Source organism: Agriterribacter sp., assembly GCF_035445465.1.
GTDB lineage: Bacteria > Bacteroidota > Bacteroidia > Chitinophagales > Chitinophagaceae > Agriterribacter.
The window spans coordinates 32,679-116,545 of sequence record NZ_DAOMQT010000013.1 but is presented as its reverse complement, the minus strand read 5'-3'; the positions used below and the strand labels follow the sequence as shown (position 1 = coordinate 116,545).

Below are 83,867 nucleotides of genomic sequence, written 5' to 3'. Positions count from 1 at the left end.
GGGCGGGCAACCGGCTCCTGAACACTTGAAGGGCTGCAAGCAATTTCCAATAACGGGTAAGGGCTTTGCGTTCGGGCGGGAAATCGAAGCGCAAAAGTCCAATTTATTACTAATGTTCAATTGAAAGCCTGCTGTTGAATTTTGCACTTCGGCCCGCCTGACGCAAAACCCGTGTTATGCGGTCGTTTTTCTTTCATATTACATGTCAAAGTCGAAATAGTAAGCCTTTTGTTCTGTCTTGTCGTACCAAAAGTATTTAAAGTATTGACGGTCGCCTTGCCAGCTATACAAGTCCAACTTCTCAATTTTTTTCTTGTCCCACCAGTCAAAGTCGTGTTGAAGTCCAAATGCATAGTCAGTCGTTTCTTTGTCAAGTTTTAGTTGGTGCTTTTCAATTATTTTTCTTGCCGTTGTCGTGTCGCAGTTAAATGAAAACATATAATCTGCGTCAATACCGATTGCATCGTCAAAGCAATAAATATTTTTGATGTCAGGCGTGAGGTCAACTTTTAAAAAGTCCTTGAAGCGTTCTTTATTAAATTTTGTGTCAGGTTTGTAAGCGTCAAAATGTGGAACAACTTTGTCAACAAAGTCTTTTGATTTGTCTTTAACTTTTTTCTCTGTCTTTTCGGCTAGTTCTTGTCCCTTATTTTTAATTCGGTCGCATGAAACTATTGTCAAAGCAAAGATGATTGTCGATATGTAAATTGTCTGTTTCATGGTCGTCTTAAAATGCCGCATAACGCGTAAATTTATGCTATAAGACGCTATTGCCCTAAAAAAAATGGTGTTGTAAATGAATTCTTTAACGTTATACATGCTGTATTGTTATTAGTACAATCCGTTTTACCATTCTACCTCGTTTTTCTTCCATAAATCATCAAACGGACTAATAATATTTACTAATTGCTTTTTGCTTACATGTAAATAGCGCTCAGTAGTTCTTATATTAAAATGACCCAATAAATCTTTACCCGTATGGCGGTGGTATCTGAAGTGGCCACGCCGCTTACCGATTGCTGAAACGCTTTATAATCAGCTTCCTGCAAAGGAATATACCAGCACCTGTGGGTTTTGCTCCATGCAGCGCAGGGTAATGCTTTTAAAATTTTATTAATGGTAAGGTCTAATGCAAAATGCAGTGTTATACATGCTTTGCCACGATGCGTGAGTGATGTTAGCCTGATGTTTTCCATAACCTGCTATTAATGCGTTCGCCTCCTCAGCCACAGGGTTTGGCGAGACACGGGTTAAAACACCTTTACAATTTAAATAGTAACGCTCATGAGAACAAATAATTTTTTTATAGATGATCCCGCGTAGATAAGTGCTTAAAAAGTGCTGCCAGCAGAATTTAGTGGTTTATCGCTTTAAACGGCATGTGATGGAGGCATAAAAAGCAAAAAGCAGGGGAATAGGGTTGAATACTGCTTATTTTTTCTTTGCCGCTTTGCTGATTTTTTTCAGGACCGCTTTTTTCTTAACGGTTACTTTTTTTGCCAGCTTCTTTGCAGCCTTTCCGGCGGCAGGCGGCGTTTTACTTACCGCAGCCGAAACCTTTTTGGCTACCTTCTTAACGGACTTTTTCGCAGCTTTCTTAACGGGCGCCGCTTTTTTCGCCGCCGCTTTTTTAGCGTTGCTGATTTTTTCTTTAACTGTTTGAATCAGTGCAGTGGTGCCTGCTGCTACCGTGTCCTTCAACTCACCTGCTGTTTCGCCAATTTTTTCCAGCAGCGTTTGTTCATGCCCGCGGGCGGCTTTTTTTTTGTTTGCCATAAAAGTATTTGTTTGCCATAAAAGTAGCTTTAAAATCCATGCAAAAAATAAACGCCCGGGCAATGAACCTGGCCGGCTAAAGCTTTACAGCTATAAATTATGTAGAAAGAATTAAGGTTCTTTAAATTTTTAAACCGGAACACCTTTATAACGCCACATTATAATAGCAACTGCACCCTGCTATTTATTTCATCATCATCCAGGGTTTGCTGGTAAGAATAAGGCTGATATAGAACTGCGAGATCCTGTCTTTGGGCGCATTACGCAATGATTGATTTTCCCTGCTTCGCCATGCCCTTTTCTGAAAGCTCCCGGTATAGCCGGCCTGCAGGCCTATGGAGCTGGATGGATATTTGGGTGAGGTAAAAGACACACCTGCTCCCAGGCGGTATACCCAGAAATGATTATTGAATTTTACCGGATTAATGCTGTTTTGAACGGCAGGCGATGATAAAACATCATCAAAATCTATCCCGGAATTATCTTTATAAAAAATGGCCTGGTATGCCTGGAATCCAATACCCGCCAAAGGATATAAGGTTATCTTTTCATTTTTCAATACATCATAGCCGGCGTTGGCATTGAAGCCAATATAGCGTATGGTGCTGCTTTTTTCATCCCTGTGGCCGCTCATGCTGCTGCCTAATACAATGCCCATGTCTGAAATGAGCCGGTTCTTTTCTTTCATCCAGCCTAACCCAAGGGTAGCCGTATAATCTTTTAAATGTTCATATTGGGGTAAATTTGCCACACGGGCATTCAATCCCTTAAACTGCTGGAAGCTGCCGCCTAAGCTGCGGGTAAACGAAGGAAGATAACGTGCCATCTTTTCCCTGTTATGCATGGGATGATCATTTTCCTGCTGGGCAACAGATGGCAGGGCGATAGCCAGGAGGAAAGAGAAGATAAAAAATTTCATAAATATTATTTTAATAGATCAGTTACAAACCTGATGCCTGAAATAGGAAAGAGTTGGGGGATCGGTGAGCCGGAACAGTTATTTTAATAGCATCCTGTTGCTCATATATGCGTTGTTTCTTTGGTAACCGGAACGGTTATTTCAACAACAGTACCCTTGTCTTTAGCAGACGTAATTTTCAGCGCGCCTCCGATCATCATGGCTCTTTCATTCATCCCAAGCAAACCAAGCGTTTTTCTTTTTTCAGAGGTCCTGGCATTAAACCCCTTGCCATTATCCTTTATAATAAGAGCGCAATGGTCATTAATAATATTGAAGCTAACTTCCACATGTGTGGCATTGGCATGACGGGCTACGTTAGTAAGTGATTCCTGGTAAATACGAAACAATCCTGTATTGATCAGCGGCGGGGCCTGCAGGTTGGTAACAGAGCTTTTAAAGGTAACAGGAATATGGTATCGTTTGGTAAACTCCCCGCAATACCACTCTAATGCTGCAACTAATCCCAGGTCTTCTAAGGGGCCCAGGCGCAATTCGGATGACAGTCTTCGCACAAATTGTATTGCTTCACCTGCCGCATTTTCTAAGGAACGGATCTTTTCCGCTATACCCGCATCGGCCTCACCTGCCAGCTTTCTTTTTAAGAGATATACCTCCATTTTAAATCCTGTTAGCAACTGGCCCAGTTCGTCATGCATTTCCCGTGCAATGTGCAGGCGTTCTTCTTCGCGAACATTTTCCATATGGGCGGAAAGGTTACGCAACTGTTCATTCATCTGTTTGGCTTCAAGGATTTGCTGTTCCATTACATGTTGCGCGGCTTTCAGCTTTGCAGACATCACATTAAAGGAACGTTCTAATTTGCCCACTTCATCATCGCCGCGAACCACCACATTCGACATATAATTACCTTCGGCAATGGCTTCAGCAGCAGCCGTTAAGGTATTCAGCGGCCGGGTAAGGTGGCGGCTCATTATCCATGCTGCTGCAATGCCGCCCCCGATAAGGATAAGCCCTGCAATAATAAGCCAGTTAAAAAATTGCTTTGAAGATTGCGAAAAAGCCTGGTGCGGAAATTCCAGCACAACCACCCAGGGCGTACCCGGTATATATTGCGCGGTACCGATAAATTTGTTATTGCCGCTTTGTGTATATTCAAAAGTTTTTTCTTTACTGAACTCGCTTACAGGAAGCTGATAGGGTACCGGGCGCACCAGGTCGGTCCAAAGGCTTCCGTCTTTATTGCCTACATAAAGCGCCGCCCCTCTGCCGGCAAGCTTCGAAAACTGTTCTATTAATTTAGAAGTAATTTTCACCAAGTGATACCGGGCAATATAACCGATCACCTTTTTGTCATCCGTAACAGGAATGATAACGGGATAATAAATAGAATCATTGATCTGGTAAATATTGCCGGACCTGCTGTCGGATTTATTTAAAGAAGCATCTGCTAACAGGCTGAGGCTATGTGGCCGGTAACCCGGAGCCTTTCCGGCTCCCAGCAGGATATGAAAGCTGCTGTCCCGTAATTCCGCGTAAACCGATGAGCCGTCATCACCTATGCGTTGCAGCAGCATCAGTATAGCGTTTTTTGAATCTGCTGTATCATTCTTTAAATACTGCTGCAATGCTTTTTCGGGGAGGGTTCCCTGGGTATCAGCGATAACTTCCTTCAGTGATTCGGCTATCATAGTGCCGGCCTGTGAAGCAAGGCTCATAAGCCGTATTTTGCCTGCTTTCATCTCAAGGTTTCTGAAGCTGATATAGGATATGAGGCTGAAGATGGCTATCACACTGCATAACAAAATGCAGATCAGTAAAGGGATACGCTGCCGCAGAGACAATTCCTGTAAAAAATAACTTCTTTTGCTGCTGTTCGGCAAATCCGGGTTCATCATTGTTAATGGATATCTACGAAAGTATATTTTTTTTCTGAGCTTTTGGCAGGTTGGGGTGCATCCCAATTTTTCGCTTTTGCACAGTTACCGGTTTATCCTGTTCATACTGGTAAGGATTTCACGCCCGACTGTTCAAACAGCGGGCAGGCAGCGAACGCAAAGAGGAAGACGATCATAAAAAAGCAATAGCCACAAAGCGCTTTCGCTGGTTACCTTGTGCCTTTGTGGCAAAATCACCCGATAGTTCTTTTCACTTAATGGGTTACCCTTAGTAAAAAAAAATGTCCCGGGATATTATTTCCGGAACATTTTACCTTTTACAAAATTATTATCTTACTGAGCTTCTTTACTGATATTGTAGGTATATAACCCTTCAAAACCAGGGTAAAAGCCGTCTAATTTTATATTGTCTCCTGCTTTCTGAATGGCGTCCGACAATTCGTCAATAGTAGCTACAGGTTTATCGTTTACCCGTAGAATAATAAAGCCGTCGCGCATTCTTGTTTGCGCGTCTATCAGGCCGCCGGGATTTATCTTCTTTACTATTACGCCCCCGGTTTGCCCGTATTCAGCAGCTTTCTTCTTATCCAGCGTTGCAAAGTCAACTCCAAAATCATCCAATACCGAAGTTCTTACAATATCGTAAGTACCGGTTTTGTTTTTAAGGGTAAGGGTAGTAACGGTTTCTTTTCCGTTTCTCAAATAAGCAACAGAAACTTTATCGCCGGGCTTCAGTCTTGCAATCTTTTCTACCATATCATTCCCTGATGTTAGAGGAACACCGTTAAGTTTGCTGATATAGTCGCCCGACTTAATGCCGGCAGCCGCAGCGGCGCCATCTTTAGCCACCTCTCTTACATATACACCTTGTCCGGATTTATAACCTACTTTTTCTTTTTCGGAATCAGGCGCTTCATCCGGCAAATAGCTTATACCCAGATACGCCCTCTGCACGGTGCCAAACTGGATCAGGTCGTTTACTATCTTTTTAACAATATTCACCGGTATGGCATAAGAGTAGCCGGCGTATGATCCGGTAGGAGAGGCTATGGCAGAATTAATGCCCACCAGCTCTCCATTGGTATTAACAAGCGCCCCGCCGCTGTTTCCCTGGTTAACGGCCGCGTCTGTTTGTAAAAATGATTCTATCGGTGTCTGGCTCCTGCGGGCGTTTAAGCCTAACGTTCTTCCTTTGGCGCTTATGATCCCTGCTGTTACTGTAGTTTCGAGGTTTAACGGATAGCCAATAGCCAGTACCCATTGTCCTACCTGAACATTATCGGAATTACCGTATAATAAAAAAGGCAGGTTCTTTGCATCAATCTTTAGCACGGCAAGATCGCTGCTTGCGTCTGCACCAATCACTTTTGCTGTATAGCTGGTTTTATTGTTCAGCCCTACTTTAATTTCACTGGCGCCGTCAATTACGTGGTTATTGGTAATGATGTAGCCGTCCTGGCTTACAATAACGCCCGAACCCGAAGCCCGCTGCGGAATGCTGCGCATATTAGGACCGTTACCAAAAAAGTCATCAAAAAAGTCATCGGGTACCAGCCCCCTGAAGGGATTGCTTTTACGTGGCAGGTTATTGCTGGCTTCGGCTTTGCCTATTACTGTGGTAATATGAACTACCGCGGGTACTGCAATTTTAGAAGGTTGTTCAAAGTCTACAGGGCCGGGTATATTATTACCATTAAATAAACCTGCATAATTAGCAGGGATCTTTACCCCATCCTGGATAGCCACCGGCTTCGGAACAAAAGTGTTGTAAGCATACATTACCCCCACGGCGGTAGCGGCGCTTATCAGCACGGTAAATACAATTTGTTTAAGTTTCATCTGTATTTGAATTTTATTCGTAATGAATTCCAAAAATACACATTCCCTTATCCATCAAATGCTATGCCTTTAGTAAATAAACTGCGGATAAAATGACATTTCGTCGCGACAGGCTTAACAAATGGGTTAAAAAATGCTTTGTATTTCAAAGAATGGCTGTGAAATTACGAAGGAATACGTAATAAAAATGTTAAGGAATGTTAGATGATTGCAAAAGCAACAGGAATGAATTCATCCATATTTCCCGGTAAGCTGTTGTAAAAACAGCATCGTATCAATTCCGTCCGGGTAGTCGGTTAAGCCGGGACATTGGGCTGTGCCCAAAGCCGTTTTTCCTGAACCGGAAATGCATTGAATTTCCTCGGGGTTCAGGCCTTTATATATATCTTCCGGGTTGGTATAAAATTCATAATGCAACTGGCTTATTGGCGAAAAAACAGAAGGGTTTTCCGATAAGATAACAGATCCGTTGGTCATATAGAACTGCTGGTTCAATAGTTGCACCGTTAGGTTAAAATCATAATTGTGTTTGTATTTATGATTTTCGATCAGCCTGCTGTATTTATTAAATGCTTCCAGCATCGGTAAAAAATCATAGCCGGCCGGCACAAATATTTTAGTCACATTTCTGCATCCCAACCCAAAATACAGGTAAACATCATCCGCCAGCTTTTCAAGGTCTTTTCTATCCTCCTTGCCATTCAATATGGCCACGGAAGTCCGGTTCTTCCTGATAATATGAGGATATTTCCTGAAATAATATTCAAAATACCTGGCGGTATTATTGGAGCCGGTAGCTATATATGCATCGCAGCCCTTAAGCATATCCGCGAAATTAATATATTCAGCTACCAGGTCATCCCAGGAGATCATCTTTTCAGCCAGGTGTTTTAAAAGCACATTGTCTTTGGAAGACAGCCTTATGGTTTGTTTATGCCCCCATACAAAGCAGCATAAAAAATCATGGAAGCCTGCCAGGGGAATATTACCTGCCATTGTAATACCTACCTGCGCGGGATGGGAAGTTTGTTCGGGAATGTTATAGCCGCTGATCCATGTATGCAGTGCCGGTGGTTCAAGGAACCGGCAGGCAATACATTCAATGGCTTTGTCAATGAATTCCGGTATAAACCACGGGTTACTTTCAGCCGCCAGTGTTTTGGTTTGCAGCCAAAAAGGATCTTCACTGGTCATGTATTTTTGAAGGAGGTTGAGTATATGGATGCGTTGTTTTAAATTCAACATGGATATTCAGTTCAGTGTGATTATCTTTGATGTGCAAATCTATTGCTAAAAATTATCCGAAAAATTGTAAATTAGTATGGCGATTAAAATAACAGACGAATGTATTAATTGCGGCGCCTGTGAACCTGAATGTCCGAACAATGCTATTTATGAAGGCGGGGTAGAGTGGGCAATTGCTGACGGTACTACTATAAAGGGATCATTTACGATGATGGACGGTAGTATTATAGATGTTAATCAGCGTAACCCTCCGATAAGTGTAGACATTTATTATATTGTACCGGACAAATGTACCGAATGCCAGGGATTTCATGAAGAGCCGCAATGCGCTTCGGTATGCCCGGTTGATTGCTGCGTGCCCGATGAAATGTACCAGGAGGCCGTAGATGAGCTGATGGCAAAAAAAGACAAGCTGCATGTTTAACCGGCCGGCGCAACGTTCTTAATCAATGATGCCTCGCATCATAATACAGGCGGGTGATATTTCCCGTTTCGGGGTGAAGACATGAAAGATGGTTCTTCACCCTTTTTTAATAGTACAGTATGGAAAAAATGCTGGTTTCTTCGGTGATTGTATTTTTTTTCGCAATGAATATTTCCTGCAATCTTCATTTCCGGGAAAATACGGAACGGATAAACGCGTTAAATGAAATGCAGCAAACCGACGCAGACTTTTCCAACCGTTCAAAAGAAGCGGGGTTCAAAAAAGCCATGCTGGAATATATTGAAGCAGATGGTATATTATTAAGGCCAAACAGCATGCCGGTAGCAGGAGCGGATGCTGTAGAATGGATCACTTCCTTACCTGATTCTTCGTTTATACTTACCTGGCAGCCCCGGGGCGCCGATATGGCTGCCGCTGCCGATATGGGCTATACATACGGTGTGTATAGCATGGCAGCAGGAGATTCAATACGCCACGGCACGTATGTTACCATCTGGAAAAAACAGGCAGACGGCAGGTGAAAATTTGTACTGGATTCCGGTAATGAAGGAATAGGAAAGGAAGGGGATGATGATCTGCAGATACAGCAGAATTAAAAGGATAATGAAATTTAGCTTTTCAATTATCATAATTGATATTAAAAATCGTTTTCTTTGCACGCAAACCGGCTATAATACATGAAACCCAATATTGCTTTCGTTACCGGCGGCTATTCAGGCGAATCGGTTATATCTTATAAAAGCGCCATTACCATTGAGCATAATATTGATAAGGATAAATACAATGTATATACTATAGATATTACTCCTTCCGGCTGGTTTTACAGAACAGGTGATCACAGTATACCGGTAGATAAAAATGACTTTTCCGTGAATCATAACGGAACGGTTACAAAATTCGATGCTGTTTTGATTGGTATACACGGCACACCGGGAGAAGACGGTAAGCTGCAGGGGTATTTTGACCTGCTGAACCTGCCCTACACCTCATGCGATGCGGCTACTTCAGCGCTTACCTTTAATAAACGGTATACGGTGGCTGTAGCTGCTTTTGCAGGAATTAAGGTAGCCCGGTCGGTACACCTTTTCAAAAACAGCGCCCTTTTGCCGGATAATATCTTGGAACAATTAAAGCTGCCTGTATTTGTAAAGCCCAATAACGGGGGATCAAGTATTGGCATGAGTAAGGTTAATGTGCCGGAAGAGCTTCCTGCGGCCCTGGAAAAAGCTTTTAAAGAAGATGACCAGGTGTTGGTGGAAGAGTTTATAAAAGGAAGAGAGTTTACAATAGGTGTGTTTAAAACCGGAGGGGAGATCATTACACTGCCTATTACGGAAGTAAGCACCAGCAAAGACTTTTTTGATTATGAAGCGAAATATACGGCAGGGATGTCAACGGAAGTTACGCCTGCTGAAGTTTCGGAAACAGTTGCAGAAAAGATAAGGCAAAATGCCAGGAAGGTATACGGGCTGTTCAATTGCCGTGGCATTGTAAGAATGGATTTTATTTATAACGAAGAAAATGAATTTCCTTATCTGCTCGAAATTAATACGGTTCCGGGTCAGAGCGAAGCCAGCATTGTTCCGCAACAGGTAAGGGCATTTAATTGGACCCTGAAAGCATTTTATTCGGCGTTAATTGATGAAGCGCTGTTGTCAGGAAAATAAAGAATGGCATTATCCAAAATGCCGGAACGAAGGATGCCGGTTTTAAGATTTTATCAAAGAATATGTTTACAATAATAACTCGACGTCCGTTATGGGTCAATATACTGGTTGCAGTGGTTATCCTTTTCCTGCTTGTTTTTATTTTTTTTCAGTCGCTGCAATACTTTACCCATCATGGCACCTACCTTAAGGTTCCGGATGTGGGCAATAAAAATATTAAAGAAGCTACCGCTTTATTGAATAAGCAGGGCTTTGATGTATGGGTGCAGGATTCTGTTTATTATGATACGCTTGCGCCGCTTGCTGTGGTAAAACAATTTCCGGAGCCGGATGCTTCCGTAAAAGTGAACCGGATCGTGTATTTAACGGTAAACCGGGCGGTTCCTCCCGTAATAGAAATGCCTAACCTGGTGGGAATGAGCTTTAGGAATGCGGAGCTTGAGTTAAAAGCGAGGGGCCTGAAACTGGGAGATACATCCTATAAGCCGGATATAGCTAAAAACGCGGTTTTAGAACAATCTTTGGATAATAAAGCAATTAAGCCCGGAACCAAAATTACAATGGGGGCTACAATAGCATTGGTTTTAGGAGCCGGAATAGGCAGTGCTGAAATGCCGGTACCCGACCTTTTTGGAATGAATTATGAAGAAGCTATTACTTTATTGGAAGCCAATGGCATTATACCAGGGAGCGTTATACCGGACGGATCAATACAGGATACCGGTGCTTCTTTTGTGTTCAGGCAGCAGCCCGAACGGTATAATGAAAATGGCAGCCTTAACCGGATACGCCGGGGGCAAATGATAGATGTTTGGATATCGGCAAACAGGCCGGTCAAAAAAACAGACAGCACGCAGGCGCTTTTACCCAACGCTGAGCCATCTTTAAACGAATATTAATAAATATAGTATAAACTACGGGAATGCAAACCATAACAGCGGAAGAATTAAAAGCAAGGATAGACGCGGGTGAGCAGCTTCACCTGATAGATGTTCGCGAGCCCCATGAAAACGCGGAATTCAATATTGGCGGTATTCTTTTACCTGTTGGGCATATCCGGAATATGAACATTGATGAAATTGAAGCGCTGAAAGAAAAAGAAGTAATATGCTATTGCCGGAGCGGTAACCGGAGCGGGCAGGCCTGCCTGATTTTGGATACACTGGGTTTTACCAATACCCGGAATCTTGCAGGAGGTATGCTGGAGTGGCAGAAGAAGTATAAAGATTAATTTTTTACAGGTCTTGCCGGTAGGGGTAACAATGTTGGAGTATTACTGATATCACACCGTTACCGCTTCATTAATTAAATGTTAGGAGATCATTATATAATATAAATATATTATTTGTATAAATATCATAATAAATTTTTTGTGTTATCTGGTTGAAGAAAATAGTTTTATGTATAATTGATTAAAGATAAAAAGGGTAGAAAGTTAGTTAATGTTCGTTTTTTTTTTCATCTTTGCAACGGATTGTTTCTTTTTACTCTCTACTAAGCGAATAACCCCCAATCTCCTATCCTCGGAAAGTTTGTTCTGAGTTAGATGAAATCAATTTTCCAGTATCGTTAATGTTTTACCAAAAATAATTTGCCTGTTATATTATTTCAGGCAGGTCAGTTTTGTTCACAAATCCTTAATTCCAGTATTGTATTCAAAAACCTGGTAATTATTTTGTTATCCGAAGTCTAATACTGTACTGAAGTATGAAAATTTTTTACGACAAACCCTTCACTGTTCCGCGTTGGATCATTTTAATGGCAGATACAGTGATTGTAACTGCATCTTTCGCACTGTCTTATTTCATTTTAAAACAATTCCATTTCCCGGTTTTGGTTCGCGGTCATTTTTTTATACATGCAGGGCTCTTCAGCTTATTATCCCTTGCTGTATTTTACTTTATGCGAATTTATACGGGGCTTATCCGCTATTCCAATACAAAGGATATGTTCAGGATATTTTCCGCTATCCTGGTGGTTAGCTTAGTTTATCCTTTTGTTTCGGGAGTAATTGCCGGGCGGCTGTATCATATTCCTTCGCTCGATATGCCTACTTTACTGGTACTGAACTTCTTTATCAGCTCTTCCCTGCTCATCCTGTTCCGTACGTCCATTAAAGAAATATATATCCTCGCAAAAGGTTATGCAATGACGGATGTAAAGAAGGTATTGATCTACGGATCAGATAATCACGCCATCCTTATTAAGCAGGCAATTGAAGCGGCAGGTAATCATAAATTTGTGGTGAGCGGCTTTATCCAGTCTGGTGGTCAGAAGATCAACAGCACGATAGAGCAAAAAAGAGTATACCATACACGGGAACTGCCGGAATTGCACAAAAAGCTTGCTATTGATAAGCTCATTCTTCCCAATGGACAGTCGGGTAAGCCGGAGTTCAGGGCCATTATAGATTGTTGCTTAAATTTAGGCATTAAGGTTCAAACCGTACCTCCCTCCGAGCAATGGGTAAGCGGTAAGCTTAGCCTGGGCCAGATGCAGGATCTTAAAATTGAGGATCTGCTTCCGCGTAAACCTATTCAAATCAATAACCAGCTGGTGTCTGAAGAAATATTCGGCAAAAGAGTGCTCATTACAGGCGCCGCCGGTTCTATCGGATCTGAAATTGTAAGGCAGGTTATGTCTTACCATCCTGAAATGGTTATATTGTGTGATCAGGCAGAATCCCCGCTTCATGAAACACAATTGGAATTAGAAGAAAAGTACCCGTCTGCCAAAATAAAAACGTTTATTGCCAGCATAAGGAATTTGAGAAGGATGCTGATCCCTTTCAAAGAATATCGTCCGCATATCGTATTTCACGCGGCAGCGTATAAGCACGTTCCCATGATGGAGAAACATCCGGAAGAAGCCATTCTTACCAATGTAATGGGCACAAGAAATATGGCTGATCTGTCTGTTTGTTTTGGTGTGGAAAAATTTGTAATGATTTCCACTGATAAAGCGGTTAATCCAACAAACATCATGGGCGCCTCCAAGCGTATTGCTGAAACCTATGTGCAATCGCTTAATCACGCGTCTAATAATCCGCCCGCCGCGGAATTTCTTTCCCGGCTTATACAGGATGATGACGATGATTCTATAACGGTTACGGCCAATGTAAAAACCAAATTTATTACTACACGGTTTGGCAATGTGCTCGGATCCAACGGTTCTGTTATTCCCCGTTTCCGTGCCCAGATACAGCATGGCGGACCTATAACGGTTACGCATCCAGATATCACCCGGTACTTTATGACCATACCCGAAGCGGTACAATTGGTTTTAGAGGCGGCTACAATGGGACATGGGGGAGAGATATTTATTTTTGATATGGGTGAGCCGGTTAAAATTGCTGACCTGGCGGTAAATATGATCAAACTGTCGGGACTGGTTCCGGATAAAGATATTAATATCGTTTATACAGGCTTGCGCCCGGGAGAAAAATTATATGAAGAGTTGCTAAACGAAAAGGAAAAGACCCTGCCTACCCATCACGAAAAGATAAAAATCGCAAAAGTGGTGTCCCGGTCATATAAAGAAGTGCTTAATGATATTGAGAGTTTAACCGACTTATGCAAGCAGGGAGATCATTTTAAGCTGGTAGGAAAAATGAAACTGATCATTCCTGAGTTTATCAGCAATAATTCTGAATTTTCAAAGCTTGATGAGGTTAGTAAAGCCAGGAAGAAGGTTTTATTTATTCCTGCGTTTACCGATGCTGTGAAAATGCAATAATTTAAAAATAGTGAGATGTTAAAAGGGATGAAGCTTTATGTTTTATCCCTTTTTTGCGTACTACCTATATCTATGGCCGCTCAGCTCATATTGCAGCCAACCACACGCTGATAGCCACTGTTGTGTTCATTCGGTACACGAAAAAATGAAATGTCAATAGTTAAAAGAATGAATTGATCCTCATCCGGTAACCGGGGGTCATGGGCATTAAGCAAATAAATATAGCACAGCTTAACGATTTACCTGGTATAATTTGGCGCTTCCCGGGTAATTTCTATATCATGCGCGTGGCTTTCGTTCATGCCGGCATTGGTTATTTTAATGAACTGTGCTTTTTGCAGTTCAGTAATGCTAGCGGCGCCGCAATACCCCATTCCGGAGCGTAATCCGCCCGTATATTGGTATACAATTTCACTCAGGTTGCCTTTAAAGGCTACACGCCCTTCAATGCCTTCAGGTACATATTTTTTAACATCATCTTCAACATCCTGGAAGTAGCGGTCGCCGCTTCCCTGGCCCATGGCGCCTAAAGAGCCCATGCCCCTGTATTGTTTAAATTTGCGGCCTTCATATATGATCGTATCGCCAGGACTTTCCTCCGTTCCTGCAAAAACGCTTCCCATCATTACCACATTGGCTCCTGCAGCCAGGGCCTTCACCATGTCGCCGGTATAACGTATGCCGCCGTCGGCTATAAGCGGCACATTCAATTTATGAAGCACCGAAGCAGCTTCCATAATGGCTGTAATTTGCGGAACGCCTGCGCCGGCCACAATACGGGTAGTGCAAATAGATCCGGGACCAATGCCTACTTTAACAGCGTCTGCACCTGCTTCTGCCAGCGCTTTGGCGCCTGCAGCGGTTCCTACGTTTCCGGCAATAACCTGTAGTTTTTTAAAATTCTTTTTCAGCTTTTTCAGCGATTCTATTACCTTGGCGCTATGCCCGTGTGCGCTATCTAAACAAACAATGTCTACGCCTATTTGTTGCAGGGCCGACGCCCTGTCCAGCAGGTCGGTGGTTATGCCTAGCGCCGCGCCGGTAAGCAAACGGCCGAAGCTGTCTTTTACGGCATTAGGATGACTTTGCAATTGTAAAATGTCACGGTAGGTAACCAGTCCGGTTAATTGTCCGTTTTTATTAATAACCGGCAGCTTTTCAATTTTATACTGGCTGAGTATTTTTTTTGCTTTGGCAAGGTCTGTTCCTTCAGGAGCCGTAATCAGGTTTTCCGTTGTCATTACTTCACTCACCTTTTTCTTCAGGGAGGTTTCAAAACGCAGGTCGCGGTTAGTAAGGATGCCTACTAGCTTCTTATTAATATCTACAATGGGAATGCCGCCTATTTTGTTTTCGCGCATTAGCTTCAATGCATCACCGATAGTGGCGTCTACGCGCAGGGTTATGGGATCAAGTATTAGCCCGCTTTCACTGCGCTTTACTTTCCGCACCTGTTCGGCCTGTCTTTCAATAGTCATGTTTTTATGCAAAATGCCCAAACCGCCTTCCCTGGCCAAAGCAATTGCCAGATCGGCTTCCGTTACGGTATCCATAGCGGCGGAAAGCAGGGGAATATTTAATGTAATGCTTTTGGTAAGCTTTGAGCTGATGTCTGCATCGCGGGGAAGTACCTGTGAGTAAGCCGGCATAAGCAGCACATCATCAAAGGTTAAACCTTCACCAAAAAATTTCTGGGAGAATTTGTCTTTAGCGGAGTTGATTATTGTTGCCATGTGCAAAGATAGGGTAGCAGATAAATAGCTTCCAAATTTTGTTATAAAGGAATTGTATTCGCTTATAAAAGCTTGTATATTTTTCCGGGCAAACAGGTTATTATTCCCTGTAATTCAAGGTTTAGCATAGCTGCGGCTATCGTGCTGCTGCTGAAATTGCACCGGGGCGTGATCTCATCAATAGAAGCGGTTTCTTTTTCCCCGATGATTTTCATGATCATTTTTTCCTCTGCTGTCAGTTCCAGGAACAATTCTTTTTGTATTGCCTTTTTCTTTACGGGCGCTTCGCTCCAGTTCATAAAATCAAGCAGTTCCTTACCGGATGTTATTAAAGCAGCCTTATTGCTCCTGATCAGGTAATTACAGCCGGCACTTTTTACATCGGTTGTTTTGCCGGGCAGCGCAAACACATCTTTATTATAATTGTTGGCCAGCTCTGCTGTAATCATGCTGCCACCGTTAACTTGGGTTTCTATTACCAGTGTAGCATCTGCCATACCTGCTACAATGCGGTTTCGCTTTGGAAAGTTTTGTTTATCGGGTTTAGCGCCCGACATAAAATCTGTGAGCAGCCCGCCATGGGTTGTCATTTCTTTTGCCAGTGTTTTATTAGCGGAGGGGTAAATACGGTCGAGCCCGTGCGCCAATACCCCAATAGTTAATAATTTGTTTTTCAATGCCGCTTTGTGTGCCAGCGCATCAATGCCGTAAGCAAGCCCGCTTACCACAAGCACATGATGCGATGCCATATCTTCAATTATTTTTCCGGTCATTTCTTTTCCGTAATCGGTATGGCTGCGGGTACCAATAACTGCCATAATTTTATGGTGGTTGAGGTCGGCGTTTCCTTTATAGTATAACAGCGAGGGCGCATCATAGCAATGCAGCAGGCGTTTAGGGTAACCTGCATCGGTTTGCCTGAGCACGGTAATGTTGTATCGCTCAATAAAACGGAGTTCTTCTTCAGCCCGCTGAAAATTGCTGAACGTTTTGATGCTTTCAGACCGGATAGTACCAATGCCGGGAAATTTATCAAGACTGGATTTGCGTGCGGCAAAAATTTTCTCCGCATCACCAAAGTGTTGTAATAATTCTTTTGCATGTACATCCCCTATCTGGGGAACCATGGTTAGCGCAATATGGTAAAGAAGATCGCTGTGCATGGTGCAGGCGATAATGGTGCTTGTTCTAAAATAAATATAATCCTAAAAAAAGGATACAGGAAGAATGCGAAACGATATAAAAAACCCCCTCCCGATAAATCGGGGGAGGGGTACTAATCTTTTAACCGTTAACCATTAAACCTTATCCTATGAAAAGCCGAATATAAAGCGTTTTTTTAATTTAAGCATTCCTATGCCATAATTTTTTTTGCTTTTAAGGCAGGAGATAACTGAAAGCCGTTTTTTTGCTGAAATCCTGTTGAAATAAACAGAAAGGAAGGGTTAAGAGAAAGTATATTAAAATACGTGTAATATGAAAAATAAAGGGCTGGATAGACATCCTGCCCCGTTTCTAAATCCAATATCCTATGAAAAACCAATAAATAGACCAGTATTAGGCAGTAAACGTTGCATGGCATTTGGGATTTTTTTTAAGTGCATCCTCTTAGACCAGTTATATTGCAAATTGCGGCAGAAATTAAGATGAAAGGGAAGCTGCATGAAGTATATATACGAAAAAAGGGCTGGATAGAAATCCTGCCCCGTTTTAAATCCAATATCCTATGAAAAACCAGACATATAACGATATACCTGATTCTTATATTGTTGCGACAAAAAATTATTTCCAGGTTTGTATAAAATCCTTCCTGTATGTTTCAAAGGGGGTTTTGCCGTAATGATCTTCACCAAAGTATTTTAAAACAAGCTCCATGTCGGGCGGCTTTAAATATCCCGGGATCACCTGCGGGGCCGAACCATCGGCAGGTAAAATAACAGTTGAAGGATAGGAAAGCTGCCCGCCGGTTAACAGAATGGCATAATCGTGTACCCTGTACTGATCGTTGTATTTGAATTGCCGTCCGCGCCAGGTAAGCACTTCCTTTGTTTCCGCATTTAATTTTACAGGATAGAACTTATCGTTAAGGTATTGAATTACATCAGGGTTGGTATAGGTATTCCTGTCCATTACTTTGCACCATCCGCACCAGTCGGTATACAGGTCAATAAGGATGTCTTTCTTTTGGGTTGCCATGCCGGCTTCTGCCTGGGCAAGGGTTAACCATTCCAGCTTTTCATTCTTGCGGGTAATTATGGTGGTGTCTTTGTAATAGTAAGACATGCCTGCCGATGCTTCGGCGCCGGGAATACAGGCAATTAGGCCAATAGAAAGGAAAATGCCGGATATTTGCATTGAATTCGTTTAATGTTACAAATATAACTCACAATTGAAGCGAAAAATTGTTATTGCTGTTACCGGCGCCAGCGGGTCTTTATATGCCCGGCAACTGGTTGATAAATTATTGGCCATACCCGGGCAGTGGAATGAGCTTGCACTGGTAATTACAGACAATGCAAAAACAGTATGGAAAACAGAATTGGGCAACGATTCCTTTAATCAATATACTGTTAATATTTACGACAAAAATGATTTTAACGCGCCTTTTGCCTCGGGTTCAGGCCAGTTTGATACGATGATCATTATCCCCTGTTCTATGGGCACCCTGGGAAGAATAGCCACCGGTGTTTCAAACGACCTGATTACAAGAGCTGCCGACGTAATACTTAAAGAAAGAAGAAAGCTGGTTTGTGTGGTAAGAGATACGCCCTATAATCTTATGCATATCCGTAATATGGAAACTGTTACTGTAGCTGGCGGAATTATTTGCCCCGCTACACCATCATTTTACAGCCGCCCGCAAACCATTGAAGCCGTTGCCGCAACGGTAGTAGACAGGGTGCTTGATCTTTGCGGATTTACTATTGCTTCATTCCGTTGGGGTGCAAATGATGCGGGTCCATCATCACCAGGTCATCCATAAAAACAATGTGGCGATTATTTTTTATTTCCTGCCATTCTTAAAAAAACAGGTTTAAGTCGAAAACATACATGTAACTTGTAACCCACAGCTCAGAATCTGATAGCTGACTGCTGACCGCTCCTACTGCAAATCTATCACTTCAACCCCCGGGTATTTAGCCGTATTAAAAACAAAAAAGCTGTTGTCTATTTTTGGGTTGGGAACAAAGCTGGTAACATTATATAAATAGCGGTTGCCGTTTTTTTCAAACAGCCTTGTAGATACAATATTCTTTGTGGCTTTATCTACTAACACCAGCACTTTGAAAAATGCTTTGTTTTTATCGGTAGGTGTTAATTCTATTTCCTGTAATGTTTTGCCTCCCTCTTTTTTTTCGCCATTCAGCTTATATAAAAAGTCCTTTTCATAAAAATTTGTAAATATTTTTTGAGGTGTAAAACTCTCTCCGGCGGGGTCAAATTTACTCACCTGCACCTCGTTGGCGCTTTTGTCGTAGGTCCATATTTTCTGCGCATTACAATAGATTTGCTGGTCGGTTAATTCTACTTTATACTGATTTCCCTTCATATAAGCTGTTCCTTTTTTAGTTCCCTGCACTTTGCCCGCCGCATTTTCAATTTGCAGCACAAAATCAGCTTTTACCGATTGGTAGGTTTTAAATTTAGCCGTTACCCCATCTAATATTTTTTTAGCATCGGGGTCATTGGTTCCCAGGGTATTAACGGAATTTTGCGCGAATCCTGTAATGGAAAATAAAGCCAGTAGCACTGTAATAGTTGATATTCCTTTCATTATTTTTTTATTGGTGGGCAAAGATAGTTATTTCAAAGACTGCGGCAACAGCCGTATAGTTTAAAATGAGATAGTGGTTACCGCATATTTATTTTATAAAGCCTGCAAAAATGTATCCAGTTCCATTTCTGTTTTGAATAACACATCTCTTGCTTTGCTTCCCTGGTTAGGTCCTACAATGCCTGCCGACTCTAATTGATCCATTAAGCGGCCTGCACGGTTGTATCCTAATTTCATACGGCGCTGTAATAATGATGTGGAGCCGATCTGGCTTTGCACAATAAGCTTTGCTGCTTCTTCAAACAAAGGATCCCGGTTGCCGGAATCAAAATCCCTTCCCTCCAGCTCTTTTTCGTCAATATATTCCGGCAAATAAAAAGGCTGGGGGTATCCTCTTTGTTCGCCAATAAAATCAACTACTTTTTCTACTTCAGGAGTATCCACAAAAGCGCATTGTACCCTTGTTATTTCCCCGTTATACGATACCAGCATGTCGCCCCTGCCGATCAGTTGCTCTGCACCGCCTGTATCTAAAATAGTGCGGGAATCAATTTTAGAAGAAACCTTAAATGCTACCCTGGCCGGGAAGTTGGCTTTAATGGTTCCTGTAATGATGTTAACCGAGGGACGCTGGGTGGCAATGATAAGGTGGATACCAACCGCCCTGGCCAATTGTGCCAGGCGTGCAATAGGCATTTCAATTTCTTTGCCCGCCGTCATAATCAGGTCTGCGAATTCATCTATTACCAAAACAATAAAAGGCAAAAACTGGTGGCCTTTTTCAGGGTTAAGCCGCCTGGCTACAAATTTTTCATTGTACTCTCTTATATTGCGGCAGCCCGCTTCTTTCAGCAGGTCATAGCGGTTATCCATTTCAATGCACAACGCGTTGAGGGTGTGTACCACTTTTTTGGTATCTGTAATGATGGATTCTTCTTCTCCGGGCAGCTTGGCCAGGAAATGCTTTTCAATGAGCCGGTACAGGCTCAGCTCCACTTTTTTAGGATCAACCATCACTAATTTTAGCTGTGACGGATGTTTCTTATACAACAGCGATACCAGTATAGCGTTAATGCCAACAGATTTTCCCTGTCCGGTTGCGCCTGCCATCAACAGGTGGGGCATCGTGGCAAGGTCAACAATAAAATGCTCGTTATCTATTTTTTTGCCGAGGGCTATGGGCAACGAAAATTTATTTTGCTGGAACCGGTCTGTAGATAAAAGTCCCTTCATGCTCACAATCGTCTTCTTTACATTGGGCACCTCAATACCAATGGTGCCTTTTCCGGGAATGGGGGCGATGATGCGTATGCCCAGGGCAGCAAGGCTTAGGGCTATATCATCTTCCAGGTTTTTGATGCGTGAAATACGAACGCCTGCCGCGGGAACGATCTCATACAGGGTAACGGTGGGGCCTACTGTAGCTGATATCTGGCGGATGTCAATATCATAGTTCTTCAGCGTATTGATGATCTGGTGCTTGTTGGCTTCCAGTTCCGAAGCATCCAGCACAATTTTTTCACTGCCATGTGTTTCTAACAGATCAAGCGATGGATATTTATAATCTTTAAGATCAAGAACAGGGTCATAAGGCGGCAGGTTTTGCACTTTCTTTACCGCTGTGTCTTCTTCCGGGTGCAACATTTCCTCAGCAATTTCTTCCGCTTCATTCATAGCATTGATCTGCAATTCTAACTCCTCAGCGGTTTTCTTTCTTGATTTGGGTATAACCGTGGTTTGCGGTATTACCGGCTCAGGTTCGGTTTCAGACAGTGTAAATTGATCATCCGGCTCACCCATGCCTGGCGGGTTGATCACTACAACCCCTCCATGATGTTTCAGGGTATTGCCTTTGGCATCTTTGCCTATATTTTCTTCCGTAAACAACTTTGCTTCTTCCGTAAAAGAATTATCTACCGGCACCAGTTTCCCGTTCCCGTTTTGGGTTTTATATTTTAATCTTTTGGCGGGTAGTGAAAAAGAAGGGTTGAAGCGCCATATAAAATAAGCAAAGCCGCAGGCCAGCAATAGCGCCGCCGTGCCTATTTCGCCCAATAAGCCTCTAAACCAGTTGCTGGTTATATTGCCTGTTTCGCCTCCCCATGGAAAACCATTGCCGTGTGTAATAAAGGCTAAAGCGGTACTGAAAAACAGTAATCCCACCACCACATACCTGAAGTTGCGCCAGGGTGAGAATATTTTTTCACCGAACAATAAATTTACTCCTGTTATAAAAAAGAAACTGCAAAAGAGGTACGACGATAAACCAAAACCTTTGTAAAAAAATATATGGGATATATAAGCGCCTATGCGCCCGAGCAGGTTGGCCGCTTTTATATCTTCCCCGAATAAGAATGCCGAAAAACCCTGGAATACTTTATCCTGGTCCTGCCGCCAGGTAAAAAGATAAGAGGTAAATGCTATAAAAAGAAAAAATGCCGTAAGCAGCAACACGCTTCCCAATATTTTATGGGTACGTTCATCCTTTACCAGTGCCTTTACTTTAACCTTTTCGGTTTTGTCGCTGGTAAGTTTTTCAGGATCAGGAGACTTGGACTTATTGTTTTTTAATTTATTAGCCATGCAATACGAAACGTATTTTTATATTCAGACGGGACTTTTTCCCGATAGGCAAAGATAAGGTGTTTGCGGGGGAGTTTGTGTTGCGGAAGACAGGTACAAGTTGCAGGGTGCAAGTAAGGGGTACAGGATACAAGTTCTAAGGTGTGCAAACCATAAACTACAAACCATAAACTACAAATCCGCTTCCCTGAAACCTGTAACTAAATCCGGCTGCTGTTAAGCTTCTCTCACATTGCTTTTTTCTTTTTTTTCACGGTGAACGCTGGGCTTTAAACTTTGAACTAAAAGACAAACCCATCCGGCAATAAAACAAACCCCGCCCAAAGGAGTAATAGCGCCAATGCCTTTAAGTCCTACTGTTTCAGTGGCGTTTAAGTAAGTTAACAGGTATAAGGAACCGCTGAATAAAACAATGCCTGAAATAAAAAGAATACCCGCCCATTCCATTACTTTTCCGGGCATTCTCCTGTATAGGATTCCAACGGCTAACAAAGCGAAAGTGTGGTAAAACTGGTATCTTACGCCGGTTTCAAAAGTAGCTACGGTATCTGCTTCCACTAATTTTTTCAGCGCATGCGCTCCAAATGCCCCCAGTGCAACACTAAGCGCTCCAAGGATGGCAGCGTATTGGATAAATCGTTTAGACATGTTTCCGTTTGATTTCTTCAAAGGTAATATCTGAAATGGATTCTGTGGATAATATTATATGGGCCTTGTTGTAATATTCCTTCCTTTTTTGGATGCTGTTTTTAATAAAATCTTCAATGGCCTGCTCATCTAATTGTTTGATCAGCGGGCGGTGCATCTTTTCCTTTATTAATCTTTCCTTCAGCACGGGCAGGGGAGTATCGAGGTAAATGGTGAGCCCGTTTTCATTCATCCATTGCATATTGTTATAAAAACAGGGCGTGCCGCCTCCTGTGGAAAGGATGAAATTGTTTTCTTTCCCGAAGCTGAGAAGTCTTTCGTGCTCCTGTTCCCTAAAAAAAGTTTCTCCATACCGTTCAAATAGCTGCGGAATGGTTAAGCCGGTATGATGCTCAATTTCAGTGTCTAAGTCAAAAAAGCGTAAATGGTGTTGCTTTGCCCAAAGCTGTCCCCAGTAAGTTTTGCCCGTTCCCATAAAGCCCAGGAGAAAAATTTTCATCGTCTTTGGTTTCACTTAAAAGCATTAAAACCTGTTATATCCATACCGGTTATCAGCAAATGTATATCATGCGTTCCTTCATAGGTGATTACGCTTTCAAGGTTCATCATATGGCGCATTACCGAATATTCACCCGTAATACCCATGCCTCCGAGCATTTGCCTGGCATCGCGGCATATATTGGTGGCCACTTCGCAGCCGTTGCGTTTGGCCATGCTCACCTGCTGGGGTGTTGCTTTTCCTTCATTCATTAATACCGCAACCCTCCAGTTCAGCAACTGGGCTTTGCTGATCTCCGTGATCATTTCGGCTAATTTTTTTTGCTGCAATTGAAAGCCGCCTATCGGGCGATCGAATTGTATTCTTTCTTTGGCGTATCTTAAAGCAGTATCATAGCAATCCATTGCCGCACCTGTGCTTCCCCATGCTATGCCAAACCGGGCCTTGGTTAAACAGCCTAAGGGAGCTTTCAATCCTTTGGCGTTGGGCAGTATATTTTCTTTAGGCACTTTAACGTTGTCAAAAACCAGTTCACCCGTGGCGGATGCCCGCAGGCTCCATTTACCATGGGTAGTGGGTGTACTGAATCCTTCCATGCCCCTTTCCACGATCAGTCCGCGGATATCGCCATTGTCGTCTTTGGCCCATACCACGGCCACATGCGCATAAGGCGCGTTGCTGATCCACATTTTAGCACCGTTTAATACTACATGGTCTCCGGCATCGGTAAAACGGGTAAGCATACCTGCCGGGTCGGAACCATGACCGGGCTCCGTTAAGCCAAAGCAGCCCAGCCACTCGCCGCTGGCTAATTTTGGCAAATACTTTTTTCGCTGCGCCTCGCTGCCATACTCATAAATAGGGAACATTACTAAGCTGCCCTGCACAGATGCGGTAGAACGTACCCCGCTGTCGCCTCTTTCCAGTTCCTGCATCATAAGTCCATAGCTGATATAATCTAATCCGCCTCCGCCATAAGCAGCAGGGATGGTAGGGCCGAAGCAGCCCATGCCGCCTAATTGTTTAACGATATGTTCAGGAAAAGTGGCTTTTTGGGCATAGTCTTCAATAACAGGGGAAATTTCTTTTTTTACGTAAGCCCTTACACTTTCACGGATCAGCTTTTGTTCTTCCGTAAGCAAATCGTCTAATTGCAAATAATCCGGACTGGTAAACAGGTCTGTACGTGCAGCCATAGTAACTACATTTAAAGGAGCTGCTAAGATAAGTAAATAAAGCCCTAAGCCGGAATTTCGAAATTCGAATGAAAGTTCCAGGAACCAGAGAACAAGAAGCAAACCTGCCTGCGGCAGGCAAGCTTGTCCGCCGGGGCGGATAAAATTCAAATACCAAATGCCAAATCCGAAGCTGCTGTTTACTTAACCATCCGCAAATGGAGTAGGGGAGTGTTAAATCCAGATGCATTAAAAATGATCCCCGAGGATTTTGTATAATGTGTTGTAACACGCTCTTTAGCCACGAATGTCACAAATGGGCACGAATTATTCGTGATAATTAGTGTGATGCGTGGCAGGAGACAGGTCAATGGTTATTCTAAAACATAATTTAAACAGCTTCTTAGTTATTTATTGTACCTTTGCTGCTCTTAATGTTATTGCTTTCCTCTTTGTGTAGTAGTTCATTCTCCTCCATTATAGTGACCGCTTAACCTAAGGCAGATAACGTATCAATTCTTTTTTGATAGCCTTATCACTCTTTTATTACTAAAAAAATTACAAGTGTCATTTAACAATTTGCAGCTTATAGAACCTGTATTACAGGCCCTGAGCAAAGAAGGGTATACCAAACCCACCCCCATCCAGGAAAAATCAATTCCTCCTGTTTTACAAAAAAGAGACCTGCTGGGTTGCGCCCAAACAGGTACCGGAAAAACCGCCGCCTTTACTATTCCTGTTTTGCAGCTGATCCATGAGCAGAAAAAAGCAACTCAATTTTTGCAGCACCCACAGGCTTTAATACTTACGCCCACCCGGGAACTGGCTATACAGATTGGTGAAAGTATTGAGGCTTACGGCAGGTTTTTAAATGTAAAGCATACGGTAATCTTTGGCGGAGTTCCGCAACACAGCCAGGTACAGGCTATCCGCAGAGGAGTAGATATGATAGTGGCTACACCAGGCCGCTTGCTGGATCTGATGCAACAGAAAATGGTATCACTTAGCCATATTCAATATTTTGTACTGGATGAAGCAGACCGCATGCTGGATATGGGATTTATACATGATGTAAAACGCATCATTGCTCAATTGCCCACCCGGCGCCAAACACTTTTTTTCTCAGCAACCATGCCCCCGGCCATTAGTAAGCTGGCATCTGTATTATTGAAAGATCCGGTAAAGGTTGAAGTTACCCCTGTTTCTTCTGTAGTAGAAATCATACAGCAATCCGTTTATTTTGCAGAGAAGAAAAATAAGCAGTCTTTATTGATTCACCTGTTGCAGGACAGATCTATTGAAACCGTATTGGTTTTTACCCAAATGAAGCATGCCGCCGATAAGCTGGCGTATAAGCTTAATGCTGCCGGCATCCGTACCGAGGCTATTCACGGCGACAAGTCGCAGCATTCGCGTCAAAGAGCGCTTGAAAATTTCAAAAGCAGGAAGACCCGTGTATTAGTGGCAACAGATATTGCAGCACGTGGTATTGACATTGAGGAGCTCACCCATGTTATTAACTTCGACCTGCCGAATGTTCCTGAAACCTATGTACACCGTATAGGCCGCACGGGAAGGGCAGGCGCGGAAGGTATTGCCATTTCTTTTTGCGACCAGGGTGAAAAGCCCTTATTGAGCGCTATTCAAAAACTTAACCGGAGAGCCATTCCTGTGGTTAACGGCCATCCTTTTGATATGGATTCCGTTCATAATAGTATCAATAAGGTGCCTTCAGCAAGCCATGTCGGTAACTTCAAGAATATAGGAACTGCCGGTAGAGACAGAAAGCTTTTAAAGCAAAGGACCTATTGAAGAAAATCAGGCAATTAGCGATCAGTACCGGCTTTTATGAGGTGAGTAACAGCTAAGCCAGGCTGGATACTCCTTCTTTCTATATCCCTGCCCGTAGCTGATTGCTGATCGCCTTCTCCCGGATTGTAGGTTTGATATTTATTACACAGGCTCTGTGTTCCTCTGTGCTATTGTGCATCCGTGGTTCATTGTTTTATCTCCGGCAAACAGGTTTTATTTGGCTCTTGCTATTTGTTTTTTGTATTTCTTCGTATCTTACCACTACACACCATCACTATCATAACCTATGACAGAGCGCCTGCTTCAATTTATCTGGCAGATGCAGTATTTTAATAAGGCTGATCTGCACACCGCCGGTAATGAACCATTACAAATCATTCATGCCGGCCAACTCAATACCAACCAGGGTCCCGATTTCCGGGAAGCCAGTCTTAAGATCAATACAACTACCTGGGTGGGTAATATCGAACTGCATGTTAAGGCATCCGACTGGAAGCTGCACCATCACGGTGAGGACAAAAATTACAGGAACATTATATTGCACGTAGTGTGGGAAGATGACCTTTCCGTGCGGGACGAATGCGGCAATGCTATACCCACACTGGTGCTGGAGGATAGGGTATCTAAGTTTTTATTGCAACGATATGAAGAGCTGATGCTTGCCCAAACCGCCATTCCATGCAGCGGCAGCATAACGGTGGTGCCGGAATTAATATGGAGTAGTTGGAAAGCAAGGCTGGTGGCTGAGCGCTTGCAGCGCAAAGCGCAAATCGTTGTGCAGTATCTGAAAGAAACCAACGGGCATTGGGAAGAAGTATTCTGGTGGATGCTGGCCAGGAATTTTGGAATAGCGGTTAACAGCGATGCATTTGAAGCAATCGCCCGGTCGTTACCTGTTAATACGCTGGCCAGGCATAAACACCAGATACACCAGCTGGAAGCTTTTTTAATGGGACAGGCTGGTTTATTAGATGCCGATTTTGAAGAAGATTATCCCCGGATGCTGCAAAAGGAATACCGGTTTTACCGGAAGAAATACCATTTTCTTCCGGTGCATGAGCCCGTTCATTTTTTACGGATGCGGCCGGGTAATTTTCCTACCATCAGGCTGGCTCAGCTGGCAAAGCTTATCCAGCAGTCATCCCGTCTTTTTGGTAAAATAAAAGCTGCTTCCGCGCTACACCAGTTAAAAAAGATGCTAACGGTAACAGCTAACGATTACTGGCATTATCGCTACCGCTTTGATGAGGCTTCATCTTTCAAAGAAAAGGTGCTGGGCAGGCAAATGACGGATAATGTTGTTATTAATACTATTATTCCTGTTGTGTTTGCGTATGGCCATTTGAAGCAGGAGCAGGCATACAAAACCAAAGCACTGCAATGGCTTGAAGAAACTGCTGCAGAGCAAAATAGCATCACCCGTCAATGGACCGCGCTGGGCTTAGTCAATCGTTCGGCATACGATTCCCAGGCCTATATAGAATTAACCAAAACCTATTGCCGCAATAAAAATTGCCTGAGCTGTGCCGTGGGAGCCGCTATTTTAAAACGGTCGGTATAATGTTTCTTAAACCGCCTGTTGCGCCAGAGTATCTTTTTTGAAGTTAAATGCCACATTTATTTTAATATCGGGATGGATGCTGTAGAATACCGGGCAGGTAAGTGCTGCTTTTTCCAGTATCACCTGCTCTTTATCCGTGGCTTTAAAATGATCAGGGAAATGAAATGTTAAATTTAAGCCTCCTATCCTTCGCGGATTACTGTCCATTAGCTTCTCTACCTCCACTTTTACGCCTTTTAGATCAACGTTCATGTCTCTTGCTTTAATGCCCATAATGGTAAGCATGCAACTGGCCAGTGCGGTGGCCACAAGATCGGAGGGGGAAAAACGTTCACCCTTACCCTGGTTGTCCGGGGGAGCGTCTGTTTCAATGCGGGTACCTGATTTTAAATGGGTACAAACGGTGCGAAGGTTTTCTTCGTAAACTACTGTTGAAGTCATTGTGCTATTTTTGTTTAAATTTACGTTTAAAGAACAATAAAATATTTCAGGTGAAAAAAATCATTGCAGCAATTATATGTATTAGCACAACCCTTGGAGCTTTTAGTCAGCAAAGAACGGCTGAACAAAGAAAAGAGGATAAGCGAAATGCAAAAAAAGAAAAGATGAATACGCTAATGCGCCTGGAAGAAGAAGGCATACCATCTTTTCATAAACAGAATGCCTTTGGCATAAAAGTAAATACAGACGGGTGGGGCATATCTTATGAGCTGGGACGCGCCAACTCTGTAACCCGCGCCACCATATTCCAGATAGAGTTCAATGAAAAGAAGCACCGCAAAGAACAAAAAGCCAATCGCCAAACCGATGCCGGCGGCTTTATATTTTTTGGCAACCCTTTCGTTTACGGTAAAAGAAATATTTTTTACCAGTTAAAGCTTGCTGCCGGCCAACAAATTCTGGTTGGAGGCAAAAGCAATAAAAACGGTGTTTCGGTATATGGTATTGGGGCAGGTGGGCTCTCCTTAGGCCTTTTACGCCCGTATTATGTAGAAGTGCAGGACCAGCTAAATGAGAACAGGTATGTTAAATATGATTCGCCCGACAGCTCACTGTTTCTTAACACCGGCAGCATCATCGGAGGCTCGGGCTTAACCAAAGGGTGGAATGAAATGAAGCTTGCCCCCGGTTTGCACGCCAAAACTGCACTGCGCTTTGATTACAACCGGTTCAATACGATCGTATCCGCTATAGAAGGCGGAATAAACGTGGAATATTATTTTAAAGAGATTGAGCAAATGGCATATAACCCTTCGCGGAAATTCTTCGTTAATGCCTACGTATCCTTCTTATTTGGCAAACGGAAGTAAGTCGTTTACTTTTGTATTTCTGAAAACTATTTTACAATTCAAGTTATGAGCGGAGTTTGTGGTACTTCCCCGGAACCGGCGCAGCGCATTAAAAAACCCGATTGGTTAAGAGTAAAGCTGCCTATTGGTGAAAGCTATAAAAATGTAAGGAATTTAGTTGATACCCATAAGTTACATACTATATGTGAAAGCGGCAATTGTCCCAATATGGGCGAATGCTGGGGTGCGGGAACGGCTACTTTTATGATCCTCGGCAATATTTGTACAAGGAGCTGCGGCTTTTGCGCCGTGGCTACCGGCCGGCCGGAAGCGGTGGACTGGGATGAACCCCAGCGCGTAGCCGAAGCTATCTACCTCATGAAAGTAAAGCACGCTGTAATTACTTCGGTAGACAGGGACGAGCTGAAGGATGGGGGTAGCATTATATGGTACAATACCATTAAAGCGGTAAAAGCCTTAAACCCCGGCACCACGCTGGAAACGCTGATCCCTGATTTTAAAGGCGAGAAGGATAATATACAACGCATTATTGATGCTGCGCCGGAAGTAGTGTCACACAACGTTGAAACGGTTGAGCGAATGACAAAACAGGTGCGTATACAGGCCAAATACTGGAGAAGCATGGAAGTGCTCAAATACCTTAAAGAAAAGGGTATGCGAACCAAATCGGGTATCATGCTCGGACTTGGCGAAACGAAGGAAGAGGTTTTGCAAACCATGAGGGATCTCCGGGCCAATAACGTGGATGTAATTACACTCGGGCAATACCTTCAGCCCAGCGGAAGGCATTTGCCTGTTTTACGTTTCGTGCACCCCGATGAGTTTGCAGAATATACAGCAGCCGGTTATGATATGGGCTTCGATTATGTTGAAAGCGGCCCACTGGTACGTTCTTCCTATCACAGCGAAAGGCATGTATTTGAAGGAACGGGCAAAAAGGAATGGCTGAAGAAAAAAGAAATGATGGCAGGGTAGTTGAATATTGTTCATTACTTACCACTCACTCCCTAACAGCAACCGCAACCGGTTTTAACCTGATCAGTTTTAATTTGTTCAGCCCGCGCATAATAAAATAGGTGAGGTCAAACTCAAACCATTTTTTAGCAAAATTGGCGCTGTCTTTTGCATAGTGGTGATTGTTCTGGAACAATTCACCCATCAGCAGTATTCCCCACGGTGAAGAATTCTTTGAATGGTCGCCATTGTCGAAGTTACTGTAGCCGTATTTGTGTCCGCACCAGTTCACAATAGCGCCCTGAATGGGCCCCATAAGAAAATGAATGGGTAACAACAGGAACCACCACCAACTGGGCGCAAAGAAAAAATATACTGCAAAATAGGCAACGCCAAAAGCGGTTCTGGTAATCATGCTGGTGCCAAAGCGGTCGAGCTTGTTCCACACAGGAAGGTATTCCTCTGTAAATTGTTTGTCGGGAACATTTTTGCCCGTAATAAAAGCGCTGTAAATAGCCGCGGTATGCATCATCATCTGCCAGATATCTTTAAAAAAGTGAGGCGAATGCGGATCTTTTTCGGTGTCGCTGAACGTGTGATGCATCCTGTGCATTACACCATACGCCCTTGGAACCAGGTAAGAAGAGCCCTGGGCAAACCAGGTTAGAAAATAAATAAGCTTTTCTCCGAATTTAGATGTGGTATACATCTGGTGAGAGGCGTAGCGATGCAAAAAGAAAGAATGAAAAAACAATGATAAAAACCAATGGGCAAAAAAGAATATTAAAATAACGGTCATTATTATCAATTAAAACCAAAACAGCAAATATAAAGATATCTGCAGACTTAGGAATGATATTGCCTGAAATTTGGCTTAAGTTTTTGTAATCCGGATCAATGCATCCTGCCGGTACTAAAAGGCTGATCATAAAAATAATGGATACACCTGTTCTGCCTGTTTAATATAATATCAATTGCACTTACCTTTGCCCGATAGCAGGAAATTATACCACTTTAAGCTATTCACCTCAATGACAAAAAAACTGAGTCAGCATATTTTTAACAAGCAGCAGGCTTTGGAAGATGTGCCTCCTAATGAAACGATTGCGCAATGGGCTTCCAAACTTATTTGTTTATTATTTCCGGAGCTGTCTGCCCGTGATTATGATTCTGCAGAGGAGGTTGACAACACCTTTAAAAGCTTGGAAACAGAACTTACCTCCATGCTGAATGCAACAAAAGCCTGTTGCGACTGCAATAATGAATTTATATCCAACCGGTTCTTTAATAGCGCACCTGAATTATACCGCATCTTAAATACAGATGTGGAAGCCATTTTAAATGGCGATCCCGCAGCAAAAAGTGAGTTTGAGGTAATCAGGGCTTATCCCGGATTTTATGCTTTATGCTTTTACCGCATTGCGCACCAGTTGCTATTGCTTGAGGTTCCGCTGCTGCCCAGGATCCTTACGGAATATGCCCATTCAAAAACGGGTATTGATATACATCCGGGTGCAAAAATAGGAGAGCACTTTTATGTTGATCATGGTACCGGGATAGTGATTGGCGAAACGGCTGTAATCGGAAACTATGTGAAACTTTACCAGGGTGTTACCTTAGGGGCTTTGAGCGTAGACAAAAGTATGGTTTTCATGAAGCGCCATCCCACTGTAGAAGATAATGTTATTATATATTCTAACGCAACGGTACTCGGCGGTGATACCATAATCGGTCATAACAGCATTATCGGTGGTAACGTATGGCTTACGCATAGTGTTCCGGCCGGGTCATTTGTATATCATAATACTAATATTATAATAGAAGAAAGAAAGATAAAAAACAACGTATAATGGCATCCGTAGCAGATTTAATAGGTAATACCCCGCTTGTTGAGCTTCAGAAATTAAGCACAAACAGTAATGTAAAGATATTAGCCAAGCTGGAAGGCGATAACCCGGGCGGAAGCATAAAGGACCGCCCTGTGTTTAATATGATTAAAAGTGGGCTGGAGAGGGGCGATATCAATAAAACTACCAAACTAATAGAGGCAACAAGCGGAAATACAGGTATAGCCATGGCATTGGCCGCTAACCTGTTTGAACTGGAAGTGGAGCTGGTATTGCCTTCTAACTCAACGCGGGAACGGGTTTTAACAATGGAGGCATACGGGGCAAAAGTTACCCTGCTCGAAAGCATAGAAGCCTGCAGAGACTATGCCGAAGAAAAGGCTGCCCGGGGAGATTATTACCTGCTTAACCAGTTTGCCAATCCTGATAATGTATCGGCACATTATAAAACAACAGGCCCGGAAATATGGAATGATACCAAAGGCGCCGTTACGCATTTTGTAAGCGCTATGGGCACCACGGGAACAATAATGGGTTGCTCACAATATCTAAAAGAAAAAAATCCGGGTATACAAATCATCGGCTGCCAGCCTACTGAAGACTCGTCTATTCCCGGCATCAGGAGATGGTCTAAGGAATATCTTCCTAAAATTTTCGAGCCACAGCGGGTAGACAGGATCATGGATGTTTCCCAGGCTGAAGCGGTAGCCGTAACCCGCCAGCTCGCGAAAGTTGAAGGCATATTTGCGGGCATGAGTAGCGGAGGAGCTGCGGCAGCAGCAATAAGGTTAAGCAAAGAAATTGCTTCCGGTGTAATCGTTTTTATTGTTTGCGACCGCGGCGACAGGTATTTGAGCAGCGACCTGTTCGGATAAATTGTGTGGCTATAAAGCAATTATTTCATGCGAAACCTGCAGTTGCTCCAGCGCTTCTTTTAAACGATTGCAATGGGTGTCTGTAATAAAAACCTGCCCTTTGTTTTCAACGCATACTTTAAAAAGCAGGTTCTTCATCCTTTTTTCGTCTAATTTTTCAAATATGTCATCCAGTAATAAAAGGGGAGGGAACCCTTTGTGTTGCAGCAATACTTCAAATTCCGCCAGTTTCAGGGCAAACAAAAGGCACTTTCTTTGTCCCTGTGAAGCGGTTGTTTTAAAAGGATAATCTTCCAGTTCCAGTTCAAGATCGTCGCGGTGTATACCCTGCGTGGTGCGTTGCAGCGCTATATCCTTTGCTTTATTTTTGAGCAATATGCTTTTAAAATCGTTTGATTCTAAATGACTTTTATAGGTTATCGTTAATTTTTCTTCATCTGTGGCAATGGAATGATACAACCTGAGTACCACGGGTATAAACCCTTCCAGGAATTGCGAACGCCGGGTATAGATAAAATTGCCTGCCACTATAAGCTGGGCGGAAATAACTTCCATAAGGTTTTCATCCATATGGCCCGTATCGGCCAACTGCTTCAGCAAACTGTTGCGCTGCTGAAGTATTTTATTGTAGTCTATTAAAGTTTGCAGATAGGTGGCGTCTAACTGTGAGATCGTATAGTCTATGAATTTTCTCCGTTCCTCGCTTGCCTGGGTTATGATAGCCACATCATCGGGGGCAATCATTACACAGGGAAATTTGCCGATATGGGCTGCAAACCTGGTGTAATTTTCATTGTCTACACCAAATTCTTTCTTTCCATTCTCTCTTAATACGCAGGTTATATGATGACTGTTATCCTTTAAAGTGATCTGCCCTTCTAACCTGAATCCCTGTTTTCCCTGCTGGGCATTTTGTATATCTGTTTTACCGAAATAGCTTTTTGTAAAACACATATAGTAGATGGCATCCAGCAAATTTGTCTTTCCGCTGCCGTTTTTACCGCAAAAGCCGGTTACATTCCGGGAAAAGGAAAAGTGGGCGTGGCTGTAATTCCGGAACTGTACTAATGATATGTCATCTAATTTAAACAAAGCGCAAATCTATACTGAATCCTGAAAATAAAGCTGAAATTCAGAATTTTGACAGGAGAAGTCTTAGAATTTGAAATTCAGAATTTAAGATTTAACGCATATATTTGCTGCTCAATTTTGCAACGTGAGCGCTACAATAAAAGAAACCGTAAAGTTTACAAAGGAAACTTACCTGTATTGGTACGAATTGATGCTTTTGTTACGCCGTTTTGAAGAAAAGGCCGGGCAGTTGTATGGTATGCAGAAGATCCGCGGCTTTTGCCATTTGTATATTGGGCAGGAGGCTTTAGCGGCAGGCTGTATGACAGCTACGAAACCGGAAGATACATTTATTACAGCCTACCGCGATCACGGGCTGGCTATTGCCAAAGGGGTAAGCGCTAAATCCTGCATGGCCGAACTTTTTGGGAAAGCCACAGGATGCTCAAAGGGAAAGGGAGGAAGCATGCACTTCTTTGGGGTGAAAGAGCGGTTCTTTGGCGGGCATGGTATTGTTGGCGCACAAATCGCTACAGGAGCCGGGCTGGCATTTGCCGAGCAATATAAGGGCACGGACAACATATCGCTTACTTTTTTTGGAGACGGCGCAGCACGCCAGGGGATATTACATGAAACCTTTAACCTGGCAATGATATGGAAGCTGCCTGTAGTTTTCATTTGCGAGAACAACAACTACGCCATGGGAACTTCCGTTCAGCGAACATCTAATGTAATGGATATTTATAAGCTTGCCGATGCATACGATATGCCGGGTGATGCGGTAGACGGTATGAGTCCGGAAGCGGTGCACGAAGCTGTTGGACGTGCGGTAAAGAGAGCCAGGGAAGGTGGCGGACCTACATTGCTGGAAATAAAAACGTACAGGTATAAAGGGCATTCGATGAGCGATCCCGCAAAATACCGGACCAAGGAAGAAGTGGAGGAATATAAAGAACGCGACCCCATTGAATATACCAAAAGCAGATTAATTAAAACCTTTAATGTTACAGAAGAGGAGATTGAAGTGATTAACGAAAGAGTAAAAGCAGAAGTAGACGAATCTGTAAAATTTGCTGAAGAAAGCCCCTGGCCGGATGATGATGAATTATTAAAGGATATCTATAAACAAGAGGACTATCCTTTTATAATGGACTAAATAAACCCGAATTAAAATAATAAAAAAGAATACCGAGTTATACAATGAGTGCAATAAAAAAACACGAAACGGTTAAGCATACAGACAGGCTATTGGACGCGCAGGACTTCTGGGAAAGAAATAATAAAAGCATTATTATTGCCCTGTCTGCTGTAATTGTGCTGATAGGCGGTTATTTTGCATATAAGTACCTGTACCGGCTTCCTGAAGAAAAAAAGGGTGTTGAAGCTATTGCCAAAGCGCAGCAGTATTTTGCCAATGACTCCCTGCAACTGGCATTGAACGGAGATGGCAGGAACGCGGGTTTTTTAAAAGTGATCAGTAAATACGGAGGAACGCCCTCTGGTAATCTTGCCAAACTGTATGCAGGCGAAACCTACCTTCAGTTAGGAGATTATAATAATGCTTTAAAATACCTTAAGGATTTTGACGCTAACGGCTCTGTTCAAACCCAGGCGCTGGTATACGGACTGATGGGAGATGCTTTATCGGAACTGAAGAAAAATGAAGAGGCGCTGGAAAACTATAAAAAAGCAGGTACTACTTTTGAACAAAACGAGGCATTGTCTTCTGAATATTTGTTCAGGGCTGCCAGCCTGTACGAAGTAATGGGTAAAAACAAAGAAGCGATTGAGCTTTTCCAGCAGTTAAAAGATAAATTTCCCAGAACGGAAAGAGGATTTACGGCTGAAAAATACTTAGGCAAATTAGGGGCAACCGATTAATTTGAAATTTCAAATTTCAGATTTTAAATTTATTTGTATCGTCAATGGCTGAAATAACGAACAGTAATTTATATCATTTAGATGCAGGCATTCTACCCAGGGATGCCTGTGTTGTTATAGTGCGTACCGAATGGAATGCGGCAATAGTAGATAGGTTAGAAGAAGGATGCAGGCAAGTTTTAACGGAGCACAGGGTAGCGTTCCGGGTGATTACGGTTCCGGGTGCTTTTGAAGTACCCTTTGGGATATCGGCTTACTGGAATGCTCATTTACAGGGCCAAAACCGGCCCGATGCGTTTATTGCTTTGGCATGCGTGGTAAGAGGCGGCACACCACATTTCGACTATGTTTGCAAAGGAATTACCGATGGCATTGTGCAGCTTAACCTTACCTTACCCGTGCCTTCTGTTTTTGGCGTGCTTACGGTAGATACGGATGAGCAGGCCGAAGAAAGAACCGGCGGAAGGCATGGACACAAAGGAAAAGAAGCGGCTATTACCGCGTTAAAAATGATAGCTTTGAAGGCGTCACTTAATAAAGCTATTTAAATGATTATGCCGGAGGTGTAATTGCCATGGATGTTCAATTATTTGTTCCCTGCTTTATAGACCAGTTGTATCCGCAAACGGCTTTTAATATGATAAAAGTGCTGGAGAAACTGGGGTGTAATGTGCATTACAATACCAACCAAACCTGCTGCGGGCAGCCTGCTTTTAATGCAGGATTCCGGGATGATGCCAGGGATGTATGTCATAAATTTCTTACCGATTTTTCAGGTTCAGGCTATATTGTTTCACCCGGCGCCTCGTGCACGGGGTTTGTAAAAAATTATTACCCGCTCCTGTTTGATAATTCTTCATTGCACAATGAAGTAAAAGACACGGGTAAAAGGATGTTCGAATTCAGCGCATTCCTTACCGACATACTAAAAGTGGAAGATGTAGGCGCCGAATTTTATGGAAAAGCTACTTACCACGATTCCTGCGCCGCCCTGCGTGAGCTGCACATTAAATCGGCCCCGCGCCGGCTGCTTAACCATGTAAAAGGACTTGAACTGGTGGAAATGAATGATGTGGAAACCTGCTGCGGGTTTGGCGGCACCTTTGCGATTAAATTTGAAACAATTGCTGTAGCTATGGGCGATCAGAAAGTGGTTAATGCCGGCAATACCGGCGCCGGTTATATCATATCAACAGATATGAGCTGCCTGATGCATCTTGACGGGGTAATTAAACATAAAGGATTGGCTATTCAAACCATGCATATTGCGGATGTGCTGGCGAGCGGATGGTAATGGATTTGAGATTTGAGATTTTAAATTTGAGATTGCATCGCGCTTCGGGTTATTTAATTTATGGTTTGTGGTTTATGGTTTATTGTTGGCGTTTTGAATTTCGGACTTTCCGCTTCGGATTTGGCATTTGAAATTTATCCGCCCCGGCGGACAGGTTTGGTTCTTGTTATTTGTTTTTTGGTGCTTCCTTTCGGATTTCAAATTCCCGGCTTTGGATTTAGTATTTATTTGTTTCTTCGTATTTTGCCCGAAATCATAAACCTCTCACCATTATGGCATACTGGCTTGTAAAATCGGAACCTTTCAAATACAGCTGGGATCAGCTTGTAAAAGACAAGCAAACTTTCTGGGACGGCGTACGCAATTATGCGGCGCGGAATAACCTTAAAGCGATGAAAAAAGGAGATGAAGTTTTATTTTATCATAGCAATGAGGGGTTGGAAATTGTAGGTATAGCTAAAGTGGCAAAAGAGCACTACCCCGATCCAACGGCTGATGACGATGCATGGGTAGTGGTGGATATAAAGCCTTATAAAAAGCTACGGAAGCCGGTTAGCCTCGCTCAGATCAAGTCAGACAGGCGTTTGGCCGATATGGCACTCGTTAGGCTGGGGCGGCTTTCGGTGCAGCCGGTTACGGAAAACGAATGGCAGATCATTATGGAAATGTCCGCACAATAAAATTTCAGAAATCCGGGTTCACCCCGGTATAATTCAGTGGTGTAATAGCTTTTAATTCTTTTTTAAGGGATGAAGATATCTTAAGGGAATCAATAAAGCCATGCATGGTTTTTTGATTCATGTCCGCCGCGCCCCTCGTAAGTTCCTTTAAAGCTTCATATGGATTGGGATAATGCTCACGTCTTAGAATGGTTTGTATCGCTTCGGCTACTACCGCCCAGTTCTGATCCAGGTCATGCTTTATTTTGGTTTCATTTAATAGTAATTTTCCCAGCCCTTTATCAAAAGATTTTAATGCCAGCATGGTGTGTGCAAATGGAACGCCTATATTTCTCAGCACGGTGGAATCGGTAAGATCGCGCTGCAGCCGCGACACGGGTAGCTTTGCCGAAAGGTGTTCCAGCAGCGCAATGGCCATGCCAAGATTGCCTTCCGCATTTTCAAAATCTATAGGATTTACTTTATGCGGCATTGCCGAAGAGCCTATTTCTCCTTTTTTTACTTTCTGCTTAAAATACTCAAGTGAAATATATGTCCATATATCACGGCAAAAATCAATCAAAATAGTATTGATGCGTTTTATACCGTCAAAGTGAGCGGCGATATGATCATAATGCTCAATCTGGGTAGTAAATTGCTGGCGCTGTAACCCCAGCGAATTGCTGCAAAAATCATTGGCAAACTTTATCCAGTCTGTTTTGGGATACGCCACGTGATGCGCGTTAAAATTACCCGTAGCGCCTCCAAACTTGCAGGAATAAGGGATGGATTGCAGCAGTTGTAATTGCTGGCTTAGCCGTTCCGCAAATACCATGAACTCTTTACCCAAACGGGTAGGCGAAGCCGGCTGCCCGTGTGTGCGCGCCAGCATGGGTATGTTTTTCCAGGTTGCGGCCAGTTTCTTTATTCGTAAAATAAGGGTGGCTATGGCAGGATAGTATTCGTTTTCTAAGGATTCTTTCCATAGTAGCGGTACTGCAGTATTATTTACATCCTGCGAAGTAAGCCCAAAGTGTATCCATTCTTTTAGATGACCGAGCTTTAAGGCATCCAGTTCCTGTTTAATATAGTATTCCACCGCTTTTACATCGTGATTGGTAATTTTTTCTATATTTTTTATTTCAGTTGCCTTACTGGTGGTGAAATGCTGGTATATTGCTTTTAATGCTTTTACCTGCGCGGGTTTTAACGCAAAGTATTTCTTCTGACTTAACGCGATGAAATATTCTATTTCAACAAGGATACGATAGCGGATTAATGCAAATTCAGAAAAATACTGGTCTAAATGATGAACCTGGTTCCTGTATCTGCCATCCACCGGAGAGATGGCAGTAAGCGCTGATAAATCCATTATTGTATAATATTTGAAGTATAATAAAAGGGGATTAGCCTACATTTGCGGGCAAACCTACATGAAAAAGTTGAAAAATTTTTATCGGTACGCAATGGTACAGGTGCATGGATGATTTAATTGAAACCAAACATGAGAAATAAAATAAGCGTTGGCATAATTGATTATCTGAATGTAAAGCCGCTTTTGTATGGTATTAAGCATTCCCGGGTTATTGATGACATAAATATTGTAGAAACTTTTCCTTCCCGGCTCGCTGCAATGCTGCTGTCGGGAGAAGTGGATATGGGGATTGTGCCTGTGGCAGTTATTCCCGAAATGCAGGAATCTTATATTGTTTCGGATTATTGTATCGGATGCAACGGACCCGTAGCAACGGTTTGTTTATTCAGCGAGGTTCCGGTTAACCGCATTGAAACGGTATTGCTAGATTATCAGTCAAAAACATCCGTAACCCTGGCAAGAATATTACTGGAGCAATACTGGAAAATTTCACCTGTGTTTGAGTATGCTACAGACGAAGCGTTCCGGCAGCGCATAACAGGCACCACGGCGGCTGTAGTAATAGGCGACAGGGCATTTGAACAAAGGAGCAAGTCAACATATATCTATGATTTGGGGGAAGCCTGGAAAGACTTTACAGGATTGCCCTTTGTATTTGCCGCCTGGATAGCCAATAAACCCCTGCCCGATGGATTTATTCATGCTTTTAACGAGGCGAATGCATTTGGACTCATGCATATCGAAGAAGTAGTACAGGAAAGCCAGTATAAATTATTTGATCTGAACCAATACTATAAGTACAATGTTAATTATGTGTTAGATGAGAAAAAGAAAGAAGGGCTGGCGGCATTCCTGTTCCTGTTAAAGCAGGTACAATCGCCGGTATAAAGCGGAACGCTTACTGCATACACCGCCTGTACTGTTATTTTTGGTGAACGCTTCATTTTTTTTGGCAGTATCCTCTTGCGCGTTATTTTTGAATAATATTACTCCGATATGGAATGGTTAACAACTCCCGAAGCATGGATCTCGCTGCTAACACTTACGGTGCTGGAAATTGTTCTGGGCATTGATAATATTGTTTTTATTTCTATCATCTCCGGAAAATTACCTCCGCATCAGCAAAAAAAAGCCAGGAGAATAGGCCTGTCGCTTGCAATGATCACGAGAGTACTGTTGTTGCTTTCTATTAGCTGGATAATGACCTTAACGGCTACGCTTTTTAGTATAGGGGAATGGTTTGGCGTAGAAGCGGGCGACTTATTTGAAAAATTAAAAATATCGGGCAGGGATATTATACTTATTGCAGGTGGCCTGTTCCTGATATATAAAAGCACCACCGAAATTCATGAAAGAGTAGAGGGTCACGGAGCGGAAACAGCAAAAAAATCACCAAGGGTCATTTCTTTCAGCAGGGTCATTATTGAAATAATCCTGCTGGATGTGGTATTTTCTCTTGATTCTGTAATTACTGCCGTGGGCATGGCAGATCATATAGAAATAATGATAGCGGCTGTGGTAATAGCGGTATTGATCATGTTCGTTTCAGCAGAAAGGATCAGCAGCTTTGTAAATGATCACCCCACAGTAAAAATGCTGGCATTATCTTTCCTGCTGCTGATCGGCATTTCGCTCATAGCGGAAGGATTAGACCAGCATATCCCCAAAGGGTATATTTATTTCGCTATGGCATTCTCCGTTTTTGTGGAAGCACTTAACCTGAGAGCGGCTAAAAAGCGTAAACCAATATAATTTTTGCATTTACCCCATTCCCATTTACCTTTGCGCTTCTTTTAAACAGTACGGCAAAATCCGTACAACCTTAAAACATTGATAATCATGAAACAAGGTATCCATCCGCAAAATTACAGGTTTGTAATTTTCAAAGACATGAGTAACGGGTCTACATTCCTTACCCGTTCAACAGCAGCCTCCAGGGAAACCATCAAATGGGAAGACGGAAATGAATATCCGCTGATCAAACTCGAAATTTCCAATACTTCGCATCCTTTCTATACCGGGCAAAAGGTATTGGTTGATACAGCAGGACGTATTGATAAATTCAAAAAGAAATACGCAAAAAAATAATTTCTTAGTCCAAACGAATACAGATCCCTCCGGTTTACCGGGGGGATTTTGCTTTATAGTGTTTAACACAATAGCATCACAACAAAAGACGATTTCAGCACCGTGTTTTTACGGAATCAAAATCTTTTTTTTGAAGAAAGACATTGATAATCAATTCCAGTATGAAAATGAAAAGAAACCGGCTATTTACCGAATCATAAATTTATTTTTGAATTACTATAATGTTTGAGTGTCTTGAAGCCAGCGTCACGAGATCGGCAGGCGCCAAGGCAACAAGCGTATTATCCCAAGTTTTTAATGCTGCCGGGGATGAATACTGAAGAATATTGCTGGCCACCCTTTCACAAATGGCAGACATGCCATCATTCGGGTTCCATACTTCGTCAATCGTCTCGTTGCTTTTGGTTATATTGAGTAATCCTCTTGCTTGTAACTCACTTACCAGACCGGATGCCTGAAAACCGCCAAAATTTTTTGATGTATTCACCCAAAAAGATAGTCCGTTAAAATTAGTATTGGGGAAATAAGAAAGTATGGTGTTCTTTGTACTGGTGGTTAGTCGGTCCACAATGGATGATGGCGGTCCTCCTTGCCAGTACAGGAAAGGAAGATATTGTATTTTGGTTTCATAAAGTGGATGGGAAAGCAAATAAGGATTCATGGCTACCCCCAGCACCGGGTTGCTACCGAATACCAAATTGTTTTTTTGCATAAAGGAAAGGGTTAGGTAGGTAGCCAAGTTGTATAATTCCAGTGTACCCCCACTTACGGTGGCGGTTAATACCTGCACGCTGGTTACTCCGGTTTGAGATTTCGCTACGGCCGAGAAGTTATTAATTTGTTCATCTGCCACACCGCTTTCCCAATCAGATATTTGACGGTAATTGCTCTCCAGTAAATTATCATAATCGTGCAGGTCTTTAATACGGCTATACAGATTGTCAAAATCACCGGTAGTGCCGCCTTGGGTATATAAAAGGAAGATATCGCTTTGATTATAACCTGTTGAAGGAGTGTTGTTATATAAAATCTTTTTGGCAGTACCTTCTCCGGCGCCTAAGGTTGTAGTGCCTGTAATGACGATATTTTTTACATTATGCTGTTGTAAAAAGGTGATATACTGGGGAGGCAATCTTAACAATTTGATCCACGAAACCGCCTTGGCTACTGAGCCATCATAGCCCAATACACTGTAAGCATCATATCCATGGTCTTTGGAATACTGCAAAATTGCAGCGATCTCTTTAACTGTGTCTGCACTTACTAAAAAATGCAAAGGCAAAACAGGCGCTTTCATTGTTCTTGACAGATACGGTATAGAAGCTACACCGGTTGAAATAACGACTGTGTCAAATGTTGTCGTACTTCCAAACTGCTGGTTATAATAATTTACAGTGTTGTTGACGGAGGCTTCAAGAAACCGCGTTGTGCTATAAACAGATCTTGGCCCGCTTCCAGGTGCGCTTGGGTACCACGAATGCGCCACACCTGCCGATAGGTTTTCAGCAGCTTTCCCTATGGCATATTCAGCACTCATGCCTCCATCCAGTAAATGCACACTCAAACCCTGGTAGGAGGCAGCTGTAATCTTAAAAGTGGTCAGAATGTTTTGATTCACGACTCTGAAAAAAGTCATAAAGGTGTTGGGGATAGTCGAATTGTTTTGGAAAGTTCCGCCTATAAATTCTCCAAAAGCATTTAACAATGCGTAACTGGGAACCGTCCAGATGGGTTTGTTTACGATTGAATAAGTCTGTCCTGCCGCAATAGTTATATTTGTAGCAAGCGTTACTGTTTGGTTAAAAGTAGCATACGGGTCGGAAATATCCTTGAAAAAAACATGGAGTTCGTTCAATTGAATTGTTTGCCCGGTAATATTTTGAACATCGAGCGATAAAGTAACGCTTTCTCCAGCCAGGTAAGCCCCTTTGTTGGTTGCGCATTTGGAAAAAGTAAGCCCTCCGTTACTAAACGAAGTCTTTTGTGATAAACTTTTTTGTTTGTTTGCTTCGGGCGTATTTAACACTTTTCGGCAGGCGGTTAGTGGAAGCAGTAATGAAGTGGAAGCGAGACCTCCCCACCTCAGGAACTTTCTACGCTTAAGCATACTCGTTTGATTTTTTAGTTTAAAATATGAGTATTGTTATGTTAACGAGCCTGGTCAGTTGCGATATCATCGACAACTCCCGTACAGTAAAAGCACTGATCAGTAAAACACTGACCAGCATTTTTACGTATTCCTGGCTTTTCAAAAAAGGTGACAGACCATAACTTTAATGTAAATCTTATTAAAGGTTTAGTTATAGCCCGGATTCTGTACTAAAGACTTATTGGATAAATCTATTTGTTGTTGCGGTATGGGCCTTAAATTATCCCTGTCAGAAAATGTTCGTGTTTTTGAAACCATGCCATTAGCACCCAGCACGGGGCCATTCATTACAGCGTTTGCAATACCCCATCTTGTAATATCATACCAACGCAGGCCTTCCATAGCGAGTTCTACCCTGCGCTCATTACGCACAATCTTAAGCAGATCAGCTTGTACCAACGTAGTGATCTCAGGGTAAGCAGCCACATTTGTAACGTCTACGCCATAGGCACGGGCCCTGACCTGGTTGATGGCATCCAATACAGAATTATCTATTTTATTGTCTTCTATCTTCGCTTCGGCATATGTTAACAGCACTTCGGCATATCGTATAATCACATTTTCAGATCCGGCATCGGCGCCCAGAAATTTTTTTATTCCATAATCTGTAGAGGATCCAACACCGGTGACCACTGTAAAATCAAAACGAGGATCTCTATTTGCATATGGGGCCGCAGGATTTGCAGATATTAGTTGATCTGTATTCTTATCATAAGTGTCGTATGCGTCAACAAGCGCTTGTGTTGGAGATACAAGGTTTCCTTCTCCCCATACCTGCCAAAAGGCAATCAAAGCAGGCTTTTCGTTTGGGCGCTGTGTGGCATCATATTTCCATGATGCCAAAACTTCTTTATTTTCTTCTGTTAAAAATTGTTTTATATAACCATCCCCGGATGTTGTTTGAAAGAGGCCATGAACACCCAGGTCCATTACCTCCTTTGCTGCCGCGGCAGCTTCTGTCCATCTTTTGCCGTACAATAATGTCCTGGCTTTCAAGGATAGTCCGGCTCCTTTTTTGATCCTGCCTTTTTCGGGTGTTAGTGCGAGGTCGGGTATGGCTTCATCCAGGTCTTTTAAAATAAAATTCCGTACTTCATCCGGTGTGTTTTTCGGAATAGAGAGCTCAGTTGTTTCCAACGGCTTATCTACAATAGGCACACCTCCCCAGTTATTGAGCAACAACAGGTATTCATAAGCCCTTATAAATTTTACTTCTGCTGTAAGGCGTTTGCGTACTGCTTCGTCCATAATTGGTTTATCAATGTTTGTCAGAAAAATATTTGCTTTGCGTATCACTCCATACAAAGCAATCCAATAGCTATTAATGGTAGGATCCTGTGTTGATATATTGCCCGACCAGGTATTGTACCAGAACCCGTTCCAAAAATTAGAAGTAGTTGCATCATCACTCCAGGCATCTCCAAGGAATAATGCCCTCCCGGGTACGTTATTTATTCCATCGTCAAAAGGAAAACTCCAGTAACTGTACACGCCTGCGGCGGCGGCATTGGCATCTGCTTCATTTCTCCAGAAAGTAGCATCCGATACTTTGTCGCGCGGGACAACATCGAGAAAACTTTTTTTACAGGACAGGAGAAATGATATAAATATAATAGAAGCTAATATTTTTTTCATACAATGCATTATTAAAAGGTGAGCGTTAAACCTGCCAATACTCTTTTGGTAGTGGGATAGTTGGCAGTATTTCCAAAAAACGATACGGGGTCATCCGACGACACATCTTCAGGGTCAAAGCCATAGTCGAACGATGTAATAGTAATGAGGTTTTCAGCACTTACAAATATGCGTGCTTTGATAACCTTTAGTTTGCCCAGTATTTTTGGATTAAGTGAATAGCCTAATTGTATATTTCGCATTTTTAAATAAGCGCCATTCCGCAGCCAATAAGAACTGGGTGTATAGTTGCTCGCATTATTAAAACTGGCTCTTGGAAATTTCGCATCCGTATTAGTGGTAGTCCAACTGTCCATCTGATATTGTAGTGGAGAAGCCCCAAACCAGAATGGTTGAATAAACCTTCCTGCACCCATTATTTTCCTGTCTGCCACACCCTGCCATACCATTGAAAAGTCGAATCCTTTATAGTCAGCGCCTAATGAAAAGCCGTAAGTAATGCCAGGAAAGCCGGCGCCAAGATTCTCTCGGTCTTCTGCATCAACTTTATTGTCTTTATTAAGATCGGCATATTTGATATCGCCAGGTTTTGGCGTGGCACCCAGAGAAACTTGGCTGGCATGGTTGTCGATATCCTGTTGTGATTGAAAAAGGCCCAATGCCCGATACCCAAAAATATTCTGTAATGGATCTCCCACGCTAAAACCGGGCCTGTCCGTTCCGGCAAGGTTCGTGATCTCGTTTTTTACTTTGCTAAAATTGGCACGAACATAATAGTTTACTTTGCCTACCCGGTCTTTAAATCCCGCATCAATTTCAAACCCGGTATTCTTCACAGCGCCTGCATTGATCACCGGACCTGCCGCACCCAGTATGCCAGGCTGATCTATCCGCATCAGTATGTCGTCCGTATTTTTTTCAAAATAATCTGCGCTGAGGGTAAACCGGTTATTTAACAATCCCAGGTCAATGCCAATATTCTTGGCTAAAGTTTTTTCCCAGGTCAATATTTGATTAGCCAGTGCACTTTCAATAATAGCCGGCTGTTGTTGTCCGCCGAACAAATAAAAGCCGCTAACGCCATAGGTAGGGAGGTATACATAATCTCCTACTTCCTGATTCCCCAGCTTACCCCACGATGCCCTGAGTTTGAGTTCCGAAACAGATGCTATACGAAAAAAGTTTTCTTTGGACACTCTCCATCCCAGTGATACGGAAGGAAAATAATCGTACCTGAACTCAGGGGCGAACCTTGAGGAGCCATCATATCTTATGTTAGCTTCCATCAGGTAACGGCTATCGTAACTGTAATTGATTCTTCCAAACACGGATCGCAGCCTGAACTCGGTAGTATTGCCGGCTGCACCGTCATTATTGATGTCGGTTGCCGCATTGATCTGGTCCAACTGATCGGATAATAATTTCCTCCGGTACAGGTTGGAGAACTCTGCCCGCTTCTGCCTTTGTTCAAGCCCGGCAAGGCCGGTAATGCTGTGCCTACCAAATGTTTTATCGTAATTGAGAAGCAACTGGTAATTCAGTTCAGTATTATTAAAATAACCTCTTGATACATTGTCAACTGCCGGTGATCCTTTTTGAAGATTGACAGTAGTTGAACTGGGGTTATCGGCTATAACACCTGTAGCAGGATCAATACGGTATAGGTCTACGCCTCTGAGAATACCATCAGTTTTATTGAAATCCTGCAATACAGAAGCGATTCCTTTTACAGATAATGATGGGATGACCTGATATTCAGCAAAACCTGTACCGATCAGGCGTACATCATTTGTTTTAGAGTAACCCATCGCATCCGAACTATATGCAAGCGCATTGTGTTCTCTTCCCGACCAGGCAGGATTGGCCCAGCGTCCATCAGGAAACTGCAGTGCATCGTTGGCCCATTCCCTGAAAGCTATATGTGTGATCCAGTTGATACCTGCACCTGGATCCTTAATCTGGTTAAGTGTTCCTGCGATATTCACACCTATATTCAGTTTTGAGGTAGCTTTATAATCGAGATTGGTACGCAAAGTGTATTTTTTCAAACCTGTTTGGTTGATGATACCACCTTCGTATATGTGCCCCAGTGATACGTTATATGTCCCGCGTTCCGAACCGCCGGATACAGACAGATTATCGGAATTCCAGAGTCCTTTTTTGAAGAGCAAACCAATAAGGTCAATATTCGCATGTGTAAGCGGGCTGCTGCCATCACCAAACTTCCGGAGATCGTCATCTGTAAATAACCGGGGCGTGCCGTCATTATCACTGGCCTGGTTATGTAGTTCGGCCAGTTCAACTGCATTCGCTTTTTGGGGTAGCCGGATGAACTGCGTATAGCCGGTTTGATGAGAGAAACTGGTTTTAGGTTTGCTATTCCTGCTTCCCCGCTTAGTGGTGATGAGTATAACGCCATTGGCTGCCCGAACGCCATAAATCGAAGCCGAAGCAGCATCTTTCAAAACAGAAATACTGGCTACATCCTGTGGGTTGATATCGGTGATGGATCCTGTAGGGATGCCGTCTACAATGATCAGCGGGTCAGTACTATTGAAACTGCCAATACCACGAACATTTAAAAGACCTGTGTTCCTGCCGGGATTACCGCCATTCTGCACAACTGTTAAACCAGGCGCCTGGCCTGTGAGTATTGCCGAAATATCGGAAGCTGCCCTGTTTTCTATTTGTTTAGCATCAACAGACGATACCGCTCCGGTAAGATTTACTTTTTTTTGGGCGCCGTATCCAACCATTACTATTTCCTGTTGCTGTGCAGTTTCCTGATTTAATATTAGCTCCACTGATGATAAATTCGCAACGTTAATTTCTTTTGTTTCCATACCCACAAAAGAAAAGATCAATATCTTTAATGAATTTTCCGGCACTTCAATTTCGAATGCTCCATTTGAGTTGGTAGATGTGCCGACTGAACTCCCTTTCAGCATAACAGATACACCTTCTAATGGTCTGCCCCCACTGTCAGTGATCCTGCCTGAGACCTTCTTGTTTACTGGTGGCAAAGCAACTTTTGTTTCTCCGGTAACCTTTAGACTGGGCATGAATTTAGTAATGAAAATGACTTTGCCCTGGATGTTATAGCCGAGTCCCTGATCTTTCAGCAATTCTTCCAGGGCAGTTTCCAAGGGAATGCTTTTGAAAGATACGGAAACAGCGTGTGTACCGGTAAGATCATCGCCCCGGTAAAAAAACACATAGCCGGTTTGCTTTTTAATGACTGTAAATACCTGTTTCAAAGGTACCGACCGGGCTTCGTAAGTAACCGTCTGTGCATGGGATTTGGCAGACACCTGCAGTACGGAAACCAGTAATAAAAAGGTAGTTAGTTTCATGACTAACAGCGTTTTGGTAAGGGATACCCCCGCTTTTCTCTTACAAAAAACGATAGGGTTGTAAAGAGCTTTAATTTGCATACTTTTGCATTGTTTGGGTTAAATAATAAACAGTTTTGCCTGTTAACAATTAGCCTGAATAAAGCCGGGGAAGGGTTCCAAACTTGTCCCGGTTTTTTATTGTCTGCTTCGTATTTTTCTTACATTATTTCAATTTAATTTTTATTCAGAAGGATAATTACTTTATTACTTCCTTCCATTTTAAAATGGATACGGGTACTACTACCAAGTCCGTTCAACAATTGCGATAAGCTGAGGTCCTTTAATATCTCTCCCTGAAATCTTATATCAGGGACTTCTCCGGAATACTCAATTTCTATGTCATACCATCTTGATAACTGCCGCATTACAGCCGGAAGGTCGGCATTGTCAAAACTGAACAAACCATTTTTCCAGGCCATTACTGTTTCCAGATCAGCATTGCTTATCACCCTGAGTGAAGCCGAAGGGTTACTGCCGGTTGCAACCCGGGCTTGTTGTCCTGGCTTCAATAATCCTTCATTAATTCCGTTGCTTACTTTCACAGCACCTTCTAATAAGGTTATTTTGATATCGCTTTCATCTTCGTAAGCATTCACGTTGAAATGAGTGCCGAACACCTGTACATGCATATCACCTTTACTAACAAAAAATGGTTTTGTTGCATCATGCGCTACTTCAAAGTAGGCTTCGCCTGTTATTTCAACCTTTCTTTCATTCCCAATAAATGCGATAGGATAAGTAACAGATGAACCGGCATTCAGCCATACATGCGAACCATCAGCCAACTGCATATCTATTACTTTACTGCCTCTTGGGTTAGTAAGTGTGTTGTAAACAATTTCGTCTGCATTGCCTCCATAGACAATTTTTCCATTGGCAGTTTTGGTAACAGTTACATCCGATTGCTGCGCCAGCATACCACTGGTTACGCTGTCAATGGCAACCGTTCTACCGTCTGCAAGGGTGATAATGGCCCTAGTGTATTTAGGGGCTTCTACATCCTTAGGGGATGTGGTTACTATCTCAGATGGTTTTTCAATCTTGTTGAATAAAAGAAAATAGCTGCTCACGCCAACAGCCAGCACGATGGAGGCGGCAGCGGCATATTTCCAAAAACCCATTCTCCGAACGCTGGGTTGTGTTTCGGCCGCTATAATGTTTTGGAAAATAAGATCGGCCTGCTCATGATCCTGATTGTGCAGTAAAAATTTGCCGTTAAAGGTGACTTCGATCTGTTTTTTTAGTTCCTGGTCGTTTTGCGCTTCGCTGATGTATTGAAACAGCTCCTCCCTTTCCTGCCGGGTGCAGGTTTTATCCAGGTATTGCTGAAAAAGGTAGGTTAATCTGTCGCTTTGTTGCATAGCTCAATCATTTTTCCGTTGGCTGCCCGTAGTAAATTGATCAAAATTTAACCCGAAGGTTGGACAACATATAGTAGGAGTTCAAAAAAGGAAGGTGGTATTACAAGACGGGAAAATATTTTTTCAGGGCTGTTTTCCTGAAAGGAGGATGACCAGAAGGGAAAGGGCAGTATCGGTATGAGTGCCCAGGTAATCCCTGATGCTGTTCAAAGCGCGGTTCAGATGAACCTTTACAGTGTTTTTTGAAATTTGTAGCTGGCTGGCAATTTCGTCCTGCTTCATTCCCTGGCTGCGGAGTTGGAAAACCAGCTTTTGCTGATCAGGAAGCCGGGCAAGAGCCTGTTGCAGGAGGGCATCATTTTCCCGGTCAAGGACGAAATACTCGGTTTCATGGATGGCCTCCCTTCGAGTGATGTATAGCTGCCGAAGGGCAACGGATTCCTGCGCTTTTCTTTTAATGGCATTGAAAAAAACGTTCCGGGCAATAGCATGAAGCCAAGCGTTAAACTGCTGAACTTCCGGCAATTTTTGCCTGTTTTGCCACAATTTCAGAAATACCTCCTGCACCACTTCGGCCGCTTTGTCCTCCGATTCAGTCAGGTTCAGGGCATAGGAATAAATGCGCCTGGTGTAATGGTCATACACCTGCCGGAAGGCCAATTCATCGCCTTCGGCAACCCGGTGCAGCAGAGCTGTTTCATGATATGTGTTTGTGTTTGACAATGACTACTAATCTCTGATTTCGTTCTTCCAAATTTAATAGAAAAACCATAATTCCTTTACATAGTTTCTGAACATAAGACTATTTCGGGGTAGGCAAAGCCGTATTGCAGGGTGAATACCATCATGTTTGAAAGAAAAATGATCCCTCAATCATCACCAATGCTGCGCCAAAGATTGGATTATCATCCTGAAATTACAATCAAATTTGGGATTTCAGATATTACACAGGAAATTTGAATCCATTCTTTAAGCATGTCGCTCATATTATTTGACACTCCGCACAGGAACCTGTTGCATCCTTTTACAGGCATCCGCGCTATAGCCGATATCCGCGCGGGTATATTTACCATCAGGGAAAGATGGGAAAAGCTGACGGGCCAAAAAGTATATGTTCTTACAGCGCCCTATTTGCAGGCAGCATATCCCCATCCTCCGGCCGGAGAAAAGATATTGATCAACGCCGCTGTAATTGCAGATAATAGCCTGGTAGCCCAAATCATGAATTTACAGGTGAACGAAGCTATTGTTAAGGATGGAGCGGTTATTGCCGCGGTTTCGCCTGCCAATGAAGACTGGAGCATACATACAATTGTTCCGGGAAAATTTAAAAAATGCATCCCCTGCGATCTTATCCTGAAAAAAATAATATATCCCTGGCATATCTTTCAATGGAATGACGATTTGATCCGGGGCGATTTCGCTTTAATAACCGCTGAGAGGCTACATCAGTCCGCTGCAAATATTTATGGATGGACGGCGCCGGAGCATATTTTTATTGAAGACGGAGTAGCCATATCGCATTGCTTCATTAATGCATCGGAAGGACCTGTTTACCTGGGAAAGCATGCCGTTATTATGGAGGGGTGTATGATACGGGGGCCTTTTGCCATGGGAGCGGGAAGCGTATTAAAAATGGGTACTAAAGTATACGGCGCAACCACCCTCGGACCTTATTGTACTGCCGGTGGTGAAATTAAAAACAGTGTAATGATGGGTTACAGCAATAAGGCCCATGATGGTTATTTGGGCGACTCGGTAATAGGGGAGTGGTGCAACCTTGGCGCAGGCACATCCAATTCTAATGTAAGGAACGATGCTGCTGTTGTATATAGCAATAAGGGGCAAAGCGATAGTGTGCCTGTTGGCTTAAAATGTGGATTATTAATGGGTGATTATAGCCGCAGCGCTATTAATACTTCGTTTAATACCGGTACTTTTGCAGGAATAGCCACTAATATATTTGGACAGGGATTTGCTCCAAAGCACCTGCCCGATTTTACCTGGGGTTATACGCAGCGCTATATCTTTGATAAAGCCATTGAACATATTGCTAACTGGAAAAAATTAAAGCAGCACGATTTAACACAGGGTGATATACAAATACTTGACCATCTTTATAAACAAACCATACCATGAGACAACAGATAGCAGCAGCCAACTGGAAAATGAATTTAACGCTTGATCAGGCAACGCATTTACTTGACGAAATATTAAAAGCGCCACACGATTTGCAGGCGCATCAAAAAGTTGTTTTTGCAGTTCCCTTTCCTTACCTGCTGCTGGCACAGGATAAAATATCGGGAAAACTGAATTTTTTTACTGCGGCACAAAACTGCTATACCAAAAGCAGCGGTGCGTATACCGGCGAAACATCGGCGGAAATGCTGCAATCCATCGGTGTGGAATACGTGGTACTGGGACACTCGGAAAGGCGCGAATATTTTGGTGAATCCAATGCCATGCTCGAAGAAAAAGCGGGTATGGCATTAACGTATGGCTTAACACCTATCTTTTGTTGCGGCGAAGCATTGCAGGTGAGGGAGTCGGGCGCCCAGAACGATTACGTGGAAAAGCAATTAAAGGAAAGTTTGTTTAATCTTTCTGAAGAGCAGATACAGAAAATGGTAATTGCCTACGAACCAATATGGGCTATAGGTACTGGTAAAACAGCTACGGCCGCACAGGCCCAGGAAATGCATGCGCACCTGCGTAATGTACTTGCCAGGCAGTATGGCGATACCGTTGCCGGTGAAGTTCCCATTTTATATGGCGGCAGTGTAAAGGGCAGCAATGCGAAAGAGCTTTTTGCACAGCCCGATGTGGATGGCGGTTTGGTAGGCGGAGCATCGTTAATTGCTGCGGATTTTGGGCAGATCATTGATGCGTTGAAATAGACGGAATATAGGTATCGTTTTTAGCAGTATTTTCTATGATTGGTGAATCCGGATTAAATACATGATATTCCAGCGCCTTATATACCAAAGTATATTGTGGAGAGGAATATATTTTGTTTCGGTCCTAGGATTAAATATAATGATTGCCCGCTATTATGAAGCTGCAGATAGCGGGCTCATTTATTTTATTACTAATAGCCTGGCCTTAGTTGTTACGATTAGCAGCCTGAGCCTGGAATCGGGCATTGCTTATTATATTGCTTCTGGAAAAACGGAATCATTCGTGCTTTCCAATTTTGCCATAGCCTGGTCGGTGATCTCCACAACTTTGATCTGTCTGATACTGAAAATATTAATATTTTCAGAAGCCATCCCTCCATCTCACAGCCCCTATTATTTTGAAACGATCTGTTATATCGGAGGTTGTGTTCTGATTAATTTTTTTACTGCGATTTTTTATGCAGAAAGGGATTTTTTTACGCCTAACATCATTATGACGTTAGTCAATTTTCTATTGATATTACTTATGCCATTTAGTGAAGGATACTGGATTGATCAGAATCAATATACAACCATCTACTTTTTGGGATTTTTAATGCAGGGTATTTTGGTAGGGGGCTATTTTGTGTTGCGGAAGCGGAAAAGATGGAAAATAGTATTTCCTTCGAAGAAAACCCTACTACCTGTATTCCGGTATGCACTTAAGGCCTTTGGAGCCAACCTCCTTTTTTTTCTTCTATACAGGATTGATTACTGGTTTGTTGAAAGGTACTGTTCTGCCGATGATCTGGGCAACTATATACAAGTGTCTAAATTAGTACATATGTTCCTTGTGATACCGGCAATAATGGCCAGTGCAATATTTCCAATTTCTGCAGGAAACAACAAGGAATCAGCGAAGAAATCTGTACTATTTCTTTCCAGGGTGATTACCAGTTCCTATATTTTCATTTCGCTCATTTTAATATCTATTGGATATTGGATTTTCCCTTTGCTGTATGGAAATACTTTTGACAATATGTACATTCCCTATCTTTTACTTATTCCTGGTATCTTTTTTCTTAGTATATTAAATCTGCTTGGCGCTTATTTTGCCGGGCAAAACAGAGTAGTACTGAATATTATTTGTTCCGCACTTGGCCTTGCAGTAATAGTTGCCGGCGACATTATTTTTATTCCTGAAAAAGGTATAAAAGCAGCCGCATTGGTAAGCAGCATAGGATATTTTGTAAGTCTTGTATTTCTTATTCGTATGTTCACCCTCCAATATACTTTAAGTTGGAAGGAATTGCTGGTGTTGCAGAAAAGAGATATCCAAACAATCAAAACCTGGCTTATTCATAAGTTTCATTAACTACAGTTCAATATGAAATCGTTAAACAAACTCAGATGGGCTAACCTGTTTGCCGGCTTACTCTGGCTAAGAAGATCATTGAAGCACAGGATAACACCGGCGGCGGATAGCATTTTACCATCTCCCATTGCACTTGTAAATCGGATTGATTACATTTTGCAATATTGTTCAGGTAAAACGGTTTTGCATTTCGGATTTACAGACTGTCCTTACACTCAGGAAAAAATTAATACCGGGGAACTTTTACATCTACAGCTCAAAAAAGTTACTAAAACCCTTTTTGGCATTGACAACCAGGAAGCATCTTTAAATACGTATATTCAAATTACAGGCGATAGCCGGGTTGGTAAAGGGGATATTTTAGACAAAGAATCACTAAAAATAATTGATCAATCATTTGATATTGTATTATTAGGTGAAATCCTTGAGCATCTTAAGGATCCGCATCAGGCTATAGAAAATCTATACAATATATTTCCTCCTGCTACTATTTTTCTGGTTACCGTACCAAACTATACGTCATTAAACGCCATTGCCGGAAGCCTTCACGGTAAGGAAATGATTCACCCGGATCATTACTGGTATTTTTCGCCGGTTACCCTTTTGCGTTTATTTCCGGATGACAAATTTGAAATAGATAATATTATGTCTGGTATGTACTTTCAAAAAGATAAGCGGATTAATTTTATTTTGCAAAGGTTCCCTTTACTTGGAGACTGCCTTATCGGCACTTTTAAACGAAAATAGTATGAAAGTACTTTGGCTCGTAAATTGGTATCCCAATAAATTTAATCCATTTGATGGTGATTTCATACAACGTCATGCAAAAGCTGTATCAAAATATTCAGCTATCACTGTTATACATATCGTACAATACGGTCCCCAAATTGAAGTTCTCCGGAAAAAGGTTGAAATAAAAGAAGCTGAAAATGTAAAAGAATACATCATATATTTTGCATTTAAAAGAACAGGTATTCCGCTGCTTGATAAAATAATATATAATGGAAAATATTATTTAACATACAGGAGGTTCATCCGGAATCATTTTAAAGAAGCTGGTCTCCCTGATCTTGTACACGTCCACGTTCCAATGAAATCCGGGGTGATTGCAAAATGGATAAAAAAGAAATGGAGTATACCGTACATCATTTCGGAACATTCCTCCGCTTACTATAAACTCATTCCAGACAATTATTTTAACCGTAGCGCTTATTACCGGCATACGGTGTCCGGAATATTTAAACATGCCGCTAAAGTTACAACAGTATCAAAGGTACTCGGTAAGCGGCTACAGGAAATTTTCAGACTTCCATCTCTCCTTGTTATTCATAATGTAGTTGATACAAATGTTTTCTTCCCAGGGGAAAACCAGTCCCCGGTATTCCGGTTCTTTCACGCGTCAACTATGAATCATCCCAAAAATGTTGAAGGAATTTTAAATGTATTGGCCAAGCTAAAATCTCAACGTGTCAATTGGGAATGTATCCTGGCCGGGTGGGAAACCCCTCAATTAAGGCAACTGGCAGCTTCGCTGGGACTTGATAAAATGGTCAGGTGGACGGGCATCCTGTCTCATGAGCAGGTGGCAATGGAGATGCAATATGCTCACGCCTTAGTTATGTTTAGCAGGTATGAGAATTTTCCCTGTGTAATCATTGAAGCATTGTGTTGCGGATTACCGGTAATTGCTACAAATGTTGGGGGTATCCCGGAAGCTGTTAATGATTCAAACGGATGGCTTGTTCAATCTGAGAATGAAGGAGAACTGCTTGAAGCAATGATCCGGATGATAGATAATTATGATTCATTTAATCGCTATGAGATTGCAAAAGACGCGGAAAAGAAATACAATTATAGCGTAATTGGCAAACAATTTTATAGCCTGTACCAGCAAGTGCTCACTCAAACAATTCCATCCGCGTTTTAGGCCGGCGGGCTTCTTCCCATTTAAAGTTTCTAAACCTGCGTCTCTCTTCCGGCACCTGCGTTACCGGGTAAAATCCCCCTTTCACCTGGTAAAGCCATGTAATTTTATCGAGCTCCTTTTGTATAAAATACAGGTTAATCAAATCTGCCTGTGCATAATTGGCGCCTGTATAGGCGCTGTCGTTATCCTGCAAATAATACAGGCTTTCGGCGCTGCCTTTAGCCACAATGTGGTCTATGTCGCCGTCTTTAAAAAAACCGTTGATCACATTTCCCTTCAACTGGTTATAAAAGCTATCATTACTCCTGCTGATGCTGAAAGCATTTTCAAGCACTTCAATATGATCCGGCTTCTTGTTCCTGGTATACAGGTAAATGGTATCTCCCGTAATCTGGCTTTCTTTTGCCCACACAATCGGATCTATGTATAGCCTGAAAATAGAATCTCTTCCCGAAAAGAACATACTGTCGCAAACCGCCTGCATGGAATCGGAAAATATCCGTACATGACGAAATGCCTGGAAAAAACGCACACTGTCTATCCTGTCAATATCCTGCACCTGTACTCCTTTAACCGTATCTGCTTCTGCTCCGGGTAGTGTTTTTGCACGAATTGCCAGGCTATCGCTGCCATCCCCGGGGAGCGAATCTTTAACCAGCGGCGGCAGTAGTATGGAATCTGTTGAGGTAACGACCGGAATATTTACAGGATCATTTGCTACTATTTGCTGCTTGGCTATGAGAGTATCGGCGTGTGGCTGGCTTGCAGTGTCTTTTGCCTGTAAGGGCTTATTCCTGTTCAACAAAGGAGGTTTATTTGATACGTCAGCGCGGAGTGGTCTTTCTAACAGCTTCATCGAGGTATTCCGGCCGGGTTCAGGAAGCACCGTACTGTCCTGTTGCGGAAAAAGAGCAGACTGGTCAGGCTGGGAGTTTAAAGAACCGTCAGATACGCTGCTGTCTTTCACATATAAAGTATCCATTTTAATACCCGAATACAGCGAATCGCCGGTAATAAATATGGAGTCATTATCCTGTTTAATGATCATTACCGGTTTCCCCGTGGCGAGTACCGTTTTCGTATCCCGGTTAAAATCACTTTTTTCCGATAAAAGCGTTACGCCCTGCGTTGTATCAATGTATACAAAATTACCTTGCGCGTGTCCCTCGCCAGTAGTTTTGTCGAATTGAATATGATCAGCGGTAATGTATTGCGTGCTGTCTTCAATAACCGGGCGTTTGCCAAAGTTCGCGAATCCTTTGTTCATATCGTAATAACCATCGGATGTTCGTATAATGGATTTGCCATCATTAATGGTAGTAGGCGATACAAAAGTGGCAATTTGTGTTTCCGCATTATACAGAAGGGTATCCGTTGCCATGGTATATTCAGGATCTATGAGATGAACATTTTTTCTGAAATACGCATCTTTTGTATCTGCATAATAATAGCCTTCTTTACTGGTAAGGGTAGAGGTGGATGTTACAATTTTGCCGCCATCAAGGTAAATGCCTGTTTTGGTATTCAGGTCATATTCCAGCGCTTCTGTAGTAAGCGTTGCTTTTCCGTCGCTGAGCTTTACATTTTTCCGGAGATGTGCAATCCTGGTATTGCCATAATAAATAAGATATTGCGCATACACATTTACGCTGTCTGCATCATTAATATGAATATTGCCAAAAACCTCAATTACATTTTGCTGCTTATTCATAATAATACTATCGCCGTTGAAAAATGTATTTTCCTGGCGAAGCATGGCATTGCCTACTAATATTTGTAATTCAGTACTGTCTTTCTTTTCAAATTTTAGTACGTCGGAGCGGATGAGGTGTACTTCCCGGACACTGTCTTTAGTTTGCGCTGAAGATACAGGAGTAACGGCCGTTCCGGGTTTTTGCTGGCCCCATGCCAAATGGAAGATCAGCAAAAAAAATACGGATAATACAATCCTCATTCGTGTATTCATTTCCGTTTTTTATCTGTAGCGGGTACTGTAGTCAGCGAATCAGGCAAAGGCGTCATTAAAGGAGCTGATTTATCTTTTTTGCCAAATACCAGGCCGCCGGTATACCTGCGCGGATGTATCCTGAAGTCCTGTAATAAAATATTCAGGCTATTGGCTGTGGAATTGAGGTTAGTATATAATTTCTTATCGTTCATCAGCAGTCCTAACGTACCATCGTTGTTGTTTACTTTATGTAAAGTAGTGCTAAGCCCGGTAACTGCTGCATCTAATTTTGTTAAAGTCTGCTGTAATTCCAGTCCGGCAAGCTGGCCCGTAGTGTTTTTCAGATTAGCGAAAATCTCGGTAATGGTATCATTATTTTTTTTAAGATTTCCTGTAAAGGCGCTGGCATTAGACAAGGTTTGGGCCAATGCCCCGGTTTGTGTATTCAGTAAACTGTTCAGGTGAGCGGTGGATATGGCCAGGTTGGCAAAAATAGTTTGAAAATTATTTTGCGTGCGCGGGTCAAAAACGTTCCCGATTAATTTTAATACCGAATCAAGCGTTTGCAAAGAGGCATTTATTTTTACCATTGCCGGATCAAGGCTACTTTTAACCTGGTCGAGTAAACCCAGGGTAGTGTTGGAGGCAAGCGTATCGCCGTTTCTTACAAAAGCAGCATCATTTCCCAAATCTATATCCAAAGTAGTGTTGCCTAATAAGCTGCCTGAAATATGAACGATGGAATTTTTAGGAATATTGATGCTTTTGCTGAGATTTAAGGTAACCAGTATACCACTGAGGTTCTTATCCGTTTCCTGCATTTTATATACTTTACCTACCTGCAGGCCATTGATCATAACAGCATTGGAAACAGACAGTCCTTCTACGGAATGAAAAATAGTATATACTTTAAAACTTTTTTCAAAAATGGGTTTCCCTTTTAAAAAATTGAAGCCCAGAATAAGCAATGTAATAGCAATTGCTGTTAAAGCACCTACTTTGGTTTCATTAGAAATTTTCATCCCTTAATTTTTATTTTTGATCCTGATGCCGGATAAAACAAATTTGTTTTACATAATACAATTTGCCAGCCAAAAACCTCAGGATGAACGATAGCAACCCTTCACTTATTATTCAAAATCAACCCTTTCGTTGCAAAAATAGGATATTCAGGCAAAGCGCCGGCATATTGCTTTTGAAAGCTTAGGGATTTTGAGCTTCCGGAAACTTTGCGCCGGATGAAGAAATGGAAGACTGTTCTTTAGGTGCTTCTGCATTGGATATATCTGCAGCGTTTCTGAGGTTGTCCTGTAGATTTTTAAAATTCATTATAGCTTTTACAATAGCCGCCGACATTTCGTTCTGTCCTTTTTCACTGTTCAGGTAATCTTCTTCCTCCTTGTTAGTGATAAAACCTGTCTCTATCAGCACAGCAGGCATATTGGTGGCCTGCAATACCCATATTCCTTTTTCATTGCGCTGTAACACGCCATCGCTTTTACGTCCATTGTTTACAAATTCAGATTCAATCATGGAAGCCAGGCGAACGCTGTTCTTAAAATATTTTTGCACCCATAACCTGCTGGCAATGGCGCCTTCGGGTGTAGAGGGGTCGGGTACACCGGTCAGCTCTCCTTCCGATTCAAAACGTTCAGATACCGCATCGGCTTTATGCGTATCCCTGTCGGCAGCCCACACATAGGTTCCTGTGCCGGAGCGGGGGTTAGGTGTGGTCCATCTTTTATATACAGGTTCTTTTTTTGTATGCTTTTTTCTATTATTGCCTTTACCGGTATAATAAGTGCGGGTACGGTATCCTGTAACTTGTGAATGACGGATGGGGGGAGCGGCATTTACATGTATACAAACAAAGAGGTCGCCTTTATTTTCATTGGCAAAAGCTGCTTTTTCCCTTACAGGCTGGGTAATATCGCTGGTTCGCGTTTGAATTATTTTTGTTTCCGGCAATTCCTTCTCCAGCAATGCGCCTACTTTTAAAGCAAGTTGTAACGTTATCTGGGCTTCAGTAGAATAGCTTCCTTTAGCCCCCTGGTCTGCGCCTCCGTGCCCCGCATCTACAATAATCGTTTTAATACGGCTTTGGGTTTGCGAAAAACAAACCAGGGAAATAAAAAAAGAAAAAAGAAAAAAGGATGCAACGATGGTTTTTTTCTTCATGCCCTTGTTAAAATTTAATGGGGTTTAGTAATTCAGTTTCAATCTTCACGTTTTCTTACCTGTAATATGGCTATTTTTGTTGCCCAGTGTATGTATGAAAAATAAACATCGCAAATTTAAGCGAAATTACATATTTACCTCCACCTTACTGCTGCTTACTGTTGCAATAACGCATATTGGATGGGCAAAAATCCACCCTCCATTTGCTTTTGACAATTATTTAACAGCACGCACAGATACTATTCCATCGTCAAAAGATTCCATTCCTGTTCCGCTAACGGATACGCTTATAGAAAAAAATAAACCGGATTCTCTGCGCGGCGATTCTGCCAGCAGGGTTAAGATAGACACTTTTAGCGTAAAAATGTCTAAAGATTCCATTGATGCTCCGGTTGAGTATGAAGCCAAAGATTCGATGGTGCTGGATGTAACCGCTCAAAAACTATATCTCTATGGTGAAACAGGGGTAAAATACAAAGATGTAGACCTTAAAGCGCCCGAAATTGTTTTTGACCAGCAAACCAGCATGGTAAAAGCGAGGATGAAGTTAGATACAGCCGGCAAAGTGTTGGGACAGGCTACCCTGGTACAGGGCGATATGACCACGGTGAATGACAGCCTGGAATTTAATTTCAAAACACAAAAAGGACTTACCCATAGCAGTTATTTTCAGCAAAGTGAATTGTATAATTATGCCCAGGTAGTAAAAAAAGTTGACGCGCAAACCATTTATGCTTTTAAGGGCCGTTTTACCACCTGCAATTTAGATACGCCCCACTTTGCTTTCAGGGCAAGAAAAATAAAATACATCAGCAAAAAAATGGCGGTTACCGGCCCGGTAGGCGTGGAGTTTGAAAATGTGCCAGTGTTGCCCATTATATTGCCTTTTGGTATGTTTCCCATGCAGCAGGGGAGACACTCCGGTTTTTTACCGCCGCAGTTTACCGTTACAGACCGTTTGGGGTTAGGATTAGAAGGACTGGGGTACTATAAAGTTATTAATGACAACTTTGATATTACCTCGCGGGTGGATATTTATTCTTACGGGAGCTGGCGGTTAAATCTTACGCCTACTTACCGGGTAAGGTACCGTTATAACGGCTCGCTCAATTTCAGCTACCAGAATACGCACCAGGGTTTTAAGGGTGATGCGGATTATGCCAAGAACAAGAGCTTCTTTTTAACCTGGAGCCACCGGATGGACAGCAAAGCAAGACCGGGCGTAAATTTTTCGGCAAGCGTAAACGCGGGGTCGAGCTCCTACACCAAGTATTTACCTACAAATGCTATTATTGACCAAAGCAATGGTGCAGGTGGTTCTTACAGCCAACCCCAAAGCTTTGCCAACCAGTTAAGCTCTTCCATATCTTACCAGAAATCATGGATCGGTAAGCCTTATAACCTTTCCGTAAACCTGAACCATAACCAGAATAATAATACCAGCGTAGTTAACCTTAACCTCCCGGATATTAATTTTAATGTTAATACCCTGTACCCGTTTCAACCGCAGGAAATTGCAGGTTCAGGAAAATGGTATTATAAATTGGGCATCGGCTATACAGGCAGCGCACGCGGTATAACTTCATTTGTTGATACCTCCTTTACCTTTAAGCAAATCATTGATACCTTTCAATGGGGGGCTCAGCATAATATACCTATTTCCCTGGCGCTGCCGCAGGTAGGATCCATACAAATTTCACCGGGCTTCAGCTACCAGGAAAGATGGTATTCGCAAAAGCTGTTCAGAACGTGGAATAATCAAACCAATAAAGTAGACAGCTCCGTTAGTAAAGGCTTTTACTCCGCCCGTGATATCTCGATGTCGGTATCTTTCAGTACTGCTATGTTCGGTACGTTAAACATGAAAGATAAGAATGCCAAAGTACAGGCCATCCGCCATGTTATGCGGCCGCAAATGAGCATAGGCTATAAGCCGGATCTGTCTAAATCATATTATGTAAACACTCAAACAGACACCAGCGGACGCAGGAGGATGTTATCGCAGTATGATGGCGGGGTGTATGGCCCCTTTGGGTATGGTGAATCGGGAAGCATAGGGTTTGGTATAGATAATTTTTTGGAGATGAAGGTGAGAGACAAGCCCGACAGTACCAGCGAAGAAGAGGGAGACGGCCTTAAAAAAGTAAAGCTGATTGATGGATTTGGCATAACGGGAAGCTATAATCTTCTGGCAGATTCCTTTAAGCTGTCTACATTTAACCTGTATGCGCGCAGTACCCTGTTCGATAAGATCAATATTACAGCCAGCGCCAATATTGATCCTTATCTTATTGACAGCATGGGATTCAGGATAAATAAATATGCCTGGCAGGATAATAAGATCTCTTTAGGACGTATTACCAATGGCAGCCTTTCTGTATCCACGAGCTTTAAAAGTAAGGAAAAAGATAAAGATAAAAAGGCGGCAGATGACCAGCTGCAGTATGATAATTATGATAACCTAACGGCAGATGAAATGGAACAGCAGATGGATTATATTCGCAGGAATCCCTCCGAATTTGTTGACTTTAACATTCCCTGGTCAATCAATCTTTCCTATTCCTTAAGCTTCAGCAAGATACTCAGGCGCGATTATAGTGGCTTTGATACACGATTCACTTCCAGTGCTCAGTTCAACGGCGATTTTAGCTTAACAGAAAAATGGAAAGTAGGCGCCAATGGCTATTTTGATTTTCAAACGCTGAAGATCCCTTCTTTTTCCATGTTCATCTCCCGTGAAATGCATTGCTGGCAGATGTCTATTAATGTCACACCCTTTGGATTGTGGCGTTCTTTTAATATTTCTATCTACCCGAAATCAGGCATGCTGCGCGACCTTAAAATAAACCGCACCCGTACTTTCAGGAATAATTAGCAGCATGGGATTTGTAATAGTCGTACATGATCTTAAATACCTTCTCCTTCAGGCTAGCTGCTGTATCACCGGGCTGTACCGCAACCGGCGCAAGGAAATCCATTCGCAGGGTTGCCGGCCACAAATAAAAAGGTTTACTGCTGCCCGGCAGTACCTTTCTGGTGTTGAACAATAAAGCAGGTATTATAGATTTCCCGGTATCTGCCGCCAGCTTAAAGGCGCCATCGTGAAAGGATTTTAACGGCTCATTGGTTTTATTCCTCGTTCCTTCGGGATAGATGCACATGTGCAGCCCCTGTTCCAGCACAGCTTTCATTTTACCATAACTTTCCTTACGGCTGCGCTCACTTTTACGATCAACCAATACGGAGCCCCTTGAATAGATCAGTCCAAACAGGGGGATTTTTGCAAGCTCCGCTTTGGCAATGGTTTTGTTTGGACCCGGGATTTGCGGCGTGGTAATGGGTATATCCATGTAAGAGTTATGATTGCTCACTACAATATAGTTTTGTCCTTTTGCAAAATGTGCTTTACCCTTTACAATAATCCTGCAGCCGATCATAAAAAGAAAGAATTCCATCCATGCTTTTGATATCCGGCGGAATATTTCCGTACCCTTCGGCTCCTTTATGTAGTTGGTTAACCAAATGGGTACAACCGCTATAAGTAAGGTGGCGATAAATATAATGGCTCCCCAGAAAGCCCATATACGACCGAATATATTTTTGATAACAACCATATTAAATCCGAAATTCGATATAAAAGCATCAGGAACCAAATAACAAGAACCAAATAAAATTCAAATATTAAATTTGAAGCAATAAATCCGAAACCCGAAGGAAACTCCAACAATAAACCACAAACCATAAACTATAAATTAAATAATCCGAAGCGCAATCAATTTCAAATCATTCAATCTTCCAGTCAACCGGGTCTTTTCCCTGCTGCTGCAACAGGCTGTTTGTTTTTGAAAAGTGCTTACAGTTGAAAAAGCCTTTATCGGCCGAAAAAGGAGAAGGATGCGCTGCTTTCAATACATGATGTTTTGTTTCATCAATCAGCGCCTGCTTTTCCTGGGCAAACTTTCCCCATAATAAGAAAACAATGCCTGTTTTCAGTTCCGATATTTTTTGTATAACCGCATCTGTAAATACAGCCCATCCTATTTTGGAATGGCTGAAAGGTTCGTTTGCCCTTACCGTAAGCGCAGCGTTTAATAATAATACCCCCTGTTGTGCCCAGTGGGTAAGGTTTCCTTTCTTTGCAGGCATTGTTATCCCGATATCCGATTGTATTTCTTTGAAAATATTGATAAGCGAGGGGGGAGGAGGTACGCCATCCTGAACGGAAAAACACAGGCCGTGCGCCTGGCCTGCGCCGTGATAAGGGTCCTGCCCGAGCATAACCACTTTTACTTTATCAAAAGGCGTTTGTTCAAATGCGTTAAAAATAAGCGGCCCCGGCGGGTATATTGTTTTACCAGCCATTTTTTCCGTTTTCAAAAAATGAACGATTTGTTCAAAATAAGGCTTGGCAAATTCGTCTTTTAATACCGCTTTCCAGCTTGATTCTATTTTTACATCCATGGTCTGTGAATTCAGTTTGGGTGCAAACTAAAAAAAATTATCTTTGCCAACCTAAAAAGGTCCGGTAGCTCAGTTGGATACCTGCCTGCCGGCAGGCAGGGAGCATCAGCCTTCTAACCTACCTAACGGTAGGCAGGGCAGAGGGTCATTGGTTCGAAACTGGTTTTGATATATAGGAATAAACAGAGCAAATGTTCTTTGTATATGTGATAAGAAGCAGGAAAGATGGGCGTTTTTACGTAGGGCTCAGTGAGGATGTTGAAAAAAGATTGAAAGAGCACAACGCTAAAAAAACAAAGTCAACTAAAGGGTATGTTCCCTGGGAACTTTGTTTTTTTGAATTGTTTGATACAAGATTAGAAGCCCGGAAAAGAGAAATCTATCTCAAATCCGGTATTGGTAAAGAATATATTAAACAGTATTGGTCCGGTAGCTCAGTTGGATAGAGCATCAGCCTTCTAAGCTGAGGGTCATTGGTTCGAATCCAATCCGGATCACAAAAGTCACTCCAAAGAGTGGCTTTTGCATTTAAAGGCTGGTAATTTCAAAAAAAGGGTACGCTTCACTCGCTTTCATTAATCTGCCCGGTATTTTTATGGGCATTTTTGGTTATCTACAGTTTGCCTTAGCCTTTCTTTTTCTGTAGGTGTAAGACTTCGCCAGAGATAAAAGACAAGATAGCTTTCCCACCCGGGAAATTTTTTGAAAAATGTATTGAAGCTGAAGGTATCATTAACAGGCATTTGCAGGTGAACATACGCCATGCAACAAAACTGATTTGTTTTTATGCCAATACCTCTTTTGCCTGCGATTCAATTAAGGCACGGATCTGATTTTTATATAATCCGGCAATAAAAGGTATGGTAAGGTCAATTTCTACCATGTTTTCCTTTATAGCAATGCTGCCGGATGTTGAAAAAGGACCCATAGCCAGGCTAAAAGTGCCTGTATCTTCCAACCAGCTTTCCTGCACAGTATTTACTTTGTCGGCATACTTTTCTTTAAGATTTTGAAGCAGGTTTTTGATCCTGGCCTGCGCTTCCTCTTTCGTATGCTGATGTGGAATTTCAATTTTCATGGTTCATGATTTAATCGCAGAAAGCAGCAAATGTATGACAATGTTTTTCCATTGCTCCTCCATGGAACATTTCAAATTATTGCTCAGCATGGTTAATTGATGTTTCGTGCAGACACGAACCACGGCGAACGCTCTCATCTGCGGCATTTTCTGTATGGGTATGAATAATAAAAAATATAGCAAGTTTTATATTTATTTTAATATTAATTTACTTTATTTAAATAATGTTTTAATAATAAAAAATAATATAAATAATTTTGTTTATTATTATATTTATACTTATTTTTAATTTATTTTATGAAATGAAAAAGAAAAGAAAAGCGGGGGGAGGAAGGAAGAAATTGCCGCCTGAATTAGTGAAGCAGGCTGTAACGTTGTTTGTGGAAACGAAATATGTGGAAGCGGCCGGGGGATTAGAAGCATTAAAAGCGTATCTGTATAAAAAATCCATATCTCTGAAACCACCAGATAGTCGTTCCCCGTCCTGAACCCCGATGCCTTTTCGGGGTTTTCTTTTTTAGGGTTCAGCCGGTAATTGCGTTTGCAACGCTTATGCTACTTTTTTCTCCGGGTAATCCGGTATCATGTTCTTTTGCCAGAGTTGTGAAGAGGATACGGCCTGGCCGGGGTTGATGCTTTTGCCCTGCAGGTGCCTTTTGAACAAAACCGTACGGCTGCAGATGCTGCTATCTATTAAAAAAACCTGGTTGGGCATCTGCGCAGTGCCACCCAAACCAAGTACCAGGAAATGAGCCGCTTTTTTGTTTGTTATACCTGTGGCACATTGAAAGCTGTTGGCTATAAACCCCAGCCGGAATATACATTCGGCAGAAAATTCAAATCCGGTTACCAGGTCCTGAAAAGTAAAAACCGGGTGCGGATGGTTCACGGAGCGATGGATCAATGCAAATTTTTCTTTTGGAAAAAGCGTGCTGCACACATATGCTTCGAAAGCTTCCGCTTTACAATAAACACCGGGGATGATACAACTGTTCAGCAATACCGGGGGAATAACTGTTACCATAGGGTTGAGGGATTAGAAAACATATAACCATTTTCACATCGGTGTTATTGCCGGTTCAGAAAGGGCCCGCCGGATTTTACCATGCGGTAAAGAAGAACGCTATAACTAACCCGAAGCTGGTCACCAGGATTAGTATAAGCACCTTTTTTCTTTTTTAAACAACATACTATGCGCCGGTAACATTTTTCCAAACCATTACCACTTTTCCCCTGGTGCGCATAGCTTCAATGTGCCGTATGGCCTGTGGGATCTCTTTATAGGAATAAGTTTTTTCGATGTGAACTTTAACCTGCCCGCTTTGGATCAATACTGCCAATGTCTCCAGATCCTTTGTATTGGCTTCGGCAGTAAACTGCGCTAACGGAAACTTACCGGTAGCCTTTTTTAAAAGCAAAGAAAACATATGTAGTACGGTGGTGAAACCCACTACTACACCCCGCTGTCCCATGCGTTTATAATCTTTATAAGTAAGATTTCCGTTTGTATCAAGTATCAGGTTGTATTTGCCCGCATGCTGATGAATGTTCTCTGTATCGTATGCAATAACATGATCGGCGCCCAATGATCTTACAAACGCAACATTTTTACCGGAACAAACAGCGGTAACGGTAGCACCATAAGCTTTAGCAATCTGCACAGCGAAATGACCAACACCTCCTGAAGCACCATTGATTAAAACCGTTTCTCCTGCTTTTAGTTTACCGTGCGCAATCAAAGCCTGCAAAGCTGTTATGCCGGCTACCGGCACACCTGCCATTTCAGAAAAGCCTGTTCCTTCCGGCATGATGGCGCAAACATTTGCCGGAACGCATGTGTATGCTGCAAAAGCTCCTCCTGTAAGCGTTTCTCCAAATACACGGTCTCCCACCTTGAGATGCGATACACTATTCCCGGTTTGTTCAACAATGCCTGCAAAATCAGCTCCCGGAATTTTATCTTTCGGATGGAACAACCCGAAAGTGAAACGCGCAAAAAATGGTTTTCCCCGGAGAATATGCCAGTCAGCAGGATTGGCCGAATTGGCTTCTACTTTAACGAGAATATGACCATCTTTTACAGTTGGCTTTTCTACCTCTTCCAAGCGAAGTACGTCCGGACCTCCATATTTTGTTCTTGTAAAAGCTTTCATTTCAGCATAAAATTACACTATATTCAAACCCGTAATGACCCGCGGAAACCCCTTGCCGCATAATATGATTCCGCACCATTGTGATATACAAATACCGTGTTGTAGCGGCGATCACAAAAAAGGGCGCCACCAAGTTTACGGATAGCCGTAGGGGTGAGAATCCAACTCGAGGTTTTCAAATCAAATTCACCAAGCTGCTGCAGCTCGCGGTATTGTTCTTCCGTTAATAATTCAATATCCATATCAGCGGCCATATTCATTGCGCTGTCTTGGGGTTTGTGTTCTTTCCTCGATTCCAGCGCTGCATGGTCGTAACAAATGCTCCTGCGGCCTTTGGGCGTTTCTGCCGAGCAATCATAAAAAATATATTCGCCCGTTTTTCCTGCCTGCCCGCGAGGCAGGTTATCATAACCCACCACATCAGGTTCGCCGCCGGTTATTTCCATTTCATACAATGACCGCAATTTTGCCGGACTGTCTTCCAGCTTTGCCTGCACTTTACCCCAGTTGATGCCTTTATGGCGGTTCTTGTTTTTTTCAAAACGGGCTTTTAATGTTTTGAGGAGGTCCTGCGTTTGTTCTTGCGACAGGTTTTTTTTACTGCTCATGTTTTTTTACTGAAGTTGTTGAATAATCTAATTCTTTTTCTCGCACCGTTCGCGGCGGAGCAAAGGCACAGCGTTTTTTAGTGGTAGCGGCCGTTGTGCAAAATGAACTTCTTTAACTACAGGTTTTCTGCAGCGGTATAAATTGTTGCATTCGCTGCGTGAAACAGCTTAATCGTTAGCTGTCATTTTCAACCGGATTTCATATACTCAAATGTACCAAAATCTGAAATAGCAACTGCCCAATATTCCCACAGGAACATGGATTTTCCACACTATGGGACAGGAGTCTTCCTTCCCCAGGGTAAAAGTCATTCAATCCATAGCGCTACCCCCTCCCGGATGGGGACATGAACTTGTTGCCGGTTTAAAGAGGTGGGTTGATCTCCGCTTTGTGGCAATGGTCGTATAGTTTGTACTATCTCGCTCTCTGCATTTAAGGCTGGTTCATATCCCCCGCTGGTCCGAAAGGACTCCGGACTCCTTCGGAGCGGGGTTGAAGCCCGCACCATCAGCAAAGTATAATTAGTGGGGGTGGAGCTGTATTTCCTGCCCCAGCGGCTACCCGTTACCGTTGTTTACTCCCTGCACTGTATCCAAACATCTTTTTAAACGCATAGCAAAAGCTGCTCACGTTATTGTACCCGATGTGATACGCCACCTCCGTTACATTCATCACCCGGTTGTGCAGCAACTGTTTAGCCTCCTGCATGCGCAGCTGGTGTATGTCGCCAAATACCGTTGTCTTAAAAAAATATTTATAGCCCTTCTTCAGTTTGTATTCATTCAGTCCAAAGTGGCAGGTAAGCGCCTTCAGGCTCAATGCTTCTAAATATGACTTTGCAATATATTCTTTAACCGCGTATAACTTCTCCTTATCCGCCGGCGACCATTGCATTGCTGCAGGGTTCAATTGCAGCGCATGGAACTGATCCATCTGCAGTACAAACAACTCAAGTAACTTACTCTCGGTAAAAATATACCGCGTAATGCCGGTAAACGGACACGACAGGATGGCCGGTATCAGTTCCGTTATCCGGTGCTGCCAGTGAATAGCATCCGCAGCGCCCAAAAAATTGTTTTTCTGTTGCAGGTGTTTGCAGAACAGGGCCAGTGCCCCGGTTTCTTCGCTTTCCGCCAGGCTGTTTAAATACGCCCGGTGATAGGTAATGGTGCAGGCGTGAAACCGCCGCGAATGGATAATATGTGTGCCCGCGAATGCGGTATTGTATTGTATATTGTGTTCTCCCCTGCCAAAATACAGCGGCTTGTGCAGGTTATCGAAACGCGATTCCACATCGCCCTCCAGTACAAATACCGATTCGGCAGATTCTTCCGGCAAAGCATCCTGTAAACGAAAAGGCTGTCTCGCCGCAATATCCAGCTCGGTAAACAACATGCCGGGCGTATTGATGGCGTTCAGCTTACCCGCGGCAAGTGCCGGTTGTTTGAACTGTACCGTAAAATGTGCATAGCGATCGCCCGTATAAACCACCTCCTGCTGTGTGCTGTCAAAGTACCGGGCCCAGTGGGTTACATCAACGGTATCCATTTTTCTACATTTTTAATCCGTTTATCTAAACAGGCAATGCATTGCCATGCTTCAATTTTGCGGAATAAAAATAAAAAAAAATGAAAAGGGTTTCTGAAAACACGGTCTCTACTGCGCAAAATGCCGCATCAACTGTAAAAAAGAGCAAATGGAAATTAGGATTGTCGCTGCTGTTTTACCCCACCGGCGTGGTTCGCGTCTGGCGCAGCAGCCAAAGGTTATGGATAAAGCTGTTGTACAGCATACTGGCGCTGCCTGTTTTTTTAACCGTAGTGGTATATGCGGGCATCGTTGTATTTGCGGCCTTCCTGCCGGAGCTCGACTGCACGGTAGGTAACCGTACTGATAAAACGATCTACAACCGCGAAGGCAATTATGCCGCCACCTTTGTTAAAACCGGCAGGGAAACCAACAATGCATACGAGTTGGTGGAAGTGGAGCTGGAACCCCATGGCGGCAACGACTGGCATTATCATTCCAATTTTGTAGAAACATTTACGGTAGTGGATGGCAGGGTAAGGATCGGCAGGGACGGCAAAGAGATCATATTGGATAAAGGACAAACCACGCAGGCCGGTAAAAAGCATATGCACTATTTTAAAAACGCCCTCACCAGCAAGTCGGTATTGATGGTAAAAGTAACGCCTGCCGCGGGTTTAGAAAAAACGCTGCGGGTAGCCTACGGGCTGATCAACGACGGGTTGCTGAAAAACAATATGACGGAAAACCCCTGGCACATGTGCCTGCTGTTTGGATACAGCCAGTCGTACCTGCCCGGTATGCCCGCCTGGTTCCAGGAGCCGCTGATCAACGCACTCGCTAAAATTGCTCAATGGAAGGGAGAAGATGAATTGCTGCGCAAATATTACCGGTAAAATATTCGTTGTGGATGTAAATAGGGTAGAAGAGAAGTTGCTATTTGGGGCGTGCCCCCCGTCCGGACCGCCCGCTTAATTATTAATAATAGGTGTCACGCGGCCAATAACAAACAATGTATCCCGGTTTCTGTTATAGTATTTGTACTGTATTTAGATGTAATTGATAAATGACCGCTTTTGATGGCGGGTGACCACGACCGCAAACAGAGAAAAGTTTTTATGGTACAGGCTGCAGTGCTACTATGAAGCGTCTGTTGTGTCACTCACTTGTACGTTCTGTGTTCTATTCAGCTTTTTGAGGTGGATTGGTCTTCGTTTTGGGCAATAGTCGTATAGTTCGTATTATTTCCCCGCTCTGCAAATCCTCATACGCTTATCACCCCTTGCCAACCGCAGCTTTTATTTTTGCTATATCAATCTTTTTCATAGGCAGGAAGGCCCGGGTGATGCGGTCTATTTCATCCTGCGTTCCCTGCTGCATCATGGTTTCCATTTCGGCGGAGGTGATCTGCCAGGAGAGGCCGTATTGGTCTTTGAGCCAGCCGCATTGTTCCGATTCGGGCACGGCAGAGAGCTTTTCCCAGTAATAGTCTATCTCCGCCTGGTCTTTACAGGTTACCATAAAGGAAATCGCTTCATTAAAGCCGTAGCCATGCTCACGGGCGCTGTCCATAGCAGCAAGCCAGGTATCTTCCAGCCGCGTATCGGCAAACATCACAGAACTTTCTTTATCAGGTTCCATGCCCGGGGGATAGTGATACACGGCGCCTTTTTGTGCATCTTTAAAAACAGACTGGTAAAAATTGAGCGCTTCTTCGGCCCTGCCGCATTTGCTGTCGGTAAACAGGAGCGAAGGAATAATGGCCGGACGTTGTTCACCGGCGGGATCACTGAGCATGAGTTGCCAGGGCACTCCGTATTTGTCCTGCAGCCAGCCATAGCGTTTGCTGAAAGGGTAGACATCAATCGGCATAAGCACTTTGCCGCCTTTCGATAATTTATCCCATGCAGTATTTAAAGCATCCAGCGCAGCTTTATTGCTGTCGGCCGACTTGCCAAACAACAACGGATCAAAATTGACGATGAACGATACAGAGGGATTGAACCTGAACAGCGGCCCGGCGCTGATAGCCATAAATTCTTTATTCCAGATCTCGAAGCTCACCAGGTCGCAGTCGCCGGAAGGCGTGTTGCGGATTTTGGTGGTATGCGTAACTTTTGATTCCGGGAATACGGATGTATAAAATGCTGTGGCTTCCACAGCTTCCTTATCGAACCATAAATGCGGGATGATCTTTTGCATGGCGGTGGTTTTTATCGTTGACAGATGGGAATGAAGAAATCATGCCACAGATATCGGGGCAATTATTATATTATCCGGGATTTACCTGTTTTGTTAACAGATAATCAAAATTTAACCGTGGTTTCTCTTGTGTTTTCAGTAAACTTCATAAAAAAACGATATTGGCACACAAGTGGCTGCCGTTTCATAAAAGCTGATGGCCGGCCATTTATCCATACAGCAATTTAACTTCCGGGAAGGGTATGGGCGGTTGATCAAGAGCAATTACCAAACACAGTTGCACAGTCATTTTGCGATTGAAGCGGTTTATTGCCCCATGGCCGACGAAGTGCTGTCGCCCGGCTTTATTTCCCACGACTGGCCGGAGGGTACTCCCGGTGGTCCGCAGGCATTCCGGGCCTACTATGCGGCCATACGGAAGGCAGTACCCGACGCCAGGTATGAAGTGGATGACCTGCTTGCAGAGGACGATAAAGTAATGGTTCGCTGGAAGATGCGGGGAACCTACCAGGAAAGTTTTCCCGGTATAGATGTTCCTCCTGCAGGACAGTCCATCACGCTCAAAGGTGTTGCCATTTACCGGGTGGGAAAAGGAAAGCTGGCAGAACGCTGGGTGGTATCCGATATGTACGGTTTGCTGAAGGAGCTTAGGCAGAGTGGTAAAGGGTAAAATCGTATTGCGATACAATATCAACAGGCTATTGCTTTTATTATTGTACTACATTTTTTATTTGGGCGTGCCCCCGGTATGGGCAGCGATACTTCGGTTGCATATCCATCGCTACTGATCCGGTGCATCATTATCAGCACGGCCCATACCGGGGTCGGGCTTTCCGCTGCAAGTCCGCCACAAGGCTGCTGCACAATTTCTTCAGCGGGCTTTTCGCTGCCCTGCCTACCGCAGGCAGGAATCCCTCCCGCGGGGAAACACGTGCGGTTAAATAAATCAGTATTATTAATCGGATTATCAATATGAATCTATCAATTTCCATACTGCTGCAAGGAGTTGTGCTGGGGACTTGCTCCATGCTTCTTATCAGCACGGCTAAGACTCCGACGCGATAAAACTTTTCAACATTGTAATGTTAGACGTGAAATATTAGTAAAAGTGGGACATAAAAGGGTGAAATGCGAAAAATCATATCAATAGAGCTCCGGAGCTTTTTATTTTCCTCTACCTTTCTTCCTCTCACGAATAAAAATTTCATTCCCATAATCATATGAAGGTTTTCCTTCTGCAGGTTGATAAAATATTCTATTTGTAATTGGAATTACAAAGATTGTATCATACACCACACCATCCCGAGTATATTTACTTATAAAACATTCCCTTCTACCGATTTCAAAGTTATCTAAATAATGCAAAGTTAGAATTCCGTAGTTGGCTGATAGCATCGAAATCTCTCCGACCCATGTGCGGTTGCCATGTGTAAGTTCGACTTTAAATTTCCCCCGATGGGCTTTTATGTTAATTTGAGCCTGAACTATATTAAAGTTCGGAAGACGGTCATTGTCCTCTCTCATTGGATGTCCTTTCCAATCTTTTAACTTTCCCTTGCTATTCAAGTGTCGATACTTATAGCAGAAAACACACCATTTCCAAAGTATTGTTAAGAAGAAAAAGAGGAGCGATGCTAATCCCCCCGCGAAAAAAATGTTGATTGCTTCAGCTGAATCATAATCCCATGGCATAGTAGATTAATTTGGGTTGGTTTAATCTAATAAAAAGTTTGTGTATAATATTGAAAATAAAAAGGACACAAAAAAGCCAGGACAAACTAAGACCTTGACGAAATCACTCCATTCCCAATCACCTATATAATCTTTTCGCCATCATCAGCGTTGCACTAGTTCAGCAAACAAGTTTCGACGCGGTAAATCAACTCTCAATCGACCCTTTTCTTTTTTGAAAAAGTCATATTTGTTGTTGTCGTTTGGTTCCCGACTTATCGCTATCAATGAAGCGCAAGTGAGCAGATATGACAACTGCCATTAAAAAGTACTAGGATGCAAAGCTAATGCGAGATTTTTGATTTTGCAAGTTCACAATTAGCTTAAATAAGTTTAACGATTGTTGTCTGATCGCGTCTGAAGTTTTATATTTAAATATGTTTAGAAATGCTTTTAATCATTCGATAGATTATTTCGCACACTTTCTGGCAATCTTTATGGTCTATGGATTCACTGTATCGTTATTGAAAATGCTATGGTTAGAAGATAGACCCTTCGCATATACTTCAACAGGTAAGGTATTAGCAGGGCTTTTTTGCGTCCTGCTTTGGGCTGTAATTGCTAGTTTAATCTATTTATGGATGCGCGATCTCGAAAATTCTTATGTGACCTTCATCGTCGGCGTCATTGTTTGCCCATTCGCCCTCTATCGCGCATATTCCGACAAGAAACACGATAAGGTATAACCTTTCTTAATCTTAAGGCTGACCTTATCGTATATATTCAATCTATGCTTTATTAACATAGGAGTAAATGCTGGTAGATGGGCAACAAAAACATTCAGAAAATATAGGCACTAATGCAGTTGCTAATAGCAAAAACTGTTTTTTCTCAGAAAAATCAACCCTGCAATCTTTGCATAGCTAGTTTTGGTTATTTGAGTATTATTTCTCGATCTTGAAAAGTTGTTATTCCAAATTGAATATTATTATAGAAGTAATTTCTGGTATCATTATTTAACGCATTTTTTATTGTGCTAGAATTCGGGTAACTAGCAAGTGGCTTTGGCTGGGTACAAGTAGCGAGAATAAAGTCTAATTGATCAAGTTCTTTTTGAAGTATGGGGTTGACTGCCTTTATCCATTCAATATCAATTTCTCCAGTTTCCTTTAGTATGGAACTTTCACCTCCTGCCTTTAAATTTTGATGATTTTCACCCATTTCATCTTTCTCAAGCTCTTTTCTGAATTTTCGAAGAATATCGTCTTTTTGTGCTTGGCCAAATTTAGGATTGAATAGTATACCTATTATGCACCATTTTTCTTTATTACCTTTTACCAATTTATTATCGTTCGCTCTTTCAGCCGTCGATAGATATCTTGCTTGATAAAGTAATCCTTTCCATGTTACGGGATTATTCTTAAAAGGTATAATGTAAGCAGTCCCTAACTTTTTATTATTTTCTACTTCTTTTGAGAAAACCATTGTATATGATTGTTCATTTGATAGCCTCCCATATCTTATTGGAGCAAAAACATGAATTTTCTTGTCCATATTTAATCTTTTTGTTCTCCATTTTTTCCTTGCACCTTTATTAGTACCTTGATCCGGATCCCACAATAAAGACCCGATAATTAATATTCCTCCGTTCATAAATTTGATTATAAAAAGGGAAAGCTATCCGTAGTAACTTTAATGTTATTTTTATTTCTTCTCAACCATTTTATCAATAGGGTTAAATGTAGGTTGGTAGCTGAATAAAGAGTTGCCTGTTGCGCTATCGCTATTATTTACCGTATTTGAGATAATGTTGATCGCTTGTTCGTCATCAAAATTCTGAATCGCTTCAACAGGTATTTTTAAAGCAGCAGAAATTTGCTGGAGCAGGGGAGCGTCAATCTTTTCCTTTTGCTCCAGGAGGGAGATATTTTGCTGGTTCCAGTCATCGCCCAGGTCGGCGGCAAGGGCGTCCTGTTTTATAACCAGCATTTCGCGGAAGTGTTTTACGTTGCGGCCTTCGTGTATGCTATGGTTGGTTTTGGTATTTTGAGACATAGGGAAAAATTTAGTTTTAAGCGGGAAGTTACAGAAAAATATCCGGTAACATACCGGTAAATTACTATATGATAAGCCGTTAAATACAGTTTCACCATGTAGGATACGGGGCGCAGGCGTTATTGATTTGCTGCATAAATGGTTTGCTATGTCCAATGATATCAACACACGGCGAATGCGTATGCAACAAAGCATTTGGGGAGTACGGCGCTTATGCATTTTTCCCGGTTATACAGTTGTGCAGTAAATGGCTGCAGGATTCCGGCTTCAGGGCCGGTCATACCATTTACCCACGAAATATTTTATTCTTTTTATGGTGTTCGTGATTCGCTTCGCTTAATTCTTTTTTCCGGCGTCTAACGTTACTTCTAAATATTATCCGGATTTCACAAAGTTTAAATTTCAGGCAAATTTTGAACGATATCCGTGATTTTAAAGTACTTTATATTTTAAATATATATGTTACTGTTTGATAATAATATGTTTAATCAAAATAACTATTTATTTTCCTATAATTTATATTATGTTAAATAATAAAAGTGCAAAAACCCCCCGACTGCCTGAAAATGCTATTCTCAAAAAAATTGCAGAAAGAACTTCTTCTTCCTGCTATTGGCCTTACGGTATTAATTCCAAAATAATCCTACTTTCCTATAAGCACCCTGAAACCCACATAAAGAGATGAAAGATTATTTAAGCTGGTTCCCAGATAAAACCTGTTTGCTTTTGTTGTTGCTGTATTCCAGTATTCGTTTTTATCGTGTGAATAGTTCAGGTACAACAGGTTATTAAAACCGGCTTCTAAGTGCAGCTTTCGGCTTACAGCGTAAGAAAGTCCGGGGTAAAGATTCAGGTAAGCAGAAAATGTTTTTACTTTCCTTGGATCATTATTAATATTAGGTGTTTGTTCATAGCGCTGCTCTCCGTATCCTGCTCCAAGACTATTTTGTACAAAAACATAAAAACCACTTTTCCCTATATTCTTATAATGCCTGGCAAATACCCCTGCCCCAAACGAGTTTCCTTTTTGTGTGGCCTGGTATGGATTTCTATTCTCCGAAAAGCCGGCATTTAAAGAAACGCCTGCGATAAAATTATCTTTTACAGCAATGCCTGCCACCGGCGAAATGTTGAAGCTGTTTTGTTTGATGGTGTTTTCATCATTGGCATTTTTTGCATTTACTGTGCTCAGCGATAAATCGCCGCCTAAAAACAATGAACCTTTTGTAATCTGTGCCTGTGAAGTTGCATACGCTGCAATAAGAAAGAAAATAAGAAAGGGTGAAATTTTTTTCATAGCCTGTGTTTTTGGTTAATAAAGAAGCAAATTATAAAAAGAAAGTACAGGGTACACATAAGCCCCAACTACTTTAACGAAGGTTTGTGCTAAAATAACCGGAAGCCGGAAAAGCATATTGTTTTCATGTATTTTTACTCAAAAGGAAATCATATGATGACTGTTCCTGCCAGGTTTACATGTATGCTGATGATGGTTGCATTGCAATCATTTGCTCAAACCAACACGCCTTTGCCACGTATTGCTATTGCCGGAATTGGCATTGAATCCAGCACCTTTTCACCGGCATTAAGCACCGAAGCTTCTTTTACTATAAAACGGGGCAACCAGATCTACACTTCTTACCCGGGGTTTATGCATGAAGGATCGCCCATAAGGAACAGGGCAACATGGCTGCCTGCCGTTACCGCCCGTTCACTACCAGGTGGAGCCGTGCCAAGAGCGGATTACGAAGCGATGGCAGGCTATATACTTGATTCCCTGAAAAAGAATCTTCCCTACGACGGACTATTTTTTGATATACACGGCGCCATGAGCGTGGTTGGGCTGGATGACCCTGAAGGCGATTTGATAACAAGGGTGCGTAAAGTGGTGGGACCGGAAACCATTATTTCTACTTCAATGGATTTGCATGGCAACGTGTCTGTGCGCCTGGCTGAACTTTCGGATTTAATAACCTGCTACAGGATGGCTCCCCACGAAGACGCGCAGGAAACCAAGCAGCGTTCTGTAGAGCAGTTGCTGCAAAGACTGGAATCAGGAAAAGGCAAGCCCCGCTATAAAGCATGGATACCCGTGCCCATTTTATTGCCCGGCGAGCAAACGAGCACACGTATTGAACCCGCGAAAAGCTTATACGCTGCAGTGGGTACTGCTGCTGCGCGGCCGGGCGTTATGGAAGCAGCGTTATGGATGGGTTATCCCTGGGCGGATGAACCGCGTAATCATGGAGTAGTAATGGTTACCGGTGATGACCAGGAGGCTGTGGCCGCTTCCGCTGAAGCATTAGCGAATCATTTCTGGCAGGTAAGAGATGCGTTTCACTTTGTGGCCCCTACCGGAAGTCTTGCAGAATGCCTTAACAAAGCCATAGCAAGCAGGAAGAAGCCTTTTTTTATAAGTGATTCCGGGGATAATCCCACAGCGGGGGGCGCCGGGGATGTTACCTGGTCGCTGCAGCAAATATTGGCCAGGGAAGAATTTAAGTCTGCCAACGGACCTACATTAATTTACGCTTCCATACCCGGGCCGGATATGATCCAAAAAGCTTTGAAAGCAGGAGTTGGAAAAAAAGTTACGGGACTGGCAGGCGCTGCAGTAGACAACAGGTATGCCCCACCGTTATTGATAGAAGGTACGGTGCGGGCCATTTACCAGGGCGACGCTAATGCCGGTGTGGAAGCGGTTATACAAACCGGATCGGTGTTTGTGATCGTTACACAAGAAAGGAAGCCGTATCATAAGGAAGCGGATTTCACCCGGCTGGGGCTGGAACCGCGTAAAGCTGATATTGTTGTGGTGAAGATCGGTTACTTAGAACCTGAGTTATACAATATGCGGGCTGACTGGTTGCTGGCGCTTACTCCCGGTGGTGTTGACCAGGACCTGGCGCGCTTACCCTATAAAAGAATACAAAGGCCGATGTTCCCTTTAGATAAAAATATGAAGGACCCTGATTTAAAAGTGCGATGGGTGAAAGCTTCTCAGGAAGCGGAGTTGTATTAATTGAAAAAGGGAAGCCTGACACGCTTCCCCTTTTGTTACTTATTTTTTAAAAGATAACCTTTTTACTTGTTATCAATCTCGTCATATTTCTTCTGGTAGAAATCTGATTTGGCTTTGTCGCCTTTCCTGTCGTAGCAATAAGCCAGGTTGTTACAGGCTGACTTAAATTCAGACTTTTCAGATAATTTCAGTGTTCCCTTATTATCGTATTCCTTAAACACCACTTCAAAAGGAGGAATAGCTTTATCGCATAAAGACAGCACCTGGGCTTTCAGCTCTTCTTTTTTCTTCAGATCTTCAGGCGTTTTTCCTTTTATTTTGTTAACATCTTCTTCAATAAATAATGCCTGGTTAAAATAGTGTTTGGCCAGGTTAAGGTTAGCTTCCAGCGCATCCGGCTTAATGGCCAGTGCCTTTTTATACAGGTCTTCTATTTTTAAGCAACGTTCCGTATAATCGGCAGGCCTGTCTTTTTCGTCGCTTACATGCGTTTCATTAAACAACTCGTTGGCATAATCTAATATCAGGTCAAAGCCTTCCGGGTTGGAGGCAATCAGCTCTTCGTATTTGGCATAAATAGCTTTCTTATCGCCCTGTCCGCGCAGGTAGTCAAATTCTACTAATGGCAGATAGTCGTCCTTCGGGTATAATTCACGCCCTAATGCCACATATTTTTGCATATTGGGAATGTCTTTTTTATCAAGGTAATATTTTGCCAGGTAGCGATAGGTAGTTACATGTTCGGGCTTGGTTGCCACTTTGGCCTCAGCCAGCTTCTGGAACAACGCAACGGCTTCATCATCTTTTTTAGCATTCATTGCAGATAATGCTGAATAATATACCAAAGTAGTATCCAGTTTATACAGCCCCCAGCCCTGATCGAAAATATAATCACCGATTTCGCCGGATTTTTTAAAATTAACCAACGCGTCTTCATATTTTTCGGCGTTATACTGGCTGGCGGCCACATCGAAGTAGCTGCCATACAAATCGTATACAGGCTTATAGCTGTCTACAGTTAAAAGCGTGGTTGCCTTGGTTTTATCTATTTCCTGGGCCTTTTTGATGGCTTCAAAAGCCTCTGTTCTTCCATCGGCTACCAACGTTTTAAATTGATCATTGGCTGCAATAGCACCGTAAATTTTTGCCTTGGTGTACCACACTTCCACATTTTTTTGATTCTTGGGTACGGCTAACAAGGCGTCAATTCCCTGCTTGGCTTTATCCAGTTCGTTATCTTTTAGCATATCTTTCACCTTGTTAAGGTTTTGCGCCGAAAGACCCAATGTCCACCCCGCCATGAGGGCGATGAGCATTATTTTCTTCATATGTGTTGTTTGTTTAAATACTTGTAATTTATTTGGATATTAAGCGATCCTAGCCCGGGTTTTCTCCTGTTGCCGGAGCACTATCATCCCCTGCATGTCCATCCTCCTCTTCCTCATCATTTTCCGCTTCATAGCGGGCCAATTTTGTAATGGCTGCTATGGCATCATCTTCATCAAGTCTAATCAGCTTTACGCCCTGGGTGGCTCTTCCCTGCCGGCTTACCTGGTTTACCGCCATCCGGATGGTAATACCAGACCTGCAGGTAATCATCAGGTCTTCTTCTTCCGTTACATCTAATATGCCCACCAAGGACCCCGTTTTTTCTGTAACATTAATTGTTTTTACGCCTTTGCCGCCACGGTTGGTTATGCGGTATACTTCTTCTCCGGTTTCATCGGTAATGGCAGTACGCTTACCGAATCCTTTTTCGCTAACAACCAGCACCGTCCTGGAATTGTCCTCTTTTTTGACACAAATCATGCCAACCACTTCATCATGCTCATTATCTACTTCAATGCCCGTAACACCAATGGCTCCGCGGCCTGTTGAACGCACTTTGCTTTCAGGAAACCGGATCGCCCTGCCGCTTTTCACCGCCATCATTATTTCACTGTTGCCATCTGTCATTTTTGCTTCCAGCAACTCATCTCCTTCTACGATGGTTATTGCATTAACTCCGGTTGCACGCGGTCTGCTAAAATCTTCTAAAAGTGTTTTCTTAATCGTGCCTTTCCTTGTGCAAAGTACAATATAATGACTCTTTACAAATTCCTCATCTTCTAAATTCTTTACCGCTATAATAGCACGTACTTTATCATCCGGAGGCAACTGGATCAGGTTTTGGATTGCCCTGCCCTTACTGGTTTTATCACCTTCGGGCAACTGGTATACTTTTAGCCAGAAGCACCTCCCCTTTTCCGTAAAATACAGCATGGTATGATGGGTAGAGGCCACGAACAGGTGCTCGATCCAGTCTTCCTGCTTGGTGCGTCCGCCGATAGCGCCCCTGCCGCCCCTGTTTTGCTGCCGGTATTCGGTTGCTGAAGTTCTTTTTATATAGCCCTGGTGAGAGATGGTGATCACCACATCCTCCTCTTCAATCAGGTCTTCCAGCCGCATCTCATCGGCAAGATATTGAATTTCGGTTTTACGGCTGTCGCCAAATTTATCTTTTATTTCAATGAGCTCCTTCTTTATGAGATCATACCGCATTCCTTCATTTCCCAGCAGCTCAATAAGATAAGTGATCTGTTTCATTATTTCATCATACTCTTCCTTTATTTTCTCCCGCTCCATGCCGGTAAGACGCTGTAATCTCAGTTCCAGTATAGCTTTAGCCTGTACTTCATCGAGCCCCCAGCCTGCATTTACCAGTTTTTCCCTGGCCACATCGGGTGTGGCTGAACTCCGGATAAGTGAAATAACTTCATCAAGGTGGTCTAAGGCAATAAGGTATCCCTGCAACAGGTGCGCCTTCTTCTGCGCTTCTTTTAATTCATATTGAGCACGCCTTACTACTACTTCGTGCCTGAATTCCACGAACTCGCTGATCAGATCCCTGAGGTTAAGTAATTTGGGTCTCCCCCTTACAATGGCCACATTGTTAATGCCATAGGAAGTTTGCAGCTCGGTATGCTTATATAAATGATTGATAACCACGTTGGCTATAGCATCCCGCTTCAGGTCTATAACTATCCGCGTACCTTCTTTTTCATTCGACTCGTTATTAACATGGGCTATTCCGTCTATGATCTTTTCATTAACCAGCTCCCCTATTTTATTGGTAAGTACATCACGACTTACCTGGTAGGGCACTTCCGTAATGATGATCTGTTCCCTGCCGCTGGGTTTGGTATCTACATGCAATTTACCGCGCATCACTACCCTGCCCCTGCCGGTATGCATACCCGTTCTAATGCCTTCATAGCCGTAAATAATACCGCCGGTGGGGAAATCGGGCGCTTTCACAAATTTGATGAGCTCTTCAACAGTAATTTCCTTATTGTCTATATAAGCGATGCATCCTTCAATTACCTCTGTAAGATTATGGGGCATCATGTTGGTAGCCATCCCCACGGCAATACCACTCGATCCGTTTACCAGCAACTGTGGAATACGGGTGGGGAGAATAGAAGGCTCCCTTTCCGAATCGTCGAAGTTCGGTTGAAAATCTACCGTATCTTTTTCTATGTCATCGAGCATATGCTCGGCTAATCTTTGCAGCCTTACCTCTGTATACCGCATTGCCGCCGGTCCATCGCCATCCTGGTTACCGAAGTTTCCCTGCTTGTCAACAAGGGTATAGCGCATGCTCCAGTCCTGCGCCATACGAACCATAGCATCATATACCGACCTATCGCCATGCGGGTGATATTTACCAAGCACCTCCCCTACCACACGCGCCGATTTTTTATACGGGCGGTTATAGTTCAGCCCAAGGTCATTCATGGCATATAAAATGCGGCGGTGTACCGGTTTTAATCCATCCCGCACATCGGGCAGCGCCCTGCCTACAATTACGCTCATAGAGTAATCAATGTAGGCGGTTTTCATCTGCTCTTCAATATTCACCTGAATGATGCGGTCATTGTCGCTGGTTTCCAAAGGAACTAAGTTATCTTCCATAATAATTTTACGATTCTGATTTTCTTTGCTTTTTGCTGTATTTCAAAATGCGTGCAAATGTACCACATTTAGCGCGTTTTCCGTTTAAAACAAAGGCTTTCTTGTACCCTTTTTTTTCACGGCTGCAGGTTTATACATTTATATGAATGAGCAGGTTACGGCGGCTTGAGCTGCGGGCTGGCATATAGCAATTAAAAAGGTCTTTACACAAATATTGGATAGATGGGTCCGGATGGTTTTTCATACTACCTCATTATGTATGGCTGCATCGCCGGCAATATAAAGGCTATAAAAAAGGGACGGATTAAAAAGGATCTTTTCATTGATATTGGATGTGGATTCAGGGATCTGTGGTTTCAGGTAGTTTCTCAAAACAAACGCACTACATAACCGGGCATACTCCTTCCCGTAACCCATTCCAATATTGTTTGTATTGTTTGGAATACAGCTATAGGATTCGTATACAGATTAATATTCGTGAGTAATTTTCAGGCTGAAGTAAGCAAAGACCCACAGGAACATTTTTAAAAATGTTACCTGTTTAGATACATTCTTTAAGAGGGGAACGGATAAGGTTTTATAAGGCTGCATTTTCCGGAGCGGATAATAAAACCGGAAATTAAAAATGCGCATCGGCATATATGACGGTGACCGGTTTAAAAAGGTTGCGTAAGCAATCAGTTTTTTGTTATGCAGGCTTGCTACCGCATAAAAAGAGTAAAATTGCAGGAACAAACAATGAATTTTGAAAAAAATCCTCCTCTTTGGAGCCGGCAAATCGGCTACCTGCCTAATTGATTATTTGATACAACAGGCTACGGATAATAACTGGCAGGTCATAGTCGCGGATGGGAATTTTGAGCTGGCACAAAACAAATCAGGTGGCTCTTTATACGCCACTCCGGTGCAGGTTGATGTAAAAGATGATGAGCAAAGAAACACGCTCGTTGAACAGGCTGATATCGTTATTTCCATGCTGCCTCCATCCCTTCATTCAATAGTAGCTGAAAATTGTATCGCAGCCGGCCGTCATTTGCTTACGGCATCGTATGTTGATGAAGCGATCAGGAAGCTGGAACCGGAGATTAAAAAGAAGGGTATATTATTTATTTGCGAGATGGGGCTAGATCCCGGCATTGATCATATGAGCGCCATGCAGCTCATTCATCGCATTCATGCTATGGGAGGAAAGATCCATTCGTTTTACTCCCATTGCGGCGGACTGGTGGCGCCGGAAAGCGATGAAAACCCCTGGCATTATAAAATAAGCTGGAACCCGCGCAACGTGGTATTGGCCGGGAAAGCCGGAGCAGTATATAAATTAAATCATAAAACACAGCAACTACCTTATCATTTGCTATTTGATGCCAGCCGCACCGTGGAAATACCGGGGCATGGCCGTTTAGCCTGGTACCCCAACAGGGATTCGCTTGCCTATATCCCTTTATATGGATTAGAGGAAAGTTCTACTTTTATCCGAACCACATTACGACATCCTGATTTTTGTGCAGGCTGGAAAAAAATAGTTGAGCTGGATCTCACAGACGAAACAAGCCAGTATAACACCGATGAGATAAGCTATAAAACATTCTTTGAAACGCATCTCCGGGAAAATGGATTTACAGAT

The 83,867-nt window shown here is 42.7% G+C and carries 76 protein-coding genes and 1 tRNA gene; 35 read left to right on the top strand and 42 right to left on the bottom strand.

Annotated features, from left to right (window positions below):
- Positions 1 to 198: 198 nt before the first annotated feature.
- From PLE34_RS09355 to PLE34_RS09325, 7 genes are all read right to left on the bottom strand, one after another.
- Positions 199 to 720 (bottom strand): hypothetical protein, encoded by a 522-nt coding sequence (locus PLE34_RS09355; protein WP_324556164.1) that lies wholly within the window; start codon positions 718 to 720, stop codon positions 199 to 201.
- Positions 721 to 944: 224 nt separating this feature from the next.
- The gene (locus PLE34_RS09350) at positions 945 to 1,196 is read right to left on the bottom strand and encodes a hypothetical protein (RefSeq protein WP_324556162.1); all 252 of its coding nucleotides are present in this window, start codon (positions 1,194 to 1,196) and stop codon (positions 945 to 947) included.
- Between the two features lie 235 nt (positions 1,197 to 1,431).
- Positions 1,432 to 1,776, bottom strand: coding sequence for a hypothetical protein (locus tag PLE34_RS09345; RefSeq protein WP_324556160.1), 345 nt, complete (start codon positions 1,774 to 1,776; stop codon positions 1,432 to 1,434).
- A 184-nt stretch (positions 1,777 to 1,960) separates the two neighbouring features.
- The gene (locus tag PLE34_RS09340) at positions 1,961 to 2,695 is read right to left on the bottom strand and encodes a hypothetical protein (protein ID WP_324556158.1); all 735 of its coding nucleotides are present in this window, start codon (positions 2,693 to 2,695) and stop codon (positions 1,961 to 1,963) included.
- A gap of 101 nt (positions 2,696 to 2,796) precedes the next feature.
- Entirely contained in the window at positions 2,797 to 4,593 is a 1,797-nt protein-coding gene (locus PLE34_RS09335) for a HAMP domain-containing sensor histidine kinase (protein ID WP_324556156.1), read from the bottom strand.
- 333 nt (positions 4,594 to 4,926) lie between these two features.
- Positions 4,927 to 6,432 carry a trypsin-like peptidase domain-containing protein gene (locus PLE34_RS09330; RefSeq protein ID WP_324556154.1) on the bottom strand — a complete coding sequence of 502 codons (1,506 nt, stop codon included), beginning with the start codon at positions 6,430 to 6,432 and terminating at the stop codon, positions 4,927 to 4,929.
- A 231-nt stretch (positions 6,433 to 6,663) separates the two neighbouring features.
- Positions 6,664 to 7,677: an acyl-CoA reductase gene (locus tag PLE34_RS09325; protein ID WP_324556152.1), complete on the bottom strand. Its 1,014-nt coding sequence runs from the start codon at positions 7,675 to 7,677 to the stop codon at positions 6,664 to 6,666.
- A gap of 76 nt (positions 7,678 to 7,753) precedes the next feature.
- Here PLE34_RS09325 and PLE34_RS09320 point away from each other — a divergent pair, with 76 nt between their 5' ends.
- The 6 genes from PLE34_RS09320 to PLE34_RS09295 all read left to right on the top strand — a co-directional run bounded on the left by PLE34_RS09320 (position 7,754) and on the right by PLE34_RS09295 (position 13,524).
- Complete coding sequence (locus PLE34_RS09320) at positions 7,754 to 8,101, top strand: 4Fe-4S dicluster domain-containing protein (protein ID WP_324556151.1); 348 nt, start codon at positions 7,754 to 7,756, stop codon at positions 8,099 to 8,101.
- A 119-nt stretch (positions 8,102 to 8,220) separates the two neighbouring features.
- Positions 8,221 to 8,643: a hypothetical protein gene (locus tag PLE34_RS09315; RefSeq protein ID WP_324556150.1), complete on the top strand. Its 423-nt coding sequence runs from the start codon at positions 8,221 to 8,223 to the stop codon at positions 8,641 to 8,643.
- 156 nt (positions 8,644 to 8,799) lie between these two features.
- Positions 8,800 to 9,789, top strand: coding sequence for a D-alanine--D-alanine ligase (locus tag PLE34_RS09310; protein ID WP_324556149.1), 990 nt, complete (start codon positions 8,800 to 8,802; stop codon positions 9,787 to 9,789).
- 62 nt (positions 9,790 to 9,851) lie between these two features.
- The gene (locus PLE34_RS09305) at positions 9,852 to 10,688 is read left to right on the top strand and encodes a PASTA domain-containing protein (protein ID WP_324556148.1); all 837 of its coding nucleotides are present in this window, start codon (positions 9,852 to 9,854) and stop codon (positions 10,686 to 10,688) included.
- Positions 10,689 to 10,711: 23 nt separating this feature from the next.
- A complete protein-coding gene (locus PLE34_RS09300) occupies positions 10,712 to 11,020 on the top strand; it encodes a rhodanese-like domain-containing protein (protein ID WP_324556147.1) in 309 nt (102 codons plus the stop codon).
- A 476-nt stretch (positions 11,021 to 11,496) separates the two neighbouring features.
- Positions 11,497 to 13,524, top strand: a complete 2,028-nt coding sequence (locus PLE34_RS09295) for a polysaccharide biosynthesis protein (protein WP_324556145.1) — start codon at positions 11,497 to 11,499, stop codon at positions 13,522 to 13,524.
- A 239-nt stretch (positions 13,525 to 13,763) separates the two neighbouring features.
- On the opposite strand, the gene guaB is transcribed toward PLE34_RS09295, so the two are convergent.
- The 3 genes from guaB to PLE34_RS09280 form a co-directional block, all read right to left on the bottom strand.
- Positions 13,764 to 15,257 carry an IMP dehydrogenase gene (gene guaB / locus PLE34_RS09290; protein ID WP_324556143.1) on the bottom strand — a complete coding sequence of 498 codons (1,494 nt, stop codon included), beginning with the start codon at positions 15,255 to 15,257 and terminating at the stop codon, positions 13,764 to 13,766.
- Positions 15,258 to 15,319: 62 nt separating this feature from the next.
- On the bottom strand, positions 15,320 to 16,420 hold the full coding sequence (gene dprA, locus PLE34_RS09285) for a DNA-processing protein DprA (protein WP_324556141.1): 1,101 nt from the start codon (positions 16,418 to 16,420) through the stop codon (positions 15,320 to 15,322).
- A gap of 619 nt (positions 16,421 to 17,039) precedes the next feature.
- On the bottom strand, positions 17,040 to 17,612 hold the full coding sequence (locus PLE34_RS09280) for a thioredoxin family protein (protein ID WP_324556139.1): 573 nt from the start codon (positions 17,610 to 17,612) through the stop codon (positions 17,040 to 17,042).
- Between the two features lie 34 nt (positions 17,613 to 17,646).
- On the opposite strand from PLE34_RS09280, the gene PLE34_RS09275 reads away from it, so the two are divergent.
- A complete protein-coding gene (locus PLE34_RS09275) occupies positions 17,647 to 18,240 on the top strand; it encodes a UbiX family flavin prenyltransferase (protein WP_324556137.1) in 594 nt (197 codons plus the stop codon).
- A gap of 120 nt (positions 18,241 to 18,360) precedes the next feature.
- Here PLE34_RS09275 and lolA1 read toward each other — a convergent pair whose 3' ends face one another.
- The 5 genes from lolA1 to PLE34_RS09250 all read right to left on the bottom strand — a co-directional run bounded on the left by lolA1 (position 18,361) and on the right by PLE34_RS09250 (position 23,958).
- Positions 18,361 to 19,032, bottom strand: coding sequence for an outer membrane lipoprotein periplasmic chaperone LolA1 (lolA1, locus tag PLE34_RS09270; protein ID WP_324556135.1), 672 nt, complete (start codon positions 19,030 to 19,032; stop codon positions 18,361 to 18,363).
- Positions 19,033 to 19,125: 93 nt separating this feature from the next.
- The gene (locus PLE34_RS09265) at positions 19,126 to 21,615 is read right to left on the bottom strand and encodes an FtsK/SpoIIIE family DNA translocase (RefSeq protein WP_324556133.1); all 2,490 of its coding nucleotides are present in this window, start codon (positions 21,613 to 21,615) and stop codon (positions 19,126 to 19,128) included.
- A gap of 216 nt (positions 21,616 to 21,831) precedes the next feature.
- Positions 21,832 to 22,263 carry a DUF423 domain-containing protein gene (locus PLE34_RS09260; protein ID WP_324556131.1) on the bottom strand — a complete coding sequence of 144 codons (432 nt, stop codon included), beginning with the start codon at positions 22,261 to 22,263 and terminating at the stop codon, positions 21,832 to 21,834.
- Positions 22,256 to 22,762: a shikimate kinase gene (locus tag PLE34_RS09255; RefSeq protein WP_324556129.1), complete on the bottom strand. Its 507-nt coding sequence runs from the start codon at positions 22,760 to 22,762 to the stop codon at positions 22,256 to 22,258. The genes PLE34_RS09260 and PLE34_RS09255 overlap by 8 nt, the downstream gene beginning before the upstream one ends.
- A gap of 11 nt (positions 22,763 to 22,773) precedes the next feature.
- Positions 22,774 to 23,958 carry an acyl-CoA dehydrogenase family protein gene (locus PLE34_RS09250; protein ID WP_324556127.1) on the bottom strand — a complete coding sequence of 395 codons (1,185 nt, stop codon included), beginning with the start codon at positions 23,956 to 23,958 and terminating at the stop codon, positions 22,774 to 22,776.
- Between the two features lie 543 nt (positions 23,959 to 24,501).
- Here PLE34_RS09250 and PLE34_RS09245 point away from each other — a divergent pair.
- Positions 24,502 to 25,749 (top strand): DEAD/DEAH box helicase, encoded by a 1,248-nt coding sequence (locus tag PLE34_RS09245; RefSeq protein ID WP_324556126.1) that lies wholly within the window; start codon positions 24,502 to 24,504, stop codon positions 25,747 to 25,749.
- Between the two features lie 286 nt (positions 25,750 to 26,035).
- Positions 26,036 to 27,310, top strand: coding sequence for a DUF2851 family protein (locus tag PLE34_RS09240; RefSeq protein WP_324556124.1), 1,275 nt, complete (start codon positions 26,036 to 26,038; stop codon positions 27,308 to 27,310).
- Between the two features lie 6 nt (positions 27,311 to 27,316).
- On the opposite strand, the gene PLE34_RS09235 is transcribed toward PLE34_RS09240, so the two are convergent.
- Positions 27,317 to 27,751 (bottom strand): OsmC family protein, encoded by a 435-nt coding sequence (locus PLE34_RS09235; RefSeq protein ID WP_324556122.1) that lies wholly within the window; start codon positions 27,749 to 27,751, stop codon positions 27,317 to 27,319.
- A 50-nt stretch (positions 27,752 to 27,801) separates the two neighbouring features.
- Between PLE34_RS09235 and PLE34_RS09230 the strand changes: the two genes are divergently transcribed.
- Positions 27,802 to 28,620 (top strand): hypothetical protein, encoded by an 819-nt coding sequence (locus tag PLE34_RS09230; RefSeq protein WP_324556120.1) that lies wholly within the window; start codon positions 27,802 to 27,804, stop codon positions 28,618 to 28,620.
- 45 nt (positions 28,621 to 28,665) lie between these two features.
- The gene (gene lipA / locus PLE34_RS09225; protein ID WP_324556118.1) at positions 28,666 to 29,595 is read left to right on the top strand and encodes a lipoyl synthase; all 930 of its coding nucleotides are present in this window, start codon (positions 28,666 to 28,668) and stop codon (positions 29,593 to 29,595) included.
- A gap of 25 nt (positions 29,596 to 29,620) precedes the next feature.
- Here the strand turns inward: lipA and PLE34_RS09220 are convergent, their stop codons facing one another.
- On the bottom strand, positions 29,621 to 30,373 hold the full coding sequence (locus tag PLE34_RS09220; RefSeq protein ID WP_324556116.1) for a fatty acid desaturase: 753 nt from the start codon (positions 30,371 to 30,373) through the stop codon (positions 29,621 to 29,623).
- A 232-nt stretch (positions 30,374 to 30,605) separates the two neighbouring features.
- On the opposite strand from PLE34_RS09220, the gene epsC reads away from it, so the two are divergent.
- The gene (gene epsC, locus PLE34_RS09215) at positions 30,606 to 31,424 is read left to right on the top strand and encodes a serine O-acetyltransferase EpsC (protein ID WP_324556114.1); all 819 of its coding nucleotides are present in this window, start codon (positions 30,606 to 30,608) and stop codon (positions 31,422 to 31,424) included.
- Positions 31,424 to 32,296: a cysteine synthase CysM gene (cysM, locus tag PLE34_RS09210; RefSeq protein ID WP_324556112.1), complete on the top strand. Its 873-nt coding sequence runs from the start codon at positions 31,424 to 31,426 to the stop codon at positions 32,294 to 32,296. The genes epsC and cysM overlap by 1 nt, the downstream gene beginning before the upstream one ends.
- Before the next feature lie 9 nt (positions 32,297 to 32,305).
- On the opposite strand, the gene recF is transcribed toward cysM, so the two are convergent.
- Entirely contained in the window at positions 32,306 to 33,388 is a 1,083-nt protein-coding gene (recF, locus tag PLE34_RS09205) for a DNA replication/repair protein RecF (protein WP_324556110.1), read from the bottom strand.
- Between the two features lie 190 nt (positions 33,389 to 33,578).
- Here recF and pdhA point away from each other — a divergent pair, with 190 nt between their 5' ends.
- From pdhA to PLE34_RS09180, 5 genes are all read left to right on the top strand, one after another.
- The gene (gene pdhA, locus PLE34_RS09200) at positions 33,579 to 34,523 is read left to right on the top strand and encodes a pyruvate dehydrogenase (acetyl-transferring) E1 component subunit alpha (RefSeq protein ID WP_502875868.1); all 945 of its coding nucleotides are present in this window, start codon (positions 33,579 to 33,581) and stop codon (positions 34,521 to 34,523) included.
- 44 nt (positions 34,524 to 34,567) lie between these two features.
- Complete coding sequence (locus PLE34_RS09195; protein WP_324556106.1) at positions 34,568 to 35,248, top strand: tetratricopeptide repeat protein; 681 nt, start codon at positions 34,568 to 34,570, stop codon at positions 35,246 to 35,248.
- Positions 35,249 to 35,292: 44 nt separating this feature from the next.
- Positions 35,293 to 35,796 (top strand): 6,7-dimethyl-8-ribityllumazine synthase, encoded by a 504-nt coding sequence (ribH, locus tag PLE34_RS09190; protein ID WP_324556104.1) that lies wholly within the window; start codon positions 35,293 to 35,295, stop codon positions 35,794 to 35,796.
- 26 nt (positions 35,797 to 35,822) lie between these two features.
- The gene (locus tag PLE34_RS09185) at positions 35,823 to 36,542 is read left to right on the top strand and encodes a (Fe-S)-binding protein (RefSeq protein ID WP_324556102.1); all 720 of its coding nucleotides are present in this window, start codon (positions 35,823 to 35,825) and stop codon (positions 36,540 to 36,542) included.
- Positions 36,543 to 36,814: 272 nt separating this feature from the next.
- The gene (locus PLE34_RS09180) at positions 36,815 to 37,222 is read left to right on the top strand and encodes an EVE domain-containing protein (protein WP_324556100.1); all 408 of its coding nucleotides are present in this window, start codon (positions 36,815 to 36,817) and stop codon (positions 37,220 to 37,222) included.
- Between the two features lie 4 nt (positions 37,223 to 37,226).
- On the opposite strand, the gene purB is transcribed toward PLE34_RS09180, so the two are convergent.
- Entirely contained in the window at positions 37,227 to 38,573 is a 1,347-nt protein-coding gene (gene purB / locus PLE34_RS09175) for an adenylosuccinate lyase (RefSeq protein WP_324556098.1), read from the bottom strand.
- A gap of 132 nt (positions 38,574 to 38,705) precedes the next feature.
- On the opposite strand from purB, the gene PLE34_RS09170 reads away from it, so the two are divergent.
- The 3 genes from PLE34_RS09170 to PLE34_RS09160 all read left to right on the top strand — a co-directional run bounded on the left by PLE34_RS09170 (position 38,706) and on the right by PLE34_RS09160 (position 40,664).
- Entirely contained in the window at positions 38,706 to 39,464 is a 759-nt protein-coding gene (locus PLE34_RS09170; protein WP_324556096.1) for a menaquinone biosynthetic enzyme MqnA/MqnD family protein, read from the top strand.
- A 108-nt stretch (positions 39,465 to 39,572) separates the two neighbouring features.
- On the top strand, positions 39,573 to 40,328 hold the full coding sequence (locus tag PLE34_RS09165; RefSeq protein ID WP_324556094.1) for a TerC family protein: 756 nt from the start codon (positions 39,573 to 39,575) through the stop codon (positions 40,326 to 40,328).
- Positions 40,329 to 40,415: 87 nt separating this feature from the next.
- The gene (locus PLE34_RS09160; RefSeq protein WP_324556092.1) at positions 40,416 to 40,664 is read left to right on the top strand and encodes a type B 50S ribosomal protein L31; all 249 of its coding nucleotides are present in this window, start codon (positions 40,416 to 40,418) and stop codon (positions 40,662 to 40,664) included.
- Between the two features lie 202 nt (positions 40,665 to 40,866).
- On the opposite strand, the gene PLE34_RS09155 is transcribed toward PLE34_RS09160, so the two are convergent.
- The 5 genes from PLE34_RS09155 to PLE34_RS09135 all read right to left on the bottom strand — a co-directional run bounded on the left by PLE34_RS09155 (position 40,867) and on the right by PLE34_RS09135 (position 49,927).
- The gene (locus tag PLE34_RS09155) at positions 40,867 to 42,771 is read right to left on the bottom strand and encodes a hypothetical protein (RefSeq protein WP_324556090.1); all 1,905 of its coding nucleotides are present in this window, start codon (positions 42,769 to 42,771) and stop codon (positions 40,867 to 40,869) included.
- 189 nt (positions 42,772 to 42,960) lie between these two features.
- On the bottom strand, positions 42,961 to 44,448 hold the full coding sequence (locus PLE34_RS09150) for a RagB/SusD family nutrient uptake outer membrane protein (RefSeq protein ID WP_324556088.1): 1,488 nt from the start codon (positions 44,446 to 44,448) through the stop codon (positions 42,961 to 42,963).
- An 11-nt stretch (positions 44,449 to 44,459) separates the two neighbouring features.
- On the bottom strand, positions 44,460 to 47,801 hold the full coding sequence (locus tag PLE34_RS09145) for a TonB-dependent receptor (protein ID WP_324556086.1): 3,342 nt from the start codon (positions 47,799 to 47,801) through the stop codon (positions 44,460 to 44,462).
- A gap of 215 nt (positions 47,802 to 48,016) precedes the next feature.
- Positions 48,017 to 49,204, bottom strand: coding sequence for a FecR family protein (locus tag PLE34_RS09140; protein ID WP_324556084.1), 1,188 nt, complete (start codon positions 49,202 to 49,204; stop codon positions 48,017 to 48,019).
- A 123-nt stretch (positions 49,205 to 49,327) separates the two neighbouring features.
- Positions 49,328 to 49,927, bottom strand: coding sequence for an RNA polymerase sigma factor (locus PLE34_RS09135; protein ID WP_324556082.1), 600 nt, complete (start codon positions 49,925 to 49,927; stop codon positions 49,328 to 49,330).
- A 252-nt stretch (positions 49,928 to 50,179) separates the two neighbouring features.
- Here PLE34_RS09135 and PLE34_RS09130 point away from each other — a divergent pair, with 252 nt between their 5' ends.
- The 5 genes from PLE34_RS09130 (at position 50,180) to PLE34_RS09110 (ending at position 55,382) form a co-directional block, all read left to right on the top strand.
- A complete protein-coding gene (locus PLE34_RS09130; RefSeq protein ID WP_324556080.1) occupies positions 50,180 to 51,343 on the top strand; it encodes a putative sugar nucleotidyl transferase in 1,164 nt (387 codons plus the stop codon).
- The gene (tpiA, locus tag PLE34_RS09125) at positions 51,340 to 52,101 is read left to right on the top strand and encodes a triose-phosphate isomerase (RefSeq protein ID WP_324556077.1); all 762 of its coding nucleotides are present in this window, start codon (positions 51,340 to 51,342) and stop codon (positions 52,099 to 52,101) included. The genes PLE34_RS09130 and tpiA overlap by 4 nt, the downstream gene beginning before the upstream one ends.
- Positions 52,102 to 52,240: 139 nt before the next feature.
- Positions 52,241 to 53,455: an oligosaccharide flippase family protein gene (locus PLE34_RS09120; RefSeq protein WP_324556076.1), complete on the top strand. Its 1,215-nt coding sequence runs from the start codon at positions 52,241 to 52,243 to the stop codon at positions 53,453 to 53,455.
- Between the two features lie 12 nt (positions 53,456 to 53,467).
- A complete protein-coding gene (locus tag PLE34_RS09115; protein ID WP_324556074.1) occupies positions 53,468 to 54,202 on the top strand; it encodes a methyltransferase domain-containing protein in 735 nt (244 codons plus the stop codon).
- Between the two features lies 1 nt (position 54,203).
- Positions 54,204 to 55,382, top strand: a complete 1,179-nt coding sequence (locus PLE34_RS09110) for a glycosyltransferase (protein WP_324556072.1) — start codon at positions 54,204 to 54,206, stop codon at positions 55,380 to 55,382.
- Here PLE34_RS09110 and PLE34_RS09105 read toward each other — a convergent pair.
- The 3 genes from PLE34_RS09105 to PLE34_RS09095 form a co-directional block, all read right to left on the bottom strand.
- Complete coding sequence (locus tag PLE34_RS09105; protein WP_324556070.1) at positions 55,354 to 57,348, bottom strand: OstA-like protein; 1,995 nt, start codon at positions 57,346 to 57,348, stop codon at positions 55,354 to 55,356. The genes PLE34_RS09110 and PLE34_RS09105 overlap by 29 nt on opposite strands.
- A complete protein-coding gene (locus tag PLE34_RS09100; protein ID WP_324556068.1) occupies positions 57,345 to 58,352 on the bottom strand; it encodes an MlaD family protein in 1,008 nt (335 codons plus the stop codon). Before PLE34_RS09100 ends, PLE34_RS09105 begins: the two co-directional genes overlap by 4 nt.
- Before the next feature lie 181 nt (positions 58,353 to 58,533).
- Entirely contained in the window at positions 58,534 to 59,508 is a 975-nt protein-coding gene (locus PLE34_RS09095; protein ID WP_324556066.1) for an N-acetylmuramoyl-L-alanine amidase family protein, read from the bottom strand.
- A gap of 94 nt (positions 59,509 to 59,602) precedes the next feature.
- Here PLE34_RS09095 and PLE34_RS09090 point away from each other — a divergent pair, with 94 nt between their 5' ends.
- Complete coding sequence (locus PLE34_RS09090) at positions 59,603 to 62,383, top strand: putative LPS assembly protein LptD (protein WP_324556064.1); 2,781 nt, start codon at positions 59,603 to 59,605, stop codon at positions 62,381 to 62,383.
- Here PLE34_RS09090 and PLE34_RS09085 read toward each other — a convergent pair.
- Both PLE34_RS09085 and ung read right to left on the bottom strand, forming a co-directional pair.
- Entirely contained in the window at positions 62,370 to 63,122 is a 753-nt protein-coding gene (locus PLE34_RS09085) for a lysophospholipid acyltransferase family protein (RefSeq protein WP_324556062.1), read from the bottom strand. The genes PLE34_RS09090 and PLE34_RS09085 overlap by 14 nt on opposite strands.
- 169 nt (positions 63,123 to 63,291) lie before the next feature.
- Complete coding sequence (ung, locus tag PLE34_RS09080) at positions 63,292 to 63,969, bottom strand: uracil-DNA glycosylase (protein WP_324556060.1); 678 nt, start codon at positions 63,967 to 63,969, stop codon at positions 63,292 to 63,294.
- Positions 63,970 to 64,160: 191 nt separating this feature from the next.
- On the opposite strand from ung, the gene PLE34_RS09075 reads away from it, so the two are divergent.
- Complete coding sequence (locus tag PLE34_RS09075; RefSeq protein WP_324556058.1) at positions 64,161 to 64,415, top strand: GIY-YIG nuclease family protein; 255 nt, start codon at positions 64,161 to 64,163, stop codon at positions 64,413 to 64,415.
- Positions 64,393 to 64,466 (top strand) — tRNA-Arg (locus tag PLE34_RS09070). Before PLE34_RS09075 ends, PLE34_RS09070 begins: the two co-directional genes overlap by 23 nt.
- 287 nt (positions 64,467 to 64,753) lie before the next feature.
- Here the strand turns inward: PLE34_RS09070 and PLE34_RS09065 are convergent.
- The gene (locus PLE34_RS09065) at positions 64,754 to 65,047 is read right to left on the bottom strand and encodes a polyhydroxyalkanoic acid system family protein (protein ID WP_324556057.1); all 294 of its coding nucleotides are present in this window, start codon (positions 65,045 to 65,047) and stop codon (positions 64,754 to 64,756) included.
- Positions 65,048 to 65,349: 302 nt separating this feature from the next.
- Here PLE34_RS09065 and PLE34_RS09060 point away from each other — a divergent pair, with 302 nt between their 5' ends.
- Positions 65,350 to 65,535, top strand: coding sequence for a hypothetical protein (locus PLE34_RS09060; protein ID WP_324556055.1), 186 nt, complete (start codon positions 65,350 to 65,352; stop codon positions 65,533 to 65,535).
- Between the two features lie 62 nt (positions 65,536 to 65,597).
- On the opposite strand, the gene PLE34_RS09055 is transcribed toward PLE34_RS09060, so the two are convergent.
- The 4 genes from PLE34_RS09055 to PLE34_RS09040 form a co-directional block, all read right to left on the bottom strand.
- Positions 65,598 to 66,071: a hypothetical protein gene (locus PLE34_RS09055; protein ID WP_324556053.1), complete on the bottom strand. Its 474-nt coding sequence runs from the start codon at positions 66,069 to 66,071 to the stop codon at positions 65,598 to 65,600.
- A 166-nt stretch (positions 66,072 to 66,237) separates the two neighbouring features.
- Positions 66,238 to 67,200, bottom strand: a complete 963-nt coding sequence (locus PLE34_RS09050) for an NAD(P)-dependent alcohol dehydrogenase (RefSeq protein ID WP_324556051.1) — start codon at positions 67,198 to 67,200, stop codon at positions 66,238 to 66,240.
- Between the two features lie 23 nt (positions 67,201 to 67,223).
- Complete coding sequence (locus PLE34_RS09045) at positions 67,224 to 67,808, bottom strand: DUF4256 domain-containing protein (RefSeq protein WP_324556049.1); 585 nt, start codon at positions 67,806 to 67,808, stop codon at positions 67,224 to 67,226.
- 565 nt (positions 67,809 to 68,373) lie between these two features.
- The gene (locus tag PLE34_RS09040; protein WP_324556048.1) at positions 68,374 to 69,357 is read right to left on the bottom strand and encodes a helix-turn-helix transcriptional regulator; all 984 of its coding nucleotides are present in this window, start codon (positions 69,355 to 69,357) and stop codon (positions 68,374 to 68,376) included.
- Positions 69,358 to 69,437: 80 nt separating this feature from the next.
- Between PLE34_RS09040 and PLE34_RS09035 the strand changes: the two genes are divergently transcribed.
- Positions 69,438 to 70,232, top strand: coding sequence for a cupin domain-containing protein (locus tag PLE34_RS09035; RefSeq protein WP_324556047.1), 795 nt, complete (start codon positions 69,438 to 69,440; stop codon positions 70,230 to 70,232).
- Positions 70,233 to 70,611: 379 nt separating this feature from the next.
- Here the strand turns inward: PLE34_RS09035 and PLE34_RS09030 are convergent, their stop codons facing one another.
- A complete protein-coding gene (locus PLE34_RS09030; protein ID WP_324556046.1) occupies positions 70,612 to 71,538 on the bottom strand; it encodes a VOC family protein in 927 nt (308 codons plus the stop codon).
- 196 nt (positions 71,539 to 71,734) lie between these two features.
- Here PLE34_RS09030 and PLE34_RS09025 point away from each other — a divergent pair, with 196 nt between their 5' ends.
- Positions 71,735 to 72,208: an ester cyclase gene (locus tag PLE34_RS09025; RefSeq protein WP_324556045.1), complete on the top strand. Its 474-nt coding sequence runs from the start codon at positions 71,735 to 71,737 to the stop codon at positions 72,206 to 72,208.
- A 494-nt stretch (positions 72,209 to 72,702) separates the two neighbouring features.
- Here PLE34_RS09025 and PLE34_RS09020 read toward each other — a convergent pair whose 3' ends face one another.
- Positions 72,703 to 73,230, bottom strand: coding sequence for a hypothetical protein (locus PLE34_RS09020; RefSeq protein WP_324556044.1), 528 nt, complete (start codon positions 73,228 to 73,230; stop codon positions 72,703 to 72,705).
- A 416-nt stretch (positions 73,231 to 73,646) separates the two neighbouring features.
- Here PLE34_RS09020 and PLE34_RS09015 point away from each other — a divergent pair, with 416 nt between their 5' ends.
- Positions 73,647 to 73,955 (top strand): hypothetical protein, encoded by a 309-nt coding sequence (locus tag PLE34_RS09015; protein ID WP_324556043.1) that lies wholly within the window; start codon positions 73,647 to 73,649, stop codon positions 73,953 to 73,955.
- 187 nt (positions 73,956 to 74,142) lie between these two features.
- Here PLE34_RS09015 and PLE34_RS09010 read toward each other — a convergent pair whose 3' ends face one another.
- The 3 genes from PLE34_RS09010 to PLE34_RS09000 form a co-directional block, all read right to left on the bottom strand.
- Positions 74,143 to 74,862: a hypothetical protein gene (locus tag PLE34_RS09010; RefSeq protein WP_324556042.1), complete on the bottom strand. Its 720-nt coding sequence runs from the start codon at positions 74,860 to 74,862 to the stop codon at positions 74,143 to 74,145.
- Between the two features lie 51 nt (positions 74,863 to 74,913).
- Complete coding sequence (locus tag PLE34_RS09005) at positions 74,914 to 75,264, bottom strand: helix-turn-helix domain-containing protein (protein WP_324556041.1); 351 nt, start codon at positions 75,262 to 75,264, stop codon at positions 74,914 to 74,916.
- 643 nt (positions 75,265 to 75,907) lie between these two features.
- Positions 75,908 to 76,561 carry a hypothetical protein gene (locus tag PLE34_RS09000; protein ID WP_324556040.1) on the bottom strand — a complete coding sequence of 218 codons (654 nt, stop codon included), beginning with the start codon at positions 76,559 to 76,561 and terminating at the stop codon, positions 75,908 to 75,910.
- 153 nt (positions 76,562 to 76,714) lie between these two features.
- Here PLE34_RS09000 and PLE34_RS08995 point away from each other — a divergent pair, with 153 nt between their 5' ends.
- Positions 76,715 to 78,286 carry a M81 family metallopeptidase gene (locus tag PLE34_RS08995; protein WP_324556039.1) on the top strand — a complete coding sequence of 524 codons (1,572 nt, stop codon included), beginning with the start codon at positions 76,715 to 76,717 and terminating at the stop codon, positions 78,284 to 78,286.
- A 62-nt stretch (positions 78,287 to 78,348) separates the two neighbouring features.
- Here the strand turns inward: PLE34_RS08995 and PLE34_RS08990 are convergent, their stop codons facing one another.
- The 3 genes from PLE34_RS08990 to PLE34_RS08980 form a co-directional block, all read right to left on the bottom strand.
- Positions 78,349 to 79,614 carry a tetratricopeptide repeat protein gene (locus PLE34_RS08990; RefSeq protein WP_324556038.1) on the bottom strand — a complete coding sequence of 422 codons (1,266 nt, stop codon included), beginning with the start codon at positions 79,612 to 79,614 and terminating at the stop codon, positions 78,349 to 78,351.
- A 49-nt stretch (positions 79,615 to 79,663) separates the two neighbouring features.
- Positions 79,664 to 82,240: a DNA gyrase subunit A gene (gene gyrA, locus PLE34_RS08985; protein ID WP_324556037.1), complete on the bottom strand. Its 2,577-nt coding sequence runs from the start codon at positions 82,238 to 82,240 to the stop codon at positions 79,664 to 79,666.
- Between the two features lie 240 nt (positions 82,241 to 82,480).
- Positions 82,481 to 82,657 (bottom strand): hypothetical protein, encoded by a 177-nt coding sequence (locus PLE34_RS08980; RefSeq protein ID WP_324556036.1) that lies wholly within the window; start codon positions 82,655 to 82,657, stop codon positions 82,481 to 82,483.
- 328 nt (positions 82,658 to 82,985) lie between these two features.
- Between PLE34_RS08980 and PLE34_RS08975 the strand changes: the two genes are divergently transcribed.
- On the top strand, positions 82,986 to 83,867 hold an 882-nt coding region (locus tag PLE34_RS08975), incomplete at its 3' end, for a saccharopine dehydrogenase C-terminal domain-containing protein (RefSeq protein ID WP_324556035.1).

Bases quoted from the DNA above. Each gene is read 5' to 3' on its own strand.
- PLE34_RS09355 (WP_324556164.1), bottom strand. From the start codon at position 720: ATGAAACAGACAATTTACATATCGACAATCATCTTTGCTTTGACAATA.
- PLE34_RS09350 (WP_324556162.1), bottom strand. From the start codon at position 1,196: ATGGAAAACATCAGGCTAACATCACTCACGCATCGTGGCAAAGCATGT.
- PLE34_RS09345 (WP_324556160.1), bottom strand. From the start codon at position 1,776: ATGGCAAACAAAAAAAAAGCCGCCCGCGGGCATGAACAAACGCTGCTG.
- PLE34_RS09340 (WP_324556158.1), bottom strand. From the start codon at position 2,695: ATGAAATTTTTTATCTTCTCTTTCCTCCTGGCTATCGCCCTGCCATCT.
- PLE34_RS09335 (WP_324556156.1), bottom strand. From the start codon at position 4,593: ATGATGAACCCGGATTTGCCGAACAGCAGCAAAAGAAGTTATTTTTTA.
- PLE34_RS09330 (WP_324556154.1), bottom strand. From the start codon at position 6,432: ATGAAACTTAAACAAATTGTATTTACCGTGCTGATAAGCGCCGCTACC.
- PLE34_RS09325 (WP_324556152.1), bottom strand. From the start codon at position 7,677: ATGTTGAATTTAAAACAACGCATCCATATACTCAACCTCCTTCAAAAA.
- PLE34_RS09320 (WP_324556151.1), top strand. From the start codon at position 7,754: ATGGCGATTAAAATAACAGACGAATGTATTAATTGCGGCGCCTGTGAA.
- PLE34_RS09315 (WP_324556150.1), top strand. From the start codon at position 8,221: ATGGAAAAAATGCTGGTTTCTTCGGTGATTGTATTTTTTTTCGCAATG.
- PLE34_RS09310 (WP_324556149.1), top strand. From the start codon at position 8,800: ATGAAACCCAATATTGCTTTCGTTACCGGCGGCTATTCAGGCGAATCG.
- PLE34_RS09305 (WP_324556148.1), top strand. From the start codon at position 9,852: ATGTTTACAATAATAACTCGACGTCCGTTATGGGTCAATATACTGGTT.
- PLE34_RS09300 (WP_324556147.1), top strand. From the start codon at position 10,712: ATGCAAACCATAACAGCGGAAGAATTAAAAGCAAGGATAGACGCGGGT.
- PLE34_RS09295 (WP_324556145.1), top strand. From the start codon at position 11,497: ATGAAAATTTTTTACGACAAACCCTTCACTGTTCCGCGTTGGATCATT.
- guaB (WP_324556143.1), bottom strand. From the start codon at position 15,257: ATGGCAACAATAATCAACTCCGCTAAAGACAAATTCTCCCAGAAATTT.
- dprA (WP_324556141.1), bottom strand. From the start codon at position 16,420: ATGCACAGCGATCTTCTTTACCATATTGCGCTAACCATGGTTCCCCAG.
- PLE34_RS09280 (WP_324556139.1), bottom strand. From the start codon at position 17,612: ATGCAAATATCCGGCATTTTCCTTTCTATTGGCCTAATTGCCTGTATT.
- lolA1 (WP_324556135.1), bottom strand. From the start codon at position 19,032: ATGAAAGGAATATCAACTATTACAGTGCTACTGGCTTTATTTTCCATT.
- PLE34_RS09265 (WP_324556133.1), bottom strand. From the start codon at position 21,615: ATGGCTAATAAATTAAAAAACAATAAGTCCAAGTCTCCTGATCCTGAA.
- PLE34_RS09260 (WP_324556131.1), bottom strand. From the start codon at position 22,263: ATGTCTAAACGATTTATCCAATACGCTGCCATCCTTGGAGCGCTTAGT.
- PLE34_RS09255 (WP_324556129.1), bottom strand. From the start codon at position 22,762: ATGAAAATTTTTCTCCTGGGCTTTATGGGAACGGGCAAAACTTACTGG.
- PLE34_RS09250 (WP_324556127.1), bottom strand. From the start codon at position 23,958: ATGGCTGCACGTACAGACCTGTTTACCAGTCCGGATTATTTGCAATTA.
- PLE34_RS09240 (WP_324556124.1), top strand. From the start codon at position 26,036: ATGACAGAGCGCCTGCTTCAATTTATCTGGCAGATGCAGTATTTTAAT.
- PLE34_RS09235 (WP_324556122.1), bottom strand. From the start codon at position 27,751: ATGACTTCAACAGTAGTTTACGAAGAAAACCTTCGCACCGTTTGTACC.
- lipA (WP_324556118.1), top strand. From the start codon at position 28,666: ATGAGCGGAGTTTGTGGTACTTCCCCGGAACCGGCGCAGCGCATTAAA.
- PLE34_RS09220 (WP_324556116.1), bottom strand. From the start codon at position 30,373: ATGACCGTTATTTTAATATTCTTTTTTGCCCATTGGTTTTTATCATTG.
- epsC (WP_324556114.1), top strand. From the start codon at position 30,606: ATGACAAAAAAACTGAGTCAGCATATTTTTAACAAGCAGCAGGCTTTG.
- cysM (WP_324556112.1), top strand. From the start codon at position 31,424: ATGGCATCCGTAGCAGATTTAATAGGTAATACCCCGCTTGTTGAGCTT.
- pdhA (WP_502875868.1), top strand. From the start codon at position 33,579: ATGCTTTTGTTACGCCGTTTTGAAGAAAAGGCCGGGCAGTTGTATGGT.
- PLE34_RS09195 (WP_324556106.1), top strand. From the start codon at position 34,568: ATGAGTGCAATAAAAAAACACGAAACGGTTAAGCATACAGACAGGCTA.
- ribH (WP_324556104.1), top strand. From the start codon at position 35,293: ATGGCTGAAATAACGAACAGTAATTTATATCATTTAGATGCAGGCATT.
- PLE34_RS09185 (WP_324556102.1), top strand. From the start codon at position 35,823: ATGGATGTTCAATTATTTGTTCCCTGCTTTATAGACCAGTTGTATCCG.
- PLE34_RS09180 (WP_324556100.1), top strand. From the start codon at position 36,815: ATGGCATACTGGCTTGTAAAATCGGAACCTTTCAAATACAGCTGGGAT.
- purB (WP_324556098.1), bottom strand. From the start codon at position 38,573: ATGGATTTATCAGCGCTTACTGCCATCTCTCCGGTGGATGGCAGATAC.
- PLE34_RS09170 (WP_324556096.1), top strand. From the start codon at position 38,706: ATGAGAAATAAAATAAGCGTTGGCATAATTGATTATCTGAATGTAAAG.
- PLE34_RS09165 (WP_324556094.1), top strand. From the start codon at position 39,573: ATGGAATGGTTAACAACTCCCGAAGCATGGATCTCGCTGCTAACACTT.
- PLE34_RS09160 (WP_324556092.1), top strand. From the start codon at position 40,416: ATGAAACAAGGTATCCATCCGCAAAATTACAGGTTTGTAATTTTCAAA.
- PLE34_RS09155 (WP_324556090.1), bottom strand. From the start codon at position 42,771: ATGCTTAAGCGTAGAAAGTTCCTGAGGTGGGGAGGTCTCGCTTCCACT.
- PLE34_RS09150 (WP_324556088.1), bottom strand. From the start codon at position 44,448: ATGAAAAAAATATTAGCTTCTATTATATTTATATCATTTCTCCTGTCC.
- PLE34_RS09145 (WP_324556086.1), bottom strand. From the start codon at position 47,801: ATGAAACTAACTACCTTTTTATTACTGGTTTCCGTACTGCAGGTGTCT.
- PLE34_RS09140 (WP_324556084.1), bottom strand. From the start codon at position 49,204: ATGCAACAAAGCGACAGATTAACCTACCTTTTTCAGCAATACCTGGAT.
- PLE34_RS09130 (WP_324556080.1), top strand. From the start codon at position 50,180: ATGTCGCTCATATTATTTGACACTCCGCACAGGAACCTGTTGCATCCT.
- tpiA (WP_324556077.1), top strand. From the start codon at position 51,340: ATGAGACAACAGATAGCAGCAGCCAACTGGAAAATGAATTTAACGCTT.
- PLE34_RS09120 (WP_324556076.1), top strand. From the start codon at position 52,241: ATGATTGCCCGCTATTATGAAGCTGCAGATAGCGGGCTCATTTATTTT.
- PLE34_RS09115 (WP_324556074.1), top strand. From the start codon at position 53,468: ATGAAATCGTTAAACAAACTCAGATGGGCTAACCTGTTTGCCGGCTTA.
- PLE34_RS09110 (WP_324556072.1), top strand. From the start codon at position 54,204: ATGAAAGTACTTTGGCTCGTAAATTGGTATCCCAATAAATTTAATCCA.
- PLE34_RS09105 (WP_324556070.1), bottom strand. From the start codon at position 57,348: ATGAATACACGAATGAGGATTGTATTATCCGTATTTTTTTTGCTGATC.
- PLE34_RS09100 (WP_324556068.1), bottom strand. From the start codon at position 58,352: ATGAAAATTTCTAATGAAACCAAAGTAGGTGCTTTAACAGCAATTGCT.
- PLE34_RS09095 (WP_324556066.1), bottom strand. From the start codon at position 59,508: ATGAAGAAAAAAACCATCGTTGCATCCTTTTTTCTTTTTTCTTTTTTT.
- PLE34_RS09090 (WP_324556064.1), top strand. From the start codon at position 59,603: ATGAAAAATAAACATCGCAAATTTAAGCGAAATTACATATTTACCTCC.
- PLE34_RS09085 (WP_324556062.1), bottom strand. From the start codon at position 63,122: ATGGTTGTTATCAAAAATATATTCGGTCGTATATGGGCTTTCTGGGGA.
- ung (WP_324556060.1), bottom strand. From the start codon at position 63,969: ATGGATGTAAAAATAGAATCAAGCTGGAAAGCGGTATTAAAAGACGAA.
- PLE34_RS09075 (WP_324556058.1), top strand. From the start codon at position 64,161: ATGTTCTTTGTATATGTGATAAGAAGCAGGAAAGATGGGCGTTTTTAC.
- PLE34_RS09065 (WP_324556057.1), bottom strand. From the start codon at position 65,047: ATGAAAATTGAAATTCCACATCAGCATACGAAAGAGGAAGCGCAGGCC.
- PLE34_RS09060 (WP_324556055.1), top strand. From the start codon at position 65,350: ATGAAAAAGAAAAGAAAAGCGGGGGGAGGAAGGAAGAAATTGCCGCCT.
- PLE34_RS09055 (WP_324556053.1), bottom strand. From the start codon at position 66,071: ATGGTAACAGTTATTCCCCCGGTATTGCTGAACAGTTGTATCATCCCC.
- PLE34_RS09050 (WP_324556051.1), bottom strand. From the start codon at position 67,200: ATGAAAGCTTTTACAAGAACAAAATATGGAGGTCCGGACGTACTTCGC.
- PLE34_RS09045 (WP_324556049.1), bottom strand. From the start codon at position 67,808: ATGAGCAGTAAAAAAAACCTGTCGCAAGAACAAACGCAGGACCTCCTC.
- PLE34_RS09040 (WP_324556048.1), bottom strand. From the start codon at position 69,357: ATGGATACCGTTGATGTAACCCACTGGGCCCGGTACTTTGACAGCACA.
- PLE34_RS09035 (WP_324556047.1), top strand. From the start codon at position 69,438: ATGAAAAGGGTTTCTGAAAACACGGTCTCTACTGCGCAAAATGCCGCA.
- PLE34_RS09030 (WP_324556046.1), bottom strand. From the start codon at position 71,538: ATGCAAAAGATCATCCCGCATTTATGGTTCGATAAGGAAGCTGTGGAA.
- PLE34_RS09025 (WP_324556045.1), top strand. From the start codon at position 71,735: ATGGCCGGCCATTTATCCATACAGCAATTTAACTTCCGGGAAGGGTAT.
- PLE34_RS09020 (WP_324556044.1), bottom strand. From the start codon at position 73,230: ATGCCATGGGATTATGATTCAGCTGAAGCAATCAACATTTTTTTCGCG.
- PLE34_RS09015 (WP_324556043.1), top strand. From the start codon at position 73,647: ATGTTTAGAAATGCTTTTAATCATTCGATAGATTATTTCGCACACTTT.
- PLE34_RS09010 (WP_324556042.1), bottom strand. From the start codon at position 74,862: ATGAACGGAGGAATATTAATTATCGGGTCTTTATTGTGGGATCCGGAT.
- PLE34_RS09005 (WP_324556041.1), bottom strand. From the start codon at position 75,264: ATGTCTCAAAATACCAAAACCAACCATAGCATACACGAAGGCCGCAAC.
- PLE34_RS09000 (WP_324556040.1), bottom strand. From the start codon at position 76,561: ATGAAAAAAATTTCACCCTTTCTTATTTTCTTTCTTATTGCAGCGTAT.
- PLE34_RS08995 (WP_324556039.1), top strand. From the start codon at position 76,715: ATGATGACTGTTCCTGCCAGGTTTACATGTATGCTGATGATGGTTGCA.
- PLE34_RS08990 (WP_324556038.1), bottom strand. From the start codon at position 79,614: ATGAAGAAAATAATGCTCATCGCCCTCATGGCGGGGTGGACATTGGGT.
- gyrA (WP_324556037.1), bottom strand. From the start codon at position 82,240: ATGGAAGATAACTTAGTTCCTTTGGAAACCAGCGACAATGACCGCATC.
- PLE34_RS08980 (WP_324556036.1), bottom strand. From the start codon at position 82,657: ATGGGTTACGGGAAGGAGTATGCCCGGTTATGTAGTGCGTTTGTTTTG.